This is a genomic window from Bacillus sp. L75, from assembly GCF_003676355.1.
GTDB classification, from domain to species: Bacteria; Bacillota; Bacilli; order Bacillales; family Bacillaceae; genus Bacillus; species Bacillus velezensis.
In genome coordinates this window covers 1-115,343 of record NZ_ML064906.1, presented here as the reverse complement: position 1 = coordinate 115,343, position 115,343 = coordinate 1, and the positions used below count along the sequence as shown (strand labels likewise).

The following is a 115,343-nucleotide window of genomic DNA, read 5'->3' as shown; positions in this document are numbered from 1 at the left end:
TCGCCATGCTTTCGATCAATTGATTCAAGTCATTGACAGACCGATCGTACAGACGGATTTTATGCTCATTGATTTCTTTAATTGCCGTAGCGAGCGTCCGAATCATATAGATATCCTTCATTTCAGATAAAAGCGAATAATACAGTCCGCTGAAATAGTCGCCGGCAAGCACGGTGAGCTGCCGGTTTTTATTTTCGTCTCGCTTTAACGCTCTGGCTGTTGTCACTTCATCGTGGGTATCAAGGGCGCTTTGGACAAGCATCGCAGTTACTATGTAATTTTCTCTGTCGTTGTTCTTAATGTCCGCCTCTTCAAACAAAGCGTGAAAAAGAAGAAGCTTATCCTCATCGATTTTAGGCGCAGAAATATGTTTCGCTAAATAAGGATGAGACAGCTTTTGTTTTAATTTCGTATTTAGATTCGCTAAAGTTCCGTAGATGTCTTGCAAAAATATCACCCTTGTCCCCAAATTCACATTTATTCTAATATGTATGAGATTTACTCGTCATTATTATACGCAGGTATCATTATAGCATAAAAAAAAGAAATTGGCTGTATTCTCCCGCCGTTTGCGGGCATTTGGCAAAAGCGGGAAACAGCCGGCTTATTTTTTTTCGCTCTTCATTTCTCCGTAAGCGGTCTGGATGAGGGCGTTGCCTCTCACTTTGATGGCAGAGGTATGCTCAGTAAACTGAGCGATAATCACTTCGCCTTTGTCCAGTTTTTCGGAATGGTGAAATTTCGTATCCGTTCCTCTCGTTAAACCGATGACGTTCACGCCGTCCTCGACCGCTTTAATGACGACAAAATCACTTGAATGCTTTGAATTCATATCTGCACCCTCTATCATTATTAATCCGCACGTTTAATATGTTCTAACACTTCGGAACGCGCCGCTGCGTCATCTTTAAAAATACCTCTTACAGCGGAAGTCACTGTTTTTGCACCCGGCTTTCTTACGCCCCTCATCGTCATGCACATATGCTCAGCTTCGACGACAACCATGACGCCGTGGGGATCTAAGGTCTCTACGATGCTTTCTGCAATCGTTGAAGTGATGCGCTCCTGCAGCTGCGGGCGTTTTGAGACGGCTTCCACCGCCCGCGCCAATTTACTCAGGCCTGTCACTTTGCCGCCGCGCGGAATGTAGGCAATATGCGCTTTTCCGTAAAAAGGAACAAGGTGATGTTCACACATGGAATGAAACGCGATATCTTTTACAAGAACAAGCTCCTCATGGTCTTCTCCGAAAACGGTTTTAAAGTGTTCTTTCGGGTCTTCGTTTAATCCCGAGAATACTTCCGCGTACATTTTTGCCACGCGTTTCGGCGTATCTAAAAGCCCTTCCCGGTCCGGGTCTTCTCCAATCGCCTCTAAAATCTGGCGAACCGCCTGTTCAATCTGTTCTTTATTAACTTCTTTCATTGTCTGTGTCCTCCACCATTGAATACATTTAATTTCGATTCTAGCACATTTGCCGCGCCAAAAGCAAAACGAAAGTCCTGCCCGGTGACCGAGGCTGCTTAAATATGAAAAGCCCCTTTATCAAGGGGCTTTTCTGTGAAGAAACAAAGTGTATGTATCAGATGCATACACGATCTATATTCACAATTATTTTCCTGCAACAGCGTCTTTAAGAGCTTTACCTGGTTTGAAAGCAGGTACCTTGCTTGCAGGGATTTCGATTTCTTCACCTGTTTGCGGGTTACGTCCTTTACGTGCAGAACGCTCGCGCACCTCAAAGTTACCGAAACCGATCAGTTGGATTTTATCACCGTTTTTAAGTGCATCTAAAATCGTATCAAAAACAGAATCAACTGCTTTTGTAGCGTCTTTTTTAGACAATTCGCTTGCTTCAGCAACCGCATTGATTAGTTCTGTCTTGTTCATGCCTTTCACCTCCTCCCAAAAGGGTATCAAATCAGCAGTTTATTATCATTTCTTCACAGTTCAGCCTGATTCTAAACCTGTCTGATAAAAAATCAAAGCAGGGAAGAACAGACAAGTAAACGGCTTTTCAAAAGAAAACAGACACTTTGAGGAATGTTTGTCCAACAAAGTGAAGATTTTCTGTATGTAGAGTAACACATATAAAAAGCCATATCAAGCATTTTAAAGCCTCAATCCCTTGCTCGTCAAGGTTTTCACGTGTTTCACCGAACAAATATTCCTTTTTTTGCTTTTTTCCTCCTAATCCTTGATTGATTTCCAGTATCTAAAAAGAATAAAAAAAGACCCCCCGTTTCAGGAAGAGGTCCTTCAGCTTACAAAATAATGGCGATCAGGCCGCCTGAGCCTTCGTTAATAATTCTCTCCAGCGTTTCTTTCAGTTTATATCTCGCATTTTCCGGCATGAGTGACAGTTTTGCGGAGATTCCTTCTCTTACGATAGAGCTCAATGATCTGCCGAAAATATCGGAGTTCCAGATAGAAAGCGGATCATCTTCAAAGTCCTGCATTAAGTAACGGACAAGTTCTTCACTTTGTTTTTCCGTCCCGATGATCGGCGCGAATTCACTTTCCACATCCACTTTGATCATATGAATGGACGGAGCGACCGCTTTGAGCCTTACTCCGAATCTTGATCCCTGTCTGATGATTTCCGGTTCATCAAGGCTCATATCGGCTAAGGCCGGGGCGGCAATGCCGTAGCCGGTCTGTTTCACCATTTTCAGCGCATCTGATACCTGATCATATTCTTTTTTCGCGTGGGCGAAGTCCTGCATTAATTCAAGCAGGTGGTCTTTCCCGCGGATTTCAACGCCGACCACTTCTTTTAAAATCTGGTCATATAAATGATCCGGCGCATACAAATCAATTTCTGCGACACCCTGGCCAAGTTCGATTCCGGCCAATCCGGCGCTTTCAATAAACTCAAATTCACTGAAGTGGCCGACAACCCGGTCGACATCGCGCAGGCGTTTAATATCTTTTACGGTTTCTTTCACTGATTCCTGGTAGCTCTCTCTGAGCCAGTGATTTTCTTTCAGCACCATGACCCAGCTCGGAAGGTTGACATTGACTTCCAGCACAGGGAACTCGTAAAGCGCTTCTCTGAGGACGCTTAACACATCTGTTTCCCGCATGCTTTCAACACTCATGGCGAGGACGGGAATATCATATTTCGCGCTTAATTCAGCTCTGAGCGCTTCTGTTTCCGGGTGGTACGGTTTTACCGAGTTGATGACCATAATAAACGGTTTGCCGACTTCCTTCAGCTCGTCGATGACTCTTTCTTCCGCTTCCACGTAATCGCCCCGCGCAATATCGCCGATTGAGCCGTCTGTCGTAATGACGACCCCGATTGTGGAGTGTTCCTGGATGACTTTTCTCGTACCGATTTCCGCTGCCTCATGAAAGGGAATCGGTTCTTCGTACCAAGGTGTATTGATCATTCTCGGGCCGTTTTCATCCTCATATCCCTTCGCCCCGGGAACCGTATATCCCACACAATCCACAAGACGGATGTTGACATCAAGTCCTTCCGCGACATGAACGGACATGGCTTGATTCGGGACAAATTTTGGTTCTGTGGTCATTATCGTTTTTCCTGCTGCGCTTTGCGGAAGCTCATCCTGCGCCCGCGCTCGATCGGCCTCATTGCTGATATTCGGGAGCACCACGAGCTCCATAAATTTTTTAATGAATGTAGATTTCCCTGTACGGACAGCGCCAACGACTCCTAAGTATATATCGCCCCCTGTTCGTTCAGCGATATCCTTGAAAATATCGACCTTTTCCAAGTGATCCCCTCCCGGACTTCCTATCCTTATCATTTTTCATTCACCATTCTCCAATCAAATACAGGACACTATATGTGTATGACGTTGTCCTATTTCAATATGACATCTTTAGAAAATTTTCAGGCAGTCTTTTCTATCAAAATCAAAAAAACCTTTCTCCCTATTTGTATGCGCGGGAAAAAGGTTCATTCCTGTTTCGTTTGACTTTCTAAAAAAACGGGTTCCTGTTTTTCATTTACGGTGTATGTGACTGAAAAGGCCGGGACGAAAGGAGTCTCTTTCCATAAAATATCTTGAATTTCCGCGCCCGGTTTGATTTTCTTTTTGTTTTCCTTCAGGCAGCGGGCGAGATCGACGCGATAGTCGGCATAGATTTCTCCGTCAGCGCCGATTAAAAGCGGCAGAGACGTGCCTGAAACCGGACTTTTGACTGAAGGAGAGTCTTTCATGCCGAGCTTTTTTTTATTTAAAGTGAAAAGCCCTTTTGAAACGGCGTCCTCATAGGGAGGATATGTATGCTTTTCCTGATACATTTTGACACGCAGCTTCATGTCGCGGATTGCTTCCGCCATTTGGAGATCGACCAGCTTGACGGTCGGCTTATTTTCCACATCGACAAGCACGTATTGGTACATTCCTCCGCTTTCATAAGCTGAGGCCGGCGGCTCCTCTATGTATCTGGGCGCGAGCCGCTTAAAATCTATCGGATATTTTTGATAGAGCGGTGTTTTCATATCTTTTGTCTGAATCGGCAGAAGTCCGCCGTTCGCCTTTTTAAATTCATCCACTGCCGCTTGCACCTGCTGAAGCTGATGTTTGTAAGATACTTTATTTTCAGTTTTTTCCGCTTCAGGGTACAGACAGCCGGACAGCAGAAGCACCGCCATTGCCGTTATGACGGCCATTTTTAACTTATGCATTCCGCGCCCCCTTTTTGCTTTATTCATTGACAGGCCCGCTGAAAACGACCATTAACACGATCAATCCCGAGATGACCATGCAGGCATAAGCGAGTGAAGAAACCGCTGCTTTTATCAGTTTGTTTTTCACTTTGTACCTGCTGACATAAATAGAGGCCACCGCAACAAACATTAATCCCATAGCACCAAGCGCAAACCACATTTTCATCAATGCCACACTCACGTTCGTGCCCCCCGTCCCATCATTGTAAGCGTTATATTTCATTTTAATATACAAATGTTGAAAAGATCAACAGGTTTTCCATCTATTGAAAAAACAAAAAAACTGAAGCAAAGAGGGGGACTTTGCTTCAGTCAAGTTGACTATATTCACCTGTACGTCTGAGATACACTCTCTTGGACTTCGATGCTATAGTATGCGCAGATGCATACGTCTGCATCCTCTTCTGCCTAAATCAGCAAATGTTTTAAGCGATTTCAGCCGGAGAGTTCTGCGTTTTGGACTTTCGTCACTTCAGAATATGCTGACGGCATGTTATTGTCACTTCACCCGGTTTTCGAATGTGTTGACCAAGTCTTCCATCTCATGGGTTTTCACTCTGGCCATTAAGGATTCTACGGCCGTTTCTACCTTCTGCCCGTTAAATAATACTTGGTGAAGCGCCTCTGTGATCGGCATTTTCACTTGGTATTTTTGAGACAGCTGATACGCAGCTTTCGTCGTCCGCACGCCTTCAACAACCATCCCCATCTTATCCAGGACAGCTTCCAGCTTGTATCCTTTGCCGAGCAGGTTGCCGGCGCGCCAGTTTCGGGAATGAACGCTTGTACACGTCACGATTAAATCGCCTACGCCGGTCAGGCCGGAAAAGGTGAGCGGATTTCCGCCCATCTTTGTGCCGAGTCTGGCGATTTCAGCAAGACCTCGGGTGATTAAGGCCGCTTTTGCATTATCTCCGTATCCCAATCCGTCTGTAATCCCCGCTGCAAGAGCGATGATATTCTTTAACGCTCCCCCTATTTCAACACCGATCATATCCGGATTGGTATAGACGCGGAAATGCTGGTTCATAAATAAATCCTGAACCGCTTCTGCAGCCTTGATATTTTTTGAAGATGATGTAACAGTCGTCGGGTGTCTTAATCCGACTTCCTCAGCGTGGCTCGGCCCTGAAAGCACGACGATGTCTTTTCTGTACTCCTCAGGCAGCTCCTCTTCCATTAATTCTGAAATGCGGAGAAGCGAATCCGGCTCAATTCCCTTGCTGACATGAACAAAAATCGATTGTTTCGGGATGTACGGCAGAGCCTTTTTCAGCACTTCCCGAATGGCTTTTGTCGGAACTGCCACAATGATGAAGTCAGCTCCTTTTAAAGCCTCGCTTAAATCAGCTGTACCGATGATAGAACTTGATAGCTCCACCCCCGGCAGGTAATCTTTGTTTTCATGCAGTTCGTTGATTTGATCGATCAATTCGGCACGGTGTCCCCACATCATGACTTGATGTCCGTTATCAGCCAGCACTAAAGAAAGTGCAGTGCCCCAGCTTCCCGCTCCAAGCATTGCCACTTTTTTCATCTCTGTATCACACCTTTTTATTTTCTTGCTCTTGCAAATATTTTAATTGGCGTACCTTCAAATCCGAAAGCGTCCCGGATTCGGTTTTCTAAAAAGCGTTCATAAGAAAAATGCATCAGTTCCGGATCGTTGACAAAAACAACGAAGCTCGGCGGCTTAACAGCGACTTGAGTCGCATAGTAAATTTTCAGACGGGAGCCGTTGTGCGTCGGAGTCGGATTCATGGCGACCGCATCCATGATGACATCATTTAAGACATTTGTCTGCACGCGGAGAGAGTGGTTTTCACTCGCTTTAATAATCGCAGGCATGAGTGTATGAATCCGCTTTGTCGTCAGTGCCGACATAAACAGCACCGGCGCATAATCGAGAAATTGGAAATGCTCCCGAATATTCTGTTCAAATTCTTTCATCGTGCGCTCGTCCTTATCAACGGCATCCCATTTGTTTACGATAATGACGACGGCTTTCCCGGCTTCATGGGCGTATCCGGCGATCCGCTTGTCCTGCTCAAGGATGCCTTCTTCTGCATTCAGCACAACGCCGACGACGTCTGAGCGGTCAATGGCTTTTAACGCCCGAAGCACACTGTATTTTTCTGTTGTTTCATATACTTTACCCTTTTTTCTCATTCCCGCCGTGTCAACGATTACAAATTCCTGCTGATTGTAGGTGAACGCCGTATCCACAGCGTCTCTAGTCGTTCCGGCTACGTTGCTCACGATAACCCGCTCTTCGCCGAGCATCGCATTGACAAGGGATGATTTTCCGACATTCGGGCGGCCGATCAGGCAGAATTGAACGACATCATCACTGTACTTCGTCTCCGGAATGTTTTTAAAATGCTCGGCACAAGCATCGAGCAAATCTCCCAATCCTAAACCGTGTGTGCCCGAAATCGGATACGGTTCTCCAAAGCCGAGCGCATAAAAGTCATAGATGTTCGCTCTCATTTCGGTATTATCTAATTTATTTACGGCTAATACGACCGGTTTTTTCGTCCGGTACAGTATTTTTGCCACTTCTTCATCCGCAGACGTCACACCTTCACGGCCGTTCACCATAAAGATGATCACATCAGCCTCGTCCATGGCGATTTCAGCCTGCTGGCGGATCTGTGTCAGAAACGGTTCGTCTCCGATATCAATTCCGCCCGTATCAATCAGGTTAAAATCATAATTCAGCCATTCCGCCGAACTGTATATCCGGTCCCGCGTCACTCCGGGGGTATCTTCTACTATTGAAATTCTTTCACCCGCAATCCGGTTAAAGATTGTGGATTTTCCCACATTCGGTCTTCCGACAATGGCTACGACAGGTTTACCCATAGTACCCTTCCTTTCAATCCAGCCGCTTACATTTTCACAAAAAATTGTTCAACCGGTTATTAAAAATCATCTTCGCTATGAAAAGAACCCTTCAAACAGAAGGGCTTAACTCATTTATTATATCAGTTTTCACTGAGATCACAATGTATTCTTCAAAATGTTTCGCATTCATGTAACAGTCTCCGTCTGTTTTCAAGACATTTTTGTCGCTCCTTTGCCCTGCTTTTTGCTTTTTTGGCTGATGCGCGCCGCAAGCTGTTCATATGTAGTCAGCCCGACGAGAAGAATCACTCCCGCCGAACAGCCTGAAAGCCATTTATAATCACCGACGGCTGCTGCACCCGCAATGTTGCGGATGACCGCAGCATACAATAGCTCCCCCTGGCACATGCCGAGAACAAAAAGACAAAGCCTCTCAGGGAACCGCCCCTCAACGGAAAGCGTAATAACGGTAAGCAGTATAACCGCCGCCCATTCAGGTTTTATGATAAACCAAACAGGGTCATATAATGCAAAAAGAAAAATAAAGCCGTACGCCGCAGCCGCCGTCAGATGAATCACAATATTACGGAGCCGTTTATGCATGCCGAGGCTTCCCGCATAAACAAATGCCGCAGCAAAAAACATGACATATGCCGCGTTCAGCGTAAAATAAGCCGTAATCTGATGTATGCTTGCCATCATATTAGTCAAAATAAAGACTGATACGTAAAAGCGGCTTTTTGTTTTGGCAAAAATAAAAGTCGCAAGTATCCATAAAAACCACATTGACCAGTAATAATAAAACGGTTCCATAATCGCTCCTCCTCTGACCAGTATGGAGCGGGAACGCATTTTTTAAACCAATTATGACTGAAAGGAGCGGATAAGGATGGGAAAAGACAGACAGGAGAAAAAACTGAAAGCCTCCCGACGGGTGGAATCTGATCGCGATGATTCGATTCACCATAAAGGAGCGACAAGCCTTGAGCAAAACGGGGAATTCCGAAAAAGAAAATCGTAAAAAACAGAAAAAGGCATGCGGGTTCGCATGCCTTTTAACGTCTGCTGAAACGGGACGTGTCAATCCCCCGTTCAGAAAGCCAGTGATGTGTCTCACCTTTTATGACCAAAGGCGCCTTTTGCAATTGGGAAACCGATTGGCATCCGAGGGCGGTCATAATCATTTTCAGCTCTTGTAAAAGCGCCGTCATCTCGTCAAACAGGCCCTCTTCTCCTTTAGAGGTGAGAGCTTTCAGGAAAGTGCCCGCCATTCCCGCGCCGGAAGCGCCGAGGGCAATCGATTTGGCGACATCCAGGGCGCTTTGCAGCCCGCCGGATGCGATAATTGATTGATCAGCGGAGAGCGAGTGGATTTCCGCTAAGCTTGCGGCAGTGGAAATTCCCCACGTATTAAAAAAATGAAGCGCCTTCTCTCTGCGCATATTTTCAATCTTAGAGAAATTCGTACCTCCGTATCCGCCGGCATCAACTGCTGCTGCGCCAGCATCAAATAACTGCCGTGCCGATTCCCTGCTCATTCCGAAGCCGACTTCTTTGACAAAAACGGGAACTCCCGCTTCCGCCGCAATCCGCTCAATACGGCCGAGAGCGCCAGTAAAGCTTCTGTCACCCTCTGGCATGACGATCTCCTGAATCACATTTAAATGAATCTGGAGGGCATCTGCTTGAATCATATCAACTGCCCTTTTCGCCTGCTCGGCATCCGCCTCGCTGCCTAAATTGGCAAATACCAGCCCATCCGGATTCTCTTTTCTGACGATCTCGTAAGAACACCGTTCGGAGGGATCTTTTAAAGCTGACATTTGCGAACCGACAGCCAGCGGCATGCCGGCTTTGCGCGCGGCTCTTGCCAGCGATCTGTTAATTTCGTATGTAAGTTGTCCGCCGCCGCCTGTCATCGCATTGATAAAAATCGGCGAACTGCTTGTGAGTCCGCCGATTTTCGTTGATATATCCACTTTTTCCAATGCTAGGTTCGGTAGGCTGACATGAACAAACGTAATATCATCAAGCCCCGTTTCCCGGTTTTGGCCGGTAGACAGCGCATGATTTATATGTTCTCTTTTTCGTTCTGCTCGTGTCACGTTTTATCACCAATTTATTTTAATTTATTAAGCTTGTCTCCGATTAAATCGCCAAGCTGGAAGCCGGTGCTCGGCTCTTCTTTCGCCTGGTATTGGCGGAAGTCCTCCTGATCGGCTTTCGGCGCTTCTTCAAGCTCACGCATGCTTAAGGAAATGCGCTCTTCGCTTTCGTTCACGTCAAGCACTTTCACTTTAACAGTCTGTCCTTCTTCAAGCACTTCATGCGGCGTTCCGATATGTTTATTGGAAATTTGCGAAATGTGCACAAGTCCTTCCACGCCCGGAAGAATTTCAACGAAGGCGCCGAAGCTTACAAGGCGCTGCACTTTTCCTTCAAGCACATCTCCCTGTTTTACCTTTTCGCCGATCTGGCTCCAAGGTCCCGGCAGCGTTTCTTTAATAGATAAAGAAATACGTTCGTTATCGCGGTCTACGGACAGTACTTTCACTTTTACGTCCTGACCTTCTTCCACCACGTCAGACGGTTTTTCGACGTGTGAATGAGACAGCTGCGAAATATGAACAAGCCCGTCAATTCCGCCGATGTCGACAAATGCGCCGAAATCAGTCAGACGCTGCACTTTTCCTTCAAGCACGCTTCCAACCTCAAGCGTTTGGAGAAAATCATGCTTTTTGGCTGTCTGTTCTTTTTCCACTACAGCCCGGTGTGACAGAATCACCCGGTTTTTATCACGGTCGAGTTCAACGACGATAAGAGAGAGGGTTTTCCCTTTATAGTCAGTGAAATCCTCGACGAAATGAGCTTCGACAAGTGATGCGGGAATGAAGCCGCGAACGCCGATATCAACGACGAGACCGCCTTTCACCACATCTTTCACTTCAGCTTCAAACACTTCTTTTGTGTCGAATTTTTTTTCAAGGTCTTCCCAAGCGCGGTCAGCATCAACGGCACGTTTAGATAAAATCAAAGCATCGTCTTCCACTTTTGTTACTTTCAGGTCAAGCTCGTCGTCAACTTTTACGACATCCGATGCTTTCTCTACATGAAGACTTGATAATTCACTGATTGGAATGATTCCGGACTGTTTGACATTGACAATTTCGACATCTACATGCTTGTCCTCTACCTTTGTCACAATCCCTTTTACTACATCTCCAACCTCTGGCACTTGAACATCAATTTGATTCATTTCCTCTGTCATTTGAATAACCTCCTTGGTCCAAACCTACACAGCTTAATTAATACGGTTTGAAAGCTGAACATGTGAATGTCCGCTTTTCAGCCGAATATGTATTAAAGAATCATCCAAAAAAGATTTTGAATGATCAATAAAAAGTTTTATTAGTATTAACTTCTAATAAATGGACTGGTTTGTCAAGCAATAACATCTTGTCTTCGAAAAAAATTATAAAGCGCTCCACCCGAAGTTAACGTGATTTCTGTTCGACGATCTCCAGAATTTTTCCTGCGACTTCGGCAATGCTGAGTGACGTCGTATCGATTTCAATCGCGTCTTCCGCTTTGCGCAGCGGGGAAACTTCCCTCTCTGAATCGAGTTTGTCGCGTCTGGCAATTTCTTCAATGAGCGTCTCGTAATTCACGTCATAGCCTTTTTTCTTATTCTCTTCATATCGGCGCTTCGCTCTTTCCTCTACGGACGCGAGCAGAAAAATTTTCACTTCGGCATCAGGCAGCACGTGAGTACCGATATCACGGCCGTCCATGACGACACCGCCTTTTTGTCCGAGCTGCTGCTGTCTTTTGACCATTTCTTCTCTGACGCCTTTATGCTTGGCGGCGATTGATACTTGGTTGCTGACTTCGTCTTTTCGGATTTCTTCTGTCACATCTTCTCCGTTTACCAGAACGATTTGTCCTTCCGGAGCGGATACAAGCTCAATTTCCGTACGCTTCAGCAGCTCTGTAAGCGCGGCTTCATCAGTTAAATCGGCATTCTGCTTGAGCGCCGTATATGTAATGGCACGATACATCGCTCCTGTATCAATGTACACATATGATTTTTTCTCAGCCACTATTTTAGCAACGGTGCTTTTTCCGGCAGCGGCCGGCCCGTCGATCGCAATTGATAATTTCTTGTCCATAATCTCTCTCCTTGCTCTTTTCTCCTCTATGGATTGTATCATGAACTGCCGGAAAAGGGGCGAAAAAATTGAGCTGATTTACCGCTTTACCGTTTCAATCCATTCTTTTTTCTCCATTTTATCAACTCCCTCATATTTCACAGCTTTCGAAATATAAGGTTCAATAGGCTGATAATGAAGCAAAAATTGCACCGCGCCCAAAATGATAAGCTGAATGCAGACCAATTTGACCAGCAGACGTTCAAACGTTTTCATACACGCGCACCTCCATTAGGATTAGTATGGAAAAGTGCGCTGCTGTTTATTCCGACAGACTGTTTCTTCTCTGCTGCAGCTGCGCGCGCATACAATATTGGAGTAAAAGCTGCTGTGAAGCGGGATCGATTTCTGCAAATTCAAGCGTCATTTTTTGTTTATCCGCCTTTTCATCATAAAAAATCCGCTGGGTAACAGCCTCGGCCGTAATATCGGCTGTATTTTCCTTGCCGGGAAGAGAAAATGAGACATACAGCTTTTCACCTGGTTCCGCGGAAATATGCTCAGGCATCACAACAGCGATTCCGCCGGCGCTGATATTAGAGGAAACCGTTTGGAAAGCGGTTTTTTTCGCTTCCATTTTGACGGATACATCCAATACTGCGTCTGCACGGACGTATCGGCGTCTTTGAATCCGCTTCATTTCCTCCTGAGGGGGGATGTCCAATCCGATCATCGGGATGGGGTCTTTTTTCTTTCCTTTGATTATGCTTTTAAATTGATACGGTACGTGGCCATTCCCCATAAATTCCGCTGTTATTTCCAATCCTTTATGCAAAAAGACCGTCCGTCCCGAATCCAGATCGACGGGATATGAGATGTGCAGTTCGCCGTTTTCAACGCTTACTGCTTTGCTCCTCGCTTTTTTGGGCTCATTGTTCTCTATGTATTCAATCCAAATATAATCTCCGACAGCTATCATGGGCCTTCACTCTTTCATTATTTATGCTTTTATTAAAGCATGTAACGAAAAAAAGGAAAAGACTTTTAGTCCTTTCCTCCTTTATTTTTATAGGTCTTTATATATAGGTTCTGCACTTTTTAACTTTTCTATTTTTTCCTCTTTTCCGTCGTCCGCATTAATGAACATTTGATATGTGTCTTTCCCGATCGTCCCGAGCATTTCGTAGCAAAGCACTTCCTGACCGAGCTCATTCGTGATCAGCGCCTGCCGGGTCTCCCGCACTTCAACATTTTTATTCAGCTTCGCTTTCGCTTCATCAGCTGACAAAGCGGGAGCCGGAATCGTTCTCGTGCGGTGCGCCGCCAGGTAATCACGCGCGGAAAAACCGACGACTTCACCATCATCCAGCGCCACTTTCATTCGGATGGCTTCCGGATAAATGCGGACATTTTTCTCCACGGGGATAAAAGAAAAGACGCCGATGTTATTATATTGCGCGCTTTCATCAATTTCGAGGCCTTTTGTTTCATATCCATTTTTCTTTAAAAACGCGACGGCCCGGTTAGATGCTTCATTGAGGCTGATCTTTTGTTTCTTCACGGCCCGTTTTTGAATCAAATAGACCGGATGTCCGCCTTTTTGGGTAATATCCATATAGATAAAAGACTTGTTGTCGGCGTCTTTCATGCGGATGCTGTATACGTCCCGATTCGTCTTCCTGCCGCTTTTGACCACTTTAATTGAATAATTATGATCAGGCGCAAACCGTTGCGCGATTTTGACCGCTTCTTTTTCCGTAATTTGTTTTCCTTTCAGATGCGTAAAACCTTTTCGTTCTGTATTTGCTCCCGTAAATGTGGGGCTGATGCTGTCTTCAGAAAAAGCGCCTACATTTTTTTCGACTGTTTTAAAGCTGTCGACGATCGTATTATCGCTTTGTTTTTTGTCAGAGGCGAGCGCCATCTCAACATCCATCCACCGTAAATTTTTGCTCATGACGAGATGCTGAACGCTGCGGAGCTGGTTTTGAATGTTCTCCGCCTGTTTGTACAGGCTGTTCAGTGTTGTATATTCTTTCTTATCAAGCGGTTTTTGGTCTAAATCCCGGACGGATGTTTTATAGCTGAAATCTCCTATGTTGGATAAAAACTCCTCCGTCTTATTAAAAGGCATGAGAGTCAGGGGCAGCTGGCTCACATTGTTATGAGCTTCAGATGTTATTCTCCATACATCAATGAGCGCCGGAGACAGAGATTTTTTACTGTTCATCGCAAGCGTCGTCCCGATTTTGTCGTGAAGCTGATCTACATGGTACGTCAATTCATGAAAAGCCCTCTGATAATTATTTTCCGCATGCAGAAGGACCGCATCTTTTTCCTGATGCTCTTTATATCCCCAGTATCCGGTTGCGGCGATCGCGACACCGAGAACAGCGATAATGATTCCTCTAATCATGTTAACACCTCATTTTGCGTACTTTTACTCACAGAAAATGTGCTTTCCGATTCTTTTTATCTGCGGACGTCCCCAAATCCATTTGCTTGTCGCCGTATCAGGATTGAAATAATAAATCGCGTTTTCAGAAGGATCCCAGCCGTTGATCGCATCAAGAACCGCTTCTTTTGCTCTTTCATTCGGCTGCATATATATTTGGCCGTCGGCAACGGCGGTAAACGCGAGCGGTTCGAAAATGACGCCGGCCACCGTATTCGGAAATAACGGGCTTTTAATACGGTTTAAAATAACCGCGGCGATGGCAACCTGCCCTTCAAACGGCTCACCGCGTGCTTCCCCGTACACAGCCTGTGCCAGAAGATTGATGTCGTTGTTTGAGAAACCGCCAGGCATATTGGCCGCTGTCGTATTTTGCTTTTGATTTGACTGACCGCCTGTATTGTTTTGCGGCTTTTGAGCAGGCTTATTCGTTCCCGCCGGCTTCTGCGTTCCGGCTCTCGGTTTTGTTTGGTTTTCCAATGGGACGTTGCCATAATGAGTGAACGTATTCCCTTTTTGGATCTGCTCCATTACATATTCACGGTAATATTTTGATTTTGAAATCAGCACCTGTTTGGTTTTTGCGCCGACGAGGCCGTCAACCGGTTTCATGCCGAATTTCTCCTGAAAATTTCTCACGGCCCAGTATGTGGTCCAGCCGTAAACACCATCGATTTTCCCGTTATAAAATCCGTTATATTGAAGACGGGCCTGCAATTCTATAACATCATCACCCGTCGCGCCTCTTTGAATCACTTGATTTGAAAACGCATGAACCGTTTCATGATGATCGAAGAAAGCGGCGGCGAAAGAAAATAGAATGAGACATGCCATAAAGGCTCCTTTGCACTTCATCTCTTCAAGCCTCCTACTGCAAAATTTAAAGTGTACCCGTATTGTCTGTCACGAGGTTATTTTTATGCACGTTTCCTTCTTATCCCCTGTCAAGGCATAAAAAAGAAACCGCACGCGACGCGCGGTTTCTTCACACTTGGATCATATTGACGGAGCGTGCTTTTTTTGCCTTTCGCAGCCCGAACCACCATAAAAACAGCATAAACGGCAGCATATAATATACCCAATGATTGAGGGCGGTAAGAATAAAATCGTAAGAACCGTGCAGACATGAAGGCACGGCCAGCGAAATCACAAGCCATTTGACACGGGCTTTTTTCTGCGAAAAGCGGGCTTTTCCGAGATAAAATCCCATAATCACTCCGATCAGCGCATGGCAGGAGACCGGCAGAAGCGCCCTGATGAAAGCATGCTCAACGCCGTGGCCGAATAGATACAGAATATTTTCAAGCGTGGCAAATCCTAAAGACACACTGGCCCCGTAAACGATTCCGTCATAATGCTCATCAAAATGAGCATGCGGATACACACTGATCATCAGAACGAACCATTTCACCGATTCTTCCAGAAATCCCGAAGACAAAAACGAAACGAAAAAGCTTCCTCCCCCTACATGCTCTTTTTCAAGAACATATTGGATAAACATGGTCGGAAACACAAGAACAACCCCGAGAAAAAAAGACCTCAGCACCATATGTACGGGTTCATTGTCATACTGATCTTTTAAATAAAAATAGCTTAACAGCGCAATGCCGGGAGCAATTCCTGCAGAGATGATTGCAAACATCAGGCAACCTCTTTCCTTTATATTCCTATATCTATCGTACCATGTTGTTCATATTTTTACATCTTTCAATTTTTTTAAAAAAGAGCATATGAATGATCATATGCTCTCTGCACCCAGCCGTTTTGATATTTCATTTGCGATCAAGCCGCCGTGAAAACGGCCGTTCTCGATAAAAATTTCGTTGGCGTTATTTCCAGCCGCAATGACTCCGGCGATAAAAACACCGTCAACATTTGTTTCCATCGTTTCTTCCCGGAAAAACGGCCGGCCTGATTCCGCATCAATCCGCACACCGATTTTTTCGAGGAAACCGTGATCGGGATGGTATCCCGTCATGGCAAATACGAAATCGTTTTTCAGCCGGACCGTCTCATTTCGGCCGGAGCGGAAAATGATTTCATCTTCCGTCACTTCTTCAAGACAAGCGCCGAATTCCATCCGGATTGTGCCGTTTCTGACGAGGGCCTCAAACTCAGGCAGAATCCACGGCTTGATGCTCGGGGAGTACTCATGTCCTCTGTAGAGCACCGTGACGCGCGCACCGGACTTCACCAGTTCCAAAGCCGCATCCACACTTGAGTTTTTCCCGCCGATCACAGCAACATCTTTATCAAAATAAGGATGGCCTTCTTTAAAGTAATGAAATACCTTAGGAAGCCCTTCACCCGGTATGTTCATATAATTCGGATGATCATAATATCCTGTCGCAATGATACAAAACGGAGTGAGGTAGCGGTCTTTTGATGTTTCTACAAGAAAACGGCCGTCTTCCTGTTTCGTTACGCGCTCCACCGTTTCAAAGGCGTTTACGCGCAGCTCTTTTCTTCTGACAACCTCTCTGTAGTAAGAGAGAGCCTGTATGCGGACCGGTTTTCTGTTTTCCGTAATAAAGGCGACATCGCCGATCTCCAATTTTTCACTTGAACTGAAAAAAGTTTGGTGGGTCGGATAGTTATAAATGCTGTTTACGACATTCCCTTTTTCGATCACAAGCGAGTTCACGCCAATTTGCTTCAGATGTATAGCCGCCGATAATCCGCAAGGACCTCCGCCTATTATAATTGCTTTTTCTTCTGTCATGTCCTTCAACTCCTGCGATTGGCATTTCCATCATAAGTTTCCACTCATATAAAAAATCTCCTATATTATCATAGGAGATTTTTTTTGTTTATGCAAACGATTGGTTTATATCCAGCCTCTGAAACGCGAAGCCTCCGCCATTTTCCGCACGCCGACCATGTAAGCCGCAAGCCTCATGTCAATCCGGCGGTTTTGGGACATTTCATAAATATTATTAAACGATTTTATCATCATATTTTCCAGTTTTTCCTCGACTTCTTCTTCACTCCAGTAGAAGCCTTGGTTGTTTTGAACCCATTCGAAATAAGAAACCGTTACACCGCCGGCGCTCGCCAGAACATCGGGAACCAGCAGCGTTCCTTTGTCTGTCAGGATTTTCGTTCCTTCCAGTGTCGTCGGTCCGTTTGCCGCTTCTACAACGATTTTCGCTTTGATGCGGTCAGCGTTCTCTTCTGTAATTTGGTTTTCGATCGCCGCCGGGACAAGTATATCACAGTCCAGCTCAAGCAGCTCCTGATTCGTAATGGTGTCATTGAAAAGCTTCGTCACCGTTCCGAAGCTGTCTCTGCGGTCAAGCAGATAATCAATATCAAGACCGTCCGGATCGTAAAGGCCTCCGTACGCGTCAGAAATTCCGACAACTTTCGCGCCGGCGTCATGCATAAACTTGGCCAGATAGCTGCCCGCGTTTCCGAAACCTTGTACGACGACGCGCGCGTTCTGAATATCGAGACCTTTTTTCTTGGCCGCTTCTTTTATGCAGATGGTAACGCCTTTTGCCGTCGCTGATTCCCTGCCGTGGGATCCGCCGAGTACAAGCGGTTTTCCCGTAATAAAGCCGGGTGAGTTAAATTCATCAATTCTTGAATATTCATCCATCATCCAAGCCATAATCTGTGAGTTTGTAAATACGTCAGGTGCCGGGACGTCTTTAGTCGGTCCGACAATCTGACTGATTGCTCTGACATATCCCCTGCTCAGCCTTTCAAGCTCTCTGAATGACATATTTCTCGGATCACAAACAATTCCGCCTTTACCACCGCCATAAGGAAGATCAATAATTCCGCATTTTAAACTCATCCAGATGGAAAGTGCTTTCACCTCTTTTTCCGTTACATTCGGGTGAAAACGAATGCCGCCTTTTGTCGGACCTACGGAATCATTGTGCTGCGCACGATAGCCTGTAAATATTTTCACAGACCCGTCATCCATCCGAACAGGAATTTTAACCGTTAATAATCTGAGCGGCTCTTTCAGCAGTTCATACACTTCTTCTGGATACCCCAATTTTTCCAGAGCTTTATGTATTACGGTTTGGGTTGATTTTAATACATCATGTTTGTCTTCTTCATTATGACCGGTGAATCGATCGGCTGCCATTTGAGTTAACCTCCTAAAATCTTCTGTTTCTCTCATGCTCCCTTTCAGTGACTAGTATACACCTTCAATATCTCCGTGCATAGAAGAAAGACAATGATTTTTCCATTATTTCGCTTAAAAAAAGACGGCCGCTGAAAACAGCTGCCGTTTCAAATCTTTTTTATGAAAAATGTTTCTGGATGGTCTCCACAGCATTGCCGTCCATGATGAGTTTTCCGTACTCATGGAGCCTGTAAATCGTAATCGTCGCCGGGTGTCCGTATTCAGCCAGCACCGCGATGACGCCTTCGGCGGAACGGGAGCCGAGGTCTTCAAGGCTTACATAGTATTGGTTCTCATAGTGGTAGACGGTGCCGCCGGTAATCCCGATTCGGTGAAGGCTTCCGGCAAGCTGAATGATATCTTCAAACGAATGGAACTGATAAATAATATCCGGGCTTTCGTCAAGTTTGACCTGCATCTCGATATAATCATCGTCATATTCGTCATCTTCTGCGTCCGCGTCATGATTTTTCGTTACAATCACAACCATGCCTTGTGCCTGAAGAGAATATACTTCCACCGCGATCGGACCATTCGCTTCAAAGCCGAGCTCTGTATTTGCTTCATTCATCATATCTTTAAATAACTGGTGGACTTTAAACGAGTCCTTCCAGAGGTCTTCTTTTGTCAGTCCCCGATCAGTCAGATCGTCGAGGGTTAAAAAGATTTTAATCTTATTATAGTTCAGACGCTCAAGCCGCATAATGTTCCCTCCTGCCTCTTCTTGCACACAAATCATATAACACAGTATATGAATAAATGAGTCATAGGTTCTTAATTTGTTATCAGTTTACACCGTGTACAGCGGGAAGACAAGCAGAATGCCGTTTTTTATCACCGCGGCCGGGTTTGTTTCAGGAAGACGGCTCATCCGGTCCGCACAGCGTAATCATATGCGTCTCCGGTTTCGCCCCGAGCCTCAGCGGAACTTTTGTCGTCCCGTAGCCGTTGCTGATCAGGTAATGCGCTTTTTTTACCGTTCCCGTCCCGCCCAATTCGTACGGCCCGAACCGGCCGAAACGGATTTGGCCGCCATGCGTATGGCCGCTGAACACAGCGTCAATCCCGTCTGACTCCCTCATCTGCTCATGGATGTCGGGGTTATGGCAAAGCAGGAGGTTTACTTTGTCAGCATCCGTATATCTGATTGCAGCATCGTAATCATCCATCATCATCCTGATATCATCCACGCCGCAGATCGTAACGGTTTCCCCTTTATAAGCAAACTGAACCGATTCATTTCTCAGCGGGATCACTTTATATGCCCGTAAAAGAGAGAGCAGTTTTTGCTGGCTGACCTCGTAATCATTATTTCCCCACACATACATGACAGGCGCAAGAGCCGTCAGACGTTTGATGTTTTCTTCAATTCTGGCGTAAGGAACTCCGCCCTCCGCCAAATCACCGCCGAGCAAAACGGCATCCGGCTTATAACCTGCCGCTTCGCGGAGAAGCTTTTCATCAATTAAACGGCGGTGCACGTCAGATATAAAAAAGATGGTGAGCGGCTTCATCCCCTTCATTTTATCAAGCGTAAATGTATGTGTTTTCAGATGGCTGCCGTTTGCCGTTTTGTACATAACGGCCGCCATAACCGCAGCCGCTCCCGCCAATGAGCCGAGAATTCCCGCTGTAAGCTTCATAAACGCACTCTCCATTCTGTCATTGTCTTATATTAGACGGACAAACAAAAAAAGACGTTTCTATCCTTTCCGGAAAACGCCTCATTTTATTTGCTTTCAAAATAAAGATTGATATCATACCGATGTTTCATCAAGTGAAAAACAGATTCTCTCGCCCTCCATTTTTCAGGCTGGGGCCATAAATCCGTGCTTTTTTGGATAATTTCACACCTCAGTTTATGAAATTCACCCTCAGCTTTTTCTTCCTTTTTTTTGAAATAATAAGAAGTGCAATACGCAAAAGCGGAAGCCATAATCCAGCACAAGTAAACCGTATGGCCTAATATTTCCTGCAGAATCAGCTGCGGAGAGGCTTGGGGGGCATTAAAGCTTTTAAACATCAGCAGTATGCACATCAGGGAAAAACAAACGAGGGACGCCCACTGCCATCTTCGGCATTGTGCGGCATAATTTTCGTATTTTAATTTCCGTTTCACCAGCGCCTGAAGCATTTGTTTCGTCGGTCCGTCAGCAAATCGGTCTAATTGCTTCCATAAAGAATCCATGCGCTTCACACCTTGTCCGTTTTCATTGGTACACTATATGAAAAACGCGGTGAAAACATGCATTTATTTTAATCAGACAGCGGAATGTTCAGAACCTGGCCGGTGTACACGTCGTTTCCGTTTAATCCGTTGTAGCTGCGGATTTTTTCTTCGCCCGCCCGGCTTTTATAATATTTCATTGAAATGCGGTAAAGCGTTTCTTTCGGCTGTACAGTATGCTGTACGGTCCGCACTTTTTTTGGGACAGTCCCGGCTTGATCACTCGCCTCAGCCGGAGCCGCTTTTTCACGGACAGCCGGCGGAGACTGCTGTTTTGTCTCCGCGTAATCGGTGTCTGTCGGCTTTACTTGTTTTTCTGAGGGCGTTTCCGTTTTTTCAGGTGTTTTTTCACTTGGTTTTTCAATTGGTTTTTCTTTCGTTTTTTCAGGTGCAGCCGCTTCTTTCTTATCTTTGTCGTCAGACTTTTTTTTCGGTTGTTCTAAAAGAGCGGTTTCTGACGTTTCTTTCTGAGCGCCTTTCGGAATAACGGCAGGCGCGCTTTCACTGTGGTCTATGAAGACATCTTCATAGTCCTTCGGGTCAAATCTGCTGCTGTTCGTCATATAAAGAAGACCGAAAAAGACACCGATTGTTACGATAATGAACAGGACGGTCAGAAAAGTGAACAGCGGCGTTTTTGTTTTGGTTTTTTCCTTCACCTGCTCTTCCTTTTTTTTACGCTCCTCTTTTACAGATTGTCTTGTCGGGAGGCTGTCTTCAAGATATTCAATTTGTTCATCCGCGGCCGCGGCAACCTGCTGCTCGGCACGCAGCTGAGCTTTTCTTCTTTCAACTCTTGACATTTCCGTCATGCAAACCCCTCCTAACATATTGAAAACGGATCTGACAGGCAAATACCGCATCAATAATAAAATGCGCTGTAACCGGAACGAATAAATTGCCGGTCCATTCATAGATAAGCCCCAGCAAAAGACTGATGCCCGCAACCATCATAAACAGAAGCCACTTCGCCAAGTATCTGAAATGAAGCACGGTAAAAATGAAGCTGGCGGCCCATAAGCCGATATGTGTCTGCAGAACGCCTCTGAACAAAATCTCTTCGCTGAACGAAATGAGAAGCGTCAAAAACAAAATGTGCAGAACCGGCCTGTTCTTAAAAAGCAATACATTAATGCCGCCGTCATCATATAAATGCGAAGGACACCATTTCATCACCGCCAGATCGGCAAAAATGACAAGGACGGCAAGAGTTACACCGTACCATATGATATTATCGTCACGTATATGCCACAGCTTTAAAAAATCGTGAATGTCGGTAAAAAAGAAAAAGCCGATAACAGCTGAAACCGCCAATATGAGCAATTGGGTGGCGTACAGCTGCATCACAATCTCCCGGTCTGAGAGCTGCCGGATCAATTCGCTTTGCCGTCTCAGCTGAACTCACCCGCAGACTCTGATCCGAAAATCCGGCCTAATTCCAGCTTCCAATCTTCTAACCGTTCCATATTTTTACGTTCTCCTTTTTGCTCGTACGGAGCCAGATCAAGTCCGCAGCTGCTGCAGCATTGTCCGGTTTGACCATCAGGCTCATACGGTTCATCAAAATAAGACAGCAGCGCTTCTCTTATACATTCTTTCCGCTCTAATAACGCCGAAAAACGATTCATTTTACGCAGCTTCTTTTCCACACGGTATGTCAGTTCTTCCCGCAGCTGGTCTTTTGTGGTTTTTCCTTGCAGAAACAGATGGACGGCCGTTCGCGCCTGTGTTTCCTGGACTCCCTTATTGATCAGAACGTCCCGAAGCTTTCGTTCATCACCCGTACCGGCATCCCGTATGACGGCCAGAATGCCTTCCAGGTCATAATCAGACAGGCTTTCTGTCTGAATAATCTGCTGCTGAAGCTCGGTATCGCCGGGCGCCCTCAGCAAAATACTGACACTCGGGCTGCCGTCGCGTCCCGCTCTGCCGATTTCCTGCATAAAGGCCTCGGCCGTTTGGGGAGGATAAAAGTGAATGACAAAGCGGATATCTGACTTATCCACACCCATGCCGAACGCATTGGTGCAGCAAATGCAATCAAGCTGGTTATGGATAAATTGCTGCTGGATTAAAATCCTGTCGCCTGTATCCATTCCGCCGTGATAATAATCCGTCCGCTTTCCCGTTTTTTCGTTCAGCTCAGCCGCAAGCTCTTCCGCCCATTTTCTGGTCGGACAATATATGATACCCGGGCCTTCAAGCTTTTCGGCAAGCTCCGTGAGCCTGCTTATTTTTTCGGTATTATCAGCCAAATGTTCTGCCGCCAGGAGAATGTTCGGCCGGTTGACTGAATAAAGATGACGCACCGCATGCTCAAGTCCGAGCACATCCGTCACGTCTCTGAGCGTTTCTTTTGTCGCTGTTGCGGTCAGCGCCAATACAGGCGGCTTTCCGAGTGCCTGCCTGAAAGGCCCGAGCTTCGAGTAATCAGGCCTGAAATCATGTCCCCATTCTGATATGCAATGAGCCTCATCAATAACAAATAAACTGACCGGGACATTTTTCAAACGGTTCAGCACATAAGGTGAAGAAAGGGCTTCAGGAGACATATAGAGAAATTTATACCGGCTGATGTTGCTGAGGATAAAATGCCGCTCTGCGGAATTCAGCATGCTGTTTAATGCAGCAACCCGCTTTTCTCCTTTCGCTTTCAGCTGCTGCACCTGATCTTCCATTAATGATAGAAGCGGTGAAATAATCAGCACCAGCCCGTCCATCATGTAACCCGGGAGCTGATAGCATAATGATTTTCCCCCGCCGGTCGGAAGCATGGCGATCGTATCTTTTTTTTGGAGCACGCTAGTCATAATCTCTTCCTGCCCTTTTTTAAAGGAATGCAAACCAAAATACCTGGATAAAGCTTTATGCAGCTCAGTCATGCTGATTCACCGTCTTTGCCAGCGCCAGCCTGATCTGAAAATAGCTGAAGCGCATCTGCATTCCTTCGCGAATCCGTTTAATTTTATTCGTTTGATGCTGTTTTGCAAATGCCGTTATCATACGCTGTTCCTCTTCAGAAAGATACTGTTCTGTAAAAAATGCAGGCTGATGCAATGATATTTCTACGATATGATCTTCGATTGTGGCGGTTTTTAAATTTCTGACCGCGGCGATCCGTTCAATCGGAAACCCTTTTTCCAACAGCTCAAAGGTTTTTCTGGCAGACTGTGTCAGCGCGCTTTCCGCCTGCAGATCGGACAACAGCTCGCGCAGAGCGGGATATGCACATTGCGGAAGCGATTGAATAACATAATGTACCGCTCCCCAAAACTGGACGGACACATACCATTCATCTTCGTTCAGCTGGAGAGCAAGCTGCTTATTCGTTTTGCCGATTCTGTTGAATGAAGTTAAAGAATAGACAAAAATAAGCGCCTGCCGTTCACTTACGCCTTGCAGAAGGTGAAACAGCGTCTCATGCATTTGGACGGAGAGCTCTTTAGCGTCTATGTTTTTCCGCATGAACCGTTTGACCCATCTCAGCGTCTGCACATCGTTTGTAACCGGGATATATTGACTGCATTGATGCTCTTTGTTTGACAGGACTTGAATGAGCAGGGAAAGCCGCCTCCACAGGGTGACAGCAGGCGTTTGATAATTCGCGCCGTGGCAGTGCTTCGGCCAAGGCCGCTCGGCAAACGCCCGTTCAAGCTTTTGAACGCCGCGCGCAGTCACTTTCCACGTTCCCTCTTCTTTTCCGGCTGTAATGTATGAGTTCTCGGTGAGTTTATGCAAAGAAGCCGCAATATCGCCGCGTTCACAATGTGAAGCCATGCCGAAATATTTAGCGATCTGAAATAAGCCGGCATCCTGAATGGTTTGAGACGACTTTTTTCCTTTTAATAAATGAAACACAGCACTCGGAGTCCGTTCGCCGTCTATTTTGTCCAGACAGTCGAGAACCACGGTATCAAAGTAGTTTATCGCCAATCTAAACACACCTACATTTCTTCTGTGACAAGTTTCGTTTTTTGGTTCTTTTTATTTTAACAGATTTTCATATAAATTTGACGTTTAAAGTCATCTTTTAGGGGGAAGTGCTAAAGAGAATCCCTTATGTGATAAGCATTCTCAATCATTTTTCTGTTGAAATTTGACACTAACATCATTACAATAAGTAAGAGGAATAGGTGTTATATTTAAAAATATATAAGGTAAACCATTTGTTCCAACACGAACAATCTGGGAGGTTTTATTCATGGCAAAGTACACAATTGTAGATAAAGATACGTGTATTGCATGCGGCGCCTGCGGAGCTGCGGCACCAGACATTTATGATTATGATGATGAAGGCATTGCGTTCGTTACGCTTGACGAAAATAAAGGCGTCGTCGAAGTTCCGGAAGTTCTGGAAGAAGATATGATTGACGCATTTGAAGGATGCCCTACTGATTCAATCAAAGTTGCGGATGAACCGTTCGAAGGCGACCCGCTGAAATACGAATAAAAAAGCCCTCCCCGTGAGAGGAGCTTTTTCGTCCTGAATAAGACTCCGGCTGTTATCGGCCGGAGTCTTATTTTTTTTGCGTGATCAAACAATCAAAAAAGCGCCCGGTCTGTGTTTTACAGAGCGGGCGCTTTGGAGTGGTTATTGTGTCTGGATGCTGCGTTTTTGTTCAATCCAAGGTTTCAGCTTCGTAAAGATGAACGTAAAGACAATGGTGATGATAACGCCTTTTACAATGTTAAACGGCAGAATTCCTGCGACAACCGCCGTTTTTAACTGGCTGTTTGACAGTGCCGGTGAATGTAAAAACCAAGTATACGCGGGCAGGATAAGAATATAGTTCAAAATACTCATCAGCACGGTCATCGCCGCGGTTCCGGCCAGCAGGCTCACTGCAAGCCCTTTTGCCGAATTGAGCTTTTTAAACATAAACGCCGTCGGCAGAATAAACAGCGTTCCCGCGATAAAATTGGCTGCCTGCCCGACAGGCACGCCGGCCATGCTTCCTTGAATGATATACTGCAGAATATTTTTAATCGCTTCAACCGCAACCCCCGCCGCAGGCCCGTAAACCAAAATGGCGATAATTGCAGGAACGTCACTGAAATCAATTTTCAAGTAATCCGGCAGCCCCGGAAACGGGAAATTTAACAGCATAAGCACAAAAGCAATACTGCTAAGCATACTGATGACAACTAATTTTTTTACTTTCACAATGCTCTCTCCTTTTCGATCAAATCTCTCGAAAAGAGGAAAGGTTCTTTTGCGCCCCAATAAAAAACCCGCTTTTGTTAAAAAGCGGGAGCTTACTAAGGCTTGGCAAAGAAACGTTTGATATAAGCATCAAAACGTCTGCTGAACCTCCATCTTCTCCCATCCAGACTATACTGTCGGCTCCGGAATCTCACCGGATCCTGCCGCCGAAGCAGCTCGCGGGCTTAGAGCATGATGCTCATCACCGCCGGTAGGGAATTTCACCCTGCCCCGAAGATTGATCTTATGAATTTATTCACATTATATATGATCAAATTGCAATTGTATAGAGAACTGCTCAAATTTAAATAAAATATTGGGGAAGCCCAATTTAAGCTGATTCAGCGGTTTCCTTTTCTCCTTTACTGCGTCAATACACATTGACACTCTATTGAGAATATGATAAATTATCAGATATTTAGTCAGCTAAACTAGGAGGAAATCTAACAATGTTTCGAGTTTTGGTCTCAGATAAGATGAGCAATGACGGCTTAAAGCCGCTGATGGAATCAGACTTTATAGAAATTGTTCAAAAAAACGTCGCGGATGCAGAAGATGAATTACATACCTTTGATGCCCTGTTAGTCCGCAGTGCCACGAAAGTAACCGAAGAATTGTTTAAAAAAATGACCTCTTTAAAAATCGTCGGCAGAGCCGGTGTCGGCGTAGACAACATCGACATTGATGAGGCTACAAAACATGGGGTTATCGTGATAAACGCGCCGAATGGAAACACCATTTCAACGGCAGAGCATACATTCGCGATGATTTCTTCATTAATGAGACACATTCCGCAAGCCAATATCTCAGTAAAATCAAGAGAATGGAACCGGACGGCTTTTGTCGGGGCGGAGCTCTACGGAAAGACTTTAGGCATTGTCGGTCTGGGCCGGATCGGAAGCGAGATTGCCCAGCGCGCCAGAGCGTTCGGTATGACGGTTCATGTATTCGATCCTTTCTTAACCGAAGAGAGAGCCGGTAAAATCGGCGTAAACAGCCGGACATTCGAAGAAGTGCTTGAAAGCGCGGATATCATTACCGTCCACACGCCTTTAACAAAGGAAACAAAAGGACTGCTTAACAGAGAAACCATTGCCAAAACGAAAAAAGGCGTCCGTCTTATCAACTGCGCAAGAGGCGGCATTATTGATGAAGCGGCGCTTTTGGAAGCGCTGGAAAGCGGCCATGTCGCAGGCGCTGCCCTTGACGTGTTTGAAGTGGAACCGCCAGTTGAATCAAAGCTTCCCGACCATCCGCTGGTGATCGCCACACCTCACTTAGGCGCTTCAACGAAAGAAGCACAGCTGAATGTCGCTGCACAGGTTTCTGAAGAAGTGCTGCAGTTTGCAAAAGGTCTGCCTGTCATGTCAGCGATCAACCTGCCTGCGATGACGAAAGATGAATTCAAAAAAATCCAGCCTTATCACCAAATTGCCGATAAAATCGGAAGTCTCGTGTCACAATGTATGAAGGAACCCGTCAAAGATGTTGCGATTCAATATGAAGGCACCATCGCCAAACTTGAAACCTCATTTATTACAAAAAGCCTGCTGTCCGGTTTCTTAAAACCGCGTGTAGACTCAACGGTCAATGAAGTGAACGCCGGCGGTGTAGCAAAAGAACGCGGAATCAGCTTCAGCGAGAAGATTTCCTCCAATGAATCAGGATATGATAACTGCATCAGCGTAAAAGTAACCGGAGACCGGAGCACATTTACGTTAACGGCTACGTATATCCCTCACTTCGGTGAACGAATCGTTGAACTGAACGGCTTTAATATTGACTTAAATCCTGCCGGCCACCTCGTTTATATCCAGCACCAGGATACGACCGGTGTAATCGGACGCGTAGGACGCATCCTCGGCGATAACGATATCAATATCGCTACCATGCAGGTAGGCCGTAAAGAAAAAGGCGGAGAAGCCATTATGATGCTTTCTTTTGATAAACATTTAGATGATAAAGTCGTCAATGAGCTGACTTCAATTCAGGATATTGTTTCCGTTAAACTGATTGACCTTCCGTAACCAACAAAAAACCCAAAACATTCATATGTTTTGGGTTTTTTTACGTTTAATGGCTTGGAAGCGGATTAGGCGCGGCAGGCACAGCGATAGGTTTTGTCACATCATAATTACCGATTTTCTTTGTATGCGCATGTGTGAACAGCACCTCAGAATAACCGAATTCCTTCGCAGTTAACAGAAGCCCTTCGATCATTAAAATCCCTTCCAGCGAATCTTCAACCTTATGTTTTTCGGACAATTGAATCCGCAGCTGCTCGCCGTCTTCCCTTTCCGATACCGATGCAATCGCATCTGCTTCTATAATGCTCGCAGTCTGTGAGCCTTCATCTGTTGTCTTCATCCCGTCAATAGCCTGATATACTGAATAATAGGTTTGTTCAGACGGGATGAGATACTCTTGTCCCAGACTGTCGCTGTAAGAAAAATACGCCCGGTTTGTCTGTTTATGTACAGACATCTCAGCGGAAATGCCGTAAGATTTATAAAAATCCTGTCCGGCTCCGTTTTGAACCTTTTTCAATTTAATCCGCTCGTAAGGGCTCCATGTCAAAGTCTCTTTCAGCATCTTTTTCAATAAGTCAGCATCGGCAACTGATTCGATAGAGAGCCGTCCGTTTACCTGCACAAGCAAATCCTTCTTATCCGCCGTTACCTGCACACCGTCCAAAAGGTTCGGCACAGACAGGAAGGATTCGGGCACTTCTAGGTCTTCCGCTTCGGATAAAGCCTCTGAAACCGATTCATCCGGCTTCTTTTTTTCAAAACTGACCGGAATGACGGCGGATGTTTCTGAATCGGCAAATGCCAAAGTAATGTAATTGTTTTTGTTTTGGTTTGAGACGACGAACGTCTTCTGATCCGGCGGCTTGACAGAAGCTGACTGACTGGCTTTTTCTGTCTGGCGGCTGTCAGCGGTAAGATCACCGGAAGATTTGTTTGTCATCAGGTGAGGAGATATAATCAGAGCGATGCACAATGCGCAGACGCCGGCTGCGGCGGGGCCGATCCAGCTTCGGGCCGGTTTTTTCCTGTACGGTTTACCCGTTTCAATATTCCGGTAAATGGCCTCGGGTGAACGATGATCTCTAACCGCCGGAAGTTGTCTTAACAACTCCTCTACTCTTTCTTCGTTCCAATATGACTTCATCATCCATTAGCTCCTCCCTCAAAAGCTCCATCTGTTTCCGAAGTATTTTGAGCCCTCTGTGTTGGGTCGTTTTGACTTTGCTTTCCGAGAAGCGGAGAGCGGCGGCTGTTTCCTGAATGGAATATCCCTGAATAAATCTCAAGATAATAACAGCTCTTTGATCAATAGTGCAATGATCAAGCGCGGTATAAATTTCCCGGACGTTTTCATGCTGTACGGCGAGTTCGTCCGGAAGCAAATGCTGATCTCTGACATCTTGTGTATCCCAATCAAACGTACCCATAATACGCTGTCTGATCGTCTGCTGCTTGCGGAACCAGTCAATCGCCACATGGCGTGCGATGGACAACAGCCATGTTTTTTCACTGCTTCTTCCTTCAAATGTATGATAGGAATTCAAGACGCGGATATACACTTCCTGCGTCAAATCTTCAGCCTGCGACTTATCTTTTACCATATAAAATAAAAATTGATATAAATCTTGATGGTATGCATCATATAATATCTGAAAGGTTTCTTCCATGGGAAACCCCTCCGTTCACTTTTTTGTCGTAAAAATGCGTTGAAAAGTTACATTACAACTATATTACGAGAAACTGGAATTTGGAAGGGAATTTATATTAACATATTCTTAAATTTTTAAAGGAGAAACAAATAAAAAACACCCGCAGAACATGCGGGTGTTTCGTATGGAACAAGATTGTTCGTCAATTTCAGACGTCATCCTGCACTTTTGTCGGAATATAAAATGTAAACGTCGTCCCTTTGTCGATGCTGCTGTGAACCGCAATTGAGCCGCCGTGGGCTTCCACGATATTTTTTACGATGGCGAGCCCGAGTCCGGTTCCCGCCCTGCCTCTTGTTCTTGCTTTGTCCGCTTTATAAAAACGTTCAAAAATAAAAGGCAGGTCCTCTTCCGGTATTCCAGAGCCGGAATCTTTGATATCGATCTTCAGTCCGTCTTTTACGGTCTGAGCCGCGATATGAACGCTTCCGCCTGACTCCGTATGGCGCAGCGCATTATCTATAAGGTTGGTAAACACCTGTTCCATTTTGTCTTCATCAAAGACACACTCCGGCTGAGACACTGAGATGTCCTCTGTGAGCGAAACGCCTTTTTCCTTCGCTACCCCGGAAAATTTGCGGGAGATCTTCTCCAGAAATTCATGCAGGTTTACCGTTTCATAGTGCAGGCCCGTATGTCCGGATTCCATTCTGGCCAAATCCAGCAAATCATTGACGAGCCGGCCCATGCGAAGAGATTCATCATAAATGATCTGCGCGATTTCTTTTTTCTCCTCTTCGGTGCTTGCAATGTCGTCCACTATTGCTTCGCTGTATCCCTGCAGCATAGAAATCGGGGTTCTGAGCTCATGACTGACATTGGCAATGAAGTCTTCACGCAATTTATCCAGCCTGCGCTCTTCGGTCATATCACGGAGCACGGCCACGGCGCCGCGGACGTGTGATTCCGCATAAAGAGGCGACATCAATAAAACCCATGACCTTCCTTGAAGCGTCATTTCAATCATTTGCTCTTTTTCCGTGTTCACTGCATTTTGAAATAGCTCTTTTGCTTCAGGGGGAAGGTTGTCTCCTTCTTTAATGTTCATGTTCTGCTCATAATACCATGCCTGCAGAAAACGTTCGGCCGGCGGGTTGGTCACCAAAATGGTGCCGTCGATATTAATGGTGATGACCCCGTCTGCCATACTGCTTAAAATATTGGACAGCTGTTCTTTTTCCTGATTCAGCGCGTTAATATGGAAATTGAGCTGCCGTCCCATCTGATTAAAGGCAATGGCCAGTTCCCCGATTTCATCTTGGGTCAGAATCGGAATTTTTGTATCAAACTTTCCTTTCGCCAAGTCTTGGGCGCCTTCCCGCATTTTCCGAAGGGGATATGTCACCCTGCTGGATAAAAAGAACGCGAAAAACGTTGTCAAGACGATGGCAATGCCCGCCGCAAGAAAAATATAGCGTGTCGTATGTTTCGTCGTATCTTTGACGGCAAGCAGCGATTGGGATAAAAAGACCATGCCTTTTTTGCCGTCTTTTTCATACGGCACTCCGACGATCAGCCGTTCGTTATCCGAACCGGCATTGTTGGGGACCGCGCGTTTGCTTACTTTTTTGCGGTCTGTCAGCGCCTTGTGCAGATCCCGGTCATGTTTGATCTGCTCTAATGTAATAGAGGATAAATGATTATCGTCATTGGGCGAATACCAGACATGCTTATCATCCTGAATGATCGCGATGCTCGTTAAATTGTCCGCCAGTTCCCACGTGATGGATCTGGCAAGCGGCTGGTCTTCATGATTTTCTATTATGACCGCAATTTTGTCGGCAAGCTGCGTTAAATCTTTTTCCGCTTCTTCAACGTGGTAATTTTCTATAAATTCCAGAAGCAGCACCGTTAAAATAAATAAAACAATTAACACGAGTGAAAGAATGGTAAACCAAAGCTTTCCTACTACGCTTTTCCAAAACTTCATTCAGCGCCTACCTCAAATTTGTATCCGACTCCCCATACGGTGACGATTTTTTTCGCCGCTCCCGGGGACACTTTATTTAATTTTTCACGGAGCCGTTTGACATGGGTGTCCACCGTTCTGAGGTCTCCGAAAAATTCATACTGCCACACTTCTTTTAAAAGCTTTTCCCTGTCGTACACTTTGTCCGGTGTTTTCGCCAGGAAGTACAGCAGTTCATATTCCTTCGGCGTCAGGCTCACCTCCGTGCCGTCCGCAGTCACCCTGTGAGCATCGTGATCAATGGATAGATGCGAAAAGACGAGCACATTTTTTGTCGGGGTATTGGCTGTCAGATAAGATGTTTGGGAAGCCCTTCTTAAAAGCGCCTTTACCCGAAGCACCACTTCTCTCGGGCTGAAAGGCTTGACGATATAATCGTCCGTACCCGCTTCAAACCCCTGGACGCGGTTGGCTTCTTCCCCTTTTGCCGTCAGCATGATAATCGGCGTCGCTTTTTTTTCTCTGAGCTGCCGGCATACTTCGATTCCGTCCGTTCCCGGCATCATTAAATCCAAGAGCACCAGATCATAATCTGATGCCAGCCCCATTTTAATGGCCTCGTCGCCGTTTTCCGCTTCTTCAATCACATAGTTTTCCCGTTCAAGGTACATTCTTAAAAGGCGTCGAATTCTGGCTTCATCATCTACTACTAATATTTTAGTTTCATTTGTTTGATCCATCGTTTTCCCCCTGCTTTCCTTCTGTTACTTTCATTTTAACAAACTGTGCGGCAGCTTGAGAACTGTATCGGCTTTTTGCATCTATGCGTACGAATGAAGTCCGGCAAGCACGAGATTCACAAAAATTAAGTTAAACATAATAATGGCGAAGCCGATGACGGCAAGCCACGCGGACTTTTCGCCATGCCAGCCTCTTGACAGCCGCAAGTGCAAATACGCTGCGTAAAATAAAAAGGTGATCAGCGCCCATACTTCCTTCGGGTCCCAGCCCCAAAAACGCGTCCATGCAAGCTGCGCCCAAATCATCGCAAACACAAGCGCGCCGAGTGTGAATACCGGAAAACCGATGGAAACAGCGCGGTAGCCGACTTCATCGACCAAGTCCAGATTCACATTTTTGACGAGCGGGCTGATAAGAGCGCTGATTCTCTTTCTGAATATCAGCCTGAGCGCACCGTATAAAACGAGACCTGCGCCAAACGACCAGATCACCGTATTGACCTTTCTGCCTGAAAAAATGGCTGGAAGCTCAATAAGCGGCTTCATTGCGCCTTCCGTAAGCAGTTCTCCCTCATGCGGGCCGACAAGCGCAGGCATATCATATATCATGACGCTTTTGGCTTCTTTTTTATCCACCCAATTAAATTCAGCTTTGTAGTCCGCCAGCCGGAATGCCGACGTGACGGCGATAAATGCCACGGTCGTCACGAGTATAAACATGATGACTTCAAGCCAGAACGTTTTTTTGCCCGGTCTGGATTGGTCGACATGCTTTAACAGGAAAATGACGCCGGCTACAAAACTGATCGCAAGAATCGCCTGCCCGAGCGCCGCCGTCGTGACGTGAATGTACAGCCAATTGCTCTGCAGTGACGGAATAAGCGGCGTGATGTCTGTCGGAAACATGCTTGCATATGCGATAAGCAAAAGCGCGATAGACAATGTGAACATGCCTAATGAAGGCAGTCTGTAAATAAAGTAAATAATAATAAAAGCGAGAACAAGCATCATGCCGAATGACGTCGTAAATTCAAACATATTGCTGACAGGCGCATGTCCGCTTGCCGACCATCTCGCAATGAAGTAGCCGAGATGACAAAGAAATCCGAAAATGGTTAACGTGATTCCGATAGCCGACCAGCGGCCCTTACCGTCCTTAGCACCTTTTGTTCCCCGGATGGCGCCGCCGAAAACCGGGACGGCAATTAAATAAATCAAAAAGGCAGCATAAAGAAAATTTGCGCTCAGCTCCGCCATGACACCACTCCTTTTTCACTAGGCCTGATTTTTGGCCAATTCTTTTTGATCGGCCGGCTCTTGAATCCCGGTCCCGCTAAGAACAAATTCGATATCCTTTTTCAGACCGAACCAGTTTTTGTTCGTATGTCCCGCCACAAGCACTTCATGATCACCTGTTTTGATCCAGATCCTTCTGTGCTGCCAGTACATTCCTTGAATGACGCCGATCATAAAGATCGCGCCGCCGACGGCAAGCACCCATAAGGTTAAGTCTTTTCTGACGGTGAGTCCTGTAATGTTTTTCGTTTCCACATGGTCGAATTTTAATTTGTACTTGTTACTTTCGGAACCTTCAACAGTCTGCTGAATCGCAACAAAACTTTTCTCCCCTTTCGGCTTGTCAGGAGCCGTGATTTTAAAGACAAAAGCCGGATTGTTAGGAACCTTCGTTTTCGTGCTCGGTTCTCCGTCCTTGTTAAAATAAAAATCAGGAAGATAACTGGCGATCTGCACTTTGTAACCGTTACCAAGATCATAGTCCGTGTCGGGATCGAGAAGATTGATCTTCAGTTTGCCGAATGACTGTTTTGTTTTTTGGTCGATCAGGTGAAATACCATCTGATCGAGCTGGTTTTCTTTATAGTCCACCTGATACACAGAATAGGAGTCAAAGCGCAGCGGTTCATTGACGCGGATATTGTTTTCTTTGACTCTTTTAAGCTTCGGCTTTTCACCGAATACAATGTCGCCTTCCCTCTTATACAAAACCGCGTCCGTTGTGAAGGATTTGGCGACTTTGCCGTTTCCGGCTCTGTCAATGGCGTCGGCGAATACTTTTTTCTCAGTGTCTTTGTTATATGTCTGCATCGTGAACCGGTTGTTTTTTAAGTAATATTTGCCGTCAGTACCTGGGATCTGGGCGGTTTCGCCTTCACGGACCCAGAGCGTTTCATCGACATACATACCGGGTACAAATCTCAGCATGGCTCCGATCAGAAAAATGATCAGGCCGATATGATTGACGTAGGGCCCCCACCTTGAAAAACGGCCTTTTTCCGCCAGAATGCTGCCCTCTTGTTCTCGCACTCTATAATGCTTTTTTTTCAATCGTGTTCTGAGGCTATCAGCCGCATCCCCGCTCAGCTCGGTTTCTGTCCGGCTGTATAGACGCTGCCTCTTCAAAAAGACCGGATTCCGCCGAACTCCTTGATTTTTCAGCGCCCTGTACAAAGGAATCACCCGATCCAGGCTGCAGATGACCAGTGATATGCCAATAGATGCGATCAGGAGCATATACCACCATGAGCCGTACAGGTGATGAAATCCCAACAGATAATACATTTGGCCGATTATGCCGTACTGCTGTTCATAATATGTATCCGGCTGGGCGCCCGGCGGCAGATAAGCTTCCTGCGGAAAAACCGTGCCGAAAGCAGACGCCGCCAGAGTAATGACGATCAGCCATATTCCGACTTTTACGGAAGAAAAGAAGTTCCATACCTTATCTACGATTGTTTTATTATATGTTTGCGAACGCCTTGCGCTGCCGTCGTACCGCATATCGGCAAGCGGCGATTTTTGATCATCAAGCGGCTTCCCGCACGACTCGCACAAAACCGTCCCGGCTGGATTCACGTGCCCGCATTCACATTTGACCTTTTTCATGAAGACGCCTCCGGCTTAATTAAATTCATATAGTCATGAACCATGCGTTCTGTCATCGTGCCGGTCACCACTTTCACGACTTTTCCGTCGGGATTGATCAAAAATGTCGTCGGAATAGGTGATACGCCGTACGCGTCCAGCACTTGCCGGTCAGTATCGAGCGCAACCGGGAAATTGACGCCGTATGTTTTCATAAAATTATGTACTGCAATTTTTGATTCGCCGACATTTACCGCAACCACCTCGACACCGAGGTCTTTAAAATGCTTGTATTGATTCTCCATGTAGGGAAATTCCTGCTTGCACGGCTCACACCACGTTCCCCAGAAATTCAGAAAAACACCTTTTCCTTTTAACTGACTCAGTTCTATGAGTCTGCCCTCTGTATCTTTCAGCGCGAAATTCGGGGCTTTGGACCCCTCAGATATACGCTCACCGTTTGTGTATACGGCATTATAGATGGTATATCCGAGCGCGCAGAGTAAGATGAGAAGGATGCCGGTCCGAATGAATAAACGCCGCCGTTTTTTGTTCATTGTACACTGCTCCCCTCCCCTGCCTGCAAATCCATTCAATTATATCATCAACACGTTTTGTAATTTTTGAAGGTTATGTGAAAATTAGAAAGCGTTTTTACCGTGTTCAGCTAAAGCCCGCAGCCTTTTCACCTCATGCGGCGACAATTCTCTTGCGTCTCCTGTGCGCAGGCCTCTTAAATCTAAAAATGCGTATTCTTCACGTTTTAGTTTCAGCACGTCATGACCGATCGCCTCGAACATGCGGCGGACCTGTCTGTTCCGGCCTTCATGAATCGTCAGCTGAATGATGCTCGTCTGCTTTCTTTTGTCCAGGGAAAGCATTTTCGCTCTGGCCGGCGCCGTCTTGCCTTCTTCAAGCTGAATGCCGCGCTCAAGCTTTCTCAGAAGTTCCTTGGAAGGAATCCCCTTCACTTTAGCGACGTACGTCTTATCAATTTCGTATTTCGGATGCATGAGTTTGTTGGCAAACTCGCCGTCATTTGTCAGCAATAAAAGTCCGCTCGTATCATAATCAAGCCTGCCGATCGGATAAATGCGCTGCGGCACTTCTTTGAAAAAGTCGGTCACCACTTTCCGCCCTTTGTCGTCATCAGCTGCTGAGATCACTCCTCTCGGTTTATAAAGCAGAAAGTACACGGGTTCTTCCCGCTCCACCTTTAATCCGTTTACTTCAATCTGATCAGAACCGGTCACTTTTACGCCGAGCTCTGTTATTACTTTTCCATTCACCTTTACTTTTCCTTCTTTTATCAGCTCTTCCGCCTTTCTGCGTGATGCCACGCCGGCATGAGCAATAACTTTTTGCAGTCTTTCCATGTCGTTCACCTCAAGTATAATCTTACTTTTTTCCCCTTGAACAAACAAGCTTTTTCAAGGAGAGTTATTCTGATATATAAAAAGCGCCTGATTTCAGGCGCTTCCAAATAATAACGTAACTATGATGATTGATGCAACCACCCCGATCAAATCAGCAAGAAGACCAACCTTTAAAGCATCCCCCATTTTTTTGATGCCGACCGCCCCGAAATACACCGTCAGGACATACAGCGTCGTGTCAGTCGATCCCTGCATGACCGAGGCCAGCCTGCCGATAAATGAATCAGGCCCGTACACGGCGATCAGATCTGTCGTCATGCCGAGCGCCGCCGTCCCCGAAATCGGGCGGATCAGAGCAAGCGGCACGACTTCTGCGGGAATGCCGAGCGCTGTAAAGAAAGGCTTGCACAGCCCCATGACAAAATCCAGCGCGCCCGAGGCCCGGAATACGGTAATCGCCACCAGCATCCCGACCAAATACGGAATGATGGAAAACGCAATCTCAATTCCTTCTTTTCCGCCTTCAACGAATGATTCATACGTCGGCACTTTTTTGATCGTGCCGTATATCAATATACCGGCGATAATAATCGGAATCATGGCTAAAGACACCCAATTCACCATTTCCATTCGCTTACCTCCCTTTTCTTTTGCGGCGGTACCAGAAGTAGCGGTCAATGAAAATCGCGCCGATTCCCGAAATTAAAGTCGCTAAGATGGTCGGCCCGACGATATCGGTCGGTGATTTCGCCGAGTAAGCCATGCGCACGGCAATGACGGTTGTCGGTATCAATGTAATACTCGAAGTATTTACCGCCAAAAAGGTAATCATGGAACGGCTGGCCTCAGACTTACCTCCATTCAGCTTTTTCATCTGCTCCATGGCTTTAATGCCGAGCGGTGTCGCCGCATTTCCCAGTCCGAAAAAGTTTGCCATGAGATTTGATAAGATGTATCCCATCGCCGGATGATCAGGGGGAATATCGGGAAACAGCTTAGAAATAAACGGGCGGCACATTCTGCTGAATATATCCAAAAGGCCGGACTGCTCGGCTATTTTCATCAGGCCGAGCCAGAACACGAGAACGCTCATTAATCCGAACGAGATCGTAACCGCTTCTTTCGCTCCTTTAAAAACGGCTTCATTCACATCCTGCAAGGTACCGTTAAACATCGCAAAGACAAGTCCGATTACCGTCAGACATACCCAGATTAAATTGACCATGACGAACCGCCCGCCGCGCTCATAAACAGGCTCGTAAACGTCTCAATGAAATGCTTTTTCGGTTTTTTATGGCGCTCATTTTCATAATAGACGGGGATCTTGGCGATCACTTTCCCATCATGCATAACAGTCATCCGGCCGACGACATCAGGAATGAGAGAGGCGTCCTTTTTCCAGGCTTTTTTCGGTTTTATTAAGGTTGTGCTGATTTTTACATCGTCGATTTCATCCTCTTTTAACAAATATTTGACATCCCGGGCAATAAAAGCGTGTTTTCCGTAAAACGTCTTTTTCAGCTTCGGAATGCCGCCTTTTTTAGCGACGACATAGGTTCTATAGTGATCAAAGACATAATTAAACATATTCATATGGTCATCCCAGTCATCCGGATCATTTATGGTGACCGCGATGAGATCCGTACCGTCTTTTGAGGCCGTCGAGACGAGCGTCCGTTTCGCGATTTTTGTGTAACCCGTTTTTCCGCCTGTGCTGTAACGGTAGAGCCCAGTCAGAAGCTTGTTTTTATTTTTCCATACCCGGTCCATCGTTTCCGCCTTATACACTTTTGTGCCTGAAACGGTCCGGTATTCCTTGATTTTCATCGCGTATTTAGTCAAAAGCGCCATGTCAAACGCCGTTGAATATAAATTTTCATGGTCGTCCAGCCCGTGCGGATTTTGAAATTTTGTATTTTCCATCCCGATTTGCTCGGCTTTTTTGTTCATTAAAAATACAAAACCGTCAAGGCTTCCGCCGACATATTCCGCTATTGCCGCAGCGGCGTCATTTCCTGATCTCAGCATAAGCCCGTATACGAGATCTTTCAGCTTTACTTTTTGTCCCGGCTGAAGATAAATGGCTGAGCCTTCCGTTTTTACGGCATTCGGGGAAACCGTCACGGTCTCTTCCATCTTCCCTGATTCAATCGCCAGCACCGCCGTCATGATTTTCGTAATGCTTGCAATCCGCCGCTTATGATGTTCATCCTTGGCGAATAACACCCTGCCAGATGCTCCGTCGATTATAATCGCGCTTTTTGCGCTGACATGTATTTGGGCATGTGCCGTATTGCCGTCTGTAATGGAAAAAAGAATAACAAAAGTCAAAAGAAATACGGCAGCTTTTTTGAGAAAGCGCATGAATGCTCACGTCCTTGTTGTGGGTTTGTACAAGTTTATGCGCATGTCCATGACTTATGAATACCAATTGCATCACTTTCACATAAAAAAACTCTCCCAAAAGGAAGAGTTTTTATCTGACTGATGCCATATTTGAGCCTGATGCTTCATATTGCGCCAATTCTTCCCGCATGCGCAGAAATTCACTGCTGAGCGAAAGCAGAAGGCTCCGCAGCGAGTCCGGCACTTGCTGGTAGAATTCAATCGCGCTTTGGCCTGTATAAGCGGCGCGGCTGTTTTCGTACCATGTATCCTTTTTCGGCATGAAAAACTCCTCCACGCACTGATGATATACTTTATACAGCGTTTTTTCCGCTCTCGCCTCATGAAACGGCTCCTGCATTAAAAGCCGCCTGCAGGCTTCCTGGGCGCCTTCGCAAAAGACGGTCATCCTCCTCAGCACACTGAGCACGTCGCGGCAGTATGCTTCATCCGCCTCTCCTTGAGCCCGCATCTCCGGCAAAGTTGTATGATTTAAATAGCTGCTGACCATCGTGACAACCTCGGCTAAAAATTCACCAGTTTCTTCAGTATGGGCCCTCACAATCGAATTTCCCATTTCCGTCCGTTTCCTTCCTCTCTTGTACGTCGTCATTTGCGTCATTCATCAATGGCCTTTCCCTACTATCGTATGATGAAAAACGATTATTATTTAATATCCTCAAAAGTTTGGTTGAAGTTTTCAAAGAATAAATCGGCTTCCTCCTGGAGAACGTCTTCCTCCGCATTTTCAGGAAGCGGCGGGAGCTCCTCCAATGTTTTTAAGCCGAATTGTTCAAGAAATACCGGTGTCGTGCCGTATAAAATCGCCCGGCCGGGACCGTCGGCGCGGCCCACCTCACACAGCAGCGCTTTTGACACGAGGCTGTGCAGAATCCGCTCAGACTTCACGCCCCGGATATCTTCAATTTCCGCCCGTGTGATCGGCTGCTTGTACGAAACGATCGCCAGCACTTCCAAAGAAGCCTGTGACAGCCCTTTTGACGGCACTTCGATTAGTTTTTTCAAATAAGGCACGAATTCTTTTTTCGTTCCAAGCATATACGTATCCGCATATTCGGTAAGCTCGATGCCTCTGTCGTCTTCCTTGTACTGAGCGGCCACTTCTTCCATGATTCCGGCCAGTTCCGCTTCTTCTATTTCAAGCACCGTCACCAATTGCTTTTTGGTCAGCCCTTCATCACCCGCCGCATACAGCAGGGCTTCCACAATCGCTTTCCAATTCACGATATCAAGCGCCATGAATGGATTCACTCCCCGTAATGTATATATCTGAAAAGTTTTCTTCCTGTTCAATGATAATCTGCTGATTTTTCATCAGTTCCAGGACTGCTAAAAACGTCACGACGAGATGGTCCTTTTGCCGAGAAGGAAAAAGCTCCGTGAAGTTTATTCTTCTCCCCGCCGTTTTTAAGCTTTTTACGATTTCGTTCATTCTGTCTTCAATCGGTATTTCCTGCCTTGTAATGGTCGTTTCTTTCGGCCGCGTGATTTTTTTACGCTGAAGCACCTTTTGAAACGCGCCGATCATGTCATAAACGGTCACCGACAGTTTCTGCTCCGTCTGTTTGATTTCTTTTGCATACTCACTTAAATCACTCGGCGGCTTTGTAAATGACTTTTGTCTTTCTTCTTCCCGCTCTTTTAAATCCTTCGCAGCGGTTTTATACTTTCTATACTCAATCAGCTTTTCAATCAGCTCGTCCCGAGGGTCTTCTTCTTCAAGCATTTCGTCTTCAAACAGCTCTTCCTCTTGTTTCGGAAGCAGCATTCTGCTTTTAATGCTGAGAAGCGTCGCCGCCATGACCAGATATTCACTGGCGACATCAAGTTCAAGCTCTTGCATTGTATGTACATATAATAAATATTGTTCAGTAATGGTTGCCACGGGTATGTCGTATATGTCGATTTCAAGACGGTTAATCAGATGAAGCAGCAGGTCCAATGGGCCTTCAAACGTATCAATTTTCACTTGATATTCTACCATTATCTCACCATTTTCAATATCACTCTCATTGCCGGAAAAACTGGCTACCCTTTAGTATAATCCACCGAAATGCTCTCGTCCAATACTTTTATACACGTCCTCCGTTATTTAGAAAATACTGAAAAAGAAGATATACGCCTATACCTTTAAAGGCGGATGCACATATGATAGCCGTGTAAACTTGAAACAAAGGGAGGCTGATTTCACATGAGCGGAGCTTGTTTCGGCGGAGGTTTTGCATTAATTGTCGTTCTGTTTATTTTGCTCGTTGTCGTAGGAGCATCTTACATCTGCTAGTTCCTCAGGCTTCAGACACCAAGCCGCTCTTTTTTTCCTTTTCATAGCGCTGTGGTACACTGGTTTTAGCATAAAAGGAGGAAGCGGCTTGTATCCTAAAGCTTATATCGGCTTTTTGGCCGAATTTCACGCATCAAGAGATTATTTTGAGTGTCATGAACTGTTAGAGGAATATTGGAAAGAAAGCCCGGCTGAAAAGCGGAGCATTCATTGGGTCGGCCTGATTCAGCTTGCCGTCGCTCTGTATCACCAGCGCAGGGGAAATGAAGCCGGGGCGAAACGGCTGATTGCCAACAGCTTACGTATTCTCCGGTCTGAAAAGCAGGCGGTCTGTTCTCTCGGTCTCAGCCACCCGAAGCTGATTGAGCTGATAGAAACGCTGTCAGACGATATAGAAGCGGGCGTGCCTTACAGAAGTGTTATGCTGCCGATTACAGATGAAGCCCTGAAAGAAGCATGTCTTGCCGAATGCCGCCGAAAGGGCTATACATGGGGGCAAGACGGCGTATCAGATACCTTTCTTATTCATAAACACCGCCTGCGGGACAGGACGGATGTCATTAAGGAACGCGAACGGGAAATTGAGAGAAGAAAAAAAAGCAGAGGCTGACGGTCAGCCCTGCTTTTTCTATATCAAAACAGCTCCCGAAACCGTGAAGATTCCGGGAGCATTTGTCAGTTATTATATGAGATATCCTGATCTTTTTGATGTTGACAGCGTTCAAAAAAGCTTTGCGTTAATTCATTCGGAACGAGTGCCTCCGTTTTGAACAGACGTTTTAAGGCGTCCATCATTTGCTTTCCGATTCCTTGATGGCGGTGAGAAGGATTCACGCTGATATGCCGGATTTCAACTTCTGAGTCCTTTTTTTCGACTCCGATCGCTCCGACGATATCTTCATCCTCTTTCCAAAGAAAGAGCTGGCGGCCAGTATCCGTTTCATAGTCCTTTATTGTCTGCTGAAGCTGCTTGAGATCTTTTTCATTCGGCATAAATGACAGAAGACCCATCGCAATCTTTTCAAACGATTTTTTATAACGAATTAACATAAAAACCCCTCTATATCCAAAATGTCCATTCATGTCCTATCAAACGGATACATAAAGGCGATCCGTTTCCTCACATTATATCATTTTCGCCGCTGTTTTAAACGCTTTTCAACAAATTATTCAAATGAACGGTTTAAATTTGCCATTTCAATGGCAGATACTGCGCAATCCGCTCCCTTATTTCCGGCTTTTGTTCCGGCTCGTTCGATGGCCTGCTCAATGGTTTCAGTCGTCACGATGCCGAAGATAACCGGGACGCCCGTCGCCGTTCCCGCCTGGGCGATGCCTTTTGCCGCTTCATTGCAGACATAGTCATAATGCGTTGTCGCTCCTCTGATAACCGTGCCGAGCGTAATGACGGCATCGTATTTTTTCGTTTCCGCCATTTTCTTTGCCGCAAACGGGATTTCAAACGCTCCCGGCACCCAAGCGACGTCAATGTCGTTTGATTCTACACCGTGGCGAAGCAACGTGTCTTCCGCTCCGCTTAACAGCTTGCTCGTAATAAATTCATTAAATCTGCCGACGACGATTCCGATTTTAAGTCCTGTTCCTACTAGGTTTCCTTGTATGATATTCATATGTTATCCATCCTTTTTTGTGAGATTTGTTTTTAGAAATGAAGCAGATGTCCAAGTTTTTTCATTTTGGTCTGTAAATATTGCTTGTTATGCTCACTCGCTTCCATTTGAAGCGGCACCCGTTCTGAAATGCTGAGACCGTATCCTTCGAGGCCGGCGATTTTCCGGGGGTTATTGGTTAAAAGTTTCATATGCTGAACCCCTAAGTCGCGGAGAATCTGGGCGCCGATGCCGTAGTTGCGCAGATCAGGCAGAAAGCCGAGCGCTTCGTTCGCTTCAACCGTGTCATACCCTTGTTCCTGCAATCGGTACGCCTTCAGCTTATTGATTAAACCGATCCCTCTGCCTTCCTGGCGCAAATACAATAGAACGCCGCGGCCTTCTTCAGCAATTTGCGCAAGCGCGGCATGAAGCTGAGGTCCGCAATCACAGCGATGGGATGCAAACACATCGCCCGTCAGGCATTCTGAGTGCACTCTGACAAGAACGGGTTCGCTGTTAAACGGGACATCCCCCATGACAAAGGCGAGATGTTCTTTTCCGTCAACCTCGTTTGTATATCCGTAAACTCTAAACGTGCCGAAGTCAGTCGGCAGCGTAATATCAACTTCTCTGTTCACAAGGGTCGTAATGTTGTAACGGTACTCTATTAAGTCTTTTATCGTAATCATTTTCAGCTGGTGGCGTTCGGCGATTTCGGCTAACTCCGGCACTCTGGCCATAGTGCCGTCTTCATTCATAATTTCACAAATGACGCCCGCTCCCTGAGATCCGCAGGCTTTTGCAAGGTCAACGGCTGCTTCCGTATGGCCGGCCCGCTTCAGGACGCCTCCTTTTTTTGCGATTAAGGGGAAAATGTGGCCCGGACGCTGAAAATCGTCAGACACAGATTCTTCGTTCAACAGCGCCTGAATGGTAAAGGATCGTTCCTGCGCGCTGATGCCCGTTTTTGTCAGCCTGTGGTCAATACTGACCGTAAACGCGGTCTCATGTGAGTCCGTATTATGATCGACCATCGGGTGAAGATCCAGCCGGCCGGCGATGTCTTCAGACAGCGGCGTGCAGATCAGGCCTCTCCCATGGGTCGCCATAAAATTCACCACTTCCGGCGTGGCATGCTCAGCCAGCGCTACGAAATCTCCTTCGTTTTCTCTGTCTTCATCATCGACAACAATGATGACTTCACCTTTTTTCAGCGCCTCTAACGCCTCTTCTATCGGATGAAACATATCGATCTTCCTTTCTAAAAGCCGTTCTCGCTTAAAAAGGCTTCCGTGATAGTTTGATTGCTTTTCGTTTGTTCTGTTTTGTGCAAAAAGCGGTATAAGTATTTGCCGATCATGTCACACTCAATATTTACGGTCGATCCGACTGTTTTCGTCTGAAAAATCGTTTCTGAGATGGTATGCGGAATGATGGATACCGTCACGCTTTCGTCTGATAAACCGAAAATCGTCAGGCTCACGCCGTCTACCGTAATTGAACCTTTCAATACGAGCGCTTTTGTCAGTTCCGGCGAAAGTTTTAAATCGTAATAGACCGCGTTGCTTTTTTTCTCGATCCGCGTAATTTCCGCCGTTCCGTCCACGTGCCCTGATACAAAGTGGCCGCCGAACCGCCCGTTGGCGGACATCGCTCTTTCCAAGTTTACTTTACTGCCTTTTGACAAGCCGTTCAGCGAAGTGGCTTTCACTGTTTCCGGCATGACATCAACCGTAAATTGATTGTCAGAAAATCCGGTTACGGTCAGGCAGATGCCGTTTACCGCAATGCTGTCGCCAAGTTTCACATCACTTGTCACTTTTGAAGCGGCGATGGTTAATGCCATGGAAAGGCCTGTCTTTTTGATTGCTTGGATCGTGCCTGTTTCTTCAACGATTCCTGTAAACATCGTCACCATCCTTTCCATCTTTAGGTATGGCCGTCAGTTTTATATCCGGCCCGATTTGGGTGATTTGTGTGAATTGTAAATGGGGGACATCTTTCATTGATTGAAAACCTTCACCGGAGATCAAGCTGGGAGCAAGCGTTCCTCCGATTAATTTAGGGGCGAAATAGAAATGAAGCTCTTGGAAACAGCCTTCCTTGACAAAACTTCCGTGTACGGATGCTCCGCCTTCCACATAAACCGACATTATGCCGTTTTCAGCGAGAATACTGAGCACCTCAGGGACGTGAATGCGGTCTGTTTCCAGCGGAATAACTTTTATTCCGAGTGCGGTCAGCCGGTCTTTCTTTTGCACGTCTGCACCTTTGGCCGTAAATATCCATGTCGGCGCAGCGCCGTCAGTGAGCACATTTGCCGTTTCAGGAATGGTCAGCTTTGTATCGAGAATCACTCTGACCGGCTGCTTCACCGCATCAGGAAGCCTGCAGGTCAGGCTCGGATTATCGGCTTTGACTGTGCCTGCTCCGACAAGAATGCTTTGATGCGATTTCCTGTATTGCTGGGCATCAAGCCTTGCCGCCTCTGATGTAATCCATTTGCTGTCACCGGTTTCAGTCGCTGTTTTCCCGTCAAGGCTCGCGGCCGCTTTCAAGGTGACATACGGAAGTCCGGTCCGCATGAAGTGAAGAAACATTTTATTCAGCTCTTCTGCCTGCTGCCTGAGAAGTCCGGTTTTCACTTCGATGCCCGCTGCTTCCAGCATTCCGATGCCTTTTCCGGCTACAAGCGGATTCGGATCTTTCACAGCGATAAACACCCTTTTTATCCCCGACTTTATTATCAGTTCGGCGCATGGCGGTGTTTTTCCGTAATGGCTGCAAGGCTCCAGCGTCACATACAAATCGGCGCCTTTTGCGTGTCTGCCGGCCATATGAATCGCGTGAACCTCGGCATGCGCTTCTCCGTATTGCAAATGGGCGCCCATTCCGACGATCTGTCCGTTTTTGACGACGACAGCGCCGACAAGAGGATTGGACTGTGTCTGTCCTTCACCGCGTCTGGCAAGTTCTATTGCCGTATTCATATAATATTCTTCCATCGTTATCCCTCCCTTCTTCCACGCAATTTGGCGTCAAAAAAGCCCCGAATGTTTACACAGTTCGGGGCTTTGCCAGTTTTAATCCATAGGAAATAAGACTATACAGTAAGTTTATTTTTTGCATAGCTTCTCTCATCCTTCTCCCATCCAGACTTTCACTGTCGGCTTCAGCTTTTCACTGAATCCACCGTATACAGATGCATACGGGTCACGGGCTGTAAAGCGCAAAACGCCTTATTACCGCCGGTCGGGATTTTCACCCAGCCCCGAAGGATACAATCAATATTTTTTTGTCCTTATCCGCTATTATAACATCCTTTGCGGCAGGCGCAATGAATTTGCACCTAATTATTCAGAAAAATAAAAAGCGCCCTTTTCCCATAAAAGGCGCCTTTATTTATTCGTTCACTTTGACGACCTTCAATAAGCCGTCAATCCGGTTTGATTTGCTGAAATACGCTTTAATCTTATCTCCCTTTTTCACATCGGAGAGATCCTGCTTCAGCTTGTCGCCGTTAAAAATAATTTTTGTGCCGTTTTCTGCCGTACCGTGGTACTCAGTTCCTTCGATTTTCGTAATTTTATATGTTTTGACTGTATATTCTTCTTTTTCCTGGGACAGGGTTTGTCCGATTGCAGTCGGCACGTCTTTCAGTTCAATATCGTTTATGACCATATAACCGCCCGCTAATAACAGCAGCAGTACAAGTAAAATGGCTGCTTTTGTTTTAATTCTTCCCATTTTTCTACCTCCAGCCCGTATCAATCTATTCATTACTATGTCATATTCCTTTTGTTCATGAATAGAAAACCGTTCTTCCCTGCGTGAGTTATTCATATAACGTTTCATAAAGGGAAGATGTTTCATGTATCTGTAAAACTTTCTATCTATTAAATAGATATACGAATTTATGTTCTGTTTTTGAGGGTGGAAAGATAAATTTATATAAAAAAGCAGTTTTCTTATAAGAAAACTGCCTGTACGGTTTATTTCGTCTTGCGAATTTCATTAAACGGGAAGAAGACGAATTTTGATGTGCCCGCTATTTGTTTTTTCGTAAAGAGACCGAGGCCGTTGCGGCTGTCCATAGATTCTCTGCGGTTATCACCCATGACGAAATATTTGTCGTCCGGCACCTTCACCGGGCCGAAGTCTTCTGTCAGCCGGTCATAGCCTTCTTGCTTCGCCTTGTGCTTGTTTGCCGCTAAATACGGTTCGGACACTTTTTTGCCGTTGATGTACAGCTGATCGTTTTTCATTTGCACCGTGTCGCCGGGAAGTCCGATAATCCGTTTGACATAGTGCTCGTTTTCTCCGTTCAGAACGACGATCTGGCCGCGTTTGAAGTCGCTTATGTATTTGACCGTCATATTGACAAAGATTCTCTCGCGGTCATGCAGCGTCGGATCCATTGATCTTCCATCAACGAGATAAGGGGCGAATAAAAAGTTTCGGATGAGCAGTGCCAGAACGACAGCGATGATAATGGCTTTCGCCCAATCAAGTACGGCGCTTTTTTTAGAAGTTTTTTCTTTTTCTGATTTCAAGTGATTTCCTCCCATTAGCCATGGTCGTTTTTATTTTACCATGAATCCCTAGCACAGAGGGCAAATAAGCCCCGCACCTCATCCATTTTTTTCATTTTATAAGCCGGATCTGCTGATTTTACGGTATTTCACGAAGCTTCCGATCCGCCAAATACACAAATACACAAAAGCAAGTTCCATCGTTAAAACGGCGAATTCCGCCGCGTCAATGTTTTTGAAATATTGGCTGAGCACGATACGGATCGCAATAATCGCGATAATGACATATTTAAAGTTTTTATTCCGCTTGGAGTAGACAAAACCGTCTTCCCGGATTTCATAGGCGGTTTGCGACAGCATGATGACGCCGAATACCGCGCCTAACAGTCCGGCGATGGCGAGCTCCCAAAGAGCGGGAAAATGAAACGGCTTTCCCGGGATATTCATGAGCTGGCTGATGCTGAATGTAAAAATGACGGCGATAATCAAAAGCGGGAGAATGATGCCGAAGCCGCCGCCTTTAATCGGCCTGTTTCCCTTTTTCACCCTGAACCAAATCATAAGTGCGAGAATGATAATGACAAATAAAACGGTTGCCAATTGAACCAACGTTTCTACCTCTTTTCATTGTTGTACTCGGTCTTTTTCACTATACCAGAATGATCACTGATGTTCATATATGTATTTTTTCATGATTTACACATGAGAATTTTCATATACATAAAAAAACCCGCCTGAAAAAGGCGGGTTTTCCGTCATTATCCTTCTACACGGATTTCTTTCATTTTGTCTCCGTTAGACATGTTTTTCGCATGCTCTAAACCGCTTGTCACTTTTCCGAATACAGTATGAACGCCGTTTAAATGCGGCTGCGGCTCATGTACGATGAAGAATTGGCTTGAACCCGTGTCTTTACCGGCATGCGCCATTGATAAAGAACCGGCTTCGTGTTTATGCGGATTGCCTTCTGTTTCACATTTGATCGTTTTTCCGCTTCCGCCCATGCCTGTCCCAGTCGGATCTCCGCCTTGGCTCACAAAGCCCGGAATCACGCGGTGGAAAATAACGCCGTCATAAAAGCCCGTATTCGCCAGGTTTTCAAAGTTAGCGACTGTATTAGGCGCTTCATTCGGATAAAGTTCAAATTCGATTCTGCTGCCGTTTTCCATTTCGATATAACCAGTTTTCATTCTCATTCCTACTTCCGTATTGTTTTTTGTCAAAGCCTTCTTCAATATGAATTTCAATTGTAAGCCGGCTTTCTTTTTGATATTCTTTTGAAGGAAGAGGCCTCTGCTCTTCTTTTCGCGGCTATTATACCACACCTTCAGCCGGAAAACGAATCTCCCCGCTTCCGCAGAAAGAAAATGAAACCAGAACAGCTTCACAGCCGTCTATGTATCGGAACTGCTTCACGCAGGCCCTCACAAACCGCTTCAAAACGGCATTTGTGAAAAGAAGGAGGTTAACCGCTTTGAAAAAAATGTGGATTGGATTGCTGGCGGCGGCCGTTGTATTGTGCACAATACCGAAAATCAGCCTGGCCGATGCCGCAGTCGGAGATGTCATCGTCACACTGGGGGCGGATCTGTCAAACGAAAACCGTCAGAAAGTGCTTGACGAATTAAATGTCCCTGATAACGCGACAAAAGTGACGGTCACGAATAAAGAAGAACATGAATATCTGGGAAAATATATATCGAATGCCCAAATCGGCACAAGAGCCATCTCTTCATCATCCATCACGGTGGCAAAGAAAGGGTCCGGGCTTGACGTTAAGACCCATAATATCGATTCCATCACGGATGAAATGTACTTAAACGCCCTGATGACAGCAGGAGTGAAAGATGCGAAAGTATACGTGACGGCGCCGTTTGAGGTATCAGGCACCGCAGCATTAACGGGAATCATCAAGGCATATGAAGTCTCATCAGACAAAGCGATTTCAGAAGATGTAAAACAGGTCGCCAACCAAGAGCTTGTCACCACTTCAAATCTCGGGGATAAAATCGGGGATAAAAACGCCTCCGCGCTCATCGCAAACATTAAAGATGATTTCGCGAAAAACGGTGTGCCCGATACAAAAGAAGGAATTGAGAAAAAGGTCGATGATGCGGCTTCAAACCTTAACATTACACTGACTGACGCTCAAAAAGACCAGCTCGTTTCATTGTTTAATAAAATGAAAAATGCCAAGATTGATTGGGGCCAAGTCGGCAGCCAGCTTGACAAGGCAAAAGACAAAATCACGAAGTTCATTCAATCCGATGAAGGCAAAAGCTTTGTTCAAAAAGTCATTGACTTCTTCGCTTCGATTTGGAATGCGATCGTGTCTGTATTTACAGGAGACAGCGGATCAAGTTCTAACAACAGCTGAATGCAAAAAGAGACCGGACGCCATTGTTCCGGTCTCTTTTTTATTTATTGTTTGACCCCCGTCTTAAACGGCAGATCCAGTTTTACAATGTCTTCATAAGTTTCCCTTCTAATGACAAGATGCGCTTCGCCGTCTTCCACAAAAACGACGGCGGGACGCGGAATGCGGTTGTAGTTGTTAGCCATGCTGTATCCGTATGCTCCCGTGCAGAAAACGGCGAGAAGATCGCCTTCTTTCACTTCCGGAAGGTCTATATCCCAAATGAGCATATCACCGCTTTCACAGCACTTACCCGCGATGGATACCGTTTTATCGTGGTGTTCTCCGATTCTGTTTGCCGATACGGCTTCATATTTCGCCTGATACAGCGCAGGACGGATATTATCGCTCATGCCCCCGTCAACCGCTGCATATTTACGGGTGCCGGGCACTTCTTTTTGCGAACCGATGGTATAAAGCGTCGTTCCGGCGTCTCCGACGAGCGAGCGTCCCGGTTCAATCCAGATCTCCGGAATGTCAAAAGCGTGCAGCGCTGCGTTTTCTTTTACCGCTTCGATAATTTTTTCCACATAAACGGCGGGATGAAGGGGTTCATCCTCCTCCGTGTAGCGGATGCCAAAGCCGCCCCCTAAATTCAGCACTTCAGAGACAAAGCCGAATGATTCTCTCCATTCATTCAGTTTTGCAAAGATTTTTTCTGCGGCCAGCACAAAGCCCGCCGTATCAAAAATTTGCGATCCGATGTGGCAGTGAACGCCGAGAAGGCGGATATGGTCTGACTGTAATACTTGTTCAATCGCCTTTTCTATTTGCCCGTTATGCAGATCAAAACCGAATTTGGAATCTTCCTGTCCCGTCGTAATATAATCATGCGTATGCGCCTCTACCCCCGGAGTGATCCGCAGAAGCACATCCATTGTGCGCCCTGATTTGCGGCACAGTTCCGCGAGTAAGGATATTTCATAAAAATTATCAACGACAATGCAGCCGATTTGATGATCGAGCGCCATTTTCAACTCTTCTTCGCTTTTGTTATTGCCGTGAAAGTGAATCCTGTCAGCCGGAAAACCAGCCGCAACCGCCGTAAACAGCTCTCCGCCGGATACAACGTCCAATGAGAGCCCCTCCTGCTCAGCGAGCTGTATCATCGCAACGGAAGAAAACGCCTTGCTCGCGTACGCGACCTGCGCCTTTAATTCCGCATCAATGAATGCCTGTTTAAAGCTTTTAGCGCGCTCACGTATTAAAGCCACATCGTAAACATAAAGAGGCGTGCCGTAATGCTCCGCTAAATACAGCGCGTCCACACCTCCGATTTCCAAATGACCTAGTTTGTTTTGTCTGCTTGTGCCATGTAAGAACAATGCTCATTCCCTCTTTCTGATCCGCATATGGGTGAAAAGGACAGCTTCTTTTGAGCTGTCCTTATACAAGTCCCGCATAAGTTAAGACATACAATATCATAATCTTCTGTCGGTTTCAATGCGATTATGAACCGCTTGGCTGTCTTTGACGGTCTTTCGGGTGAACAATGCTCGGTCTGACTTTGGCTCCCGGCACTGTCGTCCGGACGAGCACCTGCCACAGCGCCTTGCCGTTAAACGGTAAAAACGGCCATAAATACGGCGTGTGAAACGAGCGGATATTCGCCATTATGATCAGCAGCAATGTAAAACCTATCACAAAGCCTTTTACTTGGAAAATGGCCACGAGCACCATTAAGATGAGGCGTATCATTTTATTGGCGAGGCTGAGCTCATAGCTCGGCGTGGTAAATGATCCGATGGCGGCGATCGATACGTACAGAATCACTTCTGCTGAAAACAGCCCCACCGCTATAGCGATTTGACCGATCAGCACCGCCGCAATCAGACCCATGGCGGTGGATAAAGCGGTCGGCGTATGGATCGCGGCCATCCTGAGAAACTCAATCCCCAAATCGGCCAAAAAGATTTGCAGAATGATCGGGATGTGCGTATTTTTATTTAAACCGATAAAATCCAATCTTTCAGGCAGAAGAGACGGTTCGAGAACAAAGAGGAACCAGATCGGAAGCAGAACGGTTGAAGCAATAATACCGAAAAACCTGATCCATCTTAAAAATGTGCCCACTGAAGGCGCCTGCCTGTATTCTTCCGCATGCTGAACATGGTGAAATATCGTTGTCGGCGTTATGATCACGCTCGGTGACGTATCGACGACGATGATGACGTGCCCTTCCAAAATGTGATTGGCTGCCACATCCGGCCGCTCTGTGTATCTGACCATCGGAAACGGATTGTAGCCTTGTTTGACGATGAATTCTTCCACCGTTTTATCAGCCATCGTCAATCCGTCAATGTCAATCGCATTCACTTCGTTTTCGACGATGCTGACAAGGTCCGGGTCCGCGATGTCTTCTATATACACAATCGCAAGATCGGTCTTAGAGCGCTCGCCGACTTTCGTAATTTTGACGCGGAGCCTTTCGTCCCTGATTCGTCTTCTGATCAATGCTGTATTAATGACGATATTTTCAATAAAACCGTCTCTTGCACCGCGGACGACCTTTTCCGTATCCGGTTCTTCAGGTGTGCGTCCGGGATAACTTCTGACGTCAACGATAAAGGCGAAGCCCGCGTCTTCAACGATAACCGCCACAAGTCCGGAAAGCACCTGATCCGTTGCTTCGTCGAGCGTTTTGACTTTTTGGACCTGCTGATTGACAAGCCTGTTTTCAACAACGTCAATCGCTTCATCCGCATTCTCGTCATAATTATTGACGTCGACGAGCTGTTCCATTAAATGAATGATAAACAAAGTATCGGTTAATCCGTTGACAAAGTAAATCTGGACTTCCCGGTCTAATACTCGAACTTTGCGGACGCCGACATCATAGCTCGTTCCCATACCGACGCGGTCTTTAAAAAATTGTTCATTTTTTCTAGGATCCCGGTACACCTTGATCATGTTTTCCGGTTTTTCCGGCATGGCTTTCGCTCCTTTCTAAAATGAATTCGACCGCCTTCATCGTGATCGGCGAGCCTTTGGATATGTCATCTTTTCTCCCCATCTTTCCTATGTCGCCGATGCCCACAATGAGGGGAACGTCCAATTTATCCAGACAATACACCGTATCTCCGTTCATTCTGTGCTCGTCCATTTCTCTCATTCCGGTTTTATCGACGCCAAACTCCGTCACTTCTCCATCACGGTCAATGGAGACATCGACTTTCGTCCATTCAGCCTGATGGGTCTTAGAAGCGACCGCAATCACCCCCAGCACTTCAATGTCCTGATGTGAGGCGACATATTTCAGCGCCGTTTCGCCCGGCCCTTCCCCTTGCAGGCCTGAATCGTCAAACATGACAAACACCGGGTCATTCGGCGCGGCTTTAATCAGCTGAACAAGTTCGGGGCCGCTTCTCGTTGACGGATTGCCTTTTGATTGGGAAATACACCGTCCGCCTGCTTTTTCCGCGGCATATTCAATTGTTTTGGCGGCGTACACGTCCCCGTCTGTCACAAGAATGACCTTCCGTTTCGTCATCGGCATTATCCTTTCGGTTTAAAAATAACGGCTACAAGAAATGCGAATAAAATCGCTGAAGATATACCGGCGGAAGTAAGTTCAAAAATCCCCATGGCGATCCCGATAAATCCATGCTCGTGAGCTTGATGCATGGCGCCGTGCAATAAGCTGTGACCGAAGCTGACGATGGGAACCGTTGCGCCCGCGCCCGCGAATTCGATAAATTTGTCATAAATTCCGAACCCATCTAACAAGGCGCCGATGACGACAAAAGTTGTCATCACATGGGCGGGTGTCAGTTTAAAAATGTCAAGCAGCAGCTGACCGATAATGCATATGATTCCCCCGCAAACAAAAGCCAACAGATATTCCATTTATGATGCACCTCCCGCCCGCTCAAATACCACACCGTGCGCGATGGTCGGAATGGTTTCCTTCTGCTGGATCATTGTCGGACTCAAAAGCGCTCCTGTCGCGACAACGAGTACCCTGTTTAGAATCCCCGCTTTTAATTGGTTAAAAATATGTGTGTACGTAACAAGCGCGGAGCAGGCGCAGCCGCTTCCGCCCGCAAACACCTGCTGGTCCGGCGTATAGATGAGAAGACCGCAGTCATCGTGTTTCGTTCCCACGGGATAGCCTTCTTCTTTGAGCAAATCTTTCACGATCGGCGAGCCGACGCCTGAAAGGTCTCCCGTTAAAATCAGATCATAATCATCCGCCGTGCGGTTTAAGTCCTGCAGGTGCTGTTTGATTGTGTCGGCGGCAGCGGGCGCCATGGCGGATCCCATATCGAACGGATCTGTTATTCCGAGGTCGCTTACTTTTCCCACTGTTGCGCTTGTAATCTTGATATCAGAAGGGTTTTGGCTGATGATGACCGCCCCGCCCCCCGTGACCGTTGAAGTGGCGGTATCCGGTTTTTGCCCGCCATACTCCGTCGGATTGCGGAATTGCCGTTCTGCCGTCGCGTTATGGCTGCTCGTGGCTGCGATCGCCCGGTTCGCAAAACCGCCGTCAATGAGCGCGGATGCGACAGCAATCGTTTCCATTGATGTCGAACAGGCGCCGAACAGACAGAGGAACGGAATTTTCAGATGTCTGGCGACGTAGTTGGCGGTCACATTTTGATTTAAAAGATCCCCCGCGAGTAACAAATCAATATCGCTCTTTTTCAAGTTCTGTTTTTGCAAAGCGGAGTTGATGGCATCTTCCATTAACTGACGTTCCGCCATTTCCCAGTTTTTCTGATTGCAATGCATTTCATCGTATGTCTTATCAAACAGCGAACCGAGCGGGCCGTCTTTTTCTTTCGGTCCGGCTGCCGTCCCCGCCGCATTTACAAATAACGGGTTTTCAAACACCCAGGTTTGCTTTCCGGTCAATTTCATTTTTTCTCCTCCTACGAAAACAGTTTTTCACAAGCAAACCGTATCAGGCCTACGATATAGGCTGCCACGACGCCGAATACAATGACGTTTCCCGCCAATTTAAACATGTTTGTCGCTACTCCGAGCACGAGTCCTTCACTTCTGTGTTCCAGAGCGGCGCTTGTCATACTGTTTGCAAAACCCGTCACCGGCACGGCTGAACCCGCTCCGGCAAACTGCCCGAGTCTGTCATAAATGCCGAATCCGGTCAAAAGGGCGGAAATTAAAATAAGAGTGGCGGCCGTCGGGTTGCCCGCTGTTTTTTCATTAAAATTAAAAAAGTGGATGTAAAAGTCTTGAAGAGCCTGCCCGATCAGACAGATCAAACCGCCGATCAGAAAGGCTTTGACGCAATTCCAAACATATGGCGGTTTCGGCTGATAGTCTTTCACTTTTGTTTTGTAATTTTCTTTTAAGTTTGTCATGTCGGTTCCTCCTTATGAATGATGGATAAAATACAGCCAATGAAATAAAGAGCCGGCTATTTTGCCGAACACAATGGCCATCAGCAATATGATGATTTTGCTGCCGAAGCCGATCCGTTTGGCAAGAATGGGAAGCACATTCAGCACTTCTGTAAGCGCGGCGGCCAGCATGCCGACAAACATGCCGGCCAAAAGCCCGACCGGAACGGCCAGCCATTCAGATAAAAAAAAATGATTCATATTTAAGGTTTCCCAGCCGCCGAACACAGCTCCTGAAATAACAGCTCCTTCGTAGGCCTGTACAAAGCGCATTGTTTTTGTCAGCTGCATAAGGCGGGGGATGATTCCCATAACGGTTAAAAAAGCCACAAAGCCCGCTCCCACGGTCAGCCCTCCGCCAAGCCCGACAAACATAACGAAAAGAATGCTAACGATCATGCAGATCTTTCATCGTCTCTTCATTTTCGTGCATTGCGACATAATGATCGAGATCAAGCTGATAATTAAACATCTCGACTTCCAGCGGGCTTGGCTCTTCATTCAGGCGTTTTTTGAAGATGTGATTAAAAAAGACGATCATACCGAGACCGAGGCCGATGCTGTATGGAATCTGAAGCAGATACGGATATTCATTCCGTTCGCCCGTTATGATTTCATATAAGGCGATATGAACTTCTCTCATACTGACATCTTCATGAAAATTCATAATGGCAAGACATGAACCGATAAAAAGCAGGAGCCAGACACCGACGAACAAAACGGCTGACAGCTGCTTTTTCTGGTAATGGATTTCCACTATCGTTTCAGCGCCGCCGACGGTCTGTACATCAAGAGCGGGAAAAGCGGTATGAATGGTTTTCAGCACTTTTATGATGTCCAGCACGACGATATTTTTGTCTTTTTTCGTGACCTTATACAGCGGCAGTGCCGACAGTTTTTTTTTCAGCTTTTGCTGTCCCGCGATCTGCGCGGCGTCGCCGATTGTGATGATATCTCCGGTATGAGCCTTCACGCGGTGGCGAAGTCTGAGAAATATTCGTCTTTCCATCTTGCATCACCATCTTTCGGGTGGTTATATATGTAGTATGCGGTTCACTTTTGTTCTCATTCATCAGCGGCAAAAGACCATAAATTACCACCGATGCACAAATAAAAAAAGCCGGCCCGTAAAAGGTCAGCTTTCCGTATGATCCATCTGCACTTTAATCTGCTTTAATATTTTTTTCTCCAGCCTCGATACCTGGACTTGGGAAATCCCGAGCCGTTCGGCTACTTCCGACTGTGTCTGATCTTTATAATATCTCAGATAGACAATGAGTTTTTCCCGTTCTTCCAAATCACTGATCGCTTCCTTGAGGGCGATTTTGTCAAACCACTTCTCTTCTGAATGATCGGCGATCTGATCAAGCAGGGTGATCGGGTCCCCGTCATTTTCATACACGGTCTCATGAATGGATGAAGGCGCCCGCACCGCTTCCTGCGCAAGCACCACATCCTCCGCATCAATTTCTAAATGGTCCGCGATTTCCTGGACGGTCGGCACTCTTCCGTATGTTTTTGACAGTTCATCTTTCGCCCGGCGTATTTTATTGCCGAGCTCTTTTAAAGATCTTGATACTTTGACGGTTCCGTCATCGCGGATGAAGCGCTGGATTTCTCCGATAATCATCGGCACGGCATAAGTTGAAAAACGGACATCATAGGACAAATCGAATTTATCAACGGATTTTAACAATCCGATACAGCCGATCTGAAACAGATCATCCGGCTCATAGCCTCTGTTTAAGAACCTTTGAACGACGGACCACACAAGACGCATGTTTTTTTCTATGAGGAGGTCTCTTGCCTGCTGGTCGCCCTCTTGGCTCTTTTTAATTAATTCTTTAACTTCATGGTCCTTGAGCTGCGCGTTTTTGCTGTTTTTCTTAACCTCCACATCCATAACAAATCTCCTTAATTACAAAGCGCTTTGCTTTTTGATAGGTGTTTTGTTAAGCGTATCGTCGTTCCCATCTCCGGCGAGGAATCAATCGTGACATCATCCATGAAGTTTTCCATAATGGTAAAGCCCATTCCGGAGCGTTCAAGCTCGGGTTTTGTCGTAAATAGCGGCTGGCGCGCTTCCTCAAGATCCGTGATCCCGAGGCCTTCGTCACGTATGGTCAGATAGACGACATGATCCTCCAGCGTAACGGAGATGTACACCTTTCCGTCGCAGTTTTCTTCATAGCCGTGGATGATCGCGTTTGTTACCGCTTCTGATACGACGGTCTTGATTTCCGTCAGCTCATCCATCGTCGGGTCGAGCTGTGCGATAAAAGAAGCAACTGTTACGCGCGCAAACGATTCGTTCTGACTGAGGGCTGAAAATTCAAGATGCATCTCGTTTTTCATGATGCCACCCCCAACGTTAAAAGCGCTTTTTGTTCTGATTGTTCGAACCTGATGATTTTAAACAGGCCGGACATGTCAAACAGACGTCTCACCGCGGGTGAAATCGCGCACACGACCATTTCTCCGCCGAGCTGTTTAATTTGTTTATAACGCCCTAAAATCACGCCGAGGCCGGAGCTGTCCATGAAGGTAAGATCTTCAAGGTTCAGCACAATGTGACGGATGCCGTCAGCCTCCAGCGATTCAGTAACCTTTTGTTTTAATGATTCTGCCGTATGATGGTCGAGTTCACCTGTTAATCGAATACAAAGCACGGATTCTTTGACATGAAAGTCAATTCCAAGGCTCATGCTCATTCCTCCTTGATATGATCGGATAATGAGTGTTTCGATTTTCGGGAAAGCAATTCCTTCACTATGACAAAACTAGTGCCCGTTCGCCACGATTATTTAAATTTAGTCCAATCTCCCATCGTCCGCTTCAGAAAAGTGAGAAAACCCGCTTTTTCCATGTCGTCTTTTGCCGTGACCGGGCTTTCAACGAGCACCTTTCCGTCTTTTTTCAGAACGAGGCTGCCGAGCACCTCTCCTTTTTTAACCGGAGCCGTTACATTGCCGTTGATTTTCACTTCTTTTTTTACTTTGTCCATGTTCTCTCCCTTTTTGGCCAGAAGAGAAATCGGCTCAGATGTGGTCAGCTTGATCAGTTTCTGTTTTCCTTTTTTTACTTTTACCGTTCCGACGATTTGATCCCGTTTGTACAGCGGGTGTGTTTTGAACTGGCTGAAGGCGTAATCAAGCATTTTGGTCACTTGGGCATTTCTTTCTTTCGGAGTGCTGGCTCCGAAAACAACAGCAATGACCCTCATATTTCCTTTTTTAGCGGTGGCGGTTAAACAATACTTCGCTTCGCCTGTAAAGCCCGTCTTCACGCCGTCTACGCCCGGATAAAATTTGATCAGCCGGTTTGTATTGACGAGCCAGAACTTTTTGTCTGTATTTTCTCTTAAATAATCCTCATACGTTCCCGTAAATTGAGTGATTTTATCATACTTTAATAATTCCTTCGCCATTTTCGCCATGTCATAAGCAGAGCTGTAATGGTCTTTTTCAGGCAGTCCCGTCGGGTTTTTGAAGGAGGTATCTTTCAATCCCAATTCTTTTGCTTTTTTGTTCATCCGGCTGACGAAATCCTCTTCTGAACCGGCAATATACTCCGCCATTGCGACGGATGCGTCATTTCCGGAAGCTATCGCAATTCCTTTGAGCATTTCTTTTACCGTCATTTCTTCTCCGGGTTCAAGGAAAATCTGTGATCCGCCCATGGACGCGGCATGTTCACTCGTCCTGACTTTATCGCTCATCTTTATTTTCCCTTTGTCAAGCGCTTCCATGATTAAAAGCATGGTCATAATTTTTGTCATGCTTGCCGGCGCCAGACGCTCCCGGCTGTTCTTGTTATAAAGAATGCTTCCCGTATCGCGTTCAATCAGCACGGCGCTTTTGGCTTCATGAGCGAGCTCCGATGTATGTTTTCCGTCCGGCTTTGCAAAAGCGGACGGTGCTGATGCCGTTAATAAAATGCCAATCAACAAAGTGGATATAAGACGTTTCATCTCCAAAGCCCTCCATTTCATAATCCTTTTTATTTTTTCCAAATCCGGTGGTTTTATACGCCTCATCTGGAAAATGTTTCGTGTTGAGGGCACAAAAAAACAGCTGCTTCCGAAGAAACAGCTGACTGATGCTGACTTATTTTTGAGATCGTGCGACTACGGCTTTTACAAGCTTCAAAAAGCCGCCTTTTACTTTTTCCGTCATTTCCATTACTTCTTCATGGGATAACGGCTGGTCAAGAATACCTGCCGCCGCGTTGGAAATGCATGAGATGCCGAGCACGCGCATCCCCGCGTGGTTGGCGACGATGACTTCCGGCACGGTCGACATGCCGACAGCGTCAGAACCCATCGTTCTTAAAAACCGAACCTCAGCAGGCGTTTCGTAAGACGGCCCCGTAACAGCTGTATACACCCCTTTTTGAACAGGAATGCCCAGCTCATCGGCCGTTTTTTCAGCCAAGCCTGACAGCTCTTTGTCATAGGCTTCTGACATGTCCGGGAATCTCGGTCCGAATTCAGCTTCGTTCGGCCCGATTAACGGGTTGGTGCCCGTAAAGTTGATGTGGTCTGTAATAATCATCAGATCGCCGGCGCGGAATTCAGTGTTGATACCGCCGGCTGCGTTCGTCACGACAAGAGATTCAACGCCGAGCGCCTTCATCACGCGGACGGGAAATGTGACCTGATCCATTGAGTAGCCTTCATAGTAATGAAAGCGGCCCTGCATCGCGATGACCTGCACGCCTTCAAGCGTTCCCATCACAAGCTGGCCGGCATGGCCTTCTACCGTTGAGACCGGAAAATCAGGGATCGTTTCATATGTAAGCTTGACAGCTCCTTCAATTTCATCGGCCAATACGCCGAGCCCTGACCCTAAAATCAGACCGATCTTTGGTGTTTCTTTCACGTGTTCTTTAATAAATGCAGCAGCACGTTCGATCTTTTGTTTCAAAAAAAGTCCCCCTACTGTAATCTTGATAAAAAGCTTTTTCCGTATTCCGGCTTTTCCGTTTTGAAATTATCCGCAATGGTTGCGCCGATATCGGCAAATGTATCCGCAAGCGGCAGCTGTTCAGTGTGTTTGTGCTTTTTGCTGTACACAAGAAGCGGCACATACTCCCTCGTGTGATCTGTGCCGTGATGGACAGGATCATTGCCGTGATCCGCAGTGATGATAAGCAGATCGTCTTCTTTCATTTTCTCAAACACTTCCGGAAGCCTCGCGTCGAATTCCTCGAGCGCTTTACCGTACCCTTCCGGATCGCGGCGGTGTCCGTACAGCGCGTCAAAATCAACGAGGTTGGCAAAGCTCAGACCCGTAAACTCTTCACCGAGCGTTTCAATCACTTTGTCCATGCCATCCATATTAGATACCGTGCGGCGGGAAGATGTAATGCCTTCTCCGTCATAAATATCAGAAATTTTGCCGATGGAAATGACGTCTAATCCGCTGTCTTTCATTCCGTTCATTACCGTGCGGCCGAACGGTTTGAGCGCATAATCATGACGGTTCGGCGTGCGTTTGAAGCTGCCCGGTTCTCCGACGAACGGTCTTGCGATAATCCGGCCGACCATGTATTTCGGATCAAGCGTCAGTTCTCTGGCCGTTTCACAGATGCTGTACAGTTCGTCAAGCGGAACGACATCTTCGTGAGCCGCAATCTGCAGTACGGAATCTGCTGATGTATAAACGATCAGCGCACCCGTTTCCATATGTTCTTTTCCGAGCTCGTCCAGAATCGCCGTGCCTGAAGCCGGCTTATTTCCGATGATTTTCCGTCCTGAACGCCGCTCAAGTTCCTGAAGAAGTTCATCCGGAAATCCTTCCGGGAACACTTTAAACGGTTTTTCAATGTAGAGGCCCATAATCTCCCAGTGCCCCGTCATCGTATCTTTCCCGTTTGACGCCTCCTGCATTTTTCCGTAGTACGCAAGAGGGTGCTCCGTTTTTTCCACGCCCTTAATGTCTCCGATCAGTCCGAGACCGAGCTGCGCCATATGGGGCATATGTAAGCCGTTCATGTGCTCTGCGATGTGTCCGAGCGTATTTGCGCCTATATCATTAAAATCGGCGGCGTCCGGCGCTTCACCGATTCCGACAGAATCCATTACGATCAAAAATACCCGGTTATATTTGTATTCAGACATCATAAAAGCCTCCTTTTCTTCCATCTGTCCATTGTAGCTTACAGAGGTCAGACAACTCAAGTATAAACCGTTTACATTCTTGTTGACAATGCCGATTCAAATAATTAGAACCTTCTCTGTATTCCGCCAATCCGGCAAAAAAAGCCGCGGCCCCTCTGGCAGCGGCTCCTAAGCGCGCGGATGATACTGTTTGTACACGTCCTTCAGCCTTGTTTTCGTCACATGCGTATAAATTTGCGTCGTGGAAATATCGGCATGTCCGAGCATCTCCTGCACGGCGCGCAGATCCGCCCCGTTTTCGAGCAGGTGCGTTGCAAAGGAGTGCCGGAGCGTGTGCGGTGTCAGCTCTTTTTTAATCCCCGCTTCAAGTGCGATTTTTTTCAGGTTTTTCCAGAATCCCTGACGGCTGATCTGCCTGCCGTGATGATTCAGAAAAAGCGCTTCGGTTACGTTTTTCTTTAATAATTTCCCTCTGGCTTTTTCAATGTATGCTTCTATCGCATGAGAAGCGGCTTCACCAATCGGCACAATCCGCTCTTTCCGCCCTTTTCCGAAGCAGCGGACAAATCCCATCGTCAAATGGACGTCGGATAATTTCAGCTCGATCATCTCGCTGACCCTGATGCCGGTCGCGTACAGCAGTTCAAGCATGGCTTTATCCCTGAGGCCGAACGGGCTGTCAAGCTTAGGCGTGTCCAATAACCGCTCAACTTCCTGAAGCGCCAATACTTTCGGAAGCGTCCGCTCTGTTTTTTGTGTTTCAATATGTACCGAAGGATCTTTATCCGCGGCTTTTTCCCTTAACAGAAATTGATGAAAAGACCGGATTGACGCCAAATGCCTCGCAGACGTCTTGCCGGATTTCCCGGAGTCCTTTATATGCTTTAAATATTGAATAATATGAAGACGGGTCACATCATTCCATGAAGTGATCTGAAGGGTTTCAGTTAAGAAGAGAGAATAACTTTTCAGATCACGCTCATAGGACATCATCGTATTTTGGGACAGCCCTCTTTCAACCCTCACATAATGGATGAAATCCTTAATTTGATCCTTCACTCTTGATCTACTCCCCGTTTTGGTAAAAAAAGATCAATCGGCCGAACCAGCCGTCTTTCTCCTCATGTTCCGTTTTGGCCACTTTGACGGCGGAGCCTTCCGGTTTATCGTACCGATGATAGTTTTCATACTCTGAATTCACCCATATCATAGCATAATAGAACAGCGCGGTAAAACCTGTGAACAGAATAAACACTTTGATCGTATCCGCGGCTGTTTTTAGGAATCTGCCCATCTTTCGATCGACCCTTTCTTTTGGCGGCTGTTAGTACACCTTATGCCAATTTCAAAGGCTTTTATACATAAAAACAGCAAAAAACCCTTTCCTGGCAGAAAAGGTTCGTAGGCTTTTACTCTGTTTCATCCCCGCGGCAGCGGTGGCAGATTCCGTGAAAAGTCAATCTATGATCTTTAATTTTAAATTTCCAATCACGTTCAATCACTTCTTCAACGTCTTCAAGCAGATCTTCTTCAATTTCATCGACGGCTCCGCACTCCATGCACACCAAATGGTGATGAAAGTGAGCCGCGCCTTCTTTGCGAAGGTCGTAGCGGGATACGCCGTCCCCGAAGTTAATTTTATCAACGACTTTTAATTCTGTTAATAATTCTAATGTACGGTATACTGTAGCGAGACCAATTTCAGGAGATTTCTCTTTTACGAGGAGGTATACATCTTCTGCGCTTAAATGGTCTTCTTCGTTTTCAAGCAGCACTCTTACCGTTGCTTCCCGCTGTGGCGTAAGCTTGTAGCTTGACGAGTGCAGCTGCTTTTTAATTCGATCAATACGGTTTTCCATGTCTTTCCCTCCTACGCCGCATTCCATGACTCATTATAACAAAATACGCGCAGAGTTCCAACTATAATTATTATAAACTGATAAATAAAAGTATTATTTTGTGATAATCATTCTAAAATATGCGTGATGACAGCTTTTCCATAAACAGCGGAGACACGTACGCCTCGAGCAGCGAGGCGATGACCGAGAAGAAAACGATGAGAATCAGCACGAAGGCGTAGCGTCCGAACCATTGGATCGGTGCGTCATGAAGGCTGCGTTTGACAAACAGCTGCCGGATCAGTTTCAGTGAAAAAGCGATGGAGCATGTCCCCATGATAAGATACGCCGGAATGAGAACGATGTTTTGCGGCAGAACCGAAATAAATGACAGGAAAAACCCGTTCATCCCCATTTGATTCACTAAAAAACCGACCGTGAAGCCGACCACGATTCCTTTTAAGAACACCATAATGAAAATAACCGGAAGACCGATCACGGAAATACCGAGAATCCACATCAGCCCCAAATATTTCACATCATGAAAGACGGCCTGCCAAAACATTTCTGAAGCGCCGGCATGCTTTCCGTCAGACAGCTGTCCGAAAAACTTGCTTAAATAGTAATACAAATCTTCTTTCTGCGTGATGGTCATGCTGTTGACGATGATCGCCCCGAAAATGACCCCCATCAAAAACAAGACGAACACAAATATATAAAGTGACAGATGATCCTTTACATGGCGAAAAAACAGTTCTTTGTACGATTGTTTTCTCATACCGCTTTCCTCCCGCTAATCTATTGACTTGATTTAGTAGATTGTATGAAAGAAAAGAGAAAACATGACAGAGAAATCATAGAAAGGCGCGAGATTCGGGCATAAAAAAAGAACCCCCGTCATCACTCCGGTGATCATAGGGGTTCCTTTTTTTATGCTTTATTCTTTCAAGCCTGTCTTTTTTGGTTTTCGTTACTCTTTCATGGGTGCTGAAAGACGGCGCCGTCCCCCTTGACAGGACTGCGTCACGCATCCCGTTTCTTTTGAGATGCTCCCGCATTTTTTTCGTTTTGCTCTTCGCCATGTGCCAACCGCTCCTTTTTCCCTTTTCTTTATCATAACAAAAAAATCCGGATGTGTTCATGAATACGGCTCATGTTTCGACCGGTAAGCGCGCAGAGACGTTTTGGCAGATGAATAGCTCCCCATTGCGGCGTATCCGTAAAAAAACCCCATAAAAATCCCCGCATACACGTGTTCATGATGACCGAAAACGATAGACACAACATTTCCGGCAGCAAGGGCAATCGTGGGAACGAATATGCCCGGAACCCGGCAGAACACTTTGATCAGCTGTGTGACGCATAAGACGACCGGCACGCCGATCACAGCATCCCAAATATTTGTATGGATCAGCGGAAAATAATCCACATCGACACCTCTTTATTCCGTCTTTTGCTATCTGTTAGCCTGCCTAAGAATTCCGCTTCCTATTCATGATAAAAAAACAGCACCGGCACATGTCCGGTACTGTAAGAGTTGTTTATTTTCCTGCCGCAGCCCGTTCTACGGCTGCTGATACGGCTTGATGCACGTCCGCATCCAAAGGCTGAGGCACGAGATCGCCGTGTTTCGTGCAAGAGGCGATGGCTTCTGCGGCCGCCACAAGCATTTCATGGTCGATTTTCTTGCTTTTGGCGTTCAGCGCGCCGCGGAAAATCCCCGGGAAGCCGAGAACATTATTGACCGAACGGCCGTCAGCTGCATAAGCGGCTCCGGCTTGTAATGCCTCTTCCGGTTCAATCTCCGGTTTCGGATTAGATAAAGCCAGAATGACGTGTCCTTTTCTGACATCCTCTTTTTTAATGAGACCCGGAACTCCTGTGGTGCTGATCACAATGTCACACGTGTCCATTAATTCTTTGATGCTTCCAAGCGGCTGACCTCCGTACTGAGCGAGGCGGTTCATTGCGTCTTCTGACTTGTCCGTTCCGCAGACCGCTTTGACTCCGTATGCCATAAACATGCGGCAGATGGCGACGCCTGCCGCGCCGAGACCGATCTGACCGACCTTCGCTTCTTTTAAATCAAGACCGGCGCTTTTACAAGCGGAAATGGCGGCGGCGAGCGTGACGACCGCCGTGCCGTGCTGGTCATCGTGCATAACCGGAATGTCCAGTTCTTCTTTCAGGCGGTCTTCAATGTCAAAGCAGTGGGGCGAACCGATATCTTCAAGCAGAATTCCGCTGAACCCCGGGGAAATATGTTTTACCGTGCGAATGATTTCTTCCGGATCAGAGGTATCGAGCAAAATCGGAATTCCGCTGATACCCGCCAGCTGGTCAAAAAGCGCGGCTTTCCCTTCCATTACGGGCATTCCGGCGACAGAGCCGATATTGCCGAGGCCGAGAATCGCCGTTCCGTCGGTGACAATGGCGACAGAATTGCTGATTGTCGTATAGATGGACGCTTTTTCAGGCTCGTTTTCAATCAGTCTGCACACATCGGCGACACCCGGTGTATAAACACGCCCAAGCTCAGCCAGTGTCCGGATCGGCATTTTGCTTTTCATCTGAATTTTGCCGCCTTCATGAGCAGAGAGCACTTCATCTGAGACTGTATGAAGCCGGATGCCTTCACCGAGAGCTTCAATGGCTTGAATGATTTCCTGCAGCTGCTCTTCATTTTCGGCCTGCACCGTGATGTTGCGCATTGTGTAGTTCGGGCCGACTTTAACGGTTTCAACTTCCCCGATATCTCCGCCCATCACTCCGATGGCGGTTGCCACTTTTCCGAGATTTCCGGGAACAGTCGGCGTTTCAATCATTAACGTCCGAATCATATGCTTTGTAATCATGAAATGAACCTCCTAACCCAATTTTTGAGATTGCAAGGATTTTTCTTTCGTGTACCAAATGAATTTCCCCGTGTATCCGTACAATATTGCCAGTCCGATAGATACAAAACTGAGCCACATGAACGGCAGATAAGAAAATGTGGATACGCCGAGAATGCCGGCCATATAGATGCCGTTATCAGACCACGGCACCATCCCTGAAGTAAGCGTGCCGCCCACCTCTGCGTTCCGGGATAAAACTCTTCTGTCAAGTTTCAGTTTATCATAACTGTTCTCCATGATTTTCGGCGTCAGGATCAATGACACGTACATCGCACAGCCGAAAATGTTTCCTAAAAGGGCGACGATCAATGTCGAAAGCGTCACATTTCCCGGTGTGGTCAGCTTTTTCTCAAAAGTTGAGACAATCACTTTTAATACGCCGAGCTTCTCGAGAATTCCTCCAAAACCGAGACCGAACAGGATAACGACTAACGTATCCAGCATACCGGTAATGCCTCCGCGGTTTAACAGGCCGTTTAAAAATTCGACGTCCGTTTTAATAGAAAAACCATTATAAGCAGTCGCGATGGCACTAGCAAAATTCATTCCCTGAAAGACGGAAGCCCAGATTGCGCCAAGCAAAGCACCGATGATAATAACGGGCATAGACGGCTTTTTCAAAATCAGAAGGACAACGACGACAACAGCCGGAATGAGCATCCATATATGAATGTCAAATGTTTTCTGCAATGAAGATTTTAAAAATTCCACTTTGTCGAGATCAATATTTTTTCCGCCGTATATAAATCCCGTTACGGTAAACAGAATGGCCGTAATAATATAGGACGGAATTGACAGATACATCATCGCTCTGACGTGTGACAGCACATCCACCTTAGAAAGCGTGGAGGCAAGCACCGTACTGTCAGACAGCGGTGAAAGCTTGTCTCCGAAGTAAGCCCCGGACAAAACGGCTCCCGCTACGATCGGAAGCGGTATACCCATTCCCTCTCCGATGGCAATCATGGCGATCCCTGCGGTTCCCACGGTTCCCCACGACGTTCCGGTCGCAACGGACATAACGGAACAAATAACCAGTGTAGCCAGAAGGAAAATATGAGGATTAATAAACTCTAAACCATAATAAATTAACGTCGGCACAACGCCGCCGGCAATCCATGTCCCGATGAGCGCACCGACCGAAACGAGAATCAATACCGCTTCAAGACCGTTTGATATCCCGGTGACAATCGAAGCCTGCAAGTCTTTATATGAATATCCCAGCCTGACTCCGAGAATAATAGCGAAAAACCAGGATATTAATAGAGCTAGCTGGATCGGCAGGTCTAAAAACACTGTGAACGATAAGACAAGTGCTAAAAACCCGAATAATAAGATAATAATTTCCAATAAATTTGGCAATCTGGCCTCTTTCACAAGAAAATCCCCCTAGAAGAAAAAAGCTAAAACGCTTTCATCAAATGATATAACAAATTATACTATACTGCCTCATCCCTTTGTATGGCAACCGCCTATTCACTAAAAAACGTGAAAAGGCGGCTGTTGTTGCTTTAAAATTTATTTTTCTAATAGATCTTTTCCGGCAATCCCCGGTTTTGTCATTTCATACGGATTCAAAATGATATCCAATTCTTCTTCTGTCAGTACATCATTTTGAAGGCAAAGATCTCTTACAGATTGCCCCGTCATGATTGCTTCACGGGCAATTCGCGCAGCCGCTTCATACCCGAGGTGCGGATTGACCGCTGTAATGACGCCGACGCTTTTTTCCACGTATTGCTTCAGACGTTTTTCGTTGGCTTCAATTCCCGCCAGACAATGGTCGGTAAATGAACGGAACCCGTTATTCATGATGCTGATGGATTGAAGCAGGTTAAATACGAGTACCGGCTCCATTACGTTAAGCTCCAGCTGGCCCGCTTCTGAAGCGAGGCAGATCGTATTGTCATTCCCGATGACCTGGAAGGCGATTTGGTTGATCAGCTCTGCCATTACAGGGTTGACTTTCCCAGGCATAATGGATGATCCCGGCTGACGGGCGGGCAATGAAATTTCCGCAAGTCCCGCGCGCGGACCTGAAGCCATTAAGCGCAGATCGTTGGCGATTTTCGACATGTTCATCATGCATACTTTCAACGCGGCTGAAACTTCCGTATACGCATCAGTGTTTTGTGTGGCGTCAACCAAATGGCCGGCGCCGACAAGCGGCAGTCCGCTGATGTCAGCCAGGTGCTTCACAACCTGTTCTATGTAGCGCGGATCGGCGTTAAGTCCCGTACCTACGGCCGTTGCCCCCATGTTTACTTCATACAGATGCTGGCGAGATTGTTTAATTCGCTTTATGTCACGCTCAAGCACGCGGCTGTATGCTTCAAATTCCTGTCCGAGACGGATCGGCACAGCGTCCTGAAGGTGTGTGCGCCCCATTTTAATGACAGAATCAAATTGTTTCGCTTTATCTTTAAAAACACTGAGCATATGCGCCATCGTATCAAGGAGCTTATCCAAAAGTTTCAAGGTTGAAATATGGATTGCCGTCGGGAACACGTCGTTCGTCGATTGTGACATGTTGACGTGTGTGTTCGGGCTGAGGTGAATGTATTCACCTTTTTTATGCCCCATGATTTCAAGAGCCCTGTTGCCGATTACTTCGTTGGCATTCATGTTCATGGACGTTCCGGCTCCCCCTTGGATCGGATCGACGATAAATTGGTCATGCCATTTTCCCTCAAGAATTTCATCTGCGGCCTGTACAATCGCATTTCCGATTCCTTCATACAGCCGTTTTACATCCATGTTGGCAAGCGCCGCCGCTTTTTTGACGATGGCGAGCGCATTAATCATTTCTTCGTGGATGCGGTATCCGGTAATCGGAAAGTTTTCTTTCGCGCGCAGCGTTTGTATTCCGTAATACACATCAGCTTCAATTTGTTTTTCTCCGAGGAAATCTTTTTCCTGACGATATTCTTTTTGCGCGTTTGTCATGCTAAAACCCTACTTTCTCTTTGTGGTAGTCATGTTTTTACAGTACAACGTCGTCTGCGATCGGTGTCTCCATAATGTTTTTGACTTCAGCCAAGTTGTGAGACTGGCCGAGCGCCCACATTAATTTCGGCACGATGGCTTCCGTGTTCATATTTCTGGAGCGGATAATGAGATCTTGATTGACTCTTCGGCCGACTTCATAGACGCTCATGTCCTCTCCTTCTTCAAGACATTGTGTCGTAATGACGACGACAATGCCGCTTTCAATCATTTCATTGACTTTGGCGAGAATGTCTCTTCCTTCAAACGGCACGCCGCCGCTGCCGTAGCTTTCAATGACGATTCCTTTGTACATGCCCTTTAATGCGTCAAACATTTCCGGTTTCAGCCCCGGGTGTAGCTTGAGCAGGCACACGTCCGTGCAAAGTGAAGTATTGACCGTAAAAGCATCGTCTTTTGGCATGTGCACTTGTTTGTTGTATTCAATTCCGTTTTCGGTAATAAACGCGATATACGGATAGTTAATGCTCTCAAATGCATCATAGCTTTTCGTTCTTAATTTAATGGCGCGTGTGCCTTGAATGACTCTGCCGTCAAATACGACGTATACGCCGCCCACCCCTTCACATGCGAAGCGGATCGCGTCCGTGATATTTTTTTTGGCATCGGTTTTTTGAAATGTAATCGGGATTTGCGAACCCGTAATGACGATCGGTTTATCAGCATGCTGAAGCATATAAGACAGTGCCGCTGATGTATAAGCCATTGTGTCTGTCCCGTGCGTAATGACGAACCCGTCATATGCGTCATATTTTTCTTTGACAGCATTTGCGATTTCGGCCCAGTATTCAGGCTGCATATTTGTGCTGTCGATGTTCATTAACGAATGGGTTTCCATCGTGTAATCGTTATCAAGTTTTGATACGTAGGTTAACAATTCGTCTGCTTTCACCCCGGGTGCAAGCCCGTTTTCTCCTTCGACTGAGGCGATTGTTCCTCCGGTTGTTAACAGCAATAATTTTTTCATACCCTGCACCTCTTCATCCATTTCTCAAGATGTGTTAAGCATTCGCTTTTCGCATACTTTTAATCAAATTATAGACAGACGAATGAAATTAATCAAGTGATTATTATTCAATTCGCGTACACTTTTGCATATCGATATGATATAATTTGCTCAAGTGAAAAGGAGCGGTTTTGAATATGAATTTAGATCGTTTAACTGAACTGAGAAAAAAGAAAAATTGGTCTCTTCAATATACGGCTGACCGTCTCGGCATCGCCAAAAGCACGTACGCCGGGTATGAATCAGGATACCGGCGTCCGTCATTCGAGGCGCTGGGCACGCTTGCCGATCTGTTTGACACGACGTGCGACGATTTACTCGGGCGCACTGAAAAAAAGGCGGAGCCGTTTGCCCAGACCATCGAATTAACAAACGCCGCACAAGGCCGCGGCACACTGACCGTTGACGGACAGCCGCTGAATCAGGATGAAATCATCGAATTGATTGCGTTTGTCCGCACGAAAAAGAAGGTGCAGGAGGAGCTCCGTTAAAAACCGGCTTTTACGGCTTGATTCTGCCGTACGTCCCTCCGCCCCCGGCCTCAAGGACGAGCTGCCCGGTACGCGCTTTATGAATGACAGCCGCTATTTTAGGCTGGACGACACGCGCCAATTCCTCTTCTTGCGCCTGATGAAGAATCGCCATCTCCGTCCCGAAGGCCCGCTTCAGTTTTTCTAACGTTTTCGGCCCGACCCCGGGAATGAACTGCAGCGGGATTTGATGAATATACGGCGGCCGCGGCATGCGGCTTTTTTTCGGTCCGCTCAGTTCCTCCAGCCGTTCACTGACCCCTTTTGTCATTGTTTTCCCCCCGCACTCCGGACATGCGGAAGCTCCTTTTTCAACCGGGCTGCCGCAGCGGTCGCAAGCCGTCCGGTAATACTTCCCGAGCTTCGGGTTCAGCCCGTAATTCGCCGTGATTTTTCTTCCGTCCTTCCCTTTTAAAGCCAGCGAAAATTCCGTGAAATTCGCTTCTTTAAGAAGCATTTCATTATATTCTCTGCCGATTTTTCCTAAGGAATGCGCATCAGAATTTGTTAAAAATGTATACGGATCAAGTTCTGTTACCCGCGAAGCCATGTCGGTGTCACAGCTTAACCCGAGTTCCGCCGCGTCAATGAGCGACGGGTCGAAAACTTCTGTCAAAGAAGATATGACTCCTTTTCCGTACAGGCTTTTATGCGGGGTGAACATATGGGCGGGAATAAACAGCCCGCCCAATTCCTTTGTTTTCCTTTGAAGATTCAAACCGGTTTCATAAATGCGCTGGGAACTGAGTTGGATATTTTTAAGCCTTTTTGCAAGCCACTCAGAAAACATCTTCATTTCGGCAAGAGACGGCATAAAGACGAGAACGTGAATCGCCCCGCGGCATGTGTGATCATAGATTTCAAGCTCACTGCCCAACAGAAGCGTCGTATTCCGATACCGGATGCCGCCTTCTTTCAGCTCACGGTATCCGCCTTCATCAATTCCGCGCTCGATTTCTTCTATGACTTCCGGGGAATGGCAGTCGATGATGCCCAATAGTTCAATTCCCTTCCCCTCACTGGCTTCTTCTAAAATCCGGTGCAGCGTCAACGTTTTGGCCCCGGTGATTTTGACCGGTTTTCCCGTATAGGTGCGGCCGATATGAATATGCAGATCCGCATAGATGGTTTTCATCATTTTTCCTTCAGCGCTGCTTTCAGCTGGAGATACTGAATCGCGTACGCCGTTTTTGCGTCATACACCCTGCGGGATTCAATCAGCTTCACGGCCTCTTCAAGCGTGACCTGCATGACTTCGACAAATTCATCCTCATCCAGCTCTCGTTTTTCTTCCAGCGGCGAAAGCCCTTCCGCAAGAAAGAGATGCACGATTTCATCAGCAAACCCGGGTGATGTATAAAAAGCGGTGATTTTCGTCAAGGTTTCCGCCGTATATCCCGTTTCTTCCTCGAGCTCTCTTAACGCCGTATGTTCCGGCTCTTCCCCCTTTTCAAGCTTCCCGGCCGGAATTTCAACGATTGTCCGTTCCAGCGGCTTTCTGAACTGGTTCACCAAAATAATTTTTCCTTCCTCGGTCACCGCAAGTACGGCCACCGCTCCCGGATGTTTGACGATTTCCCGCTTGCTTGTTTTTCCGTTCGGGAGCTCTACATCCTCTAAGTAAAGATCTATGACTTTCCCGTCATACAGCTTTTTTTTCGCAAGTGTTTTTTCTTCTAAATGTTTCATCATGTCATCTCCCGTTCTGTCTCTCTATTATGCCTCATATATTTTATCATACATGCATGAGAGGGAGGTGCTTTTCGATTGAAGGTGTACCGGAAGGATAAGAGTATCGTATTGGTCGGAAAGGCGTGGGAAGTGCGGGCTAAACTGAAAGAATACGGACGGACATTCCGCTATGTCGGAGATTGGATCACCGGGCCTTAACAGTTGAAAACTTCGCGCCTTTATATTACGGTCAATAAAAGACTATAAAAAGGAGCGAAACGATGAGAAAACGCACACTGGGACATTCTGATTTAGAAATAAGCGAAATCGGGCTCGGCTGTATGTCGCTGGGCACGGATAAAGCTAAAGCGCTGTCTATTTTGGATGAAGCGATCGAGCTTGGAATCAATTATTTAGATACCGCTGATCTTTATGATTTCGGCAGAAATGAGGAAATTGTCGGGGAGGCCGTCAAAAACCGCAGACACGACATCATTTTAGCCACGAAAGCCGGAAACCGCTGGAATGATGATAAAGACGGCTGGCATTGGGACGCTTCCAAAGGATACATAAAAGAAGCGGTCAAAAACAGCCTGCGCCGGCTGAAAACGGACTATATCGACCTTTATCAGCTGCATGGCGGCACGATGGAAGACCATATTGACGAAACGATCGAAGCATTTGAGGACTTAAAACAGGAAGGTGTCATCCGGTATTACGGTATTTCCTCGATTCGTCCGAATGTTATTAAAGAATATGTGAAAAAATCAAATATCACCAGCGTTATGATGCAATACAGCCTGCTGGACCGGCGTCCCGAGGAGTGGCTTCCCCTTTTAGAGGAGAACGGAATCAGCGTAGTCGCAAGAGGGCCTGTCGCTAAAGGGCTTCTTACGGAAAAACCGCTTGATCAAGCGGCCGCAAGCGTAAAAGAGAACGGCTATTTAACATATTCTTTTGCAGAACTGGAAGAAACCAAAAAAGCGATCAGCGCTGCCGCACCTGACTTGAGCATGACGGAGCTTTCTCTTCAATACTTACTGTCACAGCAGGCCGTCGCTTCTGTCATTACCGGAGCCAGCTCACTTGAGCAGCTGAGAGAAAACTGTTCGGCTGCAGAGGCCCGGCGTTTAAGCAGCCAGGAAATCAAAGCCTTGCAATACCATACAAAACGGGACGTATACGAATCCCATCGTTCTTAAATCATAAAACCGGCACCTTTTCAGATGCCGGTTTATTTATATTTGTGCCAATCGAGACTGCTTTCATTCAGCAGCTCTTCAAAGCTTTTATGTTTTTCTTTTTCTTTTCGTTTTCTGATTTGTTCCGCCTTTTGCTGCGCCTGTTTTTTCTCGTCTTCTTCCTTCAGCTCACTTTTCATTTGCAAAAGCCTGGCCTTCAGATCTTCCTCCAGATCGTCTTTTAAGCTGTGTTTTTCTTTAGGCAGCTGCTTTTTCATCATGACGCCCCCCGTATCTGAATATGGTGAAGCAAGTGTACCACGGAGCGCCGGAGGCCGGCAACGTTCACGGTCCTGAAAAGCCGGAGGAAGGATTTTTCATATGAAAGGAGGGTGCCTGTGTGAAAAAACGGCTGGCGGTGTTCGGTTCGGCTTGCGCAGTCTTTTTGGCTGCCGGATTCGCTTTTACGAATCTGATTATGTTTATGAAGAAAAAGACGGATGAAGATATCATGAAAAAAGAAACGGCGGACGGGCATGATAGATTTGATTCCTTTCAGGCCATGGAAAAAGAAGAGGCTGTCATCCTGTCACGCCACGGGTATGAGATCAAAGGCTTTTACGTCGCCCCGCATCATACGGCAAACACCATGATTATTTGTCACGGCGTTACCGTAAATTCGTTCAATTCATTGAAATACATGGATTTATTTTTAGATTTAGGATGGAATGTGCTCGTATATGACCACCGCGGGCACGGAAAAAGCGGCGGCAGAACGACGAGCTACGGCTATTTTGAAAAAGATGATTTGGAAGAAGCCGTGAATTGGGTGAGACACAAAACCGGAGACGGCGGTCAAATCGGCATCCACGGGGAATCGATGGGAGCGGTGACGGCCTTATTATACGCGGGCGGGCATCAGGATTGAAAACGGCGCTGATTTTTATATTGCGGACTGTCCGTTCGCAAGCTTTCGCGATCAGCTCGCCTACAGGCTGAAGCGGGAGTTCCGGCTGCCTCCGTGGCCGCTTCTGCCTTTGGCTGATTTCTTTTTGCGGATGAGAGAAGGATACCGTATCCGTGATGTATCGCCTTTATCGGTTATCAGCCGAATCCGGCAGCCCGTGCTGTTTATTCACAGTAAGGAAGATGATTATATACCTCCCGCTTCTTCCGAATTGCTGCACCGCAGAAAACGCGGCCCTAAGATGCTCTATCTGGCCGAATCGGGCGGGCATGCCATGTCGTACACCAAAAATCCGGAGAGCTACCGTAAAGCCGTTCAAACCTTTTTAGATACCATGACGCAAACGTAAAAAAGCGAAAGAACGTATGCTGGTTCTTTCGCTTTCACGTCATAAAACGTCGGTAATCCCGTCCATATTTTCTCCGATCCAATCAATGGCGAGGTCGATTGTCGTAAACTCCTGCGCTTTGAAGGTCATCTCATCCTGAAGCAGCCAGACATCCTTCTGAACGGATTCAGCGCCTCCGATGGACCAGTGCAGCAGACTGTACGGGTGGTTGTTGTTCAGAAAGGATACCCACGTTTTATGCTGTGCCGTCTGTTTAATGGCTTTCAGCTTTTGATTCACTTTCCGTTTCTCCCTGCTTTACTAATATGCTCATTCTCGGGCTCAGCATCTCTGCCGGGCTTTTTAAGACGAGCGTTTTTGCCTTTTCATTGTAATCGATTGTCATTTCCTCGTCAAAAAACACTTTTTGTGAGGTCTGGATGTAAAGCGGAAGTCCGTTGGTTTCAATGGCTTCGCATTGTCCCGTTAATTCGTCCGCCAGCCAGATGGTCGGCACGCCGCTCACCGCGCACCCGCAGCCTTCTGCGTCATAGCGGAGCTGCGCTTTTTTCCCCGGGTTGGCGTCCATTGCCTGCTGAAGTGTGTGTTTCGCCGCATCCGTCACATGTATTTGCATAGATGATCCTCCGTTTTTCATTTTCGCCATTGTAGCATACCGAGCCGCTGTATGCATTGTTTCTGCTTTCTTTACAGCAGCCCGCTCTCCCAGACCTTTGCCTCTTGTTCAGCCGCCTTGATCCAGTCATTTTTCCCTTCACTATACTTTGCCATATCGTATGGGTACGTCTTAGCGAGGTGCCGTTTCAGTTCCATGTATTGAGCCGCTTTTTCAGGCTTTGCGGTGAGGTAATCCCGGAACAGCAGATGACGCTTCACGTCCGGATGGCCTGTTTCGTATATGTGAACGTGGTGTGTGCGCTTGTTGCCGCCTTTTTGAAAGAAACGCCGGCCCTCTATCCCGTTTTCCCCTTTCGCCTCATAGCCGAGTGCTTCCAGCTGCGGACTGAATCGGTCAGCGTCCGAAATATCTTTAACCTCCGCCAGTATATCGATGACGGGTTTGGCTGCCATCCCCGGGATAGAGGTGCTGCCGATGTGGCTGACAGAATGAAGTGCTGGGCCGAAGATTCGGATCAAGTCCGTCTTCTCTCTTTCAAATATTTCTTTCCATTCCGGCTTGTACGGAACAACTTCCGCTTTCCTCTTCGGATAAAGATGAAAAAACGAGAGGGTCAGCCCTTCCGGCGTCTCTATCTGTCCGGCTTCTGTGAAACCTGTTTTTAAATAGAGAGAGACTGCCGGAACGTTTTGGCTGGCGGTAGCCGCCTCTATTTTTTGGGCGTCCCGGTTTTGATCTATCACAAATTGAATAAGCGCCCGTCCGATTCCTTTTCGAAAGCCGGACGGGTGCACCGTCAGCCTGCATATGACAAGGTCATATCCCTTTTTTTCATACGAAATGACGCCTGCAAGCTGATCTTTTTCCTTGTAACCGGCAAACGTCTCCCGTGACCGCTGTATATCATCGGGTGTTTCATGCAAGGCGGGAATGCCGAAAAAGCCGATCAGCTCGGCTTCTTTTTGATAAGCGCAGCGCTGAACCGCCGCAATTTCCCGCGCGGTCTGTTCTTGTGTATGCTGTAAAAATGTAATCAATCTTCCGCCCCTTTTGACGCAAACATCCGCTGTGACTCCGTCTTCGTAATGCGGACCGCGTACGCTTCATACCAGGCGCTTTTTCCTTTTTGTTTTGCCGCCTGGTGGTCAGTATGATCTTTCCACCTTTTAATCGCCTCCAGGCTGTCCCAGTAGGAAACCGTGATGCCGCAGCCGTCTTCCTCCCGAACGCTTTCCGCGCCTAAAAAGCCTGGCTGTCCGCCTGCCAAATTCATCATGCGCTCTGCCGTATGTTCATATTCCTCATCATATTTTCCCTTTATTGATGAAAAAATGACCGCATAATAAGGCGGTTTGGGCGTGTCAGCTAAAAAACCCATATTCATCCCCCTCTACATATATTTCACAAACAGAATCCGGTCTTCTCCCGGACCGTCATAATTCGCAAAAACAGGGATTCCGTTTACGGTTTTGGTTCCTTTTTCAGCTTCAAAGCCTAATTTTGTATGATAAGCGATTGATACTTTATTGACAGGTGCCGTCACGCAATTGACTTTTGTGCAGCCCCTTTTTTTCACCGTCTCCATAAATCGATCGTAGAGCTGTTTTCCAATTTGCATTTTTCTGAAATCCGGATGCACACCGGAAAAATGAATGTAGGCTGTCTCAGGGTCTGATTGTGACTGAAAACCGATTAAAAAACCGGTCATTCCCTCCGGCCCGTACGTGATAAAGCTTGTGTCCTGAAAATGTTCAAAAAACAAGCGCGGCAGTTTGTCTTTCATCTGCCTGCCGCCCCACCAATCATTCAAAACAGACGTAACCATTTCATAGTCTTCAGAGGTAATTGTTCGAATATCCATTATCGATTGACTCTCCTTTTCGTCCGGCAAAATGAATGTCAGCTCTTCTCATTGGAATATAAAAAATTATATGTGGGTTGTTTGCAATTGTAAATGATTTCTTTTCAAGCGAACGAATCAGCACGTCTTCCAGCCGGGGAATGATTTACCAGTATAAACGTGATCATTGTTCGGGTACAATGAAAAACAGAACAAATGTTCCCGGAGGTTTTTTTATGGCTGATATTCTTCTTGTAGATATGCAATCGTTTTATGCGTCTGTGGAAAAAGCGGAAGCGCCTCATCTCAAAAGCCGGCCCGTGATTGTCTCGGGAGATCCCGAAAGACGCAGCGGCGTCGTGCTTGCGGCTTGTCCGCTCGCCAAACGATACGGCGTAAAAAATGCCGAACGGCTGTGGGAAGCGCAGGCCAAATGTCCCGACGCCGTTATTGTCCGTCCGCGGATGCAGCGGTATATTGATGTATCCGTCATGATTACCGAACTGTTTGAACGGTATACCGATCTTGTAGAACCCTACTCCATCGATGAGCAGTTTCTCGACGTGACCGGAAGCAGGCGGCTGTTCGGTGATCCTTTTACAATTGCCAAAAGCATTCAGCAAGCGATTATGCGTGAATTCGGCATTTATGCCCGTGTCGGCATCGGGCCGAATAAGGCGCTCGCAAAAATGGCTTGCGACCATTTTGCCAAAAAAAACGCATCCGGCATCCACAGATTGGATATGTCAAATATCAGGCAGGATCTGTGGCCGCTGCCGGTCGGAAAATTATTCGGCATCGGAAAACGGATGGAGCATCATTTAAGACGGATGGGCATCAGCACAATCGGCGGGCTTGCCGGACACCCCGCCGAATTGCTGAAAAAACGCTGGGGCATTAACGGCGAATTGCTTCAGCGGACAGCCCGCGGCATCGATCCCTCTCCGGTCACCGTCAACACGCACAGCCGGCAAAAAGCGATCGGCCATAACATGACCCTCCCGAGAGACTACAGCCGCTTTGAGGATATCAAAGTCGTGCTGCTGGAGTTAAGCGAAGAAGTGGCCCGCCGCGCCCGTTTCAAACAATACATCGGCCATACGGTTTCGGTCAGCATCAGAGGCGCTGATTTTGAATTCCCTTCAGGTTTTCACAGACAGAGAAAGCTGGTGTCACCGACTAATTTCGGAATGGATATTTTTAAAACGGCGGTCAAGCTCTTCAAAGAGCATTGGAACGGTGCGCCCGTCCGCAGCGCCGGCGTCTCCCTTTCCCAGCTGGAGCCTTGTGATTATGTTCAGCTGAGCCTGTTCGATGCCCAGGAAAAAAAGATCAGTCTCGGCAAAGTATTGGATGATATTCATGAGCGGTACGGCCCTGCGTCGCTCCTCCATGCCGCTTCACTGACAGAGGCCGGCCAAGCCTTTCACCGGGCTGAAAAAATCGGCGGGCATTACAAATAATTTGAGGTGATATACATGAATCCGAACAAATTAACACCCGGGTATAATGTCATGTGGGAATCAAGCCGGATGATGCTGCCCGAACATCGGGAGCAGCTGCTTGCGAAAAAACGAAAAGAACGGGAATTCCGGCCTCCGGAACTGAGCGAAGAGCAACTGAACGACATGAACCGCATCATTGCGGCGTCGATTGAAGAAGACAGGGCCATTTCGGTCACCTACGCTTCCGCACACGGCCCCCGCCGCTTTTGGGGCTGGGTAAAACAAGTGAGGCATGACGAAAGGCGTTTAAAAATCATAAACGATGAAGATGCGTTAACGCTGCCGTTTCATCGTATTCTCTCAGCTGAATTGGAATAAAAATCCTAACCCGGCCCTGACAGAAAATATGATAGAAGAGTGGGAGGATCACATGATATTTAGTAGAATAAAGATGAATGACAAGAATAGGAGAATATATGATGGATCAATTTATAGAAAAAATGCTGGGACAAGCCCTCCGCCAGTATGGACGGAATGTGTCGACAGATCCGCTGAGCCCCTATGAAAAACAGAGTTTAAAAAAAGCTTTAGAAGAAAGAAGGAATGAAGAACCCGATGAGGATCTCCATGCCCATGTAGAAGATATTATCTACGATTACGTCACCAATCAAGGGCAGTTTTCCTGACACGGACGTTTATGCACCCGGCGATAAGGGAAATGTCCGAGAGTAAACCTTTAAAGATTGCGTGGTGCAGGATATGCCTGTCGGGCCTTATTTCAGGATCGGCTATGCCGTTCTTCTGTTATTTCTCATCATTTATCTCGGAACATTAATAGACTTTTTGTTCCAGCCTGTTGTGATTACGGTTAAAACCTTGTTTCCGCCCATTGTATTATCGGGCGTCCTTTACTATTTGTGCCGCCCGCTCGTCAGACTGCTGCATGCGAAATTAAAGCTGCCCGAAGGGATCGCGATTTTAGCGATTTATGCGGGAACAGCCGGCCTTTTTGTCCTCTTCCTTTATACGGCGGGCCCTGCCGTTCAAAAACAGTTTACAGCCTTCACAGATCATATTCCGGAGCTTTCCGCAAAAGCTGAAAATTGGATCCGGCATCTCCAGGACAGCAAATGGTTTTCCCGGCTTCAGCATGGGGATTCCTTTAAAAAATTAGCAGACAAAGCAGCAAATTATTCCGGTTCAATCGCTGATTCTCTCAGCAGCCTGGCCGGTACGGCTGCCAATGCCGCCATCACCGCCGCCATTATTCCGTTTGCGCTGTATTACATGTTAAAAGAAGGAAACAAAGCCCCTCGGCGACTGCTGCGGCTTCTTCCGGAAAAACATCAAAAAGAAGGAAAACAAATCCTTCGGGATATGGATGAAGCTCTCAGTTCATACATACAAGGACAGCTGCTCGTCAGTTTCTGTGTCGGCGTTCTCGTCACGATCGGCTATTTTATAATCGGGCTCGATTATCCGCTCGTTCTGGGCGCGTTCGCCATGGTGACAAACCTGATTCCGTTTATCGGGCCTTGGATCGGCACATTTCCCGGAGTCATTGTCGGATTGTTCGATTCACCGACCGAGGCGGTGCTGGTGATTACGGTCGTCGTCATTGTCCAGCAGCTTGAAAGCCAGCTGATTTCCCCGCAAATTATGGGTCGGAAGCTGGACATTCACCCGCTGACCATTATTTTTCTTCTGCTTGCCGCCGGCAAATTCTCAGGAATTGCCGGGATGCTGCTGGCCATTCCGGGATATGCGGCCGCAAAAGTGGTCATAAGCCACATGCAGAAACTATTCATTCTCAGAAAAAAAACAAAGCTAGGAGAGAAATGATTCATCCCCCATGTCTTCACATCGGTCAAAATGAAAAAACGGCGGGCTGAAGAAACCCGCCGCACACGGAGGTAAAAAAGATGAACATCGGTGATGTCATTTTTCAATTGATTTCATTTATTGCAGCCGCATTTTTCCTGTTTGCCGTGATATACGTATTCAGAAGCTTGAACAAGCGCCGCATACAATTGGACAGAATCGAAAAGAAACTCGACGCGCTGCGCGAAGAAAAAAACGAAAAGTTATAGTTCATTCAGAAGCAGGCGCAACGAGCTCCACTTTTATCCGATCCGGGTCCTCCGTGTATACGGCGTAATGCGTGCTTCCGCCTGCATATGGATGGCGGTCCCTGTAAAGCACGGGGCATCCTCTGGCAAGCAGCTTTTCTGTCATCTCGTCAACCTGCTCTCTTGATGCAGCATGAAAAGCCAGATGGTTCAGCCCGACCCGGCATCTGTGGTACTCCGGTGTTAAAAAACGCTCCTCTGTCTGTACAAGCACAACATAAAATCCTGCGTTTTTCCAGCTGATGCCGGAGTCCCAATTTTGAAATTCTCTATAACCGAGCTCACCTAAAAACCATCCCCAAAACCGGGCGGAGGCTTTCAAGTCAGATACATACAACTCAATATGATGCATCATAATATTCGCTTCCTCCTCCCATCACACCCGCCTTACCAGCACCTCTTCAACTTTATGGCCATCACCTTTTCTCAAAATCAAATCCGATCTGAATTTTGTCGGCAGGATATTTTCATACAGATTCGGACGGTTGACGCTCTCCCAAATGGAGGCGGCCATGGTATCCGCTTCTGCATCAGACAAATCCTTAAATTTATGAAAATAAGAAGCCGGATCCTGAAAAGCGGTTTCTCTTAAGAGGCGGAAACGCTCCAAATACCACGTGAAAATCCGGCTTTCTTCGGCATCCACATAGATCGAAAAATCAAAGAAATCCGATACAAAAATCCGCGGATCTTCCCTGTCGTTCTCTAAGGTCGGCGACTGCAGGACATTGATTCCTTCGATAATAACGATATCCGCACCTTCGACAACCTCGACGGCGCCCTCTTCCCTGTCATACGTAAGATGGGAATATACGGGCGCCTCCACTCTCTCTTTCCCCGACTTTATATCGTTCAGAAACTCAAGCAGCGCTTTCACGTCGTAGCTTTCCGGGAATCCCTTTCTGGACAGAAGGTTTTTCCTTTTTAATTCCGCCGTCGGATACAAGAAACCGTCGGTTGTCACCAGGCTCACCTTCGGCCTGTCCGGCAGACGGGAAAGAAGCTTTTGCAAAATTCTCGCCGTCGTGCTTTTGCCGACGGCGACGCTGCCCGCGATTCCGATGATAAACGGGATTTTCGCTGAATGCGGATGCTTCAGAAACACATTGACATGCTGATTCCGTCTTGCGGCAGACGTGACATGAAGATGGAGAAGGCGCACAAGCGGAATGTAGATCGTTTCTACTTCTTCCACCGACAGGTAGTCATTCAGCCCCTCTACCGCCTTGGCTTCTTCCTCTGAAACGGCAATGGAAAGATGGCCGCCGAATCCGGCCCACGACTCGCGGCTGTGCTGCGTATACAATGTATGTAAGTTCAATTCTTTACTTTTCACAATTCACACCAATCTCTCTGTATGGCTTTCCGATAAAAAAACAAACGCTTACAAAGATTGTAACGGAAAACCGCTTCACTGTCTGCCCATTTTTTTCAAAAATGAGGAACCGATCCGGCTGTACTCTTCCATTTCCTCCTCCGGAACCATGCTTCCGCCGGTGCTCCACACAAGGTGCACGGCATTTTCCATCTCAAGCCCCCGCTCTTTTATATAACGGTTTCCGGCTTCGGTCTGAACGACCTTGACGGCCCCGGCCAGTCCGGCGAGTGCAGAGGGTTCAAGGCTCTTATTCTCGGCCGCCCTTAATTGATAAAGCAGCGAAAAAAGCGTGCCGTCATCGGCGGTATAACAGCCGCTGATTATAGGCTCCATCAGAGGGCCGGCCAGTCCGGACGGCCTTCCCACCGCGAGTCCGTCGGCGGCCGTTTGATTATCAAGACCGATATCCTGCACGCTGATTCCGTCATGCAAGCCGGAAAACAGTCCTAACAGCATACACGGTGAATGCGTCGGCTCACCGAAAAAAATATGGACATGCCCGCCATAGATCAGCTTTAGCGCAAGCGCGACGCCGCCCGGACCTCCTCCGACCCCGCACGGCAAATAAACGAAAAGCGGTTCATCTGCATCAGGCTTTATGTTCATTTGATCGAGCTGCTTTTTCACACGGCTTCCCGCAACGGCATACCCCAAAAACAGATCCCGGGAATGCTCATCATCAATAAAATAACAATAAGGGTCCTGCTTCGCCTGCATGCGCCCCTCTTTGACAGCCAGACTGTAGTCTGCTTCATATTCGATGACGCGAACCCCCTTTTCCCGGAGCAGCTCCTTTTTCCACTGCTTTGCGTCACTGGACATATGAACGGTCACACAAAAGCCGAGCTTCGCGCCGATTATGCCGATACTCAGACCTAAATTGCCCGTAGAGCCGACGGCTATAGAGTATTTTGAGAAAAAAGCGGTAAACCGTTCTTCAGTCAATATGCTGTAATCGTCGTCTGCTGAGAGCATCCCCGCTTTTACCGCGAGATCTTCGGCATGCTTCAGCACTTCGTAAATCCCGCCGCGCGCTTTAATGGAACCGGAAATCGGAAGTTCGTCGTCGCATTTCAAAAGCAGACGCCCGGGGAAAGCCTGAGCGGCGCTGTGTTCCAGATGCTTCTTCATTTCATTAATCAAGACAAGCGGAGATTCAATGAGGCCTCCCTCCGCTTCCGTCTCCGGAAAAGCCGACGCGATATAAGGCGCAAACCGGCGCAGCCTTTCTTCCGCTTCGGCAATCTCCTTTTTCCATTCAGCGCCATGCTTTACTGGATCATCGGTTTTATGCGGATTGATCCAAAATACTTCACGCGCCTCCGCCATTTGCCTGACTAGAGGCTCTGCCATCAATGCCTTGTGTATATCCCGGTCGGACATTCCTTTTTCCCCCTTGTTACTTTTTCTTTAATGCGCGGCCTGCCAGTTTTTCTGTAAACGATGGGAAAAGCTGATACAGCTTCGTCCCGAAGCTCATCCATCGCGGAAGATTCATTTCCCGTTTATCCGTCAGAATCACGGATGTAATGCGCTCTGCCACATGGTCGGCATCAAGCATCCATCTGCCGACGCTTTTCACATAACCGCCCTCTTTATCTGCAATTGTAAAGAAGTCTGTTTTAATCGGACCGGGATTAACCGTTGTCACGGCTACACCCGTACCGGCCAGCTCAAGCCGCAGCGCATTGGAATACCCTAACACGGCGTGCTTCGTTGCGGAATAAAGGCTTGATTTCGGCGTCGCCAATTTGCCGGCCTGTGAGGCGATATTGATAATATGGCCGCTTTTCGCATGAAGCATCACAGGAAGACAGGCCTTCGTACAGGCGATTAATCCGAAGACGTTGACTTCAAACATTGCCTTCATATCATCCAAAGATGAATCAGCGGCCGTTTCAAAAATGCCGAAGCCGGCGTTGTTGATTAATACGTCAACATGACCGATCAAACGCCTTACGTTTTCAGCCTCTTCTGCATGCCGGACGTCAAACGGAACGACATCACACTGTCCGCCGCGCGCGGTAATCGTCTTTTTCACTTCCTGCAAGCGGTCCTCCCGCCTGGCGGATAAAAAAACATGAGCCCCTTCTGCCGCGCAGGAATATGCAAGCCGTTCTCCGAGTCCGCCGGATGCTCCGGTGATCCAAATCCGCTTATCCGTTAATCTGCCCATTTCCTTCACTCCTTTACAGCTTTAAACTTCAGAGTGTTCCCCGACTGAAAGGATACAGCCTTCCCTTCGGCGGCTAGCACGTCAAGATGGCCGATCGTTTCTGACATCGTTAAAAACAATTCATTTTCATACACAGCCGGAAACAGCCGCCGGCATACCTGGAAAGCCGTCAGCGTTTCCTCTGACAACAGGCGCAGCACATATTCCGACCGACTTCTCTGTTTTTCAAGCCGCCTGTCAAAAGCAGGCTTTACGTCTGTCAGCAGATCGCCGTGTCCCGGATATAAAAAGGACGGGTTTACGTCATGCAGCCGCTTCATTGAGTTCAAGTAGTCGAGCATCGGGGCCGCGCGCACGCCCCCCTTTTCCGGAGCTTCCAGAATCGGATTGGTGGAGCTGTTGGACAAAAGCAGATCGCCGCTGAACATTTCACCGCTTTTTTCATGGTAGAGCGCAATGTGAGAAGCGGCATGACCCGGGATTTCGAGCACCGTCCAGCCGTTAAGCCCGTCAATTTTTCCGCCTTCCCTCACTGTTTTCGTTAACGGACGGTTTGCAGAAAATAAGTATGACAGCTTAACTGTTTTATGTATGTCTTCAGGCGTCAGGGGAACGTCCATTTCAGTCATAAGCGACAGAAAAAAGTCCTCCTGCCGGGCGATATACGACTGATCCTGAGTAATGTACCTGTCATTCAGCGGATGCCCTATTACTTCCGCATCGTCGGAAAAAAGGTGCAGCAGACCTGAATGATCTGCGTGATGATGAGTGAGCACCACCTGTTCTATATCTGCCGCAGAAACCCCGTGTTCCTTAAGCTGCAATGAGAGCGATTCAGCCGCTTCCTTTGTATTCGGGCCGCAATCAATAAGGGTTAAGGCTTCATCTTTTACTAAATAAACGATAACGTCGCCGACTGCAAACGGAGTCGGCACACGTATCGGAATGATCTTTCTCGCTGCCATGTTTACGCTCCTTCGTTCTTTTCATTCCTGAATAATCATATTTTAGCGTTTTCTTTTCACTGTGTCATTATTGCCGCATATCGGAAAAAAAGATTGACATCCCGCTCTTGCGCATAGCATAATGAACAACAAACTAGAAAACACGGAACGCGATGACGAGGAACTAGTATATAAACAACGGCAGCAGAGAGCAATGTCCCCGGCTGAAAGACATTGCGGCCCTCTTGTTTACAGAACCTGCCCTCAGAGCGGTTAGGAAAACCTAAACGTATCCCCTCGTTACGGGATTTGAGCTGAGCACGGCTGATTCGTGCTAATGTAAGGTGGTACCGCGAAACCTTTTCGTCCTTTTTGACGGGAAGGTTTTTTTGTGTTTTGAGAAGAAGGAGGATTTATATGAAGAAAATCGGTTTTATCGGGGCCGGATCAATGGCGGAAGCAATGGTGAACGGACTGCTGCAAAGCGGAATGACAGCCCCCGGACATATATATATGACAAACCGGTCAAATGACAGCCGGCTTGAAGAGCTCCAAAAAACGTACGGAGTAAAACCGTGCCGGGATAAAGAAGAGTTTTTCAGCAATACCGACATTCTCGTTCTCGCCTTTAAACCGAAAGATGCGGCAGAAAGCATTGAGAACATTCGCGAATACGTGAAAGATCAGCTTGTGATTTCTGTCATCGCAGGGCTGACGATTCACACGATTCAGCAATATTTCGGCAGAAAGCTCACCATCATCCGGGCGATGCCGAATACATCCGCGGCCATTCAGCAATCGGCGACCGGTTTTTCCGCAAGCTCCGAGGCGAGTGAAGCTGAAATCCGGACGGCAAAAGAGCTTCTGGAAACAATCGGAGAAGCGACGCGCTTTGAAGAAAAACACCTTGACGCCGTCACAGCCATTGCCGGAAGCGGTCCCGCCTATGTGTACCGGTATGTCGAAGCAATGGAAAAGGCCGCCCTTCAAGCCGGCCTGCCGGAAGAAACGGCAAAAGAGCTGATTTTACAAACCATGGCCGGGGCGACGGAAATGCTCAGAACAAGCAGCAAACGGCCTGAACGCCTGCGCAAGGAAATCACAAGCCCGGGCGGCACGACTGAAGCAGGCCTTCGCGCATTAGAAGAGCGCCGCTTTGAAGAAGCCATCATGCACTGCATCGCAGAAACCGCAGCCCGGAGCGCCGAAATTAAAGAACAATTCGCAGGCTCCGTTCTGCAAAAGACGGACCAGTGATAAAGCATGGGGCTTCCCATGCTTTTTTCATTCTGTTTAACTGCCGTATAAGCGGCTGATTCTCTCTTTTACTTCAGGAAGATGGAATGTGGCTTCGTGCATGTTCACCTCTTCCTCAACCGCTTTTGTCAGCTCTCTTTTGATCCGTGCGGTCACATTGGTTTTCAGCGCAACCAGTGAGGCTCTCGGTTTATCCGCCAGCAGCCGGGCCAATTCGCGGCCTCTTTGAAGGACATCTTTTTTCGGCAGCACTTCAAACGGAACTCCCCGTTTTTCCAGAGCGGCGCCGCTGAAATTCGCGGCAGTAAACAGCATTTCTTCCCCGAGGACAATTCCCAGTTTTTCAGGCACAATATACGTCGCGCCCATTCCCGGTGTAAATCCGTACTTCATATAATTACAAGAATAAAAACTCTCTCTGCTTAAAATCACGAAATCCGCGCTCAGACCGATCGTAAAGCCGGCTCCGATCGCATGCCCCTGCATGACGGAAATCACGGGAATCCTGCAATCCAATAAAAGACTGTGAAGCTTTAAATCTGTAAATTGAAGCTTTCCGCTCTGAATGGTCAAAAGCCCCTCCTGCGTTCCTCCCGTGCAGAAATAATTTCCGTAACCCGTCAGAAGGACGGTTTTATAGGACGGATGGGCATTGATGTCTCGGAATACCCGGTGCAGCTCTCTGACAAACTCTTCTGACAGCCCGTTTTTCCCGGCCGTATCCTGCATTGTGACCTGCACAATGCCCGGTTCTGTTTCCTGTACATCAATCATTGGATTCATGTTTATTCTCCGTTTCTTTAAAAATACTCAAGCCTTTCCGGCTCTGAGTGTTTCTGATATTAAGTCGTCCATTCATACTTTCTGTGAAACTCTTTTATTTCAGTCAGCACCAATCGCGTTTTTCCTTGATGCGCATTCGGGATGTCTGCTGCGGGCGCGGCATTTCTTGTGCCGAATTTTACGATGCCGCTGTCTTGGAGCAGCCGGTCATAATCAGCCATCGATAAACGGACGCGTTCATCCAAATGCCGGCTGATCTGAAATTGATTCTGCCGCGTACGGCTTTGCGGCATAACGACACCGCTGTAAAATTCAGAGCAGCAGCCCGAACCGTATGAAAAACAGCCGACGCGTTTCGGCGTTTCAAAAGAGCCGTTATCAATCGTGCTGGCAAGAGATAAAAATACGGTGGCCCCCATGATGTTGCCGACGCGCTGACAGTATTGAATCCCAGGCAGCACGCGTTGCTGAAAATCCGCTTCAATGTCTTGCGGCTTAGCCTTTGCCAATTTTCTCATCATCGTCCGATGCGCTCCTTTTACCATTCCGCCAAACGGAGTATGAAAAGAAAGGTATTGAAATGTATTCTTATAATCCGCCCCGCTCACACGCTTTCGGTATTCCTGAAATGATTTTTCACAGCAGTCCAAATAAGACATGAGCGACAGATCAGCATCCCCCGCTTCACTATCCGGAATCGGGCGGCAGGTATCCATGACTTCATACCCGTAATACCCGCTTGCGCCTTGATCAAGCAAAAAGACATGAGGGGTGCTGCTGACTAAAAGCGCCACAGCTCCCGCCCCCGCACTCGGTTCGGCATAGGACCATTCCTCCGTCAACGCGTCACCGCCTTCAGCCACTAAAAAGCGGGAAATATCCGTTCCGATGATGAGCGCTTTCGCTCCCGGCGATGTTTGCGATAAGATGAAATTCACGCCCATTTGAAACCCGGCCGTTAAAGAATAGCAAGCCTGTTTCACCTCAAATAACCGGCAATTCCGCTTCAGCTGCAAATAATCATGGACGTATGTACTGATGGATTTGCCAAAATCAATCCCGGATTCCGTACAGGTGATGACCATTTCAACCTGATTCCGTTCCTCTTCTGACAGAGAGTCGATAATTGGTTTTGCGGCATTTACGGCGAACGTAATCGGATCTTCAAACGGAAGCGCCACCACTTTTTCTTTCATCAGCAGGTTCTCAAACCTTTTTTTATCCAAGTTCCGATGTTCCGCAAGCTCCATGACGTCTACATACGCGGTTCCGCCAAACACGTTCATTGCTTCGATTCCTACATTCATTTCTCCAAGCCCCCAGAGTAAAGAGGCTTCCCGCGAAGCCTCTTTTATTTTTTCGCTCAAAACTCAACAAGCAGCCTGTCAACGCCGTGAAATACAGGGCTCGGAACCAGATTCGGCTCTTGATCCTCAGTAAAACGCCATGCGGGCATCTGTTCAAAAAAGTGGGAAAGCGCGATTTTCGCTTCAAGCCGGGCCAGCGGCGCTCCTAAGCAATAATGGCTGCCCTGACCGAATGACAGATGCTGATTCGGCTTTCGTCCCAAGTCAATCTGATCGGGATTTTCAAACTTCTTTTCATCTCTGTTCGCCGATCCAATCCACGCATACACTTTTTCTCCGGCCGGAATCGTTTTTCCGCCAATCTCGCTCTCAACCGCGGTGTAGCGGGTTACCCGCTGAATGGAAGGTCTGAGGCGGATGACTTCCTCAATAAAGTCAGGAAGGAGCGCCTTATTTTCAAGCAGCCGGGGCAGAATATGCGGAAACTCCTTGAGACTGAGAAATGAATTTCCGATCACATTCTCCGTCGTTACGTGCCCCGCGACGATCAACAAGCCGCAAAAACCGATTAATTGCTTGTCTGACAGCGGCTCTCCGTCTAAATCAGCTGAAATTAAATGGCTGATTAAATCATTTTGCGGCTGTTTTCTCCGCTGTAAAATAAACTGCATGAAGTATCCGATCATCTGCTTTTGCACTTCATTCATTTTCTTTTCATCTTTTACATTCTGGCTTTGGTCGACCCAGCTTTTAAAGATATCCCTGTCTTTCGGAGGAAATCCTAAAAGCTCTGCGATCACGATAATCGGAAGCGGAAATGCGTAATCTTCAATAATGTCCATCCTGTCTTTTGAACGGACGGCCTGAAGCAGGTCATCAGCGATAGCGGCTATACGCGGTGCAAGAGACTCAACCGATTTCGGCATGAACGGCTGATTGACCAATTTTCTGAAGACGGTGTGTTCGGGCGGGTCCATTTTCAAAAGGCTGTCTTTGTTAATATGCCGGATCATTTTTTCCTGTTTGTCCGCACTTAAGTATTTATGATCGGAAGAAAAATGACTGTAGTCAGAAATCACCCGCTTCACTTCATCATAGGTGAAGATTTCCCAGCAATCTTCCTTTTCATTGTAATGAACGGGAGAGGTTTCTCTCATCGTTTGGTACCACTTGTACGGCTGCTGCTGTCTGATTTTTGTTAAACTGGTCATTTTCATTCCTCCAAGATGTGTTCAAGATTTGAAATGACCCGCCAAAGCTTACGAGTAAACCCGGCGGGCGGATATGTGAATTTACGGTCTTGTTTTGGCGGGCTGCTTCAGCATCTCACCATGCACGTTCAGTATCTTTTCCTGCAGCTGCAGAAAGCTGTATTCTGTCATTCCGTCTGCCGAATATAAAACGCCGCAAAATTCAGAAATCGTTTCGGCTGCGCTGTCTTCAGCCAATAACGTCATATGATTGGATACCGCCACATCCATGATGGCGATGTTTGTCATATGCTCTTCCCACTGGCTCCAATAGTTGACGAAATCAGCGGATAAAATATCAGCCCTGATTGTAAAATACGGATCAAGCTCACCCAAGAAAATACCGTTTTTATTTCGGAAATAATAGCATGTCACCCCGTTCGGATCCGGAAGCGGCAGGAGTTCGTAATCAGTGATTTCGTAAGCGTCCTGAACATTTATATTCTGCCTGATCAGATTTTTCACCAACGCGTCCGTCTTCGTTAACCCCCGCTGTTTGGCTTTTGCGATTAATTGCTCTAAAAATATGTCTTCATGAAGATCGGCATCTAGTTCATCACGGTGAATCAAGGTTTCAGAAATGCGTTCCGGATGTTGATAAATCGGTGCAAATAAAGCCATGTTCACCGTCTGCAGCATCATATTTTTATCAAATAATTCATCAGGAATGTTTATTTCCCGCGCACCCGCCGCGTCAAAGGAGTCGAGCATGACGATTGACTCAACGGTTTCTCCAGCCAGCTGCAATTGCCGGGTGACTTCATAAGCGAGCATGCCCCCTAATGAATAGCCGCCTACATCGTAAGGACCCCGGGGCTGCACGGTACGTATGAGCTTAACGTAATATTCGGCCATTTTTTTAATGCCGCGGATCGGTTCCCGGTCTGTCATCCACCCTCTTGCCTGAATTCCGTAAAAAGGACGCCCGGTCCGTTCGGCAACAGGCTGGTACAGCTCCACTGCCCCCAGCGCGGAATGAAACCAGAAAATCGGTCTTCCCTTTCCATTTGGGTTAAGACAGATCAGCTCGGGCGGTTCTTGATCATCTGTCTCTTCTGATATATCGTTTTGTTTCGTATGTTCCCCATGTACTTCCTCGGTGTCTTTTTGGACAGAACCGGTCAGATACCCGGCTAATGTTGCGATTGTCGGATATTCATAGACCAGATTTGCCGTAATAGACGCTTGATAGGTCTTATTAATGGACTGAACCCATTCCACACCGATAATAGAATCCAGCCCCATCTCAATGAATGCCTCATGCTCATCAATATCTTCCGGCTTCAGAAACAGGATGTCCGCAAGGCTTTCTTTGAGCTCTTTGCGCAAAGTGCCGTCAGAGATGCCGGCAAGGGGAGTTTCTGCTTCCGGGATTTGCGGACGTACCGCTGTTTCCTCCGCTTCAGCATACTCGGGTTTCTTTATTTGTCCCGCTATATATTCCGCAAGCTCTTCAAGCGTCGGGTGTTCATACACCTTATTGGCAGTAATCTCAGTGTGGTACGTTTTATTTACTGTTTGTATCCATTCAACCCCGATAATGGAGTCAAGACCCATGTCGATGAAAGGCTCATCAGCATCAATATCTTCCGGTGACAAAAATAAAATATCTGCCAGGCTTGTCCTCAATTCTTCAAGCAATGTTCTATTGTCTTCGGAAACGGCTTTTTCTGGCTGCTGGACAGAAACAGTACAATCCAAAGGCTGTAACACGATTGGCTTTTGCAATGTCTCCGGTTCAAACGCTCTCATTTCGATCTCAGTTAAAGGAGTCAGAGAAATCAGCCCTTCATGTTCAGGCTGCGGCGAAGACGGGAGAACGGTTTGCGTTTCAGACTTTTTCATGGCTTGGCCTGGTAAAGAACTATTTACATCAGCCGCCCAATACCTTTCTTTTAAAAACGGGTAGGCAGGAAGCGGCGTTTTATAATATTGCCCTCCGTCAAAAAGCCGTGTAAAAGGAAGATCATACCCTCTGCAAAAAAGGTCAGCGATATGTGCCAGGCTTTCTCTGTACTGCGCGGGCGAAGCCGCCGAGCGGCACTGTTCAATGCATTCCATTCCGAATGTTTTCATTCCGGCTTCTTCTGCCGGCTTCTGATCCTTCAAATTGGACACAAACACACCCGGAAGCTCTCTTTTTACAAGCCACTCCGATAATACCCGCTTCAGTTCGTCCGCACTGCTTACGATACAGGCAAACCGGTGATGTAAATGCTTTCTGCCGAGCAGGAGCGTATAACTTATATTTCCCAGATCGCTGTCTTTGTTCTTGCTGAGTGAATCCAGCAGGCGTTCTGCCTGAATTTCCAGCTGACGCTCCGTCCGCGCAGATAAAGGAATGAGGCAGGCCGGTTTTGCCGGCGACCGGCGCACGGTTTGCGGCGCCTCTTCAATAACAAGATGGGCATTTGTTCCGCTGAATCCGAATGAACTGATAGCGGCTCTGCGCGGTGCATCCGGATTCCGTTTCCACTGTATCAGCTTTTCATTCACAAAAAACGGGCTGTCCGCAAATTGAATATGCTGATTGGCTTGGTGAAAATGCAGGGAAGCCGGAATCTGCCGATGCTTCAGCGACAGCAGGATTTTAAACAGTCCGGCCATCCCCGCGGCCGCAGCGGCATGTCCGAGATTGGTTTTCACAGAGCCGATGGCGCAATATCCTTTTTTATCCGTATAGCGGCGGAAAGCGCGCGTTAAGGCGCCGAATTCGATCGGGTCGCCCAGTGCAGTGCCCGTTCCGTGAGCTTCCACCATTTGAATGGTTTCCGGATCAATGTGGAAAGTATCATAGACATGACGTTCCAATCGTTCTTGAGAAAGCGCGCTTGGAGCGGTGATTCCGTTTGTAGCGCCGTCCTGATTCATTGCAGATCCTTTTATGACGCCGTACACATGATCTCCGTCACTAACGGCGTCGCTAAGACGTTTCAGCACCACCGCTCCCACGCCTTCACCAGGCACGAACCCGTCCGCGCTTTGATCAAACGTATGGCAGCGTCCGGTCGGTGACAGCATATTCGCCTTATTTGACGACTGATAAAAAGCGGGAGTGGATTGAATGAAAACCCCGCCCGCCACCGCCATTTCCGTTTCTTTCGTCCAGAGCCCCTGACATGCCAAATGAATGGCTGTCAGTGAACTGGAACATGCTGTATCAACAGTGATCGCCGGCCCTTGTAAATTAAGGTGATAGGCGATCCTTGCCGGAGTGACGGAATTGTGATTGCCCCAAAAAGCCTGCGCGGGCCCCTGCTGTTTAAAAATGGCCTGGTAATCTCCGCCGCAGGAGCCGGCATACACGCCGCATTCCCGGCCTCTTACCGAGTCTCCCGCATATCCCGCATCTTCAAGCGCTTTCCATGATTCTTCCAAAAACAGCCGCTGCTGAGGGTCCATATAGGTCGCTTCACGTCCCGATATATGAAAGAAAACGGGGTCAAAACATTCAATGTCCTCTATAAAACTGCCATACTGGCATTGGCTGTCAGAGACATCCCATCTGTCTGCTTTTTTAATCAGATCCCGTCCGGCGGCTAAGTGTTCCCAAAACTCATGGAGATTCTCCGATTCAGCAAACCGCCCGCTCATCCCGATAATCGCGATCGGTTCTTTTTCATGTAACACAGCTGCTGATTTTACTGTATCGGCCGGATCCTTTTGTTCGGGGCGGTACGTCATTTGATACGGCTCAGAAACGCTGATGACGATTTTCCCGATATTTCCGCGGTCATCCAGACAGTGATACGCCTCTTTTATGTCTTCAAAGGAAAAGATTTTTGAGATGACAGGCTGAATGACTCCCTCTTCCGCCAGCCGCTGCAGTTCCAATTGATAGTCCTTGACCTGGTCCGGATTTTGAAGGGACAGCTTCCGCAAATCCACGCTGTGAAACGATTGATTGTTATGAAGGACGGACAAGTCGACTGATTTAGCGGATTTCAGCGCAGTCATGGCAATTTCGATATATCTTCCGCCCGGCGCCAGGCAATTCATTCCTTTTTGCATGGCATCACCGGCCAGGGTATTAATGACAACATCCACCCCCCGGCCGCCGGTCATTCGCATGATTTCCGTTTCAAAATCTTCTTCTAAATAGCAAATGGTATTGCGGACCCCGAGCGAATGCAAATACTCAATTTTTTTCTGTGATCCGGCCGTGGCATATATTTCCGCGCCGATATGCCGGGCCATTTGCACCGCGATCAGCCCCGTTCCTCCCGTCGCGGTCTGAATTAATATTTTTTCGCCTTTTTTAAGTCCGGCTTTCCGGAAGGCGTCTATCATGGTCACCGCTACGGTGGGAAGAGCGCATGCTTCTTCAAAGGTCAGCCGGGCCGGTTTATGATAGACTTGATGTTCTTTACATGTGATGAGATTCGCCTGAGATCCAAATTCCTCTCCCATGCCGACAATCACTTCATCACCTGGAATGACGGATGTTACATGCCTCCCTGTCTTGATCACGACGCCGCTTGCTTCAAATCCCGGAGTGAACGGATAAGGCGGCATCGTCGGGTACAGCCCTCTGACACAAAGCAAGTCTCCGAAGTTTAAAGAAAAGGCGCGGACGGCTATTTGAACCTCGTCATCTTTTGTCTCGGGCACTTCACTGCGGGCAATCGTCAGATCTTCAATGCCGCCCGGACGGTCAATCACAACCCGGAACATTCCCGAGTCATCGGACTTTGCGAAAGAAAGCGGCATACGTTCTTGTTTCGGTTTCTGATAACCGTTTTCCTTTCTTTCCGTCTGCAGAGGTTTTTCAGCAGACCGTTCTTCCTGAAGCGCCGGGCGGATTTTCGCTCTTTCGGTCTCCAGAGATGAGGCTATGATGGTTTCATATTCTGCCGAGATATAACCGGTCAGCAGTTTCACATGATAGTAATCAAATAAAATCGTTGTCTGCAGTGTAAGATTCAATCGCTTATTAATCTCGTTAATCACATTGACGGCCAAAATGGAATCAATGCCGTATTCAGAGAAATTCAGTTCTTCCTGAATATCCTCTTCTTTCATTTTTAATACATCGGCAATACTTGTTTTGATGACAGAGCGGACATGGGAAACGACCGATTCCCCATCAGCCTTAACAGCTTGATGCTCCTCTGGCGCGCGGCTGCGGGAAACAGGCTGTGCGGGCTTTCGGAAAACTTCGGCCGGGGCGGCGTATGGCTTTCTGCCGTCTCTGATCCCTTGCATCCGGACGAGTCCGTCACTCTCAGCTGCGATAATCTGCTGGCCTAAATCATGAGCCGTTTCAGCAGGGAAACAAACCGCTCTGTATCCTTCCGAATGCAGCACACGCTCCCACGATTTTGGATATAAGCCGGGACTTCCCGGAATCCGAAGCTCAGCATCCTCATAGGACCACCAGCCGTCAAGCAGCCCGAAGGTTAAATGGGTAAAAACAGAACGATCGCTGATTTCGTTTATCAAAATCATCCCGTTGTATTTCAGGAGCGCTTTCAGACGGCGCAGTGTCAAACCGATATTTTTTGTGGCGTGAAGCACATTGGCGGCGATGACAATATCGTAAACACCCGTTTTGATATTTTGTGATTCGCAAGGCTCCTCCGCATTAAACAAGGCTGTTGTCAAATACGGCACATCAGGTCCGTATTCCTGTTCGGCATGCATTAAAAAAGCTTTAGAAACGTCCGTATAACAATATTCCGCAATCTGTTTTGCAAATGGTTTCAGTTTTGTAAACAGCATGGCGCTCGTTCCGCCCGTCCCGGCCCCTACTTCTATCAGCCTGATGCGGGCATCGGGGTGTTCTGTAAGATAGGCTTTCAGGTAAGCGGCCGCGGAATCTGCTAACACTTCATTAAAATAATCCGCGACAGGATTATGCTTATAAACACCTTCAACGAGCCGCATTGATGAATCGGGAAATACGATATCCGTAGCCGGACGTTCTCCTTTTAAAATGGAAGGCATCGCTTTTATCGTCGCCTCGGCCAATTCAGCTTGCGCAAGCTCCCCATTGGGAAGCAGGCGTTTATGGGTATTCCACTCATTCCAGACTGTGCGGCCGTCCGGGCGCTGATCCGTGAGAAGAGTGACCGTGTATCCGTCATACGCGATATATCCGTTTTCTTTTAATAGATTCAAGCTTTCTTCCAGCCATCTGCCGTATGTGCCGATCACGCCGGCGCTCCGCATGGATGCTGCAGGTGTAGTGACAGGCTCGCTGAAAAAACCGATTGACTGTAATTGGTAAAAGAGCAGTTTGCAAAGAAGGCTGTTCATATGCGCAACTCCATTTCTCGTTTTAAAGTCTCAAGCCGTTCATTCCGATCCGGATTTTGCCGCTTGACGCTTTCCATAAATGAAGGCTTCGGGCCGGATACAACCGATATTGCATCTTGATCCGTCAGCGCGGCTAAGCCGTGCGGAGCAGCTTTGATGAATGCCGCTTGGCTGAACGGTTCTGATAGTAAGACTTCCAGCGCCTCCATTGCTTCATCGGGTTCAATAGAACCGATCCCTGACGCCTCCATCCGTTTTCTGTAAGACGGGTCTGATACAACACCCAGACTGCCCCAATATCCCCAATTCATGACTTTCACTTCACAATCAAGCAAGGAAGCGATATGGCGGGCAAAGGCGTCTTGAAATGTACACCCTGCCGCATAGTTGCTTTGCCCGGCATTTTTTGTGAAAGAATTTACGGATGAGAAAAACAGCACAAAATCAAGCGGTTCTTCCTTAAAAGCTTCGATCATTCGGACGCTCGTATTCACCTTAGCTGAATAAGCGTTTCTGAAAGAAGCTTCATCCATATTCGCTATACTTTTGTCGGCAAGCGTTATCGCGGAATGGATGACTCCCGTTATATTGCCGTATTGCTCTCTTACGGAACGGACGGCCGCTTTAAGCGCTGCGGCATCTTGAGCATCAGCCTGTATATAATGCGGCGCGGGGCCTGATAGCGCCAGCCTGTCTATTTTGCTCTGAATCTCCTGATCCTTCGGCCGCCTGCCGATCCATATCATCCGTGCCTTGTAACGGGTGATCATGTATTTGCTCCATGCTTCTCCGATGCCGCCCGCTCCGCCGATGACAGCATAAACGCCGCCTTCTCTGTACGACATACGCGGAGCGGAACTTGTCAGCACCCGGACTGTTTTTTGCTTGTGCCAAGCTCCGTTACGGTACGCGGCAGCATTTCCGTCCGGATCTGGAGGAAGGCGCCAGATGTTTTTCATCTCAGACGAATCACTGCCTTCTTCTGCATCAATCAGCCTGATGTCCCAGTTCGGATATTCTTTTGCCAATGAACCGATCAAACCGTGTACGCCTGCATGCTCAGGCTGCGGCAGATCACCCGGATACACGGACTGTGTCTGCCGGGTCACCGCCGTAAAGCTGATGTTTCGGTTTCCATACCCGAGTGACAGCAGCGCTTTGATGAAACGGAAACATTGAATCACCCCATTCTCCTGCTCATCAAGCATTTCCTGACTGACGGATGCGGGTGCGAAACGATCCGGCGCAATCCATAAGAAATGGCGGATATCCTGATACCCGGCTGTCAATTCACGTAATGTTTGCTCGCTTGAATGATCCGGCGTCTCCGCCAGATGGGCGCGGGGCCACATTTTTGCCGCAGCCTTTATGGTATTTCCCGGCTTTCCGATGATCAGCAATTGTTCCTGATCAACCGCTCGATTTTCTTCCAGAGAAAAGAAAGTTTTGTCCCAAACAGGGGCAAGCATCGCCGTCTGAACTTCCTGCCGTTTGCTTTCGGTTTGGTTTGTCTGCCGGACAGCCCGGCAGGAGAAGCCTGTCAATCTCATACAAACAGCGCCGTTTTCATCACATAAATCAATATCCAGCGTCAGCGCTCCGTTATCTGACCGATCGCTCTGTTTGCGGACAAGCGCCCACATCGTTTTCTGAGTCGGCTGAAATATTTCTGCCTGCCGCAGGGAAAACGGCAGCATCGGAGTGTCTCCGGCAGTATCTGAACCGGCACCCAGTGACGCCTGAAACGCGGCATCCAAAAGACTCGGGTGGATGACAAACTGATCGGCGGTACTGTCTGCCGATTCCGGCAGCGACAGCCGGGCTGCAGCACCCCTCTCTCCGATCATCAGCTGATCAATTCCTTGATGGCTCGGCCCGTATATCATACCCGCATGCCGGAAAGCCTGATAAACCTCATCAGACGTCATAACCGATTGGCTGCAGCCGGACAGCCAGCCCTCTAAGTGAACTGACGGAACCGCTGCTATCTCTCCTGATACCGCGGTGCCTTTACTGTATATAATCCGTTCTCCCCCGGGTTCTTCCGATAGGCTGTAAATCGTAAATTCAATGTCTTCATTTCCCTTAAGGATAAGGCTGATATGGACTTCTACATCCGTCCCCTTATGAACGACAGGCCTCATCCATATGAGATCTTTCAAATACATTCCTTTACGTCCGTCCGGCACAGCGTATGCGGCACGCTCAACGGCCGCCCTGGCCATTTCGATCACGGCGGCTCCCGGGAGCACCTTCTCCCCATTGACTGTGTGGTCAGTGAAAAAGAATTCCCGTCCGGTAAAAACAGAGGTGAATTTCAGCTCCCACAGATCGGATGTGTTTTCATGAAGCAGCGGATGGATCACCGTTTTGCCGTCATTCCGTTTTGAAACCGCCTCGGCTTCATCTTGAATCCAGCATCTGACCTTTGCAAACGGATAGGCGGGAAGGCTGATTCTCCGGGGTTTTTGTCCCGAATATAACAAGTTCCAGTCCACATCGACTCCCTGCACCCACATGTTCAGCAAATGACCGTACTTTCTCTTTTTCAGCCATTTGACCATGGCTTCTTGCAAATCTTCATCAGATTCAAACACAGCCACTGTCTCATGATTTCGCTTCGCCCGCCCCCTGTAAAGATGCGGTGCGTTTTCATTTTCCAAGTACGATCTGAGCTTGTCCTCCAGCTCCTTAAGAGAGTCCGCAATGAAAGCCAGCCGCTCATCCATCGCTTCCCGCCCCGCTTGTAAAGTGTATGCGACATCAAATAAGTCCGGCTTATCCGTATGCTTCTTTTGAAGAAAAGCAAGAAGGCGCTCCGCGTATTCTGTCAGACGCTCCCCATTTTTCGCAGACAGCAGAATGACAGCCGGCTCTTGGCTGCTGATTGCTTGTTTGACAGGAGCCTCATATTCTTCAATAATGATATGCGCGTTAGAACCGCCCGCCCCAAAGCTGCTGACCCCCGCCCTGAGCGGCTGTTCTGCTCCGTCTGCTGAAATCCGTTTCCAATCTGTTAATTCCCGGCAGACGGAAAACGGCCCTTCGTCAAATTGGATATTCGGATTTAAAACATCCGCATGCAAAGATGGGGCGATTTGTTTGTGCTTCATCTGCAGCAGCACTTTTGTGACAGCGGCGATGCCCGCTGCAGATTCCCCATGTCCGATATTTGATTTGACAGACCCGATGAGACATGTTTCAGGAACATCACCGAATGCATCGGTTAAAGCCCGGATTTCAATCGGATCGCCTAATTTCGTCCCTGTCCCGTGCGCTTCCACATAGCTGATCTGGCCCGGAGATACCCCCGCCTCCTGTAAAGCTTGAGAAATGACTTCGCTTTGCGCCTTGGGGTTCGGTACGGTGTAACCGCTCGCTCTTCCGCCGTGATTAATGGCAGCTCCCTTAATGACGCCGTAAATCCGATCTCCGTCTTGTACGGCGTCTTCTAAACGTTTAAGAAGCAGCACCCCGACCCCTTCTGACGGAATATAGCCGTCACCCCCGGCGCCGAAACTCCCGCAGTGTCCTTTAGATGAGATGAACTGCCCCTGGCTCAGCATGAAGTACTTGTTAGGATGAACGGTGAGATTCACTCCGCCGGCAAGCGCCGCGCGAATCCGATGATCCCGCAGATCCCGGCACGCCATGTACAATGAAGTCAGCGAACCCGAACACATCGTATCGACCGAAATGCTCGGCCCTTGAAAATCACAAAAATAGGAGACACGGTTAGCAATGGATGAAATCCCGCCGGGGAGCCCGATATGCCGTCCTTTCACTCCCGCTTCAGCCGCGAATAGCGGGTATTCCTGATACATGACACCGGCATACACACCTACCTGACGGCCCAGTTCAGGTGATATCCTCGTATATCCCGCATCCTCCATGGCCATCCACGCATGCATTAAAAACAGCCGTTCCTGAGGATCAAGGTGTTCCGCTTCACGGGGGGAAATCTTAAAGAACTCAGGATCAAAATCGGCGATCCCGTCAATGAATCCGCCCCATTTGCTGTAGATCGCTCCCGGCGCCGTCCGGTCCTCGGAAAAGTAATGTTCCCATTTCCAGCGGTCTTTCGGAATTTCGGTAATACAATCCTTTCCTTGTTTGAGATTTTCCCAAAACGCATTGATATCATCGGCCTGCGGATACTTGCCGGAAATCCCGACAATGGCAATATCCAGCGGTTTTCCTTTCGTTTTCTGACGGCTTTGATTCCCGGACGGGGCAAAAGACGCATTTTCAAGCCGATTTGGCTGAAGCACTTCTTTCACAGACGCGTTTTTCAATTCCGCCAGCTGTTCCCCGGTATGACTGAGGACTGCGGCATCAAATGAGAGAAACCCGTCTTTTTTATGTTTGATTGTATTCACCACATAGGCGGTATCAGACATGACTGGTCCGTAAAGCGTCAGCCTCTCAATCATGAGCGGGACGTGAATCCGCTTTTTCAGCTGCAATTCTTCTTCACCGAGCGACATATAACAAGAATTCAATATAAGCGGGTCAAATGCAAAGTGACGCAGATCGCCTTTTTCTTTTTTTCCTGATAAGTCCAGCTGCAATAAAAAGGAGCTCTCACTCATTTTGTATCCCGCCGTTACCGTTTTCAGCATCGGGCCTATCGTGAAGCCGGCAACCGAATCGTACAGACGGGAAATAACATCCGGTGCTACCTTTTGTGCATGCGCCTTCATTTGTTCAACGTCATACGATTTTTTTACGGGTGTCTCTATACCTCTGCTTATTTCTCCTTCGGCACACGTCTTCCGGCTTTCTTTACCGGAAACAGTGCAGCTTGCGGTAAAGCGTTCGGCATTCTTTTCTGCCGCAAATGAAATGTCAATCTGTGCGGCCTCTCCCGGCTCCAGCGTGACGGGCCCGCCCGTAAAGCGGATATCTTTCAGCTCGGCGGGATACGTGCCGGAATGAGACGCTCCGGACGCTTCAAGCACCAGACACGGATACACTACACCCATCAGTGCCGGTTTGCCGAAAACCAGATGATCCTGAAGGAATGCTTCATGTTCATAGAAAGTAAATGTCTGACTGACTGATTGCGTTTCAGAGACCGGTGCTGCATCCGCGACAAGGCCGGAAGATTCTTCTGTTCCTTTTGTTTTTATGTCTTCAAGCAGTTCGGATATGCTGCTGCACTCAAATAAAAGAGTCGGATTCAGCCGCAGATCAAACGCCCCTTCGATGTCTTTAATAATGGCCAGAAGCTGTGACGATTCAAGGCCTAATTCAAAAAATACGGTGTGCGCATCATTTCTTGTGACAGGACGGCCTACGTATGTTGAGAAAATGCGGTATAAGGTTTCCTCCATCTGCTGAACGCCTGGTATCAGCTGCCGGTCTGTCCGCACCTTTTTGGCTGTCAGGCCGAGCAGTGAAGCAATATGCGCACCGCTGAGGTTGTAAAAGTCAATATCCATTTTCACCATTTCAGAAGGCATGCCGGATTTTTTCGAAATCACCGCGTAACAGCGCTCCGTAACGGTTTCAGCGGCACTAAACGAATCATAATAAATCGGTAAAAACAAACCGGCGCCTGCAGCTGTCTGCAATACGCCGGAGGCCATGGCGGCACCGTCCATCAGCGCGGGATGAAAGAGAGCGCCGGGGAGATTTTCCTGGCATGAATCAGACTGCCGAATATCAAGGAAACATTCCTCTTCATTTGCATAGATCTCTCCCTCCGGCTTCATCAGCCCGTCATGCGACAGTCCGCGGCTTCTCGCGTCTTCGTAAACCGTATGCAAGGAGACTGATGGAAGCGCAACTTGTTTTTTCTCTTCCGCGTCAAGGCGCTTATCTGATGAGAAAACCCCTTCATGCACCTCCGCTGATAAGAAAACCGTCCCGGAATCCGCCCCGCAAATCGAGGCAGTCCAGAACTCCTTTTCTTTACTGAATATGACACTCACATCAAGCCGCTCTGACCGTTTCACTGATAAAGGATGATAAATGGTCACCCGTTTCAGACAGATGGAACGGAATGAAAGATCAAGGCTTTGCTTTGCCAGCTGATACAGCATATCAATATAGGCCAGACCGGGCATGACAGATTCTCCGTGAACAAGATGGTTTTTCATAATGGGATGTTCTGCCGTCAGGCGCAGATTCACTGTTTTTTTCATGGTTCGTCCCCTTTTAAAAACGTCACGTTGTCACCTGCCAAAACGAGTCTGCAGGTGCAGTGCTTGTCTCTGCTTTTTTCTCATATTTCTTTAAAAGATCCGCAATGTCTGTTTTTTCATTACTTGTTTTTTCCGCTTCATTCTCCGTGCTGTTCCAGCCGCCCAAAAGCGGGTAGTGTTTTTTTCTGAATTCCGGCGGCTGAGGCGCCCGGTGATGTTCCCGCTGCCTTTCACCTCTGTATTCTTCAACGAGGATATGAGCATTTGTCCCGCCGTCAGGAAATGAACTCTGAGCTGCGACGCGGGGTTTCTTCTCTGAATGCCAATCAACGGGTTCACGATTAAAATGAATACGCGACGCTTCAAAGTCATAATGTTCAAATGGCTCACGCGCTGATAAGAAAGGCGGAATCCGCTTATGATAGACGCTCAGCACACATCGGATGAAGCCCGCAAGACCTGAAGACAGAAGCAAATGCCCCACATTCGGTTTCACCGATCCGATCCGGCAGGGCAGAAGCGTTTTCCGGTTCAGCTGATAGACATCTGAGAGCGCCTTGATTTCCACCGAATCAACGATTGGGGAACCGCCTCCGTTCACTTCTATATATCCAATGTCTTCGGGCGACTTTTCCGCCATGTCAAGCGCAGTTTGAATGGCGTCTCTCTGCGCTCTTATATTCGGTGAACCGGGACCGAGCGTCCGGCCGTCATTGTTTACCGAGACGGCTTTTATGACGCCGTAAATACGGTCTCCGTCCCGCACCGCATCGCTCAATCGTTTGATAAAAACCGCCCCCGCTCCTTCTCCGAGCACTTCTCCCGCTGATTCACGGTCGAATATATGAAACACGCCGTTCTCATTTAAAATATGGCGCGCTCCGAATAACCGGTGCGCGGACGGAGATAAGAGCAGACTCACCGAACCGACTAAGGCCGCGTCAATCCTTCCGGCCAAAAGGGCGTCTTTTGCAAAGGACAGCCCGATCAGCCCTGAAGAACATGCTGTATCCACGACAAGGCTCGGCCCTGTGACATTCAAAAATCGTGAAATGTTGGCCGCCAAATAGTTTTGCCCCGCCCCCAAAATCGGGTTAGGCGCCTGCAAAATATGTTCCATACCGGCTGAAGGCTGCGCCCTGCCGCCGATGTACACGCCGACTTTCCGGCCCGATAAATCCTTTTGGCCGTACCCGGCATCATAAACGGAATGAACCGCTTCTTCTAATATGATCCGCGCCTGCGGGTCCATAATTGCCGCGTCTTTTTCAGAGATGCCGAAAAAGCCCGCATCAAACATGTCGATATCATCAATCCACCCCGCATAATCCTTTGCATTTGCTGTTGCATGCCAGCGCGTTGCGGGGACAGGCCGGATGGCGGTGTTTCCCTTCATCAGCAGCTCCCAAAAAGCATCCGTTCCGCCCGCCCCCGGAAAACGGCAGGACATGCCGACGACGGCAATATCGTCTTCAGTATCCGCTTTCGGCTCCATGAATGTTCTCTCTTCAGCGTCAGCGATTAAATCAGGCTCTACGTCCCTGTCTTGAACGAAACCATTTTCTTTTGTCACAAAATCGGCTTCATGATGCACTGCGAAATAGTCAACCATTTCTGTAATCGTTTGATATTGAAGCATTAAGGACGGTGTTAACTTTATGCTGATCCGTTTTTGCAATGATTGAACCAATTCCGCAAAGAGTATTGAGTCAATCCCGTATTCATCAAACGGCATATCATCTTTTATCTGCTCATCCGTCATTTTCAGTTCTTCGCTGAAAACGGTGCGCACCCATTGACGAATCATATCCTTCACCTTTTGGTCACCGGCAGTGCTTTTTTTCATGGGAGCTTCAGATTTCTTCACCTTCAGAAGATCACCAAAATCAGCCTCACTGTCTTCGGGAACACAAGGAATTCCGCAGCTTTGTCCGTTTAAAATGATGTAATCTAAAAACTTCAGTCCGTCTTCGGCAGACAGCCTGGAAAGTCCTGATTTTTGATAAGCAGGTGTTTCCGGCAGGCCTTCAGCCATGCCGGTTTCTTTCCAGACGGGCCATTGAACGGCTTTAACAAACACGTTTCCTTTACCTGCTTGATGATTTGCAAAAGAGTCCATAAATGAATTAGCCATCGCGTAGTCACTTTGCCCCGCAGCAAGCGAAGGGATCAGGCTCGAAACGGATGAGAACAAAATAAAAAACGACAGCGGCTCATTCTGAACGGCTTCAAAGAGACCGCGAAGCCCTGTTACTTTCGGCGTGCAAACGCTTTCGATTTCAGTTTCGGTTTTGTTATAAAAAGCGGGGTGTTCTCCCATTGCACCCGCGCAATGAAAAACGCCGGTAATCGGCCCCATCGTGCCGCGGATGCCGTCCGTCATGTTCCGGAGCCCCTTTTGATCCGTAAGAGAAACGCTGTAATAACGGATCTCCGCGCCCCGCTCGGCTAACCTCTGCATCCGCTCGGCTTTTTCCGGGAGAATGCCGTCCTTTTTCATGTCTGCCCACTCTGAGGAATCAGGAAGCGGCTCCCGACCCATGATGACCAGTTTCCTGCAGCCGCGTGAAACGGCATGCTCCGCCGCAATTGCGCCGATTCCGCGCGATCCGCCCGTTATTAACAGCACATCATCAGACGAATAGGAAAGCTCAGGCGCCGCCGAAACATTCATACCCTGCTTTAGAAACGGCACATAACGGCGATTCAGCCTGTAGCAGCATTCACTGCCGCTTTTGGCCCGCGGCTGTAAAAATTCAGTCTCAATCTGTCTGCTTAATTCTTCTGTATGCTCAATCGCACAATCGCTATCTATCGTAAAAGAATGAATGTTGGCATACTCAGCGCCCAGCATCCGGTACAGCCCCGCCGTTTTCGCCCCTTGCATCAGAGGTTTACTTTCCTTGAAAGGCTGGAGGCGGTGTGTCACTTGGCTGAACACAGCGCCGCTATGACGGAATGATTCAAGAGCCTGCTGTAAAAAGGCAAGCTTTCCGTGTTCTATCTCTTCCTGCCGTTCATATTCCGCGTCATATGCGGTTATGTCGACGACCCCGAGTATCTGTTTGTTTTGAAGAGACTCCCGCACTCTGCCGTAAAGGTTTCGCCCCGATGCGGCGGCGTAATAATCGGCGCCGTCTTTTGCCTGATGGATGAAGCAGATCGTTTCAATATGGCCGTTTCCTTTAAAAAGAGCATCGGCCAATCGGCTCGTCTTATCAGTTGCAAGTATCATTACTGTTCCTGATAATGCTTCAGACTCCGCCGGATCTTGCTGCTTCCAGTCTTTTTGAAGAATGATCTTTTGGTTTTCCGCCGGTTCGTCTGTCTGTTTCTGGATATCCGCAGGCACAGGCACCCAATACCGCTCCTTCGCGAACGGATATACAGGAAGGCTGACCCGTTTCGCCTTCTCTCCTTCATATAACAGGCTCCAGTCAACGGCGGCTCCTTTTGCCCACTCAGTGAGCAATCTGGAATATTGCTTGTTTTTCAGCAGCTCGGCCATTCCACTTGATGAAATATCATTTTGAGCATGTCCGCGGAAACACCCTTCAATTTCTGTTTTCCGTTCAAGCACATCCTTCAGTTTCGCTTGCAGGCCGCAAACGGATGTAACGATAAATGCCAGCCGTTCAGGCATCGCTTCTCTGCCAGCTTGAAGCGTGTAGGCCAGGTCTTTAAGGTTGACTTCTTTTTCCCGTAAAAAGCGGTCATACCGTTTGACATATTCCAATAGCCGTTCTTCATTTTTTGCCGAAAGCAGAAACAGAACAGGCTCGTCTTCCCGTATACTCACCGGTTTCTTTTCAGCCTGCGGCGGCAGATATTCTTCTATGACAAAATGGGCATTGCTCCCGCTTGCGCCAAAAGAACTTAAACCCGCTCTTCTCGGCTGGTCAGGATGTGACGGCCGTTCCCATTCTTCCAGCCGGTCCGCCACATAAAACGGCGTGTCCGGAAACGGAATATGGGGATTCAGCGTGTCCGTGTGCAATGACGGAAAGATTTCTCCATGCTTCAGCTGCAAAAGCACCTTTGTTAATCCGGCGATCCCGGCTGCTCCTTCTAAATGGCCGATATTTGATTTGGCAGAGCCGATGGCGCAAAACCGCTTCTTGTTTGTCCATTTGCGGAAAGCGCGGCTCAGCCCTTCAATTTCAATCGGATCACCCAGAGACGTGCCTGTTCCGTGGGCTTCAATATAGCTCAGTGTCTCCGGATCAATGCCGGCACCCTGAAAAGAATCTGTAATGACTTCCGCCTGTGATGCCGGATCAGGCACGGTCAAACCGGATGTTTTTCCGACATGGTTTAAAGCGGAGCCTTTTATGACGCCATATATCGGACAGCCCATTCTTTCCGCTTCTTGAACGGTTGTCAGTAACACCGCGCCGACGCCTTCTCCCGGCACATAACCGTCACCGCCGTCGGCGAAGCTTTTGCAGACGCCTTCTGAAGACAGAAATCCGGCATTCGCCAAAAACGCATATTTATGCGGGTGTGTGACCGCATTCACACCGCCGGCAAGGGCGAATTCGCACTCCCCCCTTTTAATGCTTTCACATGCCAAATGTATGGATGTGAGCGAAGAAGAGCACATCGTATCAACAGCCATTGACGGCCCTGTAAAGTTCAGGCAGTGAGACACGATATTCGGAACAGAGGCAGGCGTCACGCCCATAGACAGCGGTGTGCCCCGCTGTGTGATTTCAGCGCCGAACAGCTCATAATGGCTCCAAAACACACCTGCGAATACCCCGACGCGTTTTCTTTTTTGTGAAGATGGCCCGCGCGCCGTTCTGTCTTGATAAAAACCGGCATCTTCACAAGCTTCCCAAGCCGTCTCTAAAAACAGCCGCGCCTGCGGGTCCATCATTTCAGCCTGGCGCGGAGTCAGATTGAAAAACAGCGGATCAAAGCTGTCTATGCGATCTAAAAATCCTCCGTAACGGTAGAACTGATCTGCTTCATATGAGAAAGGATAACCTTTCCATCTGTCTTTCGGCATTGTTGTGATGCAGTCTTTCCCTGAGCGCAGATTTTGGTAAAATTCATCGATGCTTCCCGCCTGCGGATATCTTCCCGCCAATCCGATTACCGCAATATCGTGCTCTTCTGTATGTCTCTCTTGTTTTCGGCTTCTTCTCTTGACAGCTGCGTTGGATAATGAAGATCCGTTCTTGTCTCCCTTTGGACCCAATCGGCCCATGCTTTCAGTTACAGCCGGCTCTTTCCCGTATAAAATAACGGATTGCAGCTTGCCGAGACGCAGCATATATTCAAGTGCAGCCATCCCTTCCCCGGCCGGTAGCGGGCTGGTGCCTGTTGTATCATTCATGATCTCTTTCATCAAGCTGTCAACCTGCATGCCGCCATCTTCCCAAAGCGGCCAGTTGATCGTCATAGAAGCCCCGGTCCGTTCGCCTTTTTCCGCTCTGCAATCGCGATATTTCATATATTCATCCATAAAAGCGTTCGCTGCGGCATAATCTATTTGGCCCGCATTTCCGGCCAACGCCGAGAATGAGGAAAATACGGCGAAAAACTCAAGCGGTTCATTCCGTGAAGCTTCGTCCGCATGAATCAGGCCGCTGATTTTCGGCAGGAACACCCGCTTCAAGTCAGAACTGTCTTTTTGGATGATAAATTGATCTTTTAAAACACCGGCGCAATGAAAAATACCCGTCAGCCGGCCGAAGGTTTCTGTAATCTGAGCAAATGCCCGCTCTGTTTCGGCTTTGCTGCCGATGTCCGCTTGAACGTAAAGAACTTCTGCGCCCAATGCTTTCAGTCTGCTGATCTTCTCAGACTGTTCCGGCGAACGGCCGATGAGTGCGAGCTTCACCTTTTCTTTTTCTGCAAGGTGACAAGCAAGCAGAAATCCAAGACCGCCGAGGCCTCCTGTAATGACATATACGCCGTTTTGTTTCCAAGGAGACTGTGTCTGCCCGTCCAGTTTCTCAATACGTTCGAACAATCTGATCTGCCGTATATTTCCTTTATACCGAATATCTGTGCAGCCTGCATGAGAGCAGTCTGCTTCTGTTCTTATCATTGCCGCCGTCTCACTTGGCAATCTCTCATTCTTGTCACAGAAGGTGATCACCTGAGTGCGAAGAGCCGGATTTTCCAGATGTGCCGTTTTCAGCATAGCCCCGAGAGCGGAAGACAATGCCGCTCCATTCTCAACGGCGCATACAAGCTGAATCAATGTATGTTCTTTCGGATGGTCTGTCAGTTCCCGTTTGAGCATACGAAATATGCGCTCGGCATCTGCTCCAAACTGCTCATCTGCAGCCTCATGCTCCCTTTTCAGTTCTATCACTTCCGCTTCCGGGCAATGTGCGCCGAGTTCACCGGTGAGACGGGGCCCTGCATCGGCAGCGATAATGAGATGACGGGTGTGTTTTTGCCCGTTCTGCACCGCCGTTTCCAGCGGATGATCTTTCCAGGCGGGTTCAAAAAACAGAACCTCATCAGCAGTGTCAGCGTCTGATGTATGCCGTTCTTTTGCCGAATCTTTCAGCACACAGCCCGCTTCATTGATAAGGTAATCCGCAAGGCGGCGGACAGATGAATATTCAAAAAGCAGTGTCGGATAAAACTGCTGTTGAAAAGTCTGCTCTAATATCTTTACAAGCTTCAGCAAATGCGCCGAGTCAAGCCCCATATCATAAAAGCCTTTCCGCACATCAATATCCTGTGCCGGACGATTGACCAGCCTGGCGATTTCCGACTTTATGTAAGTCACCATGTTTTGTTCCGGCGTTTGCTGTTCAGACACGTCTTCTGCGGCCACAGAATTTTCCGACTCACCACGGCCGCTTCTGTTCTGCTGAGGCGGCTTCTCTTTGTCTATCAGATGGGTAATCATATTCGCTTGTCTGACCCTTTTTACTGTCAGTTTCTCACATTCGGCCAATACGTTCCCTGCCCTGTCGTAAATCGTGAAGTCGGCCGAATACACATCAGGTTCGCTATCTGATACGCCGCTTTCAGTGCGGCTGTTTTTCGCAGAATAAGTGTAAATCGTTTTCGGAAACGGCTGATACATGCAAAAACGATTGATCATAAAAGGAATATAAGGTGTGTCATTCTGCTTTTGGGCCGACAATGCAAAGGAAGAGCCGGCAAGGGTGGACGCATCCAAAAAAGCCGGATGCGCCTTAAATTTCTCCCGGAATCCTTCAGCCAAATCACTCAGAGTAAGCTCCATTAATTCTTCTTTATCCTGAAGCTGATAAACGGCCCCTTCATTTTTCATAAACTCGCCATGCTCAATATGGCTTCTTCTTGCAATTCCATAAATGTCATGCATGTCCCATTTTCGGCTTGCGTTTTTCATGAACGCTTCAATATTCAGTTCTTTTGCCCGCGGCGTGTCTTCTTGCAAATAAAGCTGGCATTCCATATTCTCATCCCGGTTTCCGCCAAGCGGTGTGCCGTTTTTTGCTTTTTCGCTAGTAATCTCAACTTTCCAGCTGTCACGCGCCGGCGTAAAGGTCACATACAGGTGTTTATCAAACTCTTCAGATGTTACAACAGGCTGCTTAAAAATAATCTGTCTTAATTCTATAGGGCGTTCACCGAGATACCCGGCGGCGAGCCGATACAGCATATCTATTAAAGTCACGCCCGGGAGGACGCGGATTTGATGAACGCGATGATCCCGGACGATATAATTCGTATGGCTGATTTTCTGCAGGAACGTTTTGACTTGATCGGTGGCAACTGCCAATCTATCACACCTCGCTTATTTCAAACATTGCTTCTGTGCCCGCCTCATTTTCTTCCGCTTCGGACAACTGTGCTTTTTCAGGCCAATACCGCTGTTTTCGGTATACTGTCTGGCCGCCTTTCGGTTCCATGGCCGCTTTTCGCTCTTTCGGAATTCCTTCGTTGCTGACAATGATATGGGCGTTATTCCCGCCCAAACCGAACGCGCTGACCCCGGCCCTGAGTATCTCTTTTTTTCCGTTCCACCGCTTCAGCTCAAGCACAGGATAAAGCGGAGAATCTTTAAATTGGAAGCGGGGGTTCGGTTTATGGCAATGCAAAGTCGGCGGCAGTTCTTCATTGGCAATCGCCAGCAAAACTTTGATGATTCCCGCCGCGCCCGCCGCACTCAGCAAGTGGCCGATATTGCTTTTGACGCTTCCTACACCGCAAAATTGTTTTTCATCGGAATAAGCAGACAAGACATTGGTTAATCCCTTTAATTCAATCGGGTCGCCGATCAATGTACCGGTTCCGTGCGTCTCTACGTATGTCATGGTGTCCGGCTCGATTTCCGCTGATTGAACCGCCTGCTCAATCAAGTCCTGCTGCGCCCGGGGATTCGGCGTCGTCACGCCCATTGTGCTGCCGTCATTATTTATCGCAGAGCCGTCAATAACGCCGTATATTTTATCTTCGTCTTCTATCGCTTTTTCAAGCGGCTTCAGCATCAGCACTCCGCAGCCCTCTCCGATTCCTGTTCCGTCCGCATCGGCATCGAAAGATTTTGAACGGCCATTTGGCGATAAGATTCTCGCCGCGCTCATTGTGAGAAAAGGTTTTTCATCAAGCAAAATGTCAACCCCGCCCGCAAAGGCCGCTTCCGCTTCTCCATTTTGAATAGCCTGTACGGCCAAATGAATTGCCGTAAGCGAACTGGAGCAGGCCGTATCCACGACCAGGTTGGGCCCTGTAAAGTTATAAATGTGCGCCATGTGTGCGGTAATAAAATTTTGCCCCGCGCCAATAATCGCGTCTTTTTGCAAATATTGAAATTTCTGATGGAACGCACCTGCCCTTGCACCGGCAAAAACGCCGATACGGCGGCCCCAGAGATCCTCTTTTTGATAACCGGCATCGGCCAAAGCTTCCGCGCTCACTTCGAGCCACTGCCTTTGCAGCGGGTCTATCATCGGTGCCAGCGTTTCTGAAATATTGAAATACTCCGGGTCAAATTGATCAATATCGTGAATAAAACCGCCCCATTTACTGATGCTTTTTCCTTCTTGATATTCACCCGGCTGATAGTGTTCCCCGGCGTTCCATCTGTCCGGCGGAACTTCAGTGACGGCATCCGTTCCGCTGCGGAGATTCTTCCAAAATTCTTTTATATCCCCCGCTTTCGGAAAATGACAGGCCATGCCGATGATCGCAACCTTTCCCCGTTTCCCGGGGTTATCTGCCGTTTTTTTGCTCCGTTTCGGCGTCTTCTGCAAAGGGACCTTCTCCGCGGGAACTGCTGCATCTGCCGAAAAAGCTTCCGGACAATGTGCGGCTAAATAATCCGCGAGCTGTTCTATGGTAGGGTGTTCCAGAAGGACAGTCGGATCAATTGAAACGGACGGCAGTTTTTGATCGATCTTTGTCAGCACTTGCGCCAGAAAGATAGAATCCATTCCGTATTCCTGAAAAGGCACATCGATATCCATATGCGTTTCATCGATACTCAGCTCTTTTGCCAAAAGCGACCTCAGCCAAGATTGAATATCAATCCGGTTATGTTCCCGTTTTTTTGTTTCAGGAGGTTTGGAAGCTGTTCTCATTCCTTTATGGGCGGCTGGCTTGGCATTTTCCAGCGCTTTGGCGTCCCAATCATGTTTCACTTGTGCCGGCAGCACGACAGCTCCGGGTCTTTCTCTTAAAATGTAATCAAGCATCTTGAGACCTTCAGCGTCAGAGTGCCGCAGCAATCCCGTTTGCTCATAAATCCCGCTTTTTATATCCCTGCTCATGCCCGTCTCATCCCATGCCGGCCATTGTATGCTAATGATGCCGCTCTCATTGTTTTCTGCAAAATAGTCCATATAAGAATTAGCCATCGCATAATCGCTCTGACCCGCCGCAAGAATCGGGACGGATGCCGAGACAGATGAAAACAGAACGAAAAATGCCGGCGTATCATCCTTTACACTCTCATACAGACTGTGAAGGCCGTCTGCTTTCGGCGCGAGCACCCGCGCAATACTGTCTTTGGATTTACGGAGAAAAGCAGGGTTTTCACGGTCCGCAATTCCCGCGCAATGCAGAATGCCTCCGACAGGTCCGAGCGTTGAGGTTACCTCTTTTATAAGCCGTCCGACGGCCTGCTTATCCGTCAGATCAACTGCTGAGACGCACACTTTTACGCCTTGTGATTCCAGCTGCCGGATAAGCTGTATTTTTTCCGAAACGACAGGGTCTGTTTGCTCAAGATCCCACTCGGTTTTCGGCGGCAGCTCCTTTCTGCCTGTCAGAAGCAGTTTCTTCACACCGTATGCGGAAACGAAATGCTTGGCGCATAAAGCGCCGAGTCCGCGCGTTCCTCCGGTTATCATCAGGACGGCGTCATTTGGAAACGCAGTCCGGTCTGTTTGCACGGCTTCTGGTTCAATCTGATCAGTCTGCCGAAGAACATAGCTGAAGCGCATGCCGTCCCTATAGCAAACAGCAGACTCCGTTAAGTCTGATTCAATTTCTTGTTTAATAAAAGCGGCTGTCTGCTCCAGCGGCTCTTCAGGATCAATATCGGCGTGACAGGTGAGAATTTGGCTGTATTCATGCCGCAGCATGCGATAAAGTCCCGCTTTTTCAATACCGTGCATAACGGCAGCCTTATTTTTGAAGGCTTCAAGCCCTTTTGTAAGATAAAGCATTTTCATGTTTTCTAGTCCGCGGCCGTATTCAATCAGCTGCTGCAGCGATGCCACCCAGCTGATGTCCTGCCGCTTTTGTCGGGAGCCGCAGCCGGTGAAGTCAATAAACCCGGAATAGATGGCCGCGTTCGGACCCTGTAAGAAAGAGATGAGCTGATTTTCCTGCACAATGTCAGCATCATTCAGCTGTTTTTTCACCTCGGCGGCAAGGTCTTTTGTATCTTCAGAGACGATGAGCGCTATTTTGTTGTTGAACGGCTCGGATGAAGACACTGCCTCGCACGGTTCCCATGTTTTCTGCAATAATACTGTTTTTTGATTCGAAAGCGGCAGCTGCTCCCGTTTCGGCACCCAATAGCGGTCGGCTCTGAACGGATAGGAGGGCAGGCTGATGCGGCGCGGCTTACTGTCCGTATACAGCTGCTCCCAATCCGTGTCAAATCCGTTTGCCCAGAGCCGCAGCACTTTCCTGTATTTCTTTTTCTCAAGCCAGGCGCTGACGAGGTCAGCAGCGTCTTTATCGTCTGAGAACATGGAGATCGTGTTATTCTCGCGTTTTTTACGGCCGCTGATGATATCTTCGCTGTTTTTTCCCATCAGAAACGCGTTCAGTTTTTCAGTCAGTTCCTCTGCGGAGCCTGCAATGATTCCCAGCCTCGCTTCCATCGCATCCCGTCCGGTCTGCAGTGTGTATGCGGCATCTGCAAGATCGATATCGCGGGATGATCCGTTTTGGATAAAATCGCGAAGGAGACGCGCTCTTTCTTTCAGCCGCTCTTCATTTTTAGCCGACAAAACAAAAAGAGATGACGCTTTCTCACGGGTTTCCTGCTGTTCCGTCTCACTTCTGCCCATGTATTCTTCAATAACGATATGCGCATTGACACCTCCGAAACCGAATGAGCTTACACCCGCCCGGCGGGGCAGGACCCGGCCGTTTTCATCACGCAGCGCTTCCCACTCCTTTGTTTCTGTCACAATGTAAAACGGACTGTCCTTCAATTTGATATGGGGATTGATGTTCTCGCAATGCAGACTTTTGGCGAGCGTCCGATGTTTCAGCTGCATCAATACTTTGATAACGCCCGCAATACCTGCTGCGAGCTCCAAATGTCCGATATTTGTCTTCACTGAGCCTATCCCGCAATATCCGCCCGGCGCCCCGTCTGTTTGGAAAGCTTTTTTCAATGCATTGATCTCAATCGGATCGCCGAGTGCCGTTCCTGTTCCGTGCGCTTCTATATAAGTGATCGTTGACGGGTGAATACCGGCTTTTTGATAAGCGCTTTTCAGCACATCCGTCTGAGCCTGCGGATTCGGCGCGGTAAGTGACGCTGAGCGTCCGCCGTGATTTTCCGCTGTACCGCGGATGAGGCCGTAGATGTGATCCCTGTCACGCTCAGCCTCTGAAAGCTTTTTCAAGACAATCATGCCGGCACCCTCTCCTCTGACATAACCGTCAGCCTGATCAGAAAATGTTTTGCAGCGCCCGTCTTCACTGAGCATGCCTGCTTTTTGAAAACCGATATGCCCTTCAGGCGTGACGATCGTGTTGACGCCCCCTGCGACCGCCATATCACAATCTCCCGTTTCAATGGCTTTTACCGCGCGGTGAATGGCGACTAAAGAGCTTGAACAAGCGGTTTCTACCGGCTCGCTCGGCCCGTGGATATCAAGAAAATAACTCATTCGGTTCGGCCCGACGGACGGCACGATTCCGGTCATCGTATACCCCTCGACAGGAAGACCCGCCTTATTGATTAAAGTTTGATATCCGCTTCCCAGTGTGCCGGTGAAAATGCCGGTTTTTGTTCCGGCAATCCGTTTTGCTGAGTACCCCGCGTCTTCAATGGCTTTCCACACATACATCATTAATAGACGCTGCTGAGGATCCATCATTTCAGCTTCTTTCGGAGATATCCCGAAAAACAGCGGGTCAAACCCGGCGATTCCATCTATAAAACCGCCCCATTTAATTGACGTTTTATTTGCATCCGCTGCCGGATCGCCGTAATATTCGCGCCAATCCCAGCGATCTCGTGGAATTTCTGTGATGCAATGCTCTCCTTTTTGTAAACGTGTCCAGAATTCATCTATGTCTTTCGCTTGCGGAAAAATACCGCTGATTCCGATAATGGCTATCGGTTCGGTTTTTTCTTCTGATCTTCCTTTTACGGATACGGGCGTTTCCCGCTTGACATGAACGGCCGCCGGAGCTTCAGCTTTTCTTATTCCGGCTTTTGGAGCGGTTTTTAAACGCTCTCCTTCTAAGCCGCTGAATGCTTCTTTCCATTCAGATATCAAATGGCCGCTCAGTTTGCGCAATGTCGGAAATTCAAAGAAGATAGTCGGGCTGAGCTCAAGCTGATAAGACCGATTTAATAGATTGGTAAATTCAGTGAAGATGATCGAATCAAATCCGTATTCCGTCAGTTCGCTGTCAGCCTCAATATCTTTCATGCTTACCTTTAAAAGATCTGATACATGCCGCTTTAGTTTCTCTTGAACCTGATCTTTCAGATCTCTTGCATCTGCCACTGCCGGAGCTTGTCCGGCGGCGCTTTGTTCTTCGCCCAGATCGAAAATATGGCTGCGGATCCGTTTTTCGTCGCCTTCTGCCA

109 protein-coding genes, 2 pseudogenes and 2 riboswitches (1 of these 113 running past the window's edge) are annotated in these 115,343 nt (G+C 47.6%); of the genes and pseudogenes, 16 read left to right on the top strand and 95 right to left on the bottom strand.

The genetic code is table 11. The features are described from left to right. From hepS to D5S11_RS12210, 10 genes are all read right to left on the bottom strand, one after another. Nucleotides 1–448, bottom strand: partial view of a heptaprenyl diphosphate synthase component 1 gene (gene hepS / locus D5S11_RS12255; protein ID WP_007409455.1) — the 5' portion only. It extends 308 nt beyond the left edge of the window; the window shows 448 of its 756 coding nt (coding positions 1–448); its start codon is at nt 446–448; its stop codon lies beyond the left edge, outside the window. Between the two features lie 156 nt (nt 449–604). Continuing rightward, nucleotides 605–832 (bottom strand): trp RNA-binding attenuation protein MtrB, encoded by a 228-nt coding sequence (mtrB, locus tag D5S11_RS12250; RefSeq protein WP_032866315.1) that lies wholly within the window; start codon nt 830–832, stop codon nt 605–607. 20 nt (nt 833–852) lie between these two features. Continuing rightward, entirely contained in the window at nt 853–1,425 is a 573-nt protein-coding gene (gene folE, locus D5S11_RS12245; protein WP_003153448.1) for a GTP cyclohydrolase I FolE, read from the bottom strand. A 186-nt stretch (nt 1,426–1,611) separates the two neighbouring features. Further along, nucleotides 1,612–1,890 carry a non-specific DNA-binding protein Hbs gene (gene hbs / locus D5S11_RS12240; RefSeq protein ID WP_003153447.1) on the bottom strand — a complete coding sequence of 93 codons (279 nt, stop codon included), beginning with the start codon at nt 1,888–1,890 and terminating at the stop codon, nt 1,612–1,614. Nucleotides 1,891–2,264: 374 nt separating this feature from the next. Next, on the bottom strand, nt 2,265–3,743 hold the full coding sequence (gene spoIVA / locus D5S11_RS12235) for a stage IV sporulation protein A (protein WP_007409454.1): 1,479 nt from the start codon (nt 3,741–3,743) through the stop codon (nt 2,265–2,267). 185 nt (nt 3,744–3,928) lie between these two features. Continuing rightward, nucleotides 3,929–4,663, bottom strand: coding sequence for a hypothetical protein (locus D5S11_RS12230; RefSeq protein WP_007409453.1), 735 nt, complete (start codon nt 4,661–4,663; stop codon nt 3,929–3,931). A gap of 19 nt (nt 4,664–4,682) precedes the next feature. Next, nucleotides 4,683–4,886: a DUF2768 domain-containing protein gene (locus tag D5S11_RS12225; RefSeq protein WP_003153435.1), complete on the bottom strand. Its 204-nt coding sequence runs from the start codon at nt 4,884–4,886 to the stop codon at nt 4,683–4,685. Nucleotides 4,887–5,204: 318 nt separating this feature from the next. Continuing rightward, nucleotides 5,205–6,242: an NAD(P)H-dependent glycerol-3-phosphate dehydrogenase gene (locus D5S11_RS12220; protein WP_003153434.1), complete on the bottom strand. Its 1,038-nt coding sequence runs from the start codon at nt 6,240–6,242 to the stop codon at nt 5,205–5,207. Nucleotides 6,243–6,259: 17 nt separating this feature from the next. After that, entirely contained in the window at nt 6,260–7,570 is a 1,311-nt protein-coding gene (der, locus tag D5S11_RS12215) for a ribosome biogenesis GTPase Der (protein ID WP_003153433.1), read from the bottom strand. 192 nt (nt 7,571–7,762) lie between these two features. Next, entirely contained in the window at nt 7,763–8,365 is a 603-nt protein-coding gene (locus D5S11_RS12210; RefSeq protein ID WP_012117870.1) for a YphA family membrane protein, read from the bottom strand. A gap of 76 nt (nt 8,366–8,441) precedes the next feature. Between D5S11_RS12210 and D5S11_RS12205 the strand changes: the two genes are divergently transcribed. Further along, nucleotides 8,442–8,573 (top strand): YpzI family protein, encoded by a 132-nt coding sequence (locus D5S11_RS12205; RefSeq protein ID WP_003153429.1) that lies wholly within the window; start codon nt 8,442–8,444, stop codon nt 8,571–8,573. 34 nt (nt 8,574–8,607) lie between these two features. Here D5S11_RS12205 and fni read toward each other — a convergent pair whose 3' ends face one another. From fni to D5S11_RS12125, 17 genes are all read right to left on the bottom strand, one after another. Further along, nucleotides 8,608–9,657 (bottom strand): type 2 isopentenyl-diphosphate Delta-isomerase, encoded by a 1,050-nt coding sequence (gene fni / locus D5S11_RS12200; RefSeq protein WP_061046652.1) that lies wholly within the window; start codon nt 9,655–9,657, stop codon nt 8,608–8,610. A gap of 14 nt (nt 9,658–9,671) precedes the next feature. Continuing rightward, a complete protein-coding gene (rpsA, locus tag D5S11_RS12195; RefSeq protein WP_003153426.1) occupies nt 9,672–10,820 on the bottom strand; it encodes a 30S ribosomal protein S1 in 1,149 nt (382 codons plus the stop codon). A gap of 226 nt (nt 10,821–11,046) precedes the next feature. Next, nucleotides 11,047–11,721, bottom strand: coding sequence for a (d)CMP kinase (gene cmk, locus D5S11_RS12190; protein ID WP_014305316.1), 675 nt, complete (start codon nt 11,719–11,721; stop codon nt 11,047–11,049). A 78-nt stretch (nt 11,722–11,799) separates the two neighbouring features. Further along, nucleotides 11,800–11,976 carry a YpfB family protein gene (locus tag D5S11_RS19900; RefSeq protein WP_003153420.1) on the bottom strand — a complete coding sequence of 59 codons (177 nt, stop codon included), beginning with the start codon at nt 11,974–11,976 and terminating at the stop codon, nt 11,800–11,802. Between the two features lie 46 nt (nt 11,977–12,022). After that, nucleotides 12,023–12,679: a flagellar brake protein gene (locus D5S11_RS12185; protein ID WP_007409449.1), complete on the bottom strand. Its 657-nt coding sequence runs from the start codon at nt 12,677–12,679 to the stop codon at nt 12,023–12,025. An 87-nt stretch (nt 12,680–12,766) separates the two neighbouring features. After that, a complete protein-coding gene (ypeB, locus tag D5S11_RS12180) occupies nt 12,767–14,116 on the bottom strand; it encodes a germination protein YpeB (RefSeq protein ID WP_007409448.1) in 1,350 nt (449 codons plus the stop codon). A gap of 24 nt (nt 14,117–14,140) precedes the next feature. Then, nucleotides 14,141–15,010 carry a spore cortex-lytic enzyme gene (gene sleB, locus D5S11_RS12175; protein WP_007409447.1) on the bottom strand — a complete coding sequence of 290 codons (870 nt, stop codon included), beginning with the start codon at nt 15,008–15,010 and terminating at the stop codon, nt 14,141–14,143. Between the two features lie 130 nt (nt 15,011–15,140). Continuing rightward, on the bottom strand, nt 15,141–15,797 hold the full coding sequence (gene prsW, locus D5S11_RS12170) for a glutamic-type intramembrane protease PrsW (protein WP_003153415.1): 657 nt from the start codon (nt 15,795–15,797) through the stop codon (nt 15,141–15,143). Nucleotides 15,798–15,893: 96 nt separating this feature from the next. Continuing rightward, nucleotides 15,894–16,877, bottom strand: coding sequence for a YpdA family putative bacillithiol disulfide reductase (locus tag D5S11_RS12165; protein WP_020956007.1), 984 nt, complete (start codon nt 16,875–16,877; stop codon nt 15,894–15,896). Nucleotides 16,878–16,982: 105 nt separating this feature from the next. After that, complete coding sequence (gene gudB / locus D5S11_RS12160) at nt 16,983–18,257, bottom strand: NAD-specific glutamate dehydrogenase (RefSeq protein ID WP_003153413.1); 1,275 nt, start codon at nt 18,255–18,257, stop codon at nt 16,983–16,985. A 160-nt stretch (nt 18,258–18,417) separates the two neighbouring features. After that, nucleotides 18,418–19,002, bottom strand: a complete 585-nt coding sequence (locus D5S11_RS12155; protein ID WP_003153412.1) for a genetic competence negative regulator — start codon at nt 19,000–19,002, stop codon at nt 18,418–18,420. Nucleotides 19,003–19,153: 151 nt separating this feature from the next. Then, a complete protein-coding gene (locus tag D5S11_RS12150) occupies nt 19,154–19,942 on the bottom strand; it encodes a metallophosphoesterase (RefSeq protein ID WP_020956008.1) in 789 nt (262 codons plus the stop codon). Between the two features lie 86 nt (nt 19,943–20,028). Next, entirely contained in the window at nt 20,029–20,487 is a 459-nt protein-coding gene (locus D5S11_RS12145) for a YpbF family protein (RefSeq protein ID WP_007409443.1), read from the bottom strand. Nucleotides 20,488–20,555: 68 nt separating this feature from the next. Beyond that, nucleotides 20,556–21,338, bottom strand: coding sequence for a LysM peptidoglycan-binding domain-containing protein (locus tag D5S11_RS12140; protein WP_032866323.1), 783 nt, complete (start codon nt 21,336–21,338; stop codon nt 20,556–20,558). Further along, entirely contained in the window at nt 21,316–21,903 is a 588-nt protein-coding gene (locus D5S11_RS12135; protein ID WP_007409441.1) for a CPBP family intramembrane glutamic endopeptidase, read from the bottom strand. Before D5S11_RS12135 ends, D5S11_RS12140 begins: the two co-directional genes overlap by 23 nt. A gap of 14 nt (nt 21,904–21,917) precedes the next feature. Further along, the gene (locus D5S11_RS12130; protein WP_108724845.1) at nt 21,918–23,408 is read right to left on the bottom strand and encodes a RecQ family ATP-dependent DNA helicase; all 1,491 of its coding nucleotides are present in this window, start codon (nt 23,406–23,408) and stop codon (nt 21,918–21,920) included. Further along, the gene (locus tag D5S11_RS12125) at nt 23,401–24,459 is read right to left on the bottom strand and encodes a YpbB family protein (protein WP_047935902.1); all 1,059 of its coding nucleotides are present in this window, start codon (nt 24,457–24,459) and stop codon (nt 23,401–23,403) included. The genes D5S11_RS12130 and D5S11_RS12125 overlap by 8 nt, the downstream gene beginning before the upstream one ends. Nucleotides 24,460–24,727: 268 nt before the next feature. Here D5S11_RS12125 and D5S11_RS12120 point away from each other — a divergent pair, with 268 nt between their 5' ends. Then, the gene (locus tag D5S11_RS12120) at nt 24,728–24,976 is read left to right on the top strand and encodes a ferredoxin (protein ID WP_003153403.1); all 249 of its coding nucleotides are present in this window, start codon (nt 24,728–24,730) and stop codon (nt 24,974–24,976) included. Nucleotides 24,977–25,117: 141 nt separating this feature from the next. Here the strand turns inward: D5S11_RS12120 and D5S11_RS12115 are convergent, their stop codons facing one another. Continuing rightward, on the bottom strand, nt 25,118–25,690 hold the full coding sequence (locus D5S11_RS12115) for a riboflavin transporter FmnP (RefSeq protein WP_012117881.1): 573 nt from the start codon (nt 25,688–25,690) through the stop codon (nt 25,118–25,120). Between the two features lie 147 nt (nt 25,691–25,837). Beyond that, a riboswitch (FMN riboswitch) is annotated at nt 25,838–25,972 on the bottom strand. A gap of 206 nt (nt 25,973–26,178) precedes the next feature. On the opposite strand from D5S11_RS12115, the gene serA reads away from it, so the two are divergent. After that, on the top strand, nt 26,179–27,756 hold the full coding sequence (gene serA, locus D5S11_RS12110) for a phosphoglycerate dehydrogenase (RefSeq protein ID WP_007409437.1): 1,578 nt from the start codon (nt 26,179–26,181) through the stop codon (nt 27,754–27,756). 46 nt (nt 27,757–27,802) lie between these two features. Here serA and D5S11_RS12105 read toward each other — a convergent pair whose 3' ends face one another. The 14 genes from D5S11_RS12105 to D5S11_RS12040 form a co-directional block, all read right to left on the bottom strand. Continuing rightward, nucleotides 27,803–28,906, bottom strand: coding sequence for a sugar dehydratase (locus tag D5S11_RS12105; RefSeq protein WP_457758434.1), 1,104 nt, complete (start codon nt 28,904–28,906; stop codon nt 27,803–27,805). Beyond that, nucleotides 28,842–29,426, bottom strand: coding sequence for an RNA polymerase sigma factor SigX (sigX, locus tag D5S11_RS12100; RefSeq protein WP_003153399.1), 585 nt, complete (start codon nt 29,424–29,426; stop codon nt 28,842–28,844). Before sigX ends, D5S11_RS12105 begins: the two co-directional genes overlap by 65 nt. A gap of 190 nt (nt 29,427–29,616) precedes the next feature. Continuing rightward, on the bottom strand, nt 29,617–31,398 hold the full coding sequence (locus tag D5S11_RS12095; RefSeq protein ID WP_007409435.1) for an ATP-binding protein: 1,782 nt from the start codon (nt 31,396–31,398) through the stop codon (nt 29,617–29,619). Further along, entirely contained in the window at nt 31,395–32,117 is a 723-nt protein-coding gene (gene resD, locus D5S11_RS12090; RefSeq protein ID WP_003153397.1) for a DNA-binding response regulator ResD, read from the bottom strand. Before resD ends, D5S11_RS12095 begins: the two co-directional genes overlap by 4 nt. An 81-nt stretch (nt 32,118–32,198) precedes the next feature. Beyond that, nucleotides 32,199–33,374 carry a c-type cytochrome biogenesis protein CcsB gene (gene ccsB / locus D5S11_RS12085; RefSeq protein WP_007409434.1) on the bottom strand — a complete coding sequence of 392 codons (1,176 nt, stop codon included), beginning with the start codon at nt 33,372–33,374 and terminating at the stop codon, nt 32,199–32,201. An 18-nt stretch (nt 33,375–33,392) separates the two neighbouring features. Continuing rightward, a complete protein-coding gene (gene resB / locus D5S11_RS12080; protein ID WP_007409433.1) occupies nt 33,393–35,021 on the bottom strand; it encodes a cytochrome c biogenesis protein ResB in 1,629 nt (542 codons plus the stop codon). Beyond that, entirely contained in the window at nt 35,018–35,557 is a 540-nt protein-coding gene (resA, locus tag D5S11_RS12075; protein ID WP_003153391.1) for a thiol-disulfide oxidoreductase ResA, read from the bottom strand. The genes resB and resA overlap by 4 nt, the downstream gene beginning before the upstream one ends. An 84-nt stretch (nt 35,558–35,641) precedes the next feature. Continuing rightward, nucleotides 35,642–36,376 carry a 23S rRNA pseudouridine(2605) synthase RluB gene (gene rluB / locus D5S11_RS12070; RefSeq protein ID WP_007612296.1) on the bottom strand — a complete coding sequence of 245 codons (735 nt, stop codon included), beginning with the start codon at nt 36,374–36,376 and terminating at the stop codon, nt 35,642–35,644. Between the two features lie 93 nt (nt 36,377–36,469). Then, the gene (locus D5S11_RS12065; RefSeq protein ID WP_007409431.1) at nt 36,470–37,006 is read right to left on the bottom strand and encodes a spore maturation protein; all 537 of its coding nucleotides are present in this window, start codon (nt 37,004–37,006) and stop codon (nt 36,470–36,472) included. Nucleotides 37,007–37,010: 4 nt separating this feature from the next. Next, entirely contained in the window at nt 37,011–37,601 is a 591-nt protein-coding gene (locus D5S11_RS12060; RefSeq protein WP_003153385.1) for a nucleoside recognition domain-containing protein, read from the bottom strand. Further along, a complete protein-coding gene (locus tag D5S11_RS12055; protein WP_032866337.1) occupies nt 37,589–38,740 on the bottom strand; it encodes a D-alanyl-D-alanine carboxypeptidase family protein in 1,152 nt (383 codons plus the stop codon). Before D5S11_RS12055 ends, D5S11_RS12060 begins: the two co-directional genes overlap by 13 nt. Before the next feature lie 112 nt (nt 38,741–38,852). Next, nucleotides 38,853–39,338, bottom strand: coding sequence for a DUF3907 family protein (locus D5S11_RS12050; RefSeq protein WP_015240120.1), 486 nt, complete (start codon nt 39,336–39,338; stop codon nt 38,853–38,855). 89 nt (nt 39,339–39,427) lie between these two features. Continuing rightward, nucleotides 39,428–40,021, bottom strand: a complete 594-nt coding sequence (gene scpB / locus D5S11_RS12045) for an SMC-Scp complex subunit ScpB (RefSeq protein ID WP_007409428.1) — start codon at nt 40,019–40,021, stop codon at nt 39,428–39,430. Beyond that, a complete protein-coding gene (locus D5S11_RS12040) occupies nt 40,011–40,766 on the bottom strand; it encodes a segregation/condensation protein A (RefSeq protein ID WP_007409427.1) in 756 nt (251 codons plus the stop codon). Before D5S11_RS12040 ends, scpB begins: the two co-directional genes overlap by 11 nt. 207 nt (nt 40,767–40,973) lie before the next feature. Between D5S11_RS12040 and D5S11_RS12035 the strand changes: the two genes are divergently transcribed. Both D5S11_RS12035 and D5S11_RS12030 read left to right on the top strand, forming a co-directional pair. Then, nucleotides 40,974–41,063 carry a YjcZ family sporulation protein gene (locus D5S11_RS12035; RefSeq protein ID WP_003153376.1) on the top strand — a complete coding sequence of 30 codons (90 nt, stop codon included), beginning with the start codon at nt 40,974–40,976 and terminating at the stop codon, nt 41,061–41,063. Nucleotides 41,064–41,151: 88 nt separating this feature from the next. Further along, a complete protein-coding gene (locus D5S11_RS12030; protein WP_020956020.1) occupies nt 41,152–41,673 on the top strand; it encodes a DUF309 domain-containing protein in 522 nt (173 codons plus the stop codon). Nucleotides 41,674–41,738: 65 nt separating this feature from the next. Here the strand turns inward: D5S11_RS12030 and ribT are convergent, their stop codons facing one another. From ribT to D5S11_RS11980, 9 genes are all read right to left on the bottom strand, one after another. Continuing rightward, nucleotides 41,739–42,113, bottom strand: a complete 375-nt coding sequence (gene ribT, locus D5S11_RS12020) for a GNAT family N-acetyltransferase RibT (RefSeq protein WP_003153373.1) — start codon at nt 42,111–42,113, stop codon at nt 41,739–41,741. A gap of 116 nt (nt 42,114–42,229) precedes the next feature. Further along, on the bottom strand, nt 42,230–42,694 hold the full coding sequence (gene ribH / locus D5S11_RS12015; RefSeq protein ID WP_003153372.1) for a 6,7-dimethyl-8-ribityllumazine synthase: 465 nt from the start codon (nt 42,692–42,694) through the stop codon (nt 42,230–42,232). Nucleotides 42,695–42,726: 32 nt separating this feature from the next. After that, nucleotides 42,727–43,923 carry a bifunctional 3,4-dihydroxy-2-butanone-4-phosphate synthase/GTP cyclohydrolase II gene (locus tag D5S11_RS12010; RefSeq protein ID WP_003153371.1) on the bottom strand — a complete coding sequence of 399 codons (1,197 nt, stop codon included), beginning with the start codon at nt 43,921–43,923 and terminating at the stop codon, nt 42,727–42,729. Nucleotides 43,924–43,937: 14 nt separating this feature from the next. Next, complete coding sequence (gene ribE / locus D5S11_RS12005) at nt 43,938–44,585, bottom strand: riboflavin synthase (protein ID WP_047935906.1); 648 nt, start codon at nt 44,583–44,585, stop codon at nt 43,938–43,940. Continuing rightward, nucleotides 44,566–45,681 carry a bifunctional diaminohydroxyphosphoribosylaminopyrimidine deaminase/5-amino-6-(5-phosphoribosylamino)uracil reductase RibD gene (ribD, locus tag D5S11_RS12000; protein ID WP_015240125.1) on the bottom strand — a complete coding sequence of 372 codons (1,116 nt, stop codon included), beginning with the start codon at nt 45,679–45,681 and terminating at the stop codon, nt 44,566–44,568. The genes ribE and ribD overlap by 20 nt, the downstream gene beginning before the upstream one ends. Nucleotides 45,682–45,812: 131 nt before the next feature. Further along, a riboswitch (FMN riboswitch) is annotated at nt 45,813–45,959 on the bottom strand. 119 nt (nt 45,960–46,078) lie between these two features. Beyond that, a complete protein-coding gene (locus tag D5S11_RS11995; protein WP_007409423.1) occupies nt 46,079–46,423 on the bottom strand; it encodes a hypothetical protein in 345 nt (114 codons plus the stop codon). A gap of 245 nt (nt 46,424–46,668) precedes the next feature. Further along, the gene (gene lepB, locus D5S11_RS11990) at nt 46,669–47,244 is read right to left on the bottom strand and encodes a signal peptidase I (RefSeq protein ID WP_033574742.1); all 576 of its coding nucleotides are present in this window, start codon (nt 47,242–47,244) and stop codon (nt 46,669–46,671) included. 81 nt (nt 47,245–47,325) lie between these two features. After that, nucleotides 47,326–47,817 (bottom strand): CcdC protein domain-containing protein, encoded by a 492-nt coding sequence (locus D5S11_RS11985; RefSeq protein WP_007409421.1) that lies wholly within the window; start codon nt 47,815–47,817, stop codon nt 47,326–47,328. A 149-nt stretch (nt 47,818–47,966) separates the two neighbouring features. Beyond that, nucleotides 47,967–48,398 (bottom strand): peptidylprolyl isomerase, encoded by a 432-nt coding sequence (locus D5S11_RS11980; RefSeq protein WP_003153363.1) that lies wholly within the window; start codon nt 48,396–48,398, stop codon nt 47,967–47,969. Nucleotides 48,399–48,682: 284 nt separating this feature from the next. On the opposite strand from D5S11_RS11980, the gene D5S11_RS11975 reads away from it, so the two are divergent. Continuing rightward, entirely contained in the window at nt 48,683–49,585 is a 903-nt protein-coding gene (locus tag D5S11_RS11975) for a DUF1002 domain-containing protein (RefSeq protein WP_007409419.1), read from the top strand. A gap of 44 nt (nt 49,586–49,629) precedes the next feature. Here the strand turns inward: D5S11_RS11975 and lysA are convergent, their stop codons facing one another. The 24 genes from lysA to D5S11_RS11855 all read right to left on the bottom strand — a co-directional run bounded on the left by lysA (nt 49,630) and on the right by D5S11_RS11855 (nt 69,819). Beyond that, nucleotides 49,630–50,949, bottom strand: a complete 1,320-nt coding sequence (gene lysA / locus D5S11_RS11970; protein WP_080130292.1) for a diaminopimelate decarboxylase — start codon at nt 50,947–50,949, stop codon at nt 49,630–49,632. A gap of 124 nt (nt 50,950–51,073) precedes the next feature. After that, nucleotides 51,074–52,555, bottom strand: coding sequence for a spore germination protein (locus D5S11_RS11965; protein WP_007409417.1), 1,482 nt, complete (start codon nt 52,553–52,555; stop codon nt 51,074–51,076). Continuing rightward, complete coding sequence (spoVAEA, locus tag D5S11_RS11960) at nt 52,509–53,114, bottom strand: stage V sporulation protein SpoVABEA (protein ID WP_007409416.1); 606 nt, start codon at nt 53,112–53,114, stop codon at nt 52,509–52,511. The genes D5S11_RS11965 and spoVAEA overlap by 47 nt, the downstream gene beginning before the upstream one ends. Before the next feature lie 5 nt (nt 53,115–53,119). Continuing rightward, entirely contained in the window at nt 53,120–53,470 is a 351-nt protein-coding gene (gene spoVAE / locus D5S11_RS11955; protein WP_007409415.1) for a stage V sporulation protein AE, read from the bottom strand. Continuing rightward, nucleotides 53,471–54,487: a stage V sporulation protein AD gene (gene spoVAD / locus D5S11_RS11950; protein ID WP_095284589.1), complete on the bottom strand. Its 1,017-nt coding sequence runs from the start codon at nt 54,485–54,487 to the stop codon at nt 53,471–53,473. Nucleotides 54,488–54,498: 11 nt separating this feature from the next. Next, nucleotides 54,499–54,951: a stage V sporulation protein AC gene (gene spoVAC, locus D5S11_RS11945; RefSeq protein ID WP_003153353.1), complete on the bottom strand. Its 453-nt coding sequence runs from the start codon at nt 54,949–54,951 to the stop codon at nt 54,499–54,501. Nucleotides 54,952–54,963: 12 nt separating this feature from the next. Then, the gene (locus tag D5S11_RS11940; protein ID WP_007409413.1) at nt 54,964–55,389 is read right to left on the bottom strand and encodes a stage V sporulation protein AB; all 426 of its coding nucleotides are present in this window, start codon (nt 55,387–55,389) and stop codon (nt 54,964–54,966) included. Further along, a complete protein-coding gene (locus tag D5S11_RS11935; protein WP_007409412.1) occupies nt 55,379–55,999 on the bottom strand; it encodes a stage V sporulation protein AA in 621 nt (206 codons plus the stop codon). Before D5S11_RS11935 ends, D5S11_RS11940 begins: the two co-directional genes overlap by 11 nt. A 126-nt stretch (nt 56,000–56,125) precedes the next feature. After that, nucleotides 56,126–56,893 carry an RNA polymerase sporulation sigma factor SigF gene (gene sigF, locus D5S11_RS11930; RefSeq protein WP_003153348.1) on the bottom strand — a complete coding sequence of 256 codons (768 nt, stop codon included), beginning with the start codon at nt 56,891–56,893 and terminating at the stop codon, nt 56,126–56,128. Nucleotides 56,894–56,904: 11 nt separating this feature from the next. Next, nucleotides 56,905–57,345 carry an anti-sigma F factor gene (gene spoIIAB / locus D5S11_RS11925; RefSeq protein ID WP_003153347.1) on the bottom strand — a complete coding sequence of 147 codons (441 nt, stop codon included), beginning with the start codon at nt 57,343–57,345 and terminating at the stop codon, nt 56,905–56,907. Continuing rightward, on the bottom strand, nt 57,342–57,695 hold the full coding sequence (spoIIAA, locus tag D5S11_RS11920) for an anti-sigma F factor antagonist (protein WP_007409411.1): 354 nt from the start codon (nt 57,693–57,695) through the stop codon (nt 57,342–57,344). Before spoIIAA ends, spoIIAB begins: the two co-directional genes overlap by 4 nt. A 95-nt stretch (nt 57,696–57,790) precedes the next feature. Beyond that, nucleotides 57,791–58,960 carry a D-alanyl-D-alanine carboxypeptidase family protein gene (locus D5S11_RS11915; RefSeq protein WP_007409410.1) on the bottom strand — a complete coding sequence of 390 codons (1,170 nt, stop codon included), beginning with the start codon at nt 58,958–58,960 and terminating at the stop codon, nt 57,791–57,793. 136 nt (nt 58,961–59,096) lie between these two features. Then, nucleotides 59,097–59,915, bottom strand: coding sequence for a purine-nucleoside phosphorylase (locus D5S11_RS11910; protein ID WP_007409407.1), 819 nt, complete (start codon nt 59,913–59,915; stop codon nt 59,097–59,099). An 11-nt stretch (nt 59,916–59,926) separates the two neighbouring features. Then, on the bottom strand, nt 59,927–61,111 hold the full coding sequence (gene deoB, locus D5S11_RS11905) for a phosphopentomutase (protein ID WP_015417748.1): 1,185 nt from the start codon (nt 61,109–61,111) through the stop codon (nt 59,927–59,929). Nucleotides 61,112–61,279: 168 nt separating this feature from the next. Then, nucleotides 61,280–62,170: a site-specific tyrosine recombinase XerD gene (gene xerD, locus D5S11_RS11900; RefSeq protein WP_020956024.1), complete on the bottom strand. Its 891-nt coding sequence runs from the start codon at nt 62,168–62,170 to the stop codon at nt 61,280–61,282. A 7-nt stretch (nt 62,171–62,177) separates the two neighbouring features. Beyond that, nucleotides 62,178–62,405, bottom strand: a complete 228-nt coding sequence (locus tag D5S11_RS11895) for a YqzK family protein (RefSeq protein ID WP_003153331.1) — start codon at nt 62,403–62,405, stop codon at nt 62,178–62,180. Nucleotides 62,406–62,520: 115 nt separating this feature from the next. Beyond that, complete coding sequence (gene fur / locus D5S11_RS11890; protein WP_003153330.1) at nt 62,521–62,970, bottom strand: ferric iron uptake transcriptional regulator; 450 nt, start codon at nt 62,968–62,970, stop codon at nt 62,521–62,523. A gap of 112 nt (nt 62,971–63,082) precedes the next feature. Continuing rightward, nucleotides 63,083–63,727: a stage II sporulation protein M gene (spoIIM, locus tag D5S11_RS11885; RefSeq protein ID WP_007409404.1), complete on the bottom strand. Its 645-nt coding sequence runs from the start codon at nt 63,725–63,727 to the stop codon at nt 63,083–63,085. A gap of 76 nt (nt 63,728–63,803) precedes the next feature. Further along, nucleotides 63,804–64,031: a hypothetical protein gene (locus D5S11_RS11880; protein ID WP_012117898.1), complete on the bottom strand. Its 228-nt coding sequence runs from the start codon at nt 64,029–64,031 to the stop codon at nt 63,804–63,806. Nucleotides 64,032–64,087: 56 nt separating this feature from the next. Next, on the bottom strand, nt 64,088–64,378 hold the full coding sequence (locus D5S11_RS11875; protein WP_003153325.1) for a hypothetical protein: 291 nt from the start codon (nt 64,376–64,378) through the stop codon (nt 64,088–64,090). A gap of 112 nt (nt 64,379–64,490) precedes the next feature. Further along, on the bottom strand, nt 64,491–65,804 hold the full coding sequence (locus D5S11_RS11870; RefSeq protein WP_007409402.1) for an NAD-dependent malic enzyme: 1,314 nt from the start codon (nt 65,802–65,804) through the stop codon (nt 64,491–64,493). Nucleotides 65,805–65,816: 12 nt separating this feature from the next. After that, complete coding sequence (gene nhaC, locus D5S11_RS11865; protein WP_007409401.1) at nt 65,817–67,223, bottom strand: Na+/H+ antiporter NhaC; 1,407 nt, start codon at nt 67,221–67,223, stop codon at nt 65,817–65,819. 141 nt (nt 67,224–67,364) lie between these two features. Continuing rightward, entirely contained in the window at nt 67,365–68,792 is a 1,428-nt protein-coding gene (gene aspA, locus D5S11_RS11860) for an aspartate ammonia-lyase (protein WP_003153322.1), read from the bottom strand. A gap of 37 nt (nt 68,793–68,829) precedes the next feature. After that, nucleotides 68,830–69,819 carry a type I asparaginase gene (locus D5S11_RS11855; protein ID WP_003153321.1) on the bottom strand — a complete coding sequence of 330 codons (990 nt, stop codon included), beginning with the start codon at nt 69,817–69,819 and terminating at the stop codon, nt 68,830–68,832. Nucleotides 69,820–69,995: 176 nt separating this feature from the next. Between D5S11_RS11855 and D5S11_RS11850 the strand changes: the two genes are divergently transcribed. Continuing rightward, nucleotides 69,996–70,349 (top strand): helix-turn-helix domain-containing protein, encoded by a 354-nt coding sequence (locus D5S11_RS11850; protein ID WP_007409399.1) that lies wholly within the window; start codon nt 69,996–69,998, stop codon nt 70,347–70,349. A gap of 10 nt (nt 70,350–70,359) precedes the next feature. Here the strand turns inward: D5S11_RS11850 and D5S11_RS11845 are convergent, their stop codons facing one another. After that, nucleotides 70,360–71,523, bottom strand: coding sequence for a TIGR00375 family protein (locus D5S11_RS11845; protein WP_108724843.1), 1,164 nt, complete (start codon nt 71,521–71,523; stop codon nt 70,360–70,362). Next, entirely contained in the window at nt 71,523–72,077 is a 555-nt protein-coding gene (locus D5S11_RS11840) for an NUDIX hydrolase (protein WP_047935913.1), read from the bottom strand. Before D5S11_RS11840 ends, D5S11_RS11845 begins: the two co-directional genes overlap by 1 nt. Nucleotides 72,078–72,155: 78 nt before the next feature. Between D5S11_RS11840 and mciZ the strand changes: the two genes are divergently transcribed. Beyond that, nucleotides 72,156–72,278, top strand: a complete 123-nt coding sequence (mciZ, locus tag D5S11_RS11835; protein ID WP_003153315.1) for a Z-ring formation inhibitor MciZ — start codon at nt 72,156–72,158, stop codon at nt 72,276–72,278. A gap of 62 nt (nt 72,279–72,340) precedes the next feature. Beyond that, nucleotides 72,341–73,261 carry an aldo/keto reductase gene (locus D5S11_RS11830; protein WP_047935915.1) on the top strand — a complete coding sequence of 307 codons (921 nt, stop codon included), beginning with the start codon at nt 72,341–72,343 and terminating at the stop codon, nt 73,259–73,261. Between the two features lie 32 nt (nt 73,262–73,293). Here D5S11_RS11830 and D5S11_RS11825 read toward each other — a convergent pair whose 3' ends face one another. Beyond that, the gene (locus D5S11_RS11825) at nt 73,294–73,518 is read right to left on the bottom strand and encodes a YqkE family protein (protein WP_007409396.1); all 225 of its coding nucleotides are present in this window, start codon (nt 73,516–73,518) and stop codon (nt 73,294–73,296) included. 122 nt (nt 73,519–73,640) lie between these two features. On the opposite strand from D5S11_RS11825, the pseudogene D5S11_RS11820 reads away from it, so the two are divergent. After that, nucleotides 73,641–74,556, top strand: a pseudogene (locus D5S11_RS11820) (alpha/beta hydrolase). A 39-nt stretch (nt 74,557–74,595) separates the two neighbouring features. On the opposite strand, the gene D5S11_RS11815 reads toward D5S11_RS11820, so the two are convergent. The 5 genes and pseudogenes from D5S11_RS11815 to D5S11_RS11795 all read right to left on the bottom strand — a co-directional run bounded on the left by D5S11_RS11815 (nt 74,596) and on the right by D5S11_RS11795 (nt 77,036). Next, on the bottom strand, nt 74,596–74,835 hold the full coding sequence (locus D5S11_RS11815; RefSeq protein ID WP_003153307.1) for a DUF2552 family protein: 240 nt from the start codon (nt 74,833–74,835) through the stop codon (nt 74,596–74,598). Beyond that, nucleotides 74,810–75,172 (bottom strand): iron-sulfur cluster biosynthesis family protein, encoded by a 363-nt coding sequence (locus D5S11_RS11810; RefSeq protein ID WP_014305346.1) that lies wholly within the window; start codon nt 75,170–75,172, stop codon nt 74,810–74,812. Before D5S11_RS11810 ends, D5S11_RS11815 begins: the two co-directional genes overlap by 26 nt. A gap of 74 nt (nt 75,173–75,246) precedes the next feature. Further along, a pseudogene (locus tag D5S11_RS11805) lies at nt 75,247–76,212 on the bottom strand (GNAT family N-acetyltransferase); the annotation flags it as partial. Beyond that, nucleotides 76,209–76,553 carry an antibiotic biosynthesis monooxygenase family protein gene (locus D5S11_RS11800; RefSeq protein ID WP_047935917.1) on the bottom strand — a complete coding sequence of 115 codons (345 nt, stop codon included), beginning with the start codon at nt 76,551–76,553 and terminating at the stop codon, nt 76,209–76,211. The gene D5S11_RS11800 and the pseudogene D5S11_RS11805, both read right to left, overlap by 4 nt. A 12-nt stretch (nt 76,554–76,565) precedes the next feature. Beyond that, complete coding sequence (locus tag D5S11_RS11795; RefSeq protein WP_007409392.1) at nt 76,566–77,036, bottom strand: GNAT family N-acetyltransferase; 471 nt, start codon at nt 77,034–77,036, stop codon at nt 76,566–76,568. A gap of 215 nt (nt 77,037–77,251) precedes the next feature. Between D5S11_RS11795 and D5S11_RS11790 the strand changes: the two genes are divergently transcribed. The 5 genes from D5S11_RS11790 (at nt 77,252) to D5S11_RS11770 (ending at nt 80,550) form a co-directional block, all read left to right on the top strand. Further along, the gene (locus D5S11_RS11790) at nt 77,252–78,478 is read left to right on the top strand and encodes a DNA polymerase IV (RefSeq protein ID WP_047935919.1); all 1,227 of its coding nucleotides are present in this window, start codon (nt 77,252–77,254) and stop codon (nt 78,476–78,478) included. Between the two features lie 15 nt (nt 78,479–78,493). Continuing rightward, nucleotides 78,494–78,838 (top strand): YolD-like family protein, encoded by a 345-nt coding sequence (locus D5S11_RS11785; RefSeq protein ID WP_108724842.1) that lies wholly within the window; start codon nt 78,494–78,496, stop codon nt 78,836–78,838. Between the two features lie 101 nt (nt 78,839–78,939). Further along, a complete protein-coding gene (locus tag D5S11_RS11780; RefSeq protein WP_003153294.1) occupies nt 78,940–79,146 on the top strand; it encodes a YqzH family protein in 207 nt (68 codons plus the stop codon). A 73-nt stretch (nt 79,147–79,219) separates the two neighbouring features. Further along, nucleotides 79,220–80,302 carry an AI-2E family transporter gene (locus D5S11_RS11775; RefSeq protein ID WP_007409389.1) on the top strand — a complete coding sequence of 361 codons (1,083 nt, stop codon included), beginning with the start codon at nt 79,220–79,222 and terminating at the stop codon, nt 80,300–80,302. Between the two features lie 80 nt (nt 80,303–80,382). Continuing rightward, nucleotides 80,383–80,550, top strand: coding sequence for a DUF4083 family protein (locus D5S11_RS11770; RefSeq protein ID WP_007409388.1), 168 nt, complete (start codon nt 80,383–80,385; stop codon nt 80,548–80,550). A 1-nt stretch (nt 80,551) separates the two neighbouring features. Here the strand turns inward: D5S11_RS11770 and D5S11_RS11765 are convergent, their stop codons facing one another. From D5S11_RS11765 to D5S11_RS11745, 5 genes are all read right to left on the bottom strand, one after another. After that, a complete protein-coding gene (locus tag D5S11_RS11765) occupies nt 80,552–80,941 on the bottom strand; it encodes a VOC family protein (protein WP_029973629.1) in 390 nt (129 codons plus the stop codon). A 24-nt stretch (nt 80,942–80,965) separates the two neighbouring features. After that, entirely contained in the window at nt 80,966–81,925 is a 960-nt protein-coding gene (gene coaA, locus D5S11_RS11760) for a type I pantothenate kinase (RefSeq protein WP_108724841.1), read from the bottom strand. 75 nt (nt 81,926–82,000) lie between these two features. Then, nucleotides 82,001–83,350: a D-serine ammonia-lyase gene (dsdA, locus tag D5S11_RS11755; RefSeq protein WP_007409386.1), complete on the bottom strand. Its 1,350-nt coding sequence runs from the start codon at nt 83,348–83,350 to the stop codon at nt 82,001–82,003. A gap of 16 nt (nt 83,351–83,366) precedes the next feature. Further along, a complete protein-coding gene (locus tag D5S11_RS11750) occupies nt 83,367–84,143 on the bottom strand; it encodes an SDR family NAD(P)-dependent oxidoreductase (RefSeq protein ID WP_007409385.1) in 777 nt (258 codons plus the stop codon). A 5-nt stretch (nt 84,144–84,148) separates the two neighbouring features. Then, nucleotides 84,149–85,108, bottom strand: a complete 960-nt coding sequence (locus tag D5S11_RS11745) for an MBL fold metallo-hydrolase (protein ID WP_007409384.1) — start codon at nt 85,106–85,108, stop codon at nt 84,149–84,151. A 396-nt stretch (nt 85,109–85,504) separates the two neighbouring features. On the opposite strand from D5S11_RS11745, the gene proC reads away from it, so the two are divergent. Beyond that, nucleotides 85,505–86,344 (top strand): pyrroline-5-carboxylate reductase, encoded by an 840-nt coding sequence (gene proC, locus D5S11_RS11740; protein ID WP_007409383.1) that lies wholly within the window; start codon nt 85,505–85,507, stop codon nt 86,342–86,344. Nucleotides 86,345–86,380: 36 nt separating this feature from the next. Here proC and D5S11_RS11735 read toward each other — a convergent pair whose 3' ends face one another. The 7 genes from D5S11_RS11735 to D5S11_RS11705 form a co-directional block, all read right to left on the bottom strand. After that, nucleotides 86,381–87,127 carry a polyketide synthase gene (locus D5S11_RS11735; protein ID WP_023842868.1) on the bottom strand — a complete coding sequence of 249 codons (747 nt, stop codon included), beginning with the start codon at nt 87,125–87,127 and terminating at the stop codon, nt 86,381–86,383. A gap of 59 nt (nt 87,128–87,186) precedes the next feature. After that, nucleotides 87,187–88,434: a hydroxymethylglutaryl-CoA synthase family protein gene (locus D5S11_RS11730; protein ID WP_047935922.1), complete on the bottom strand. Its 1,248-nt coding sequence runs from the start codon at nt 88,432–88,434 to the stop codon at nt 87,187–87,189. Nucleotides 88,435–88,490: 56 nt separating this feature from the next. Further along, nucleotides 88,491–89,645, bottom strand: a complete 1,155-nt coding sequence (locus D5S11_RS11725; RefSeq protein WP_047935923.1) for a cytochrome P450 — start codon at nt 89,643–89,645, stop codon at nt 88,491–88,493. A gap of 81 nt (nt 89,646–89,726) precedes the next feature. Further along, a complete protein-coding gene (locus tag D5S11_RS11720) occupies nt 89,727–95,942 on the bottom strand; it encodes a beta-ketoacyl synthase N-terminal-like domain-containing protein (RefSeq protein WP_108724840.1) in 6,216 nt (2,071 codons plus the stop codon). After that, on the bottom strand, nt 95,939–102,091 hold the full coding sequence (locus D5S11_RS11715) for a type I polyketide synthase (protein ID WP_108724839.1): 6,153 nt from the start codon (nt 102,089–102,091) through the stop codon (nt 95,939–95,941). Before D5S11_RS11715 ends, D5S11_RS11720 begins: the two co-directional genes overlap by 4 nt. 22 nt (nt 102,092–102,113) lie before the next feature. After that, complete coding sequence (locus tag D5S11_RS11710; RefSeq protein ID WP_047935927.1) at nt 102,114–109,832, bottom strand: SDR family NAD(P)-dependent oxidoreductase; 7,719 nt, start codon at nt 109,830–109,832, stop codon at nt 102,114–102,116. A 4-nt stretch (nt 109,833–109,836) separates the two neighbouring features. Continuing rightward, nucleotides 109,837–115,343: SDR family NAD(P)-dependent oxidoreductase (locus D5S11_RS11705; protein ID WP_128424622.1), on the bottom strand; the 5,507-nt coding region annotated here is incomplete at its 5' end.

Excerpts from the sequence above, each read along its gene's own strand:
- D5S11_RS12185 (WP_007409449.1), bottom strand. The coding sequence starts at position 12,679 with ATGATAGCTGTCGGAGATTATATTTGGATTGAATACATAGAGAACAAT.
- der (WP_003153433.1), bottom strand. The coding sequence starts at position 7,570 with ATGGGTAAACCTGTCGTAGCCATTGTCGGAAGACCGAATGTGGGAAAA.
- D5S11_RS12155 (WP_003153412.1), bottom strand. The coding sequence starts at position 19,002 with ATGCGGCTTGAGCGTCTGAACTATAATAAGATTAAAATCTTTTTAACC.
- ribH (WP_003153372.1), bottom strand. The coding sequence starts at position 42,694 with ATGAATATCATACAAGGAAACCTAGTAGGAACAGGACTTAAAATCGGA.
- D5S11_RS11790 (WP_047935919.1), top strand. The coding sequence starts at position 77,252 with ATGGCTGATATTCTTCTTGTAGATATGCAATCGTTTTATGCGTCTGTG.
- serA (WP_007409437.1), top strand. The coding sequence starts at position 26,179 with ATGTTTCGAGTTTTGGTCTCAGATAAGATGAGCAATGACGGCTTAAAG.
- D5S11_RS11855 (WP_003153321.1), bottom strand. The coding sequence starts at position 69,819 with ATGAAAAAATTATTGCTGTTAACAACCGGAGGAACAATCGCCTCAGTC.
- D5S11_RS11915 (WP_007409410.1), bottom strand. The coding sequence starts at position 58,960 with ATGAAACGTCTTATATCCACTTTGTTGATTGGCATTTTATTAACGGCA.
- rluB (WP_007612296.1), bottom strand. The coding sequence starts at position 36,376 with ATGGAAAGACTGCAAAAAGTTATTGCTCATGCCGGCGTGGCATCACGC.
- D5S11_RS11995 (WP_007409423.1), bottom strand. The coding sequence starts at position 46,423 with ATGGGAAGAATTAAAACAAAAGCAGCCATTTTACTTGTACTGCTGCTG.
- D5S11_RS11895 (WP_003153331.1), bottom strand. The coding sequence starts at position 62,405 with ATGGGCAGATTCCTAAAAACAGCCGCGGATACGATCAAAGTGTTTATT.
- ribT (WP_003153373.1), bottom strand. The coding sequence starts at position 42,113 with ATGTTAATTCGTTATAAAAAATCGTTTGAAAAGATTGCGATGGGTCTT.
- D5S11_RS11785 (WP_108724842.1), top strand. The coding sequence starts at position 78,494 with ATGAATCCGAACAAATTAACACCCGGGTATAATGTCATGTGGGAATCA.
- proC (WP_007409383.1), top strand. The coding sequence starts at position 85,505 with ATGAAGAAAATCGGTTTTATCGGGGCCGGATCAATGGCGGAAGCAATG.
- D5S11_RS11935 (WP_007409412.1), bottom strand. The coding sequence starts at position 55,999 with ATGGAAAGACGAATATTTCTCAGACTTCGCCACCGCGTGAAGGCTCAT.
- lepB (WP_033574742.1), bottom strand. The coding sequence starts at position 47,244 with ATGGGAGGAAATCACTTGAAATCAGAAAAAGAAAAAACTTCTAAAAAA.
- mtrB (WP_032866315.1), bottom strand. The coding sequence starts at position 832 with ATGAATTCAAAGCATTCAAGTGATTTTGTCGTCATTAAAGCGGTCGAG.
- D5S11_RS12145 (WP_007409443.1), bottom strand. The coding sequence starts at position 20,487 with ATGGATTCTTTATGGAAGCAATTAGACCGATTTGCTGACGGACCGACG.
- D5S11_RS12140 (WP_032866323.1), bottom strand. The coding sequence starts at position 21,338 with ATGACGGAAATGTCAAGAGTTGAAAGAAGAAAAGCTCAGCTGCGTGCC.
- D5S11_RS11735 (WP_023842868.1), bottom strand. The coding sequence starts at position 87,127 with ATGAATCCAATGATTGATGTACAGGAAACAGAACCGGGCATTGTGCAG.
- hbs (WP_003153447.1), bottom strand. The coding sequence starts at position 1,890 with ATGAACAAGACAGAACTAATCAATGCGGTTGCTGAAGCAAGCGAATTG.
- sigX (WP_003153399.1), bottom strand. The coding sequence starts at position 29,426 with ATGGAAGAAACCTTTCAGATATTATATGATGCATACCATCAAGATTTA.
- D5S11_RS12055 (WP_032866337.1), bottom strand. The coding sequence starts at position 38,740 with ATGCGCTTTCTCAAAAAAGCTGCCGTATTTCTTTTGACTTTTGTTATT.
- spoVAEA (WP_007409416.1), bottom strand. The coding sequence starts at position 53,114 with ATGACGAAACGGAAGGTCATTCTTGTGACAGACGGGGACGTGTACGCC.
- D5S11_RS11825 (WP_007409396.1), bottom strand. The coding sequence starts at position 73,518 with ATGAAAAAGCAGCTGCCTAAAGAAAAACACAGCTTAAAAGACGATCTG.
- spoIIAB (WP_003153347.1), bottom strand. The coding sequence starts at position 57,345 with ATGAAAAACGAGATGCATCTTGAATTTTCAGCCCTCAGTCAGAACGAA.
- resB (WP_007409433.1), bottom strand. The coding sequence starts at position 35,021 with ATGAAAAAGGTCAAATGTGAATGCGGGCACGTGAATCCAGCCGGGACG.
- scpB (WP_007409428.1), bottom strand. The coding sequence starts at position 40,021 with ATGGCGCTTGATATCGTGAATTGGAAAGCGATTGTGGAAGCCCTGCTG.
- D5S11_RS12040 (WP_007409427.1), bottom strand. The coding sequence starts at position 40,766 with ATGGTAGAATATCAAGTGAAAATTGATACGTTTGAAGGCCCATTGGAC.
- D5S11_RS19900 (WP_003153420.1), bottom strand. The coding sequence starts at position 11,976 with ATGAAAACGTTTGAACGTCTGCTGGTCAAATTGGTCTGCATTCAGCTT.
- D5S11_RS11750 (WP_007409385.1), bottom strand. The coding sequence starts at position 84,143 with ATGGGCAGATTAACGGATAAGCGGATTTGGATCACCGGAGCATCCGGC.
- D5S11_RS11720 (WP_108724840.1), bottom strand. The coding sequence starts at position 95,942 with ATGAACAGCCTTCTTTGCAAACTGCTCTTTTACCAATTACAGTCAATC.
- D5S11_RS11745 (WP_007409384.1), bottom strand. The coding sequence starts at position 85,108 with ATGGCAGCGAGAAAGATCATTCCGATACGTGTGCCGACTCCGTTTGCA.
- D5S11_RS11800 (WP_047935917.1), bottom strand. The coding sequence starts at position 76,553 with ATGGGTTTTTTAGCTGACACGCCCAAACCGCCTTATTATGCGGTCATT.
- deoB (WP_015417748.1), bottom strand. The coding sequence starts at position 61,111 with ATGTCTGAATACAAATATAACCGGGTATTTTTGATCGTAATGGATTCT.
- D5S11_RS11870 (WP_007409402.1), bottom strand. The coding sequence starts at position 65,804 with ATGATTACAAAGCATATGATTCGGACGTTAATGATTGAAACGCCGACT.
- ribE (WP_047935906.1), bottom strand. The coding sequence starts at position 44,585 with ATGTTTACAGGAATCGTTGAAGAAACAGGCACGATCCAAGCAATCAAA.
- gudB (WP_003153413.1), bottom strand. The coding sequence starts at position 18,257 with ATGGCAGCCGATCGATTCACCGGTCATAATGAAGAAGACAAACATGAT.
- D5S11_RS12105 (WP_457758434.1), bottom strand. The coding sequence starts at position 28,906 with ATGATGAAGTCATATTGGAACGAAGAAAGAGTAGAGGAGTTGTTAAGA.
- D5S11_RS12220 (WP_003153434.1), bottom strand. The coding sequence starts at position 6,242 with ATGAAAAAAGTGGCAATGCTTGGAGCGGGAAGCTGGGGCACTGCACTT.
- sleB (WP_007409447.1), bottom strand. The coding sequence starts at position 15,010 with ATGAAGTGCAAAGGAGCCTTTATGGCATGTCTCATTCTATTTTCTTTC.
- fur (WP_003153330.1), bottom strand. The coding sequence starts at position 62,970 with ATGGAAAACCGTATTGATCGAATTAAAAAGCAGCTGCACTCGTCAAGC.
- spoIIAA (WP_007409411.1), bottom strand. The coding sequence starts at position 57,695 with ATGAGCCTTGGAATTGACTTTCATGTCAAAGAATCCGTGCTTTGTATT.
- D5S11_RS12010 (WP_003153371.1), bottom strand. The coding sequence starts at position 43,923 with ATGTTTCATCCGATAGAAGAGGCGTTAGAGGCGCTGAAAAAAGGTGAA.
- D5S11_RS11810 (WP_014305346.1), bottom strand. The coding sequence starts at position 75,172 with ATGCAAATACATGTGACGGATGCGGCGAAACACACACTTCAGCAGGCA.
- D5S11_RS12050 (WP_015240120.1), bottom strand. The coding sequence starts at position 39,338 with ATGGGAAATTCGATTGTGAGGGCCCATACTGAAGAAACTGGTGAATTT.
- D5S11_RS12230 (WP_007409453.1), bottom strand. The coding sequence starts at position 4,663 with ATGCATAAGTTAAAAATGGCCGTCATAACGGCAATGGCGGTGCTTCTG.
- resD (WP_003153397.1), bottom strand. The coding sequence starts at position 32,117 with ATGGATCAAACAAATGAAACTAAAATATTAGTAGTAGATGATGAAGCC.
- D5S11_RS11845 (WP_108724843.1), bottom strand. The coding sequence starts at position 71,523 with ATGAAAACCATCTATGCGGATCTGCATATTCATATCGGCCGCACCTAT.
- D5S11_RS11850 (WP_007409399.1), top strand. The coding sequence starts at position 69,996 with ATGAATTTAGATCGTTTAACTGAACTGAGAAAAAAGAAAAATTGGTCT.
- D5S11_RS11730 (WP_047935922.1), bottom strand. The coding sequence starts at position 88,434 with ATGAATGTAGGAATCGAAGCAATGAACGTGTTTGGCGGAACCGCGTAT.
- D5S11_RS12120 (WP_003153403.1), top strand. The coding sequence starts at position 24,728 with ATGGCAAAGTACACAATTGTAGATAAAGATACGTGTATTGCATGCGGC.
- D5S11_RS11765 (WP_029973629.1), bottom strand. The coding sequence starts at position 80,941 with ATGCATCATATTGAGTTGTATGTATCTGACTTGAAAGCCTCCGCCCGG.
- D5S11_RS12205 (WP_003153429.1), top strand. The coding sequence starts at position 8,442 with ATGGGAAAAGACAGACAGGAGAAAAAACTGAAAGCCTCCCGACGGGTG.
- prsW (WP_003153415.1), bottom strand. The coding sequence starts at position 15,797 with ATGTTTGCAATCATCTCTGCAGGAATTGCTCCCGGCATTGCGCTGTTA.
- D5S11_RS11775 (WP_007409389.1), top strand. The coding sequence starts at position 79,220 with ATGCCTGTCGGGCCTTATTTCAGGATCGGCTATGCCGTTCTTCTGTTA.
- resA (WP_003153391.1), bottom strand. The coding sequence starts at position 35,557 with ATGAACAAAAAACGGCGGCGTTTATTCATTCGGACCGGCATCCTTCTC.
- dsdA (WP_007409386.1), bottom strand. The coding sequence starts at position 83,350 with ATGTCCGACCGGGATATACACAAGGCATTGATGGCAGAGCCTCTAGTC.
- D5S11_RS11770 (WP_007409388.1), top strand. The coding sequence starts at position 80,383 with ATGAACATCGGTGATGTCATTTTTCAATTGATTTCATTTATTGCAGCC.
- D5S11_RS11980 (WP_003153363.1), bottom strand. The coding sequence starts at position 48,398 with ATGAAAACTGGTTATATCGAAATGGAAAACGGCAGCAGAATCGAATTT.
- D5S11_RS11965 (WP_007409417.1), bottom strand. The coding sequence starts at position 52,555 with ATGCCGGAAAAACCGGAAAACATGATCAAGGTGTACCGGGATCCTAGA.
- folE (WP_003153448.1), bottom strand. The coding sequence starts at position 1,425 with ATGAAAGAAGTTAATAAAGAACAGATTGAACAGGCGGTTCGCCAGATT.
- D5S11_RS11780 (WP_003153294.1), top strand. The coding sequence starts at position 78,940 with ATGGATCAATTTATAGAAAAAATGCTGGGACAAGCCCTCCGCCAGTAT.
- D5S11_RS12060 (WP_003153385.1), bottom strand. The coding sequence starts at position 37,601 with ATGGTCAATTTAATCTGGGTATGTCTGACGGTAATCGGACTTGTCTTT.
- D5S11_RS11725 (WP_047935923.1), bottom strand. The coding sequence starts at position 89,645 with ATGACCAGTTTAACAAAAATCAGACAGCAGCAGCCGTACAAGTGGTAC.
- spoVAD (WP_095284589.1), bottom strand. The coding sequence starts at position 54,487 with ATGAAATTGACCGGAAAGCAAACCTGGGTGTTTGAAAACCCGTTATTT.
- spoIIM (WP_007409404.1), bottom strand. The coding sequence starts at position 63,727 with ATGAGAAAACAATCGTACAAAGAACTGTTTTTTCGCCATGTAAAGGAT.
- rpsA (WP_003153426.1), bottom strand. The coding sequence starts at position 10,820 with ATGACAGAGGAAATGAATCAAATTGATGTTCAAGTGCCAGAGGTTGGA.
- D5S11_RS12095 (WP_007409435.1), bottom strand. The coding sequence starts at position 31,398 with ATGAAGTTTTGGAAAAGCGTAGTAGGAAAGCTTTGGTTTACCATTCTT.
- spoVAE (WP_007409415.1), bottom strand. The coding sequence starts at position 53,470 with ATGGAATATCTGTTGGCTTTTGTTTGCGGGGGAATCATATGCATTATC.
- D5S11_RS12150 (WP_020956008.1), bottom strand. The coding sequence starts at position 19,942 with ATGAAGCTTACAGCGGGAATTCTCGGCTCATTGGCGGGAGCGGCTGCG.
- D5S11_RS12130 (WP_108724845.1), bottom strand. The coding sequence starts at position 23,408 with ATGACTGAGCTGCATAAAGCTTTATCCAGGTATTTTGGTTTGCATTCC.
- D5S11_RS11940 (WP_007409413.1), bottom strand. The coding sequence starts at position 55,389 with ATGATCGTTAGCATTCTTTTCGTTATGTTTGTCGGGCTTGGCGGAGGG.
- aspA (WP_003153322.1), bottom strand. The coding sequence starts at position 68,792 with ATGACAAACGCGCAAAAAGAATATCGTCAGGAAAAAGATTTCCTCGGA.
- ypeB (WP_007409448.1), bottom strand. The coding sequence starts at position 14,116 with ATGATTAGAGGAATCATTATCGCTGTTCTCGGTGTCGCGATCGCCGCA.
- D5S11_RS11830 (WP_047935915.1), top strand. The coding sequence starts at position 72,341 with ATGAGAAAACGCACACTGGGACATTCTGATTTAGAAATAAGCGAAATC.
- cmk (WP_014305316.1), bottom strand. The coding sequence starts at position 11,721 with ATGGACAAGAAATTATCAATTGCGATCGACGGGCCGGCCGCTGCCGGA.
- D5S11_RS11795 (WP_007409392.1), bottom strand. The coding sequence starts at position 77,036 with ATGGATATTCGAACAATTACCTCTGAAGACTATGAAATGGTTACGTCT.
- D5S11_RS11715 (WP_108724839.1), bottom strand. The coding sequence starts at position 102,091 with ATGAAAAAAACAGTGAATCTGCGCCTGACGGCAGAACATCCCATTATG.
- D5S11_RS11840 (WP_047935913.1), bottom strand. The coding sequence starts at position 72,077 with ATGAAACATTTAGAAGAAAAAACACTTGCGAAAAAAAAGCTGTATGAC.
- D5S11_RS12065 (WP_007409431.1), bottom strand. The coding sequence starts at position 37,006 with ATGGAAATGGTGAATTGGGTGTCTTTAGCCATGATTCCGATTATTATC.
- ccsB (WP_007409434.1), bottom strand. The coding sequence starts at position 33,374 with ATGGCGGAGCTGAGCGCAAATTTTCTTTATGCTGCCTTTTTGATTTAT.
- D5S11_RS12035 (WP_003153376.1), top strand. The coding sequence starts at position 40,974 with ATGAGCGGAGCTTGTTTCGGCGGAGGTTTTGCATTAATTGTCGTTCTG.
- D5S11_RS12210 (WP_012117870.1), bottom strand. The coding sequence starts at position 8,365 with ATGGAACCGTTTTATTATTACTGGTCAATGTGGTTTTTATGGATACTT.
- sigF (WP_003153348.1), bottom strand. The coding sequence starts at position 56,893 with ATGGATGTGGAGGTTAAGAAAAACAGCAAAAACGCGCAGCTCAAGGAC.
- spoVAC (WP_003153353.1), bottom strand. The coding sequence starts at position 54,951 with ATGACAAACTTAAAAGAAAATTACAAAACAAAAGTGAAAGACTATCAG.
- ribD (WP_015240125.1), bottom strand. The coding sequence starts at position 45,681 with ATGGAAGAATATTATATGAATACGGCAATAGAACTTGCCAGACGCGGT.
- D5S11_RS12165 (WP_020956007.1), bottom strand. The coding sequence starts at position 16,877 with ATGACAGAAGAAAAAGCAATTATAATAGGCGGAGGTCCTTGCGGATTA.
- D5S11_RS11880 (WP_012117898.1), bottom strand. The coding sequence starts at position 64,031 with ATGGCGAAGAGCAAAACGAAAAAAATGCGGGAGCATCTCAAAAGAAAC.